97 protein-coding genes, 1 pseudogene and 1 riboswitch (2 of these 99 only partly in view) are annotated in these 114,469 nt (G+C 74.5%); of the genes and pseudogenes, 49 read left to right on the forward strand and 49 right to left on the reverse strand.

The window, feature by feature from the left end; genetic code table 11:
- Both K330_RS23745 and K330_RS23750 read left to right on the forward strand, forming a co-directional pair.
- Positions 1-91: the 3' end of a four-helix bundle copper-binding protein gene (locus K330_RS23745; protein WP_022922567.1), read on the forward strand. 317 nt of this gene lie to the left of the window's left edge; the window shows 91 of its 408 coding nt (coding positions 318-408); its start codon lies off the left edge, out of view; it ends in the stop codon at positions 89-91.
- Positions 92-104: 13 nt separating this feature from the next.
- Positions 105-329: pseudogene (locus K330_RS23750) on the forward strand (Uma2 family endonuclease); the annotation flags it as partial.
- A gap of 263 nt (positions 330-592) precedes the next feature.
- On the opposite strand, the gene K330_RS0114660 reads toward K330_RS23750, so the two are convergent.
- The 7 genes from K330_RS0114660 to K330_RS21580 form a co-directional block, all read right to left on the reverse strand.
- The gene (locus K330_RS0114660) at positions 593-1,864 is read right to left on the reverse strand and encodes a phenylacetate--CoA ligase family protein (RefSeq protein ID WP_156875831.1); all 1,272 of its coding nucleotides are present in this window, start codon (positions 1,862-1,864) and stop codon (positions 593-595) included.
- A 36-nt stretch (positions 1,865-1,900) separates the two neighbouring features.
- Complete coding sequence (locus tag K330_RS0114665) at positions 1,901-2,761, reverse strand: ABC transporter ATP-binding protein (RefSeq protein ID WP_022922570.1); 861 nt, start codon at positions 2,759-2,761, stop codon at positions 1,901-1,903.
- Positions 2,758-3,960: an ABC transporter substrate-binding protein gene (locus K330_RS0114670; protein ID WP_022922571.1), complete on the reverse strand. Its 1,203-nt coding sequence runs from the start codon at positions 3,958-3,960 to the stop codon at positions 2,758-2,760. Before K330_RS0114670 ends, K330_RS0114665 begins: the two co-directional genes overlap by 4 nt.
- A gap of 70 nt (positions 3,961-4,030) precedes the next feature.
- Positions 4,031-5,101 carry a branched-chain amino acid ABC transporter permease gene (locus K330_RS0114675; RefSeq protein ID WP_022922572.1) on the reverse strand — a complete coding sequence of 357 codons (1,071 nt, stop codon included), beginning with the start codon at positions 5,099-5,101 and terminating at the stop codon, positions 4,031-4,033.
- A 7-nt stretch (positions 5,102-5,108) separates the two neighbouring features.
- Positions 5,109-5,981 (reverse strand): branched-chain amino acid ABC transporter permease, encoded by an 873-nt coding sequence (locus K330_RS0114680; RefSeq protein ID WP_029202712.1) that lies wholly within the window; start codon positions 5,979-5,981, stop codon positions 5,109-5,111.
- Complete coding sequence (locus K330_RS21575; RefSeq protein ID WP_022922574.1) at positions 5,978-7,936, reverse strand: AMP-binding protein; 1,959 nt, start codon at positions 7,934-7,936, stop codon at positions 5,978-5,980. The genes K330_RS0114680 and K330_RS21575 overlap by 4 nt, the downstream gene beginning before the upstream one ends.
- Entirely contained in the window at positions 7,929-8,846 is a 918-nt protein-coding gene (locus K330_RS21580) for an ABC transporter ATP-binding protein (RefSeq protein WP_022922575.1), read from the reverse strand. Before K330_RS21580 ends, K330_RS21575 begins: the two co-directional genes overlap by 8 nt.
- 139 nt (positions 8,847-8,985) lie before the next feature.
- Here K330_RS21580 and K330_RS22905 point away from each other — a divergent pair, with 139 nt between their 5' ends.
- The 4 genes from K330_RS22905 to K330_RS0114710 all read left to right on the forward strand — a co-directional run bounded on the left by K330_RS22905 (position 8,986) and on the right by K330_RS0114710 (position 12,950).
- The gene (locus tag K330_RS22905; protein WP_084617591.1) at positions 8,986-9,759 is read left to right on the forward strand and encodes an IclR family transcriptional regulator; all 774 of its coding nucleotides are present in this window, start codon (positions 8,986-8,988) and stop codon (positions 9,757-9,759) included.
- Positions 9,752-11,599: an acetate--CoA ligase gene (locus tag K330_RS0114700; RefSeq protein WP_022922577.1), complete on the forward strand. Its 1,848-nt coding sequence runs from the start codon at positions 9,752-9,754 to the stop codon at positions 11,597-11,599. Before K330_RS22905 ends, K330_RS0114700 begins: the two co-directional genes overlap by 8 nt.
- Before the next feature lie 323 nt (positions 11,600-11,922).
- On the forward strand, positions 11,923-12,315 hold the full coding sequence (locus tag K330_RS0114705) for an ArsR/SmtB family transcription factor (RefSeq protein ID WP_022922578.1): 393 nt from the start codon (positions 11,923-11,925) through the stop codon (positions 12,313-12,315).
- On the forward strand, positions 12,312-12,950 hold the full coding sequence (locus tag K330_RS0114710; RefSeq protein ID WP_022922579.1) for an SRPBCC family protein: 639 nt from the start codon (positions 12,312-12,314) through the stop codon (positions 12,948-12,950). Before K330_RS0114705 ends, K330_RS0114710 begins: the two co-directional genes overlap by 4 nt.
- A 129-nt stretch (positions 12,951-13,079) precedes the next feature.
- On the opposite strand, the gene K330_RS0114715 is transcribed toward K330_RS0114710, so the two are convergent.
- Positions 13,080-13,823 (reverse strand): esterase family protein, encoded by a 744-nt coding sequence (locus K330_RS0114715; protein WP_022922580.1) that lies wholly within the window; start codon positions 13,821-13,823, stop codon positions 13,080-13,082.
- Between the two features lie 436 nt (positions 13,824-14,259).
- Here K330_RS0114715 and K330_RS22910 point away from each other — a divergent pair, with 436 nt between their 5' ends.
- The 12 genes from K330_RS22910 to K330_RS0114775 all read left to right on the forward strand — a co-directional run bounded on the left by K330_RS22910 (position 14,260) and on the right by K330_RS0114775 (position 27,461).
- Positions 14,260-15,699 carry a sensor histidine kinase gene (locus tag K330_RS22910; RefSeq protein ID WP_051145631.1) on the forward strand — a complete coding sequence of 480 codons (1,440 nt, stop codon included), beginning with the start codon at positions 14,260-14,262 and terminating at the stop codon, positions 15,697-15,699.
- Complete coding sequence (locus K330_RS0114725; protein ID WP_029202713.1) at positions 15,696-16,361, forward strand: response regulator transcription factor; 666 nt, start codon at positions 15,696-15,698, stop codon at positions 16,359-16,361. Before K330_RS22910 ends, K330_RS0114725 begins: the two co-directional genes overlap by 4 nt.
- 19 nt (positions 16,362-16,380) lie before the next feature.
- Positions 16,381-17,505: a calcium/sodium antiporter gene (locus K330_RS0114730; protein ID WP_022922581.1), complete on the forward strand. Its 1,125-nt coding sequence runs from the start codon at positions 16,381-16,383 to the stop codon at positions 17,503-17,505.
- A 212-nt stretch (positions 17,506-17,717) separates the two neighbouring features.
- Complete coding sequence (locus tag K330_RS21595; protein ID WP_022922582.1) at positions 17,718-18,431, forward strand: 4-hydroxy-tetrahydrodipicolinate reductase; 714 nt, start codon at positions 17,718-17,720, stop codon at positions 18,429-18,431.
- Positions 18,432-18,502: 71 nt separating this feature from the next.
- On the forward strand, positions 18,503-19,492 hold the full coding sequence (dapA, locus tag K330_RS21600) for a 4-hydroxy-tetrahydrodipicolinate synthase (protein ID WP_022922583.1): 990 nt from the start codon (positions 18,503-18,505) through the stop codon (positions 19,490-19,492).
- A 5-nt stretch (positions 19,493-19,497) separates the two neighbouring features.
- Positions 19,498-20,319 carry a 2,3,4,5-tetrahydropyridine-2,6-dicarboxylate N-succinyltransferase gene (locus tag K330_RS0114745; protein ID WP_084617630.1) on the forward strand — a complete coding sequence of 274 codons (822 nt, stop codon included), beginning with the start codon at positions 19,498-19,500 and terminating at the stop codon, positions 20,317-20,319.
- Positions 20,316-21,473 carry a pyridoxal phosphate-dependent aminotransferase gene (locus tag K330_RS0114750; protein ID WP_022922585.1) on the forward strand — a complete coding sequence of 386 codons (1,158 nt, stop codon included), beginning with the start codon at positions 20,316-20,318 and terminating at the stop codon, positions 21,471-21,473. Before K330_RS0114745 ends, K330_RS0114750 begins: the two co-directional genes overlap by 4 nt.
- Positions 21,470-22,741, forward strand: coding sequence for a type III PLP-dependent enzyme domain-containing protein (locus K330_RS0114755; protein ID WP_022922586.1), 1,272 nt, complete (start codon positions 21,470-21,472; stop codon positions 22,739-22,741). Before K330_RS0114750 ends, K330_RS0114755 begins: the two co-directional genes overlap by 4 nt.
- Before the next feature lie 146 nt (positions 22,742-22,887).
- Positions 22,888-23,730, forward strand: a complete 843-nt coding sequence (locus K330_RS0114760) for an SDR family NAD(P)-dependent oxidoreductase (RefSeq protein WP_022922587.1) — start codon at positions 22,888-22,890, stop codon at positions 23,728-23,730.
- Between the two features lie 52 nt (positions 23,731-23,782).
- Entirely contained in the window at positions 23,783-24,478 is a 696-nt protein-coding gene (locus K330_RS21605) for a class I SAM-dependent methyltransferase (RefSeq protein ID WP_022922588.1), read from the forward strand.
- Positions 24,475-25,815 (forward strand): serine hydroxymethyltransferase, encoded by a 1,341-nt coding sequence (locus K330_RS0114770; RefSeq protein ID WP_022922589.1) that lies wholly within the window; start codon positions 24,475-24,477, stop codon positions 25,813-25,815. The genes K330_RS21605 and K330_RS0114770 overlap by 4 nt, the downstream gene beginning before the upstream one ends.
- Before the next feature lie 41 nt (positions 25,816-25,856).
- Positions 25,857-27,461: a sensor histidine kinase gene (locus tag K330_RS0114775; protein WP_022922590.1), complete on the forward strand. Its 1,605-nt coding sequence runs from the start codon at positions 25,857-25,859 to the stop codon at positions 27,459-27,461.
- 105 nt (positions 27,462-27,566) lie between these two features.
- Here the strand turns inward: K330_RS0114775 and K330_RS0114780 are convergent, their stop codons facing one another.
- On the reverse strand, positions 27,567-27,761 hold the full coding sequence (locus tag K330_RS0114780) for a hypothetical protein (protein ID WP_022922591.1): 195 nt from the start codon (positions 27,759-27,761) through the stop codon (positions 27,567-27,569).
- 36 nt (positions 27,762-27,797) lie between these two features.
- Complete coding sequence (locus K330_RS0114785) at positions 27,798-28,250, reverse strand: hypothetical protein (RefSeq protein WP_022922592.1); 453 nt, start codon at positions 28,248-28,250, stop codon at positions 27,798-27,800.
- A gap of 180 nt (positions 28,251-28,430) precedes the next feature.
- Between K330_RS0114785 and K330_RS0114790 the strand changes: the two genes are divergently transcribed.
- Together K330_RS0114790 and K330_RS0114795 are read left to right on the forward strand one after the other, a co-directional pair.
- Positions 28,431-30,086 carry a sensor histidine kinase gene (locus K330_RS0114790; RefSeq protein ID WP_022922593.1) on the forward strand — a complete coding sequence of 552 codons (1,656 nt, stop codon included), beginning with the start codon at positions 28,431-28,433 and terminating at the stop codon, positions 30,084-30,086.
- The gene (locus K330_RS0114795) at positions 30,074-30,721 is read left to right on the forward strand and encodes a response regulator transcription factor (protein WP_022922594.1); all 648 of its coding nucleotides are present in this window, start codon (positions 30,074-30,076) and stop codon (positions 30,719-30,721) included. The genes K330_RS0114790 and K330_RS0114795 overlap by 13 nt, the downstream gene beginning before the upstream one ends.
- Here the strand turns inward: K330_RS0114795 and K330_RS0114800 are convergent.
- The gene (locus K330_RS0114800) at positions 30,718-32,280 is read right to left on the reverse strand and encodes a TRAP transporter substrate-binding protein (protein WP_022922595.1); all 1,563 of its coding nucleotides are present in this window, start codon (positions 32,278-32,280) and stop codon (positions 30,718-30,720) included. The two genes, K330_RS0114795 and K330_RS0114800, sit on opposite strands and share 4 nt — an antisense overlap.
- 96 nt (positions 32,281-32,376) lie before the next feature.
- On the opposite strand from K330_RS0114800, the gene K330_RS0114805 reads away from it, so the two are divergent.
- Positions 32,377-34,002, forward strand: a complete 1,626-nt coding sequence (locus K330_RS0114805) for a non-homologous end-joining DNA ligase LigD (RefSeq protein ID WP_022922596.1) — start codon at positions 32,377-32,379, stop codon at positions 34,000-34,002.
- 90 nt (positions 34,003-34,092) lie between these two features.
- Here K330_RS0114805 and K330_RS0114810 read toward each other — a convergent pair whose 3' ends face one another.
- A complete protein-coding gene (locus tag K330_RS0114810) occupies positions 34,093-34,335 on the reverse strand; it encodes a hypothetical protein (protein WP_022922597.1) in 243 nt (80 codons plus the stop codon).
- A gap of 133 nt (positions 34,336-34,468) precedes the next feature.
- On the opposite strand from K330_RS0114810, the gene K330_RS0114815 reads away from it, so the two are divergent.
- The gene (locus tag K330_RS0114815) at positions 34,469-35,023 is read left to right on the forward strand and encodes a GNAT family N-acetyltransferase (RefSeq protein ID WP_022922598.1); all 555 of its coding nucleotides are present in this window, start codon (positions 34,469-34,471) and stop codon (positions 35,021-35,023) included.
- Between the two features lie 127 nt (positions 35,024-35,150).
- Here K330_RS0114815 and K330_RS0114820 read toward each other — a convergent pair whose 3' ends face one another.
- Positions 35,151-35,645: an Lrp/AsnC family transcriptional regulator gene (locus K330_RS0114820; RefSeq protein ID WP_084617595.1), complete on the reverse strand. Its 495-nt coding sequence runs from the start codon at positions 35,643-35,645 to the stop codon at positions 35,151-35,153.
- A 101-nt stretch (positions 35,646-35,746) separates the two neighbouring features.
- Between K330_RS0114820 and K330_RS21610 the strand changes: the two genes are divergently transcribed.
- Genes K330_RS21610 through K330_RS0114840 form a run of 4 tightly spaced genes read left to right on the forward strand, consistent with a single transcriptional unit; the run spans position 35,747 to position 39,843 of the window.
- Positions 35,747-36,901 carry a thiamine pyrophosphate-dependent dehydrogenase E1 component subunit alpha gene (locus tag K330_RS21610; RefSeq protein WP_022922600.1) on the forward strand — a complete coding sequence of 385 codons (1,155 nt, stop codon included), beginning with the start codon at positions 35,747-35,749 and terminating at the stop codon, positions 36,899-36,901.
- Positions 36,898-37,932, forward strand: coding sequence for an alpha-ketoacid dehydrogenase subunit beta (locus tag K330_RS21615; RefSeq protein WP_022922601.1), 1,035 nt, complete (start codon positions 36,898-36,900; stop codon positions 37,930-37,932). The genes K330_RS21610 and K330_RS21615 overlap by 4 nt, the downstream gene beginning before the upstream one ends.
- Complete coding sequence (locus tag K330_RS0114835) at positions 37,929-39,413, forward strand: dihydrolipoamide acetyltransferase family protein (RefSeq protein WP_029202717.1); 1,485 nt, start codon at positions 37,929-37,931, stop codon at positions 39,411-39,413. Before K330_RS21615 ends, K330_RS0114835 begins: the two co-directional genes overlap by 4 nt.
- Before the next feature lie 10 nt (positions 39,414-39,423).
- Positions 39,424-39,843 (forward strand): MmcQ/YjbR family DNA-binding protein, encoded by a 420-nt coding sequence (locus K330_RS0114840; RefSeq protein WP_029202718.1) that lies wholly within the window; start codon positions 39,424-39,426, stop codon positions 39,841-39,843.
- Here K330_RS0114840 and K330_RS0114845 read toward each other — a convergent pair.
- Positions 39,840-40,868, reverse strand: coding sequence for a hypothetical protein (locus K330_RS0114845; RefSeq protein WP_202804535.1), 1,029 nt, complete (start codon positions 40,866-40,868; stop codon positions 39,840-39,842). The genes K330_RS0114840 and K330_RS0114845 overlap by 4 nt on opposite strands.
- Positions 40,869-40,963: 95 nt before the next feature.
- Here K330_RS0114845 and K330_RS0114850 point away from each other — a divergent pair, with 95 nt between their 5' ends.
- The gene (locus K330_RS0114850) at positions 40,964-41,593 is read left to right on the forward strand and encodes a TetR/AcrR family transcriptional regulator (RefSeq protein ID WP_022922603.1); all 630 of its coding nucleotides are present in this window, start codon (positions 40,964-40,966) and stop codon (positions 41,591-41,593) included.
- Here the strand turns inward: K330_RS0114850 and K330_RS0114855 are convergent.
- From K330_RS0114855 to K330_RS0114865, 3 genes are read right to left on the reverse strand one after another with little or no spacing between them, the layout of a single operon-like run.
- Positions 41,538-42,236, reverse strand: coding sequence for a cell wall-binding repeat-containing protein (locus K330_RS0114855; protein ID WP_022922604.1), 699 nt, complete (start codon positions 42,234-42,236; stop codon positions 41,538-41,540). The genes K330_RS0114850 and K330_RS0114855 overlap by 56 nt on opposite strands.
- Before the next feature lie 58 nt (positions 42,237-42,294).
- Positions 42,295-43,314: an SGNH hydrolase domain-containing protein gene (locus K330_RS0114860; RefSeq protein WP_022922605.1), complete on the reverse strand. Its 1,020-nt coding sequence runs from the start codon at positions 43,312-43,314 to the stop codon at positions 42,295-42,297.
- Between the two features lie 35 nt (positions 43,315-43,349).
- Entirely contained in the window at positions 43,350-45,218 is a 1,869-nt protein-coding gene (locus tag K330_RS0114865; RefSeq protein WP_022922606.1) for a cell wall-binding repeat-containing protein, read from the reverse strand.
- A gap of 42 nt (positions 45,219-45,260) precedes the next feature.
- Between K330_RS0114865 and K330_RS0114870 the strand changes: the two genes are divergently transcribed.
- The 4 genes from K330_RS0114870 to recD are packed head-to-tail and all read left to right on the forward strand — an operon-like array spanning position 45,261 to position 54,564.
- Positions 45,261-45,725 carry a YbaK/EbsC family protein gene (locus K330_RS0114870; RefSeq protein ID WP_022922607.1) on the forward strand — a complete coding sequence of 155 codons (465 nt, stop codon included), beginning with the start codon at positions 45,261-45,263 and terminating at the stop codon, positions 45,723-45,725.
- 55 nt (positions 45,726-45,780) lie between these two features.
- Positions 45,781-49,320, forward strand: coding sequence for an exodeoxyribonuclease V subunit gamma (recC, locus tag K330_RS0114875; protein WP_022922608.1), 3,540 nt, complete (start codon positions 45,781-45,783; stop codon positions 49,318-49,320).
- A 1-nt stretch (position 49,321) separates the two neighbouring features.
- Positions 49,322-52,756, forward strand: a complete 3,435-nt coding sequence (locus tag K330_RS0114880) for a UvrD-helicase domain-containing protein (RefSeq protein ID WP_022922609.1) — start codon at positions 49,322-49,324, stop codon at positions 52,754-52,756.
- A complete protein-coding gene (gene recD / locus K330_RS0114885) occupies positions 52,753-54,564 on the forward strand; it encodes an exodeoxyribonuclease V subunit alpha (RefSeq protein WP_022922610.1) in 1,812 nt (603 codons plus the stop codon). The genes K330_RS0114880 and recD overlap by 4 nt, the downstream gene beginning before the upstream one ends.
- Here the strand turns inward: recD and K330_RS0114890 are convergent.
- A complete protein-coding gene (locus K330_RS0114890) occupies positions 54,554-56,500 on the reverse strand; it encodes a heavy metal translocating P-type ATPase (RefSeq protein WP_022922611.1) in 1,947 nt (648 codons plus the stop codon). The two genes, recD and K330_RS0114890, sit on opposite strands and share 11 nt — an antisense overlap.
- A gap of 253 nt (positions 56,501-56,753) precedes the next feature.
- Here K330_RS0114890 and K330_RS0114895 point away from each other — a divergent pair, with 253 nt between their 5' ends.
- Positions 56,754-58,730: a hypothetical protein gene (locus K330_RS0114895; protein ID WP_022922612.1), complete on the forward strand. Its 1,977-nt coding sequence runs from the start codon at positions 56,754-56,756 to the stop codon at positions 58,728-58,730.
- A gap of 193 nt (positions 58,731-58,923) precedes the next feature.
- Here the strand turns inward: K330_RS0114895 and K330_RS0114900 are convergent, their stop codons facing one another.
- From K330_RS0114900 to K330_RS21620, 6 genes are all read right to left on the reverse strand, one after another.
- The gene (locus K330_RS0114900; RefSeq protein WP_156875834.1) at positions 58,924-61,551 is read right to left on the reverse strand and encodes an FtsX-like permease family protein; all 2,628 of its coding nucleotides are present in this window, start codon (positions 61,549-61,551) and stop codon (positions 58,924-58,926) included.
- An 8-nt stretch (positions 61,552-61,559) separates the two neighbouring features.
- Complete coding sequence (locus tag K330_RS0114905) at positions 61,560-62,321, reverse strand: ABC transporter ATP-binding protein (RefSeq protein WP_022922614.1); 762 nt, start codon at positions 62,319-62,321, stop codon at positions 61,560-61,562.
- A gap of 69 nt (positions 62,322-62,390) precedes the next feature.
- The gene (locus tag K330_RS0114910; RefSeq protein ID WP_022922615.1) at positions 62,391-62,753 is read right to left on the reverse strand and encodes a DMT family transporter; all 363 of its coding nucleotides are present in this window, start codon (positions 62,751-62,753) and stop codon (positions 62,391-62,393) included.
- Positions 62,754-62,755: 2 nt separating this feature from the next.
- Entirely contained in the window at positions 62,756-63,070 is a 315-nt protein-coding gene (locus tag K330_RS0114915) for a DMT family transporter (RefSeq protein ID WP_022922616.1), read from the reverse strand.
- Between the two features lie 39 nt (positions 63,071-63,109).
- Positions 63,110-63,178: riboswitch (guanidine-III (ykkC-III) riboswitch) on the reverse strand.
- Positions 63,179-63,201: 23 nt separating this feature from the next.
- The gene (locus K330_RS0114920; protein WP_022922617.1) at positions 63,202-63,903 is read right to left on the reverse strand and encodes a response regulator transcription factor; all 702 of its coding nucleotides are present in this window, start codon (positions 63,901-63,903) and stop codon (positions 63,202-63,204) included.
- The gene (locus K330_RS21620; RefSeq protein ID WP_022922618.1) at positions 63,900-65,165 is read right to left on the reverse strand and encodes a sensor histidine kinase; all 1,266 of its coding nucleotides are present in this window, start codon (positions 65,163-65,165) and stop codon (positions 63,900-63,902) included. Before K330_RS21620 ends, K330_RS0114920 begins: the two co-directional genes overlap by 4 nt.
- 125 nt (positions 65,166-65,290) lie before the next feature.
- On the opposite strand from K330_RS21620, the gene K330_RS0114930 reads away from it, so the two are divergent.
- Together K330_RS0114930 and K330_RS0114935 are read left to right on the forward strand one after the other, a co-directional pair.
- On the forward strand, positions 65,291-67,186 hold the full coding sequence (locus tag K330_RS0114930) for a glycosyltransferase (protein ID WP_022922619.1): 1,896 nt from the start codon (positions 65,291-65,293) through the stop codon (positions 67,184-67,186).
- Positions 67,183-68,496, forward strand: a complete 1,314-nt coding sequence (locus K330_RS0114935; RefSeq protein WP_022922620.1) for a glycosyltransferase — start codon at positions 67,183-67,185, stop codon at positions 68,494-68,496. The genes K330_RS0114930 and K330_RS0114935 overlap by 4 nt, the downstream gene beginning before the upstream one ends.
- Here the strand turns inward: K330_RS0114935 and hutI are convergent.
- The 5 genes from hutI to K330_RS21625 form a co-directional block, all read right to left on the reverse strand.
- Entirely contained in the window at positions 68,493-69,695 is a 1,203-nt protein-coding gene (gene hutI, locus K330_RS0114940) for an imidazolonepropionase (protein WP_022922621.1), read from the reverse strand. The two genes, K330_RS0114935 and hutI, sit on opposite strands and share 4 nt — an antisense overlap.
- A 4-nt stretch (positions 69,696-69,699) precedes the next feature.
- Positions 69,700-71,070, reverse strand: a complete 1,371-nt coding sequence (locus K330_RS0114945; protein ID WP_022922622.1) for a formimidoylglutamate deiminase — start codon at positions 71,068-71,070, stop codon at positions 69,700-69,702.
- Positions 71,067-71,558 (reverse strand): AAA family ATPase, encoded by a 492-nt coding sequence (locus K330_RS0114950; protein WP_022922623.1) that lies wholly within the window; start codon positions 71,556-71,558, stop codon positions 71,067-71,069. The genes K330_RS0114945 and K330_RS0114950 overlap by 4 nt, the downstream gene beginning before the upstream one ends.
- Positions 71,555-72,805 (reverse strand): allantoate amidohydrolase, encoded by a 1,251-nt coding sequence (locus K330_RS0114955; RefSeq protein WP_022922624.1) that lies wholly within the window; start codon positions 72,803-72,805, stop codon positions 71,555-71,557. The genes K330_RS0114950 and K330_RS0114955 overlap by 4 nt, the downstream gene beginning before the upstream one ends.
- Before the next feature lie 138 nt (positions 72,806-72,943).
- The gene (locus tag K330_RS21625) at positions 72,944-73,459 is read right to left on the reverse strand and encodes a DUF4395 domain-containing protein (protein ID WP_022922625.1); all 516 of its coding nucleotides are present in this window, start codon (positions 73,457-73,459) and stop codon (positions 72,944-72,946) included.
- A gap of 72 nt (positions 73,460-73,531) precedes the next feature.
- Between K330_RS21625 and K330_RS0114965 the strand changes: the two genes are divergently transcribed.
- Entirely contained in the window at positions 73,532-74,014 is a 483-nt protein-coding gene (locus K330_RS0114965; RefSeq protein WP_022922626.1) for an aminoacyl-tRNA deacylase, read from the forward strand.
- Between the two features lie 2 nt (positions 74,015-74,016).
- Here K330_RS0114965 and K330_RS0114970 read toward each other — a convergent pair whose 3' ends face one another.
- The 6 genes from K330_RS0114970 to K330_RS0115000 all read right to left on the reverse strand — a co-directional run bounded on the left by K330_RS0114970 (position 74,017) and on the right by K330_RS0115000 (position 81,975).
- Positions 74,017-75,309, reverse strand: a complete 1,293-nt coding sequence (locus K330_RS0114970; RefSeq protein WP_029202723.1) for an MFS transporter — start codon at positions 75,307-75,309, stop codon at positions 74,017-74,019.
- Positions 75,310-75,337: 28 nt separating this feature from the next.
- Positions 75,338-76,660: a YjiH family protein gene (locus tag K330_RS0114975; protein ID WP_022922628.1), complete on the reverse strand. Its 1,323-nt coding sequence runs from the start codon at positions 76,658-76,660 to the stop codon at positions 75,338-75,340.
- A complete protein-coding gene (hutU, locus tag K330_RS0114980; protein ID WP_022922629.1) occupies positions 76,657-78,321 on the reverse strand; it encodes a urocanate hydratase in 1,665 nt (554 codons plus the stop codon). The genes K330_RS0114975 and hutU overlap by 4 nt, the downstream gene beginning before the upstream one ends.
- A gap of 446 nt (positions 78,322-78,767) precedes the next feature.
- Positions 78,768-79,448: a type IV toxin-antitoxin system AbiEi family antitoxin domain-containing protein gene (locus tag K330_RS21630; RefSeq protein WP_169448590.1), complete on the reverse strand. Its 681-nt coding sequence runs from the start codon at positions 79,446-79,448 to the stop codon at positions 78,768-78,770.
- 250 nt (positions 79,449-79,698) lie between these two features.
- Complete coding sequence (hutH, locus tag K330_RS0114995) at positions 79,699-81,267, reverse strand: histidine ammonia-lyase (RefSeq protein WP_022922632.1); 1,569 nt, start codon at positions 81,265-81,267, stop codon at positions 79,699-79,701.
- 99 nt (positions 81,268-81,366) lie between these two features.
- Entirely contained in the window at positions 81,367-81,975 is a 609-nt protein-coding gene (locus K330_RS0115000) for an ASCH domain-containing protein (protein ID WP_022922633.1), read from the reverse strand.
- Positions 81,976-82,026: 51 nt separating this feature from the next.
- On the opposite strand from K330_RS0115000, the gene K330_RS0115005 reads away from it, so the two are divergent.
- The 4 genes from K330_RS0115005 to K330_RS0115020 all read left to right on the forward strand — a co-directional run bounded on the left by K330_RS0115005 (position 82,027) and on the right by K330_RS0115020 (position 87,442).
- Positions 82,027-82,794 (forward strand): IclR family transcriptional regulator, encoded by a 768-nt coding sequence (locus K330_RS0115005; protein WP_022922634.1) that lies wholly within the window; start codon positions 82,027-82,029, stop codon positions 82,792-82,794.
- Positions 82,795-82,861: 67 nt separating this feature from the next.
- On the forward strand, positions 82,862-84,148 hold the full coding sequence (locus tag K330_RS0115010) for a NupC/NupG family nucleoside CNT transporter (RefSeq protein WP_022922635.1): 1,287 nt from the start codon (positions 82,862-82,864) through the stop codon (positions 84,146-84,148).
- Between the two features lie 27 nt (positions 84,149-84,175).
- Positions 84,176-85,165 carry an NAD(P)H-quinone oxidoreductase gene (locus K330_RS0115015; RefSeq protein ID WP_022922636.1) on the forward strand — a complete coding sequence of 330 codons (990 nt, stop codon included), beginning with the start codon at positions 84,176-84,178 and terminating at the stop codon, positions 85,163-85,165.
- 93 nt (positions 85,166-85,258) lie between these two features.
- Positions 85,259-87,442: a cell wall-binding repeat-containing protein gene (locus K330_RS0115020; protein WP_022922637.1), complete on the forward strand. Its 2,184-nt coding sequence runs from the start codon at positions 85,259-85,261 to the stop codon at positions 87,440-87,442.
- A 33-nt stretch (positions 87,443-87,475) separates the two neighbouring features.
- On the opposite strand, the gene K330_RS0115025 is transcribed toward K330_RS0115020, so the two are convergent.
- On the reverse strand, positions 87,476-87,988 hold the full coding sequence (locus K330_RS0115025; RefSeq protein WP_022922638.1) for an NUDIX hydrolase: 513 nt from the start codon (positions 87,986-87,988) through the stop codon (positions 87,476-87,478).
- A gap of 110 nt (positions 87,989-88,098) precedes the next feature.
- Entirely contained in the window at positions 88,099-89,766 is a 1,668-nt protein-coding gene (locus tag K330_RS0115030) for an FAD-binding dehydrogenase (protein WP_022922639.1), read from the reverse strand.
- A 56-nt stretch (positions 89,767-89,822) separates the two neighbouring features.
- Between K330_RS0115030 and K330_RS21640 the strand changes: the two genes are divergently transcribed.
- Positions 89,823-91,559 (forward strand): metallophosphoesterase family protein, encoded by a 1,737-nt coding sequence (locus tag K330_RS21640; protein ID WP_022922640.1) that lies wholly within the window; start codon positions 89,823-89,825, stop codon positions 91,557-91,559.
- A gap of 146 nt (positions 91,560-91,705) precedes the next feature.
- Here the strand turns inward: K330_RS21640 and K330_RS21645 are convergent, their stop codons facing one another.
- Entirely contained in the window at positions 91,706-92,548 is an 843-nt protein-coding gene (locus K330_RS21645; protein WP_156875836.1) for a DsbA family protein, read from the reverse strand.
- A 50-nt stretch (positions 92,549-92,598) separates the two neighbouring features.
- Positions 92,599-93,189, reverse strand: a complete 591-nt coding sequence (gene thpR / locus K330_RS21650) for an RNA 2',3'-cyclic phosphodiesterase (RefSeq protein WP_022922642.1) — start codon at positions 93,187-93,189, stop codon at positions 92,599-92,601.
- 75 nt (positions 93,190-93,264) lie between these two features.
- Here thpR and K330_RS21655 point away from each other — a divergent pair, with 75 nt between their 5' ends.
- The gene (locus K330_RS21655) at positions 93,265-94,182 is read left to right on the forward strand and encodes a carbamate kinase (protein WP_040658227.1); all 918 of its coding nucleotides are present in this window, start codon (positions 93,265-93,267) and stop codon (positions 94,180-94,182) included.
- Positions 94,183-94,198: 16 nt separating this feature from the next.
- Here the strand turns inward: K330_RS21655 and K330_RS0115055 are convergent, their stop codons facing one another.
- Positions 94,199-94,519, reverse strand: a complete 321-nt coding sequence (locus tag K330_RS0115055) for a YciI family protein (protein ID WP_022922644.1) — start codon at positions 94,517-94,519, stop codon at positions 94,199-94,201.
- 74 nt (positions 94,520-94,593) lie between these two features.
- Between K330_RS0115055 and K330_RS23755 the strand changes: the two genes are divergently transcribed.
- Positions 94,594-95,334, forward strand: a complete 741-nt coding sequence (locus K330_RS23755) for a hypothetical protein (RefSeq protein WP_022922645.1) — start codon at positions 94,594-94,596, stop codon at positions 95,332-95,334.
- Between the two features lie 80 nt (positions 95,335-95,414).
- The gene (locus tag K330_RS0115065; protein WP_022922646.1) at positions 95,415-96,197 is read left to right on the forward strand and encodes an aminoglycoside phosphotransferase family protein; all 783 of its coding nucleotides are present in this window, start codon (positions 95,415-95,417) and stop codon (positions 96,195-96,197) included.
- Positions 96,198-96,205: 8 nt separating this feature from the next.
- On the opposite strand, the gene K330_RS0115070 is transcribed toward K330_RS0115065, so the two are convergent.
- Positions 96,206-96,760, reverse strand: a complete 555-nt coding sequence (locus tag K330_RS0115070) for a hypothetical protein (protein WP_022922647.1) — start codon at positions 96,758-96,760, stop codon at positions 96,206-96,208.
- A 325-nt stretch (positions 96,761-97,085) separates the two neighbouring features.
- Here K330_RS0115070 and K330_RS0115075 point away from each other — a divergent pair, with 325 nt between their 5' ends.
- Positions 97,086-97,289 carry a cold-shock protein gene (locus K330_RS0115075; protein WP_022922648.1) on the forward strand — a complete coding sequence of 68 codons (204 nt, stop codon included), beginning with the start codon at positions 97,086-97,088 and terminating at the stop codon, positions 97,287-97,289.
- 70 nt (positions 97,290-97,359) lie between these two features.
- Here K330_RS0115075 and K330_RS23760 read toward each other — a convergent pair whose 3' ends face one another.
- The 3 genes from K330_RS23760 to K330_RS0115090 are packed head-to-tail and all read right to left on the reverse strand — an operon-like array spanning position 97,360 to position 99,258.
- Entirely contained in the window at positions 97,360-97,527 is a 168-nt protein-coding gene (locus tag K330_RS23760) for a hypothetical protein (protein ID WP_022922649.1), read from the reverse strand.
- Between the two features lie 15 nt (positions 97,528-97,542).
- Positions 97,543-98,652, reverse strand: coding sequence for a trans-sulfuration enzyme family protein (locus K330_RS0115085; RefSeq protein WP_022922650.1), 1,110 nt, complete (start codon positions 98,650-98,652; stop codon positions 97,543-97,545).
- Between the two features lie 36 nt (positions 98,653-98,688).
- Entirely contained in the window at positions 98,689-99,258 is a 570-nt protein-coding gene (locus tag K330_RS0115090) for a CGNR zinc finger domain-containing protein (protein ID WP_022922651.1), read from the reverse strand.
- Between the two features lie 108 nt (positions 99,259-99,366).
- Here K330_RS0115090 and K330_RS0115095 point away from each other — a divergent pair, with 108 nt between their 5' ends.
- Positions 99,367-100,395 carry an EamA family transporter gene (locus K330_RS0115095; protein ID WP_022922652.1) on the forward strand — a complete coding sequence of 343 codons (1,029 nt, stop codon included), beginning with the start codon at positions 99,367-99,369 and terminating at the stop codon, positions 100,393-100,395.
- On the opposite strand, the gene K330_RS21660 is transcribed toward K330_RS0115095, so the two are convergent.
- The gene (locus K330_RS21660; RefSeq protein ID WP_022922653.1) at positions 100,319-100,855 is read right to left on the reverse strand and encodes a MarR family winged helix-turn-helix transcriptional regulator; all 537 of its coding nucleotides are present in this window, start codon (positions 100,853-100,855) and stop codon (positions 100,319-100,321) included. The two genes, K330_RS0115095 and K330_RS21660, sit on opposite strands and share 77 nt — an antisense overlap.
- Positions 100,856-101,000: 145 nt before the next feature.
- Positions 101,001-102,497 carry a S10 family peptidase gene (locus tag K330_RS0115105; protein ID WP_029202729.1) on the reverse strand — a complete coding sequence of 499 codons (1,497 nt, stop codon included), beginning with the start codon at positions 102,495-102,497 and terminating at the stop codon, positions 101,001-101,003.
- A 53-nt stretch (positions 102,498-102,550) separates the two neighbouring features.
- Here K330_RS0115105 and K330_RS0115110 point away from each other — a divergent pair, with 53 nt between their 5' ends.
- The 3 genes from K330_RS0115110 (at position 102,551) to K330_RS0115120 (ending at position 106,535) form a co-directional block, all read left to right on the forward strand.
- A complete protein-coding gene (locus K330_RS0115110) occupies positions 102,551-103,996 on the forward strand; it encodes a lipase maturation factor family protein (protein ID WP_029202730.1) in 1,446 nt (481 codons plus the stop codon).
- 21 nt (positions 103,997-104,017) lie between these two features.
- A complete protein-coding gene (locus K330_RS0115115; protein WP_022922656.1) occupies positions 104,018-106,087 on the forward strand; it encodes a M3 family metallopeptidase in 2,070 nt (689 codons plus the stop codon).
- A gap of 217 nt (positions 106,088-106,304) precedes the next feature.
- Positions 106,305-106,535, forward strand: coding sequence for a hypothetical protein (locus K330_RS0115120; RefSeq protein WP_022922657.1), 231 nt, complete (start codon positions 106,305-106,307; stop codon positions 106,533-106,535).
- A 130-nt stretch (positions 106,536-106,665) separates the two neighbouring features.
- Here the strand turns inward: K330_RS0115120 and K330_RS0115125 are convergent, their stop codons facing one another.
- On the reverse strand, positions 106,666-108,753 hold the full coding sequence (locus K330_RS0115125; RefSeq protein WP_022922658.1) for an elongation factor G-like protein EF-G2: 2,088 nt from the start codon (positions 108,751-108,753) through the stop codon (positions 106,666-106,668).
- Positions 108,754-108,788: 35 nt separating this feature from the next.
- Positions 108,789-109,280 carry a MarR family winged helix-turn-helix transcriptional regulator gene (locus tag K330_RS22915; protein WP_022922659.1) on the reverse strand — a complete coding sequence of 164 codons (492 nt, stop codon included), beginning with the start codon at positions 109,278-109,280 and terminating at the stop codon, positions 108,789-108,791.
- 55 nt (positions 109,281-109,335) lie between these two features.
- Between K330_RS22915 and K330_RS0115135 the strand changes: the two genes are divergently transcribed.
- Positions 109,336-112,605 (forward strand): efflux RND transporter permease subunit, encoded by a 3,270-nt coding sequence (locus K330_RS0115135; protein ID WP_022922660.1) that lies wholly within the window; start codon positions 109,336-109,338, stop codon positions 112,603-112,605.
- 224 nt (positions 112,606-112,829) lie between these two features.
- Here K330_RS0115135 and K330_RS21670 read toward each other — a convergent pair whose 3' ends face one another.
- Positions 112,830-114,469: the 3' portion of a BCCT family transporter gene (locus tag K330_RS21670; protein WP_022922661.1), read on the reverse strand. Its footprint extends 52 nt past the window's final position; 1,640 of the gene's 1,692 nt are visible here — the last part of the coding sequence; the start codon falls outside the window, past its right edge; it ends in the stop codon at positions 112,830-112,832.

Genomic DNA, 114,469 nt, shown 5'->3' on the forward strand with positions numbered 1-114,469 from the left:
CGCCGACATGCACGAGCACTGCCGCGTCTGCGCCGACGCCTGCCGCCGCTGCGAGGCCGCCTGCGAGGCGCTGCTGTCCTCGATGGGCTGAGCGCTCGCCCAGCACACGTCGTCGTGACCTCGTGACCAAGCTCGGGATCCTGGAGCGTGCCCGGTGTCCGCACTACTGGGTGGTCGACCCCGACGACCTGTCCCTGCGCGCGTGGCACCTCGTCGACGACCGGTACGTGCTGCATACGCGCGTCGCAGGTGACCAGGAGGTGCGTCTGACCGCACCGCTGGACGTCGCCTTCCGTGTCGCCGACCTGGTGCCTGCTGACCAGGACTGACCGACCTGGGCAGACCCTTGCCTGCGGATGCATCTGGCGCAGGTCGCCCGACCGGACAAGGTTGTGCACCGGATGCACCGTCATCCGCGTTGTCCTCGGTGCACATCCTTGTCTGACTGATGGGCCCGGCCGCGCCGCGTCCCCGGTCGGGCGTATGGCGTGCACACGATGTCGTCGGTCGCGGAGACGGCGCGCACACGACGTCGTCGGTCGGGAAGGGGGCGGCGGTCAGGAAGGGGGCGGGGGTCGGGAGGACTGGCCGGTCAGCTCCAGTCGCGGAGGTCCACGAGGGGGCCGTCGCCGGAGGTGAGCGTGTCGACGAGGTCGACCTGGGTGCTGAAGCGCAACCCCTCACGCACGCGGCCGGCCACGGTCGTCGCCAGCTCCTCCCCCGACTGTCCACCAGCGTGGCCCCCGCGTCCGTGACCCTCCGTGGGCACGACCTCGCACCGCAGCTGGTCGACGTGGTCCACCCGGTCGATGACGAACCGGTAGTCGGCCACCCCCGGCACGCCCTCCATCACCGCGGTCACCTGGCGCGGGTGCAGGAACATGCCGCGCACCTTGACCGCCTGCCCGACCCGGCCGAGCACGCCGCGCAGCCGCAGCGAGCCGTCCGCCCCGAGCATCCAGCCGGACAGGTCTCCGGTGGCGAAGCGGACGAGCGGGTAGTCGGGCCGCAGCAGCGTCACCACCACCTCGCCCTCGGTGTCGTCGGTGACCGGCACGCCGGTGCCGATCTCGCAGACCTGCACGTGCACGCCCTCGGCCAGGACGAGGCCGTTGCCGGGCTCCTCGCCCGCAGGCTCCCAGGCCAGCAGCCCGGTCTCGCCGGTGCCGTAGGCCATGCGCACGTGCGGCACGCGCTCGGTGAGCACGGCGCGCAGCGAGTCTGGCAGCGGCTCGGCCGTCACCAGCGCCCGCTCCAGCCGCCACCGGTCGGCCGGCAGACCGGCCTCGTCGTAGCGCTCCACCAGCGCCTTGAGGTAGGACGGCAGGCCGGTGTATGCCGTGACCCCCAGGTCGGCGACGGCGCGCACCTGCAGGTCCTGGGCGCCGATGCCGCCGGGCAGCACCGCCGCACCGACCGAGCGGGCGCCCTGCTCGAGCATCGCGCCGGCCGGGGACAGGTGGTAGCCGAAGCAGTTGAGCACCACGTCGGACGTTCCGACGCCCAGGTCGCCGAGGGCCTGACCCCAGCGCCAGTCGGCACCCTCGAGCTGGGGCTCGTAGAGCGGCCCCGGCGACTGGAACCACCGCGCGACGTCGGCGTCGGGGGCGAGCAGCCCGCCGGTGGGCGGGTCGACCCGCTGCCGCTCGACCAGGTCGTCCTTGGACAGGACCGGCAGCAGCGCGAGCCCGTCGGCGCCACCGGCGAGCTCACCGCATACCTGCTCGGCGGTGAGGCCCGCGTCGGCGAGCCGGGCCGCGAAGCCCGGGACCCGCTGCGCCGCCTGCGCCACCACGTCGGCGAGCGCCGGCGCGAGCCCCTCCTCGCGCTGCCTCAGGGCAGCCTCGATCGACATCGATCCCATCTCCTCACCGTTCGGAAAAGTGCACGCTGCCGGCTGCTACAGCCAGCGCTTGCGCCGCTTGTAGTGCTTGACGTCGCGATAGCTCTTGCGGCTGCCCTCGTCACCGAGACCGAGGTAGAACTCCTTGACGTCGGGGTTCTCCCGCAGCTCGGCCGCGGGACCCTCGAGCACGATCCGCCCCTGCTCCATGATGTAGCCGTGGTCGGCCACCTCCAGGGCGCGGCGGGCGTTCTGCTCGATGACGAGCACGGTCAGCCCGGTCTCGGCGTTGAGCCGCTGGATGTAGCCGAAGATCTCCTGCACCAGCAGCGGCGCCAGGCCCAGGCTGGGCTCGTCGAGCATGAGCAGCTTGGGCCGGGCCATCAGCGCCCGCCCGATGGCGAGCATCTGCTGCTCGCCGCCGGAGAGGTAGCCGGCGACCCGGTTGCGCATGTCGGCCAGCTTGGGGAAGAAGGTGTAGACCTCGTCCAGGACCTCGGCCGAGGACGCGCCGGCTTTTTGCGTGTAGGCGCCGGCGACGAGGTTCTCGGCGATCGTCAGGTGCTCGAAGACGTGGCGGCCCTCCATGCACAGGCTCATCCCCTGCTTGACCCGCTCGGCGGCGTCCATGCGGGTGATGTCCTGCCCGGCGAAGGTGATCGACCCGTCGGTGACCTCGCCGTGCTCGCTCGGCAGCAGCCCGGAGACCGCCTTGAGCGTGGTCGACTTGCCCGCGCCGTTGGAGCCGAGCAGCGCCACGATCTTGCCCTCGGGCACCTGCAGCGACAGGCCGCGCAGCACCAGGATGACGTCGTCGTAGATGACCTCGACGTTGTTGAGGGTCAGCATGGCCGGGCCGGCCCCGGCGGGGACACCCCCTGCCAGGACTGTCCCCGCCGGGACCGGTTCGGTGCTCATGGCGTGGCGCCCGCCTCGACCTCGACCATCTGGCCACCCTCGGCCATGTAGACACCGGTGCCGGTGGAGCCGCGGTGGGACTCGGCGGAGAACTCCACCGTGCCGTCGCCGACGACGCCGCCGGTGTCGATCTCGCCCATGGTCTCCAGCGCCTCGCGGATCGCGGGGCCGTCGACCTCGCCGTCACCGCTGGCGATTGCCTCGCGGATGCCCTCGGCCATCACGTGCATGACGTACCAGCCTTGGACCCAGGAGGTGCCGATGGTGGCCGGGTCGATGCCCTCCTCCTCGAGGTAGGTGTTGATGACCTCGTGGCCCTCCTTCTCGGCGACCAGCGGGGCGAACGGCTGGATGAGCATGTGGCCCTCGGCCGCCTCCTCGCCCGCGGTGGTGATGAACAGCTCGTTGGCGCACCAGTTGAGGCAGACGATCTTCATGTCCAGGCCCTGGTCGGCGATGTCCTTGGCCACGAGCGCGGCGGGGCTGGCGACGTTCTGGATGACGATGTACTTCGCGCCCTGGCTCTGCGCCTGGGACAGCAGGCCGACGTAGTTCTGCTGGCCGCCGGGCATCGGGTAGGCCTGGTAGCCCAGGTCGTAGCCCTGCTCCTCGATCCAGGCCTCGCCGTCGGCGACGGGCGCCTGGCCGAAGGGGCTGTCGTTGTGGAAGACGGCGACCTCGCCGGAGCCGCCGGAGTCCTCGTTGATCCAGTTGAGCGCGACGCGCATCTGGTCGGAGTAGGTCGGCGCGACGACGAAGTTGTAGGGCGCCTCCTCCGGGTCGGTGAGGGTCTCGGCGAAGGAGCCGGACATGAACGGCAGCTCGTCGCTGGCCACCCGCGAGGACAGCGCCTCGGTGTCGCCGGTGCCCCAGCCCTGGATGGCCACGACGCCGTCGTTGACGTACTGGCGGTAGAGGTCCTCGGCCTGCGGCACCTCATACGCGTAGTCGTTGGAGTCGGCCTCGATCATCCGGCCCTCGATGCCACCCTCGGCGTTGATGTGGTCGATGTAGGCGAGCATGCCCTCGTTGTAGGGGCTGCCGACGTCGCCGGTGGCGCCGGTGAGGTCGGCGATGATGCCGATCTTGATGGGTGCTGCGTCGTCGCCGCCACCGCCGCCGTCGCTGCCGCAGGCCGACAGGCCCAGGGCGAGCGCCGAGCAGGCGGCCACGAACGCCACGCGTGAGGTGCGGGTCATGATTTCTCCTTGGTGGGTGACACGGGTATGACGTGGAGCTGGGGTCTGGGGAGGTGCGGTGGGTGGGAGGTCAGTAGCGGAACGGCCAGAAGCGGAAGTACTCCTTGATCCGTTCCCAGAGCCGGTTCAGGCCCCGGGGCTCGATGATGAGGAAGAGGATGATGACCAGGCCGAAGGTGGCGTTCTGCACCGCCGGCAGCTGGCTGCCCAGGAAGGGCACGACCGACTCCAGGGCGTTGGCCACGTTGCGGATGACCACGGGCAGCAGGGTCATGAAGATCGCGCCGTAGACCGCGCCGGCGATGCTGCCCAGGCCGCCGACGATGATCATCGCCAGGTAGAGGATCGAGACCTCCAGGGTGAACTTCTCCCAGGAGACGACCTCGCTGTAGTGGGCGGTCAGCGCGCCGGCCAGGCCGACGAAGCCGGAGGAGACCGCGAAGGCGGTCAGCTTGGCCCGGGTCAGGTTGACGCCGATCGCCTCGGCGGCGATGTCCTGGTCGCGCACGGCCATGAACGAGCGGCCCAGGCCGGTGCGGAAGATGTTGCGGGCGGCGACCACCGAGAGCACGGCGAGCACCGCGAGGATGACGTACCACTGCCGCTCGAAGACGTCGCGCCCGCCGACCTGGAAGCCGAGGAAGCCGAGGCGCTCGACGTTGATGTAGCCCAGGCCGCCGGTGAGGAAGTCGCCGTAGTCGCGGCGGATGAGGAACTCGATGATCTGCTGGCTGGCCAGCGTCGCGATCGCCAGGTAGAGGCCCTTGAGCCGCAGGCCCGGCAGGCCGAAGAAGGTGCCCACGACCGCGGTCATGACGACGGCGAGGGCGATCGCCAGCGGTGTCGGCAGCCCCATACGGTCCGAGAGGATCACCGAGGTGTAGGCGCCGACGGCCAGGAAGCCGCCCTGGCCCAGGGAGATCTGGCCGGTGTAGCCGACGAGGATGTTCAGTCCCACCGCGCCGATGATCGCGATGAGGATCGTGTTGGCGATCGACATCCAGTAGTTGTCGAGCACGAACGGGACGACGACGAGCAGGACGCCCATCAGCGCCAGGCGGACGTACTCCGCCCGGGTGGCCCGCAGCCGCAGCTCGGAGGTGTAGGAACGGTGGTGCACACCGGTCGCGGTCATCGCCATGTGCGTCTCACACCCTCTCGATGCGGGTCTCGCCGAAGAGGCCGTAGGGCTTGACCAGCAGGATCAGCACCAGCACGACGTACGGGATGACGGTGGCCAGGCCCGGGTCCCAGTAGCTGGCCGTCGCCTGCTTGAGCAGGCCGATGATGATGCCGCCGACGATCGTGCCGGGCACCGAGTCCAGGCCGCCGAGGATGACGACGGGGAAGACGAGCAGGCCGAAGGCGGCGAGGTTCTGGTCGACCGCGGAGATGTCGGCCAGCAGCACGCCGGCGATCAGCGCGCTGACGCCGGCCAGCGCCCAGGCCATCGCGAAGATGCGGCGCACCGAGATGCCCATGGTCATCGCGGCCTGCTGGTCGTCGGCGACGGCGCGCATGGCGATGCCGTGCCGGGAGCGGCGGAAGAAGATCGTGAAGGCGGTCAGCACGACCGCGGCCACGAGGATGACCAGCAGCCGGTTGAGCGGGACGGTCGCGCCGAGGATGTTGACCGAGCCGGTCGGCAGGATCTTGGGCATCGACTTGGGGCTGGTGCCGTAGAACATCTGCACCACCGCCCGCAGCAGGGAGGACAGCCCGATCGTGACCATGATGATGCTGATCGGGCTCTCGCCGATCATCGGCCGCAGGATGAGCCGCTCGACCAGCACGCCGATGATGGTGGCGACCACGACGCCGACCACGACGGCGGCCAGCAGCGGAAGCCCCATGACGACGAACGCGGTGTAGAACATGTAGGCGCCGACCAGCAGGAACTCGCCCTGGGCGAAGTTGATGACCGACGTGGCCTTGTAGATCAGCACGAAGCCCAGCGCGGCCAGCGCCAGGATCGCGCCGTCGGCCAGCCCGTAGGCCAGCACGGCAACCAGTGTGCTCATCGGCGTCCGCTCCAGACGGGTCGGCGACCCCGGCCCTGCGGGATCTCGTAGGTGGTCAGGTCGAAGATGCGCAGCGCCAGCTCGCGGACGACCGAGCTGCCGTCCTGGTAGGTGACGCGGCTGGAGATCCGGGCCTCGTCCTGAGCCTCGCGCAGCGCGGAGATGATGTCCTTGTAGCGCTCGTCGATGACGTTGCGGCGCACCTTGCGGGTGCGGGTGATCTCGTCGTCGTCGGGGTCGAGCTGCTTGTGCAGCAGCACGAAGCGCTGCACCCGGATCGGCTCGGGCAGGTCCTCGTTGGCGCGGGTGATCTCCTCGGCGAGGAGGTCATAGACCTCCTCCTTGCCCGCCAGGTCGGTGTATGTCGTGTAGCTGAGGCGCTCGTGCTCGGCCCACGACCCGACGGTGCCGGGGTCGATGGTGATCATCGCGGTCATGCCCTGGCCGGCCCGCTCGGGGCCGAAGGTCACGGCCTCCTCGACGTAGGGGCTGAACTTCAGCTTGTTCTCGATGAACGCGCTGGAGTAGCGGCTGCCGTCGGGAGCGGTGAGCACGTCCTTGGCCCGGTCGATGACGACCAGGTGGCCGTTCTCGTCGAGGTAGCCGGCGTCGCCGGTGTGCAGCCAGCCCTCGGCGTCGACGGCCTCGGAGGTGGCCTCGGGGTTCTTGTGGTAGCCGCGGAAGACCGAGGCCGAGCGCAGCAGGATCTCCCCGTCGTCGCTGATCCGCAGGTCGGTGCCCGGGATCGGGGTGCCGACGGTGTTGAAGGCGATGTCGTCGTCGCGGTGCACGACCGCGATGCCGCAGATCTCGGTCTGGCCGTAGATCTGCTTGAGGTTGACCCCGATGGCGTGGAAGAAGCGGAAGACGTCGGGGCCCAGCGGGGCGCCGCCGGTGTAGGCGCGCTTGACGCGGGTCAGCCCGAGCTGGTCGCGGACCGGGCGGGTGGAGACAAGGTCGGCGGCTCGGGCCATCAGCCCGCCGGAGGCCTTGCCCGAGACGCGCGCCTGCGCGGCGCGGTCGCCCACGTCATACCCCCACCCGAAGACCTTGCGCTTGAGCCAGCCGGCCTCGTCGATGCGGACCTGGACCTCCGAGAGCATCGACTCCCAGATGCGCGGCGGGGAGAACATGACGTCCGGGCCGATCTCGCGCAGGTCGGCGCGCTGGGTGGAGGCGTCCTCGGGGAAGGACAGCGTCAGGCCGCGCGAGAGGCCGCAGGCGACGGCGAGCATCTGCTCGCCGATCCAGGCGAAGGGCAGGAAGGAGACGTAGCGGAAGGACTTGTCGACCGGGTCGATGTCGGTGAGGTGGTCGGCCATCGCCAGCAGGTTGGCGTGCGAGAGCTCGCCGAGCTTGGGCTTGGAGGTGGTGCCCGAGGTGGTGCAGATGACCGCGATGTCCTCGGGGCTGCCGGCGGCGACCTGCTCGTCGAACCAGCCGGCGTGCTGCTCGCCCCAGGCCCGGCCCTGGCGCTCGACCTCGGTGAAGTCGACGAGCCAGGGGTCGGTGTACTCCTCCAGTCCGTGCGGGTCGTAGAAGACGACGCGCTCGATCTGCAGCCCGGCCCCGTGCTCCTCCTTGAGCCGCAGCAGCTTGTCGACCTGCTCCTGGTCCTCGGCGACGACCACGCGCGCGGCCGAGACCGAGAGGATGTGCTCGAGCTCCTCGCCGATGGAGGTGGGGTAGATGCCGACGACGGCCGAGCCGATGCTCTGCGCGGCCAGCTCGGCGATGAGCCACTCGGGGCGGTTGTCACCGAGGACCGCGACGATCTCGCCGCGGCCCACGCCGAAGGAGGCCAGGCCGTGCGCGAAGTCGCGCACGCGCTCGGCATACTCCGCCCAGGTGAGGGGCTGCCAGATGCCGTAGAGCTTCTCCTGCATCGCGACGTCGCCCGGGCGGGAGGTGGCGAGGTCCTGCAGGAGCCGGGGGAAGGTGGTCTGCTCAGACATCGGTGCGCTCCTGCATCCGGCGCTCGGCGTCCTTGACCTCGTCGTCCTCGGTGTCGCTGCCCAGGTAGGCCTCGATGACGGCCGGGTCGGCCTTGACCTCGTCCGGCGTGCCGTCGGCGATGAGCTTGCCGAAGTCGAGCACGCTGACGCGGTCGGAGATGTCCATGACGACGTTCATGTCGTGCTCGATGAGGACGACGGAGACCCCCGCGAGCTCGTGCACGTCGAGGATGTAGCGGGCCATGTCCTCCTTCTCCTCGGCGTTCATGCCGGCCATCGGCTCGTCGAGGAGGAGCAGCGCGGGCTGGATGCACAGCGCGCGGCCGAGCTCGACGCGCTTCTGGATGCCGTAGGCCAGCGCCCCGACCGGCTTGTGCCGGTAGGACTGCAGCTGCAGCAGGTCGATGACCTCCTCGACCAGGTGGCGGTGCTCGATCTCCTGCTTCCGGGCGGGGCCGAACCACAGCATCGAGGCGAGCACCGAGTGCCGCATGTGGATGTGCCGGCCGAGCATGAGGTTCTCCAGCACCGACAGGTGGGAGAAGAGCTCGATGTTCTGGAAGGAGCGGGCCACGCCGAGGCGGGCGACCTTGTAGGACGGCAGCTGGGTCAGCAGGTGCTGGCCCTCCTGGACGTCCTTGCCCCTGAAGTCCTGCCCCCCGCCGGTGTGCAGGCGGATCTGCCCCTCCTGCGGGTGGTAGATGCCGCTGATGCAGTTGAGCAGCGAGCTCTTGCCGGCGCCGTTGGGGCCGATGATCGCGTGGACGTGGCCCTGGGTGACGGTGAACGACACGTTGGTCAGGGCCTTGACCCCGCCGAAGCGCAGGGAGATGTCGTCCACCTCGAGCAGCGGCAGCCCCTCGGGGCGGCTGCTGCCGTTCAGCGAATGCTGGTAGGCCCTCGTCAGCACTGGGCTCTCCTCGCGGTCGACGGTGACGGGAAGATGTCGATGCTGACACTACGTTTTCACTATCTGAAAAACAAGTGCTTCTGAGCGGAAGTTTTACCCGCATGTTGGTATCGACTGTGTCTTGGTGGAAGATGGCTCCATGAAGCAGGCAGACGCGGCGGGGGATCCCGTGGAGGGCGCGGCGGCTCGGGGCGGGCTGGGCACGGTGCGCAACGCCGTCCAGCTGCTCGAGCTGCTCAGCGAGGGACCGGCCTACCAGCAGCTGACCGACCTGGCCGAGCGCAGCTCGTTCTCCATCCCCACGGTGCACCGGCTGCTGCGCTCGCTCGTGCTCGCCGACCTGGTCGTGCAGGACCCGCGCTCCTCGCGCTACGGGCTGGGGCCCGAGCTGACCCGCCTGTCCAACCACTACCTCGCGCGGCTGCCGCTGCTCGGCGCCCTCGCGCCCTACCTGTCGCAGCTGCGCGACCAGCTCGGCGCCACCATCCACGTCCAGACGCTCGTGCGCGGCGAGGTCGTGTATGTCGACCGCGTGGACGGGCAGGACCGCGGCCCCTACCGCGACACCCACCGCGTGCACCGCGCGCTCGACTCCGCCGGCGGCCGGCTGCTCGTCTCGCGGGGCGACGAGGAGGAGTGGCAGCGGGCGCTGGAGGCGGCCGACGCCGACGTGACGGCGGTGGCCGAGCGGGAGCGGGCGGCCTGGGCGACGGCCGACCACCTGGCGCTGGCCCCCGCCGACCCGATGCTGCCGGCCGAGGTCGCGGTGCCGGTCGTCGACGGTGACGGCGCGACGGTCGCCGCGCTGGCCGCCAACGTGGAGGACGTCGAGGACACGAAGCGGGTGGAGCTGGTCGCCGCGCACCTCGGCCGCGCCGCCCGTGCCGCCGGAAGGACCCTGGGCCATGCGTGACGGTGACGGCACGGGGACCACCGGCCTGCGGACCCCTCCTCCCACCCGGCCGTGGACCGAGGTGAGCGAGCGGCTCGGCCTGCTCACGCCATACCGGAGCCTGTGGGAGGCCGGCGAGCGCTCGGGCACGTGGATGCCCGGTGCCGAGCTCAACCTGGCGGTGTCGTGCGTGGAGCGGCACCTGGCCGAGCGCGGCGGCCAGGTCGCGCTGCACTGGGAGGGTGAGCCGGGCGACCGGCGGAGCCTGACCTACGCCCAGCTGCACGAGCAGGTCGTGGCGCTGGCCCGGTCGCTGCGCGCGATGGGCGTCGGCGTCGGCGACCGCGTCGGGCTGCACCTGGGGTGGCTGCCGGAGACGGTCGTGGCGATGCTGGCGTGCGCGCGGATCGGGGCGGTGCACACGGTGCTGCCCGCGCCGCTGCCGGCCGAGCCGCTGGCCGACCGGCTGGCGCTGCTCGACCTCAAGGTGCTCTTCACCCAGGACGGCGCGTGGCGGCACGGGACGGTGCTGCCGCTCAAGGCGCGCGCCGACGAGGCGATGGCCGCGGTCGGCGGCATCGAGCACACGGTCGTGGTGCGGCGCACGGGCATGGACGTGCAGTGGTTCGAGGGCGACCGGTGGCTGCACGACCTGCTCGCGACCTCGCGGCCGGGCGTGGCCAGCGACGGCGGCGAGGCGGTGCCGCTGCCGGTCGACCACCCGATCGCGACGGTGCCGCTGGCCAACCGCGGCGGGCAGCCGGTCTCGATCGTGCACGGCACCGGGACGATGCTGGCCGGGGCGATCGCCGTGCACGAGCACGTGTCGACGGGCGGGCCGTTCTGGTGCGCGGGCGACATCGCGTGGGCGGTGACGCAGTTCCACGGGATCTACGGACCGCTGGCGTGCGGCGACACGACGGTGATGTACGAGGGGACGCTCGACGTGCCCAACCACCAGCGGGCCTGGGACATCATCGGCCGGTACGGCGTCGAGGTGCTGCTGACCTCGCCGTCGGTGGTGCGGACCGTGCGCGGGTGGGCGCGGGAGATGCCGCAGGTGTCGGCGGTGCCCTCGTTGCGGCGGGTGGTGACCGCGGGCGAGCCGGTCGAGGACGAGCTGGCGGCCTGGATGCGCGGAGCGTTCGGGCGGGAGGGGCTCGAGGTCGGCGACGCGTGGGGCCAGCTGGAGCTCGGCGGCATCGTGCGGGTCACCGGCCTGGCCGACGCGCCGCCGCTGCCCGACTGCGGGCTGGCGATGGTCGACCACGACGGTGCGGTCGTCCCGGAGGGCGAGGCCGGAGAGGTCGTGCTGACCACGCCCTGGGCCGGGACGATGGTCGGCGTCGAGGGTGACGTCGCCGAGGTGGCGGTGGCGCACTGGACGCGGCACCCCGGTGTCTACTCGACCGGCGACCTGGCGCGGCGCGACCCCTCGGGGCACGTCGACTTCCTGGGGCGCACCGACGACGTCGTCTCGATCTCGGGGCAGCTGGTGTCCCTGCGTGAGGTCCGCGAGGTGCTGACCGACCACCCCTACGTCCGGCAGGCCGAGGTCACCTGGCGCAAGGACCCCGAGCTGGGGCGCTCGCTCGTGGCCGCGGTCACGCTGTCGGAGGAGGCAGGCCCGTCGCCGGACCTCGACGCGGTGGCCGTGGAGCTCATGGACGCGGTGCGTGAGCTGCTCGGCGGCCTGGCTCGGCCGCGCGCGCTGCTGGTCCTCGACCGGTTCGGCGACGAGCTGGGCCGCCGCGAGCGCGCCTCGGCGATCGCCACGCTGGCGACGCCCGACCGGGCCGGGGCGCCGCGCTCGGTGGCCTGGGAGCAGGTTCTCGCCGCAGCCGGCCACCCGTTGCCCTGACCCCCGACCGTCCCGTCCCGTCCCCATCCCCACCGACGACGCCGTCTGCACGCCCGTCGCCCCACCGACGACGTCGTGCGCACGCCTCTCGCCCCACCGACGACGTCGCGTGCTCGCCCGTGTCGACGAGATGCCATCGCCTGCGTGCCGCCGACCCGCCCACCGGCGTCGACCTCCGGGGTTCACGTGAACCCGTGAGGTCGGCGGACCCGGGCATGTTGCGACCTGCGCGCTCCTCGGCACCTGCGCTGCACCCCCGATAGCCCACACCCGGGCCGCATATAAGTCTTGACTTATACGCGAGGCGTCGTCAGGATGAGGGCATGGAGGCCTTCGACGTGCTCGGCGACCCGGTCCGCCGGCGGCTGCTCGAGCACCTGGCGTCCGCCGGCGAGCTGTCGGCCGGCGGCCTCGTCGCGCTGGCCCGCGAGGAGTTCGGGATCAGCCAGCCGGCCGTCTCCCAGCACCTCAGGGTGCTGCGCGAGGCCGGTTTCGTCACCGTCCGCGCCGACGGCCCGCGCCGGGTCTACGCGCTGCGCGGCGAGCCGCTCGCCGAGGCCGAGCGCTGGCTGGCCGACCTGCGCGGCTTCTGGTCACAGCGGCTGGACTCCCTCGAGACCGAGCTCGCGCGCGGCCGGCGGGCGCGACGCCATACCCGATCGACCGACCCCGACCACGCGGCGCCCGCCGCGGACGAACCCAGGAGGATGGCATGAAGGACCTGATGCAGGAGCTGACGATGGTGCAGCGGAGCGTCGCCGACGGGCACGTGCCGGCGGGGCCGGCGCGGGTGGTCACGCTCTCGCGCAGGTATGACGCGCCCGTCGCGGAGGTCTGGGACGCGCTGACCGACCCCGAGCGGCTGTCGCGGTGGTTCCTGCCGGTGAGCGGTGACCTGCGGCTCGGCGGGCGCTACCAGTTCGAGGGCAACGCCGGCGGGGTGGTGCACGAGTGCGAGGAGCCCGAGCGGTTGGTCGTGACGTGGGAGATGGGCGAGGCGGGGCCGGCCGACACGTCCGTGGTCGAGGTGCGGCTCGTCGAGAGCGACGGCGGCACGCGGCTGGACCTGGAGCACCGTGCGCAGATGCCGCCGGAGATGTGGGACCAGTTCGGGCCCGGCGCGGTGGGCGTCGGCTGGGACGGCGGGTTGCTCGGGCTGGCGCTGCACCTGGCCGGCGAGACTCCGACCGCGACGCCGGACGAGATCGCGGCTGACCCGGCGGTGATGGAGTTCAACATCGCGGCGGCCAGGCAGTGGGGCCTGGCGCACCAGGCAGCGGGAGCCGACGCGGCGACGGCCGACGCCAACGTGGAGGCGACGACGGCGTTCTACGTGCCGGCGCAGGGCTGACGGCGGGTCGGCGGCCGGCCTCGGGCGGGTCGCCGGGCCCGAGGCACGCACGTGAGTGGGCTGTGCACGCCATACCTGCGAGGAGCGTGCACGGCCCACTCACCTGAGCGGCTCGTGCACGCGCGCACCTCAGCAGAAGCGCGGCAGGTGGTGCGCCAGCTGCTTGCGCCACCACGGCCAGTCGTGGGCGCTGTCGTGGCCCCACAGGTCGAGCTCGTGCGGGATGCCCTTCTGCGCCAGCAGGTCGGCCAGCTGGTGGGCGCCGGGCAACGACTTCGTCGGGTGCACCTCGAAGGCGCCCTGGCCGACGACGAGCAGGATGTTGGCGTGGGCGCGGACCCACTGCAGGTGGTCGCCGCCCATCCCCGGCACGTAGGCGCAGGGGTTGGCGAAGTAGGTCGCCTCCCCCATCTCGCCCCAGCCGTGCCAGGACGTCGGGTCGTAGTTGCCGGACAGCCCGATCGCCACGGGGAAGAGGTCGGGCCGCTTGAGGCCCATGTTCACCGCGTGGAAGGCGCCCATGCTGCAGCCGGTCGTCACGACCCCGCCGTGCCCCGGGGAGTCCTCGGCGATCCGCGGCACGACCGTGTCGGTGATCCAGCGCTCGTAGACGCCGTGCCGCCGTGCCCGCTCCTCGGTCGGCAGGCTGTTGTCCGACCAGGTCAGGTGGTCCATCGAGTCCACGGCATAGACCTTGACGCGGCCACCCTCGACGAGGTGGGCGATCGCGTCGATCATCCCGTTGTTCTCGAAGTCCCACGCGCGCCCGGCCTCGGAGGGGAAGACCAGCACCGGCCGGCCCCAGTGCCCGTAGCGGATGACCGACCCCCGCCCCACGCCCTCGGTGTCGAGCTCGACCTGCACGCGCTCCATGGCACTCCTCCGTCAGGGGTGGTCCGCGCCGGCACGCGGAACGGTGCGCCCAGCCTGCCACATACCCACGACCCCCGACCGGAGAAATCCACCCACAGGATGACGCGGGGTCGGTGTGAGGCACACAACACTGTCTCCTGTGCAGGTCAGAAGCCGAGGCCTGGTATTGGCAGACCGTGACAACGCGACGAGTAGGGCGTCGCACAGACACGGTCGACAAGCCAGGGGACAGGCCATGACGATGGTGGCGTACGGGGTGTTGCCACACCGCCGGCTCGACCGCACGATGTGCTCGTCCCTGTCGCAGCAGGGGGCGGCAGGGACGAGCACATCAACAGCTTCTTCCCTACGGCACGGCCGATCCCCTGCCGGTGAGGCCCGGTGTCTGCTAAAGATTGGTCACCCGTTGACGCCATAGGGAAGGAGCACGACGGCCATGTCCCTCTGGATCACGTCCGGCGCCGCCCCGCTCCCGACCGGTCGACGCATCGGCTTCGTCCTCGTCACCCTCGCGGCCTTCCTCCTCGACCTCCTCACGGTCATCCCTGGACCCGAGGGCCGCGACGGCTCCGAGTTCCTCCTCTGGGGGTCCCTCGAGACCTCCATCCCGGTCTTCGTGCCGATCCTCGCGCTCGTGTATGCCGCGCTGCTCCTGCGGCGGCGCTCGCCCCTGCTCGCGTTGGTCGGGATCAGCGCGCTCTCCCTGGCCTTCACCCAGATGGCCGTCCCTGCCCTGCCGATGTCCGGGGTGCTGGTCGCCCTCTACACGGCGGCGGCCCTGCTGCGCCCCCGCGGACCGGCCGTTGCCGCGCTCCTGCTCACCGTCGCGGTGGCCGTGACCGGCCTCATCCTCTACACCGGCTTCGGGGACAACGACATCTGGCTCGGCTTCCTCCTGCTGACCGGCATCGCCTACTCCATCTGGGTCTTCGGGCGCCGCGACCTGCACGCCTCCCTGGCCGTCGCCGACCTGCCCGACCAGCTCGCCGAGCACGGTGCCCACGCGGCCGCGCAGGAGCGGCAGCGCATCGCCCGCGAGTTGCACGACATCGTCGCCCACTCGGTCAGCGCGATGATGATGCAGGCGGCCGGCGCCAAGGCCGTGACCACCGGGCTGCGCCAGGACGCCACCGACCCCCGGCTGGAGACCGTCGAGCGGGCCCTGGCGACCATCGAGAACACCGGCTCGGAGAGCATGCGCGAGCTGCACCGCCTGCTCAGCGTCCTGCGCGGCGACGGCCAGGACGTCGACGCCGCGGAGGCCGAGCCCGGCTCGCAGCCGGGCCTGGCCGAGATCGCCCCGCTCGTGGAGGTCACCCGCCAGAGCGGCCTGGTCGTCGAGGTCCACACGGCCGGGACGCCCGTGCGCCTCGACCCCTCGGTCGGCCTGGCGGCATACCGTGTCGTGCAGGAGTCCCTCACCAACGCGATGAAGCACGGGGGCCGTGGCGCGATCGTCGACATCTTCCAGAACTGGCAGCCCGACAGCCTGCAGCTGCAGGTCCGCTGCCGCGGCGGGCACGAGGGCGAGCACCCGCACGGACCCGGCGGCCGCGGGCTGGCCGGCCTGCACGAACGGGTCGAGCTCATCGGCGGCTCGTTCGAGTCGGGCGATCTGGGCGCGGAGTATGTCGTCACCGCCGTCCTGCCGCTGACCCCCACGGTCCGGCCGGCCCTCGCCCCTGCACCCGCGCCCCCACCCGCTGGCGGCACGGGTGCCGGCGGCCCCGCCGACCTGCACACCGGCCACGGGGCACGCCTGGCCGGTCCGCGCGAGGGCCGTGGGCGCCCCGGCGAGGGGACCTCGACGACCACCGGACCGGTGGCCCGCGTCCGCCTCGCCCGTGACGGCATCGACAGCAGGCTCCTGCCGTGATCCGCGTGGTGGTGGCCGACGACCAGCAGGAGGTGCGCGACGGCCTGGCGATGATGCTCTCCGCCGAGGCCGACATCGACCTGGTCGGGCTGGCGGCCGACGGCACCGAGGCGGTCGACCTGGCCCGGGCCGACCGGCCCGACGTCATCGTCATGGACATCCGCATGCCCGGCATCGACGGCATCGAGGCGACCCGGCGCATCACCGAGGAGCACCACGACGACCCCGACGCGGTGACCGCCGTGCTGGTCATCACCACCTTCGACGCCGACGAGAACCTCTACGGCGCGCTGCAGGCGGGGGCCTCGGGCTTCATGCTCAAGCAGGCGGCGCCGGCGGGACTGGCCGAGGCGGTGCGCGCGGTCGCCGACGGCGGCGCCTGGATCGACCCCACGGTGACGCCCAAGGTCATCGACCGGCTACGCGACTCCACCCCCGTCGACGCCGCCGGACGGCCCACCCTGGAGAACCTGTCCAAACGCGAGATCGAGGTGCTGCGGCTCATGGCCGACGCCCCGACCAACACCGACCTCGCCTCGATGCTCTACGTGTCGGAGTCGACGATCAAGACCCACATCTCCCGGCTGCTCATGAAGACGGGGTCCCATGACCGCGCCCAGCTCGTGGCGCTGGCCTACCGTTCAGGGCTCGTGCGGCCCTGACAGCCGCTAGGTTCGGCGCGTGGACCTCCTCGACGCCGGCCGCATCCTCCTCGGCCTCGTGCTGCTCGTCGGCGGCGGCGAGCTGCTCGTGCGCGGCGCCTCGTCGCTGGCCGCCCGTCTGGGCCTGAGCCCGCTCGTCATCGGCCTGACGGTCGTCTCGGTCGCGACGTCGTCACCGGAGCTGGCGGTGACCGTCGGCGCCACCCTCGACGGGCAGCCCGACCTGGCCGTCGGCAACGTCGTCGGCTCCAACATCGCCAACGTGCTGCTGATCCTGGGCATCTCCGCGCTGGTGCTGCCGCTGAGCGTGCGCGAGCAGCTGGTGCGCTTCGACGTGCCCTTCCTCGTCGTCCTCTCCGGGCTGCTGCTGGTGCTGGCGTTCGACGGGGGCCTGTCCACCCTCGAGGGGGTCGTGCTGCTGACCGCCATGGTCGTGCACACCGCGCTGACCGTGGTCATCTCCCGGCGCAGGACGCGGGCGGCGAGGAGCGAGGGCGACAGCGGCGAGAGGACCGACGACGGGTCCGCCGGCAAGCCCCCGGCCCGCCTGCTCGTCTCCCTGCTGCTGGTGCTCGGCGGGGTGGGCCTGCTCGTCGTCGGCGCCGACCAGCTCGTCACCGGCGCCGTCTCGGTCGCCGAGGCCCTGGGGGTCAGCGGTCTGGTCGTCGGCCTGACCGTGGTCGCGGTCGGCACCTCCCTTCCCGAGCTGGCCGCCTCGGTCATCGCCGCCGTCAAGGGTGAGCGCGACCTGGCCGTCGGCAACGTCGTCGGCAGCTGCATCGCCAACATCGGCCTGGTCCTCGGCTTGCCCGCGGTCATCTCCTCCGGCGGCCTGCCGGTGCCGGGCGCCGCCCTGGCCCTGGACATCCCGCTGATGCTGGCCGCCAGCGTCGCGCTGCTGCCGGTCGTCCTGACCGACTTCTGCGTCGCCCGATGGGAGGGCGCACTCTTCATCGCCCTCTACGCCGCCTACGTCGGGTATGTCGTGCTCGACGCGATCAACCACGACGCCCTCGAGGGGTTCACGCTCGTCATGGTGGTCTTCGTGCTCCCGCTCGTGCTCGTGACGCTGGTCAGCACGGTGGTCTTCGAGGCGGGGGTGCGCCGGGGCCGTCGGGAGGAGGCCGAGGCCCGGTCAGCGTGACCGATCGGTGTCGTCATGACGACACTCATCGGTCCCGTTGCACGGTCACCGGCCCCCGCTCCTGACTTTTCCCCACTTCACCGGACGACCTGACGCGGCGTCGGCCCCCGCCTGCGCAGATCGTCCTGCCGCCGGCCTGATCCACCGCAAACCCTCTCTGACCTGCACAAACGGCGTCTCCCGGGAGCCGCGCGGGACCCCATACTTCAAGGGTGCCCCTCTCCCTCGGACTGCTCGGCACCGGACGCCTCGGCTCGGCGGTCCGGGCCGCCGCCGACGCCGCGGACGACGTGACCGTCGCCTGGGCGGTCGGCCGCGGGGAGGTCCCCGCGGCCCCGGTGGACGTCGCCGTCGACGTCAGCACCGGCGCCGCCGTCGGCGGGCACCTGGGCTGGGCGGCCCGCACCGGCACCCCGCTCGTCGTCGGCACCACCGGCTGGGACACCGGCCTGCTGGACACCCTGCCCGGCGACGCACGCGTGCTCGTCGCCCCCAACTTCTCCGTCGGCGTCGCCCTGGTGCGGCGGCTGGCGCGCGTCCTCGGGGGGTATGCCGCGCACGCGCCGGTGCCCGTCGACCTGGCCGTCACCGACGTGCACCACCGGCACAAGGTCGACGCCCCCAGCGGCACCGCGCTGACTCTGCGCGACGCCGTCGCCGAAGGAGCCGGACGGCCCGCCGACCAGGTGCAGACGACCAGCCTGCGGCTCGGCTCGGTCGTCGGCGACCACGAGGTCGTCGCCTCCTCCGGGCTGGAGACCATCACGCTGCGGCACACCGCCCACAGCCGCGACCTCTTCGCCGCCGGCGCGCTCACCGCCGCGCGCTGGCTGCACGCCCGGCCCGGCCCGGGCCTGTGGTCCCTGGACGACCTGGCCGAGGACCACCTCCGCTCCCTGCTCCTGCCCACCGACGCGGCCGCCTGAGGCGCCGCGCACCCCAGACCCGCATCACCCGGCCCGGCACCCCGCCGGGCCACCGACCGAGAGGCGACCAGATGTCCACCAGCCCGACCGCTACCCCGTTCACCGGTCTCGGTGTCGCCCTGGCGACCCCGTTCGTCTCCGGCACCGACGCGGTGGGCTCGGCGCGAAAGCCCGAGGTGGACCACGCGGCCTTCGGACGGCTCCTCGAGCACGTGCTCGCCGGCGGCCGCGGCGTCGACCACCTCGTCGTCCTCGGCTCGACCGGCGAGGCCGCGACCGTCACCGACCTCGAGCGGCACGCGCTGGTGCGCCAGGCCGTCGAGGCCGCCGCCGCGAGCGGACGCGACGTGCCGGTCGTCGTCGGGGTCGGCCACAACGACACCGAGCGCACCTGCGAGCTCGCGGCCCAGGCCGCCGCGGCCGGGGCAGACGGGCTGCTGGTGGTGACGCCCTACTACAACAAACCGCAGGTCAGCGGCCTGGTCGCGCACTACCGCGCCGTGGCCGCCGCCGCGCCCGGGCTCCCGATCATGGCCTACAACGTGCCCGGCCGCACCGGCCTCAACCTCACGCCCGCCGCCGTCGCCGCCCTGTGGCAGGTCGAGCAGGTGGTCGCGCTCAAGGAGTCCTCCGGCGACATCCGCCAGATCGCCCGGCTCTGCCAGGAGGCGCCCGCCGGCCGCGCCGTGCTCGCCGGCGACGACGACGTGGCGCTGGCCGCGATCGCCGTCGGCGCGCAGGGGCTGGTCTCCGTGGTCGCCAACGTCGCGCCGGTCGAGACCGCGCAGCTCGTGCACGCCGCGACGGCCGGCGACCTGGCCACCGCGCGCGAGACCTTCGCGCTGCTCGCCCCGCTGATGGCGGCGATGTTCGTCGAGACCAACCCGGTGCCGGCCAAGGCGGCGCTCGCCTGCCTCGGCATCGCGACCGCGCACGTGCGGCTGCCGCTGTCCCCGGCCGAGCCGGCGACGTGGACCGCGGTGCAGCGCGCCCTTGCCGGGCTGCAGGCCCACCGCCGCACGGTGCGCATCTCCGAGCGCCTCGTCGGGCTGGCGTCGTGAGCACCATGACGGGCACGGGTGTCGCGCTCGCGGACTTCTTCGCCGAGGACGGGCCCGGCGCGGCCGCCTCCGAGCGGGAGACCCTTGAACGGGTCGAGGAGCTGCTGGCCCGCCTCGAGGACGGCACGGTCCGTGCCGCGACCCGGGACGCCGACGGGACCTGGCACGCGCACCCGTGGGTCAAGCGCGGCATCCTGGCTGCCTTCCGGCACAGCGAGACCGTCGAGATGGACTGGCCCGGCGGCGCCGTCGACCGGTCGCTGGTGCCCGCCCGGCGCCTCGGCCTCGGTGACGGCGTGCGCGTCGTGCCCGGCGGGACGTCGGTGCGGCGCGGCGCCCACCTGGCGCCCGGCGTGGTCGTCATGCCCCCCAGCTACGTCAACGTCGGCGCCTCCGTCGGGGCCGGGTCGATGGTCGACAGCCACGTGCTCGTCGGCTCCTGCGCCCAGGTCGGCACCGGCGTCCACCTGTCCACCGCGGTCCAGCTCGGCGGCGTGCTCGAGCCGGTCGGCGCGCGGCCGGTGGTCGTCGAGGACGACGTCTTCGTCGGCGCGCAGTGCGGCCTCTACGAGGGGGTCGTCGTGCGCTCCGGCGCGGTCCTGGCGCCGGGGGTCTCCCTCACCTCGTCCACCACGATCTACGACCTGGTCGAGCAGCGGGAGGTGCGCGGCGAGGTACCCGCGGGCGCCGTCGTCGTGCCGGGCTCGCGGCCGGCCCGCGGCGACTACGCCGACGTGCTCGGCCTGTCGCTCTACGCACCCGTCATCGTCAAGTACCGCGACGCCTCCACCGACGCCGCCACCACGCTCGAGGACGCCCTGCGGTGAGCCCCGTCGCCACGAGGGCGAGCGGCCTGGCCGTCTCGCCCATCCGACGCATGGCCGTCGGCGCCCCCGACGGGACGGTCAGCCTCGGGCTGGGCGAGCCCGGCTGGCCGGTGCCGCTGGTCGCCCGGCAGGCGCTCGCCGCCGCCGGTGCGGCCGAGGGCGCCCTGCCCTACGGCCCCAACACCTCCTCCCCCGAGCTCGTCGCCGCGGTGCGCGACCAGCACGCGGCGGCGCACGGCATACCGGGGCTGTCCACCGAGCAGGTGATGGTGACCTCGGGCAGCCAGGCGGCGCTCTTCGCGCTCTTCTGCGCCCACGTCGAGGCCGGCAGCACGGTGCTCGTGCCTGACCCCGGGTTCGTCTCCTACCGCTCGCTGGCGCACCTGTGCCAGGCGCGCGCGGTCGGCTACCGGCTCGGCGAGGGCGGCGCGCTCGACGCCTGGCAGGTCGAGACGGCGCTCGAGGCGCACTCCGACGTCTCGCTCGTCGTGCTCAACCACCCGGCCAACCCCACGGGGGGTATGGCGTCCGCCGCCGCCCTCGCGCGCGTCGCCGAGGCGTGCGCCCGGCGCGGCGTGCTGCTGGTCTCCGACGAGGTCTACCGCGAGCTGTGGGTCGGCGAGCGCCCGCCCGGGCTGCACGACACCGCCGGCGTGGACGCGGGTGTCGTGCTGGGCTCGGTGAGCAAGGCGTTCGGCGCGCCCGGGCTGCGGGTGGGCTGGGCCGTCGGCGCGGCCGAGTTGCTGGCGCCGGCCCGGGTCGTGCACAACGCGATGACGACCGCCCCCGCCCGGCCCTCCCAGGAGGCCGCCACCGCACTGCTGCGCGCCGCCGACGAGGTGCTGGCGGAGGCGCGCGGGCACGTGCGGGCCCGGTGGGCGCTGCTCGCGCGCGTGGCGCCCCACCTCCTCCCACCGGACACCTCGGGGGGTGGCCGCGCAGGCTTCTACCTGTGGCTGCCCCTGCCCGACGGTGTCCCGCCGGAGGAGACGACCGACTTCGCGCTGCGCGTGCGCGACACCAGCCGGGTCACGACCGTGCCCGGCGACGCGTTCGGGCCGGCCGGCGCCGGCTGGCTGCGGGTCAGCCTCGGCGGCCCGCTGGAGGAGCTGGACGAAGGACTGGCGCGGCTCGCGCCCTGGTGGAAGGCATGATCTTGGCACCGTCGACGATCGACCTCTTCGCGTTCGGCGAGGACCGGCTGCTGGAGCTGACGGCCCAGCACCCGACGCCGTTCTTCGCCTACGACCTGCCGGCGGCCCGCGAGCGCTTCCGCCGGCTGCGGGCCGTCCTGCCCGCGCGGGTCCGCCTGGCCTATGCGGTGAAGTCCAACCCCGGCCTGCCGCTGCTGGAGACCTTCGCCGCCGAGGGTGCGTGGTTCGACTGCGCGTCGGCCGGTGAGGTCTCGGCGGTCCTGGCAGCCGGCGGCACCGGTTCCGGCATGGTCTTCGCCGGCCCGGCCAAGTCCGAGCGCGACCTGCAGGCCGCGCTCTTCGCCGGCGCCCGGGTCCAGGTGGACGGCATCGAGGACGTGCAGCGGCTGCATACCCTGCACGCCGGCCCCGAGCCGCTGCGGGTCAGCGTGCGGGTCAACCCCGCCTCGGGTGTGTCGGAGGCGGCGGCCATCATCGGGGGCGGCGGGCCGAGCGCGTTCGGGGTGGACGAGGAGGTGGTCGACGAGTTCCTCGCGCAGGCCGCGGCCTACGACCGCGTGCGCGTCAGCGGGCTGCAGGTGTTCGCGGCGAGCAACGAGCTCGACGCGGGCCGGCTCCTCGACAACCACCGCACGGCGCTGCGCATCGGGCGGCGCCTGCACGAGACGCACGGCATCGAGCTCGACCTCGTCGACGTCGGGGGCGGGCTCGGGGTCCGGTATGCCGCCGCGCAGCCCAGCCTCGACGTGCGGGCGCTCGGCGCGGGGCTGGGCCGGGTGCTCGAGGAGAACGAGTGGTTCACCGGCGAGCTGCTGCTCGAGCCGGGACGCTGGCTGTCGGCCCCGACCGGGGTCTACTGCGCGCGCGTGGTGCGCACCAAGGTCTCGCGCGGGGAGCGCTTCGTCATGCTCGAGGGCGGCATCAACCACCTGCTGCGCCCGCTGCTCACCGGCCAGTCGTTCCCGACGCTGGCGGTCCGGCCGGGCGTCGGGGTCATCGGCGGGCGGTCCGCCAGCGGCGTGGGGGGCGACCTCGTGCCCACCACCCTCGCCGGGCCGCTGTGCACGTCCCTGGACCGGGTCGGCACCGGTGACCTGCCGGCGGACCTGCGCCCGGGCGACGTCGTCGTCCTCGGCCAGGCCGGGGCCTACGCCTCCACGCAGGCGATGACGCACTTCCTGTCGCACCAGCCGCCGGAGCAGGTGTGGGTGGACGGCGCGGGCGCGGCGACCGGTCGGGCGGTGCAGCTGTCCGGAAGTCCTGCCTGACCCTCGTGCACCGCTGTCGTGTCACGACGGTCGCTCCAGCGACGGGCGTGTCACGACAGCGGTGCACGGCGGTCGTCTCGCCGCGCCACGGGGGCGCCCCCCGGCCACGATGGAGAGACACCACCGCACGTGAGGAGGGCACCACCATGACCCGCCCGACCCCCGCCAGCCCGACCCCCGACAGCCCGACCCAGTCCACCCCGGACCCCGCCACCCCGCTCGCCGTCGTCACCGGCGCGTCGACCGGCATCGGCCGCGAGATCGCACGCGAGCTGGCCTCCCGCGGCTACGACCTGGTCGTCTGCGCCGACGAGCCGCAGATCGAGCACGCGGCCGCGGCGGTGATGAGCGGCACCACCACCGCCACGGCGGTGCAGGCCGACCTGGCCACCGAGGACGGCGTGCGGCTGCTCGTCGACCGGGTCCGTGACCTGGGTCGCCCCGTCGACGCGCTGGTGCTCAACGCCGGCGTCGCGGCGGGCGGACCGTTCCTGGAGACGTCATGGGCCGAGGACGCCCGGCTGGTGGCGCTCAACGTCAACCACGTGCTGGCCGTGGCCAAGGAGCTGCTGCCCGACATGGTGCGGCGCGGCCGGGGCCAGGTGCTGGTCACCTCCTCGATCGCGGCGACCATGCCCGGGCCCTGGTACGCCACCTACGCCGCGTCCAAGGCGTTCCTGCACTCCTTCGCCCAGGCGCTGCGCTTCGAGCTCAAGGACACCGGGGTCACCGTGACCTCGCTGCTGCCCGGCCCCACCGACACCATGTTCTTCGAGCGCGCCGGCATGCAGGACACCGAGGTCTACGACACCACGAAGGACGACCCCGCCGAGGTGGCGCGGGACGGGGTCGAGGCCATGCTCGAGGGTGCGGACGCCGTCGTCGCCGGGTCGCTGAGAAACAAGGTGCAGGCCCTGGCCACCAACCTGCTGCCCGAGCAGGTCAAGGCCCGGCTGCACGCGAGCCTGACCAAGGAGAAGGACGACTAGCACCCGGAGGGTCGCCATCGCCCGGGCCGAGCCCGGGCGGCACACTGGGCCGATGGGCGAGGACCAGACCCGCCGGGCCTACGACACGGTCGCCGACGACTACGCGCGCCTGCTCCCGGACACCCGGGCCGAGACCCGGCTGGACCTGGCGATGGTCGAGGCCCTCGTCGACCACGTCCGGGACGCCGGAGAGGTGCTGGACGCCGGGTGCGGCGCCGGGCGGCTGACGCGCTACCTCGCCGACCGCGGCTGCACCGTGCGCGGCGTCGACCTGTCCCCAGGCATGGTCGCGGCCGGACGTCGCGCCCACCCCGACCTCGATCTCCAGGTCGCCTCTCTGCTCGACCTGCCGTTCGCCGACGGCCGCTTCGCCGGCGCCCTTCTCTGGTACTCCACCATCCACACCCCCGGACCCGGCCTGCCACCGCTGCTGGCCGAGGTCGTGCGCGTCGTCCGGCCCGGCGGCGTGCTGCTCGTCGGCTTCCAGGCCGGGCACGGCACGGTCGACCTGGCCGCGTCCTACGGCCGGCACGGGCACGACGTCGAGCTGACCCGCTGGCGGCGCACCCCCGACGAGATGGCCGCCCTGCTCACCGCGGCCGGCACCACCGAGGTCGCCCGGCTCGTGCGTGCCCCTGACCCCCAGCAGCCGTGGGAGGACGACGACCAGGCGTTCCTCCTCGTCCGCCGCACCGACGACCCGACCCCTCCCACCCCCGGACCCGCGACCGAAGGAGACCCCGCGTGACCGCATACCTCGCCCCCCGCCCCTGGGTGCCGGAGCCGAGCGAGACCCTCGTGCAGGAGGTCGCGGCGCGCACCGCCGGCCTGACGCCGCAGGACGTGCTCGGCGAGCTCGACCGCCTCGTCGCCGACAACCGCCGCATCCACGACGCCGACTGCGTCAACCTCAACCCCGCGACCAACGTGATGAACCCGCGCGCCGAGGCGATGCTCTCCACCGGCCTCGGCTCACGCCCGTCGCTGGGCTACCCGGGCGCGAAGTACGAGATGGGCCTGGAGGCGATCGAGCGCATCGAGGTCGTCGCGGCCGAGCTCGTCGCCGAGGTGTTCCGGGCTCGGTATGCCGAGGTCCGCGTGCCCTCGGGCGCGGTCGCCAACCTCTACGCGTTCCTGGCCCTGACCGAGCCGGGCGACACCATCGTCGCGCCGCCGCCGTCGATCGGCGGGCACGTGACCCACCACGCGGGCGGCTCGGCGGGGATGTACCGCCTGCGCACCGTCCCCGCCCCGGTCGCGCCCGGCGGCTACACCGTCGACATCGACGAGCTTCGCCGGGTGGCCCACGAGGTGCGGCCACGGATGATCACGGTCGGTGCGAGCCTCAACCTCGAGCCGCACCCGGTGCCCGCGATCCGCGAGATCGCGGACGAGGTCGGTGCCACGGTGCTCTTCGACGCCGCGCACCTGTGCGGGCTCATCGCCGGTCGCGCCTGGCCGCACCCGCTCGAGCAGGGCGCGCACCTGATGACGTTCAGCACCTACAAGAGCCTCGGCGGCCCCGCCGGCGGCGTCGTGGTCACCGACGACGCGGAGATCGCGCAGCGCCTCGACGCGATCGCCTACCCCGGGCTGACCGCCAACTTCGACGCCGGCAAGACCGCCGCGCTCGCCGTCACCATGGTCGACTGGCTGGTCGCGGGGCAGGGGTATGCCGCCGCGATGGTCGCCACCGCCGCGCGCCTCGCCGAGGAGCTGAGGGCCGCGGGCGTGCCCCTCTTCGAGCTCGCCGACGGCGCACCGACGCGATCGCACCAGCTGGCCGTGCGCGCCGCCGCCTGGGGCGGCGGCCAGGCCGCGGCCCGCCGGCTGCGCCGCGCCAACATCCTCAGCTGCGGCATCGGGCTGCCCGAGGAGCCGGTCGACGGCGACGTCAACGGGCTGCGGCTCGGGACGCCGGAGGTGGTGCGGCTGGGGATGGGCCCGGAGGACATGCCGGAGCTGGCCGGGCTCGTCGCGCGCGGGCTCGACCCCGACAGCGACCCGGAGACGGTGGCCCCGGAGGTGACCGCCTGGCGCCGACGGTTCGGCGGCGTGCACTTCACCGCGCAGCAGCCGGGCTGAGGGCGCCCGGGGCAGGTGCGACCGGCGGTATCGTCACGCTCATGGCCCACCCGCCCAGGGGTCGACCGGCTGTCGCCGGGACGGTCGGGGCGCTCGCCCTCGTGGCGCTCGCCGCGGTCGGCGCCTGGGCGGAGGTGACCGCCGGGACCGCCCCGCGCATGGTCGCCCTCGACGTCTGCGTCGGCCTGGCGCTGGGCGCGGCCGCGCTGCTCTCCCCCGTGCCGGTGCGCCAGCGCGTCCTCGTGGGCGGCGCGGGTGCCGCGTGGCTGCTCGCCTCGTCGCTGCCCGTCCCGACGCTGCACCAGGCGGTGCTGGTGCTGGCGGTCGGCTGGTTCCCCGACGGCACCCCGCAGCGCCGACTGAGGGCCGTGCTGGTGGCCGGTGGTGCGCTGGCGGTCGCCGGGTGGGCCGTGCTCGTCACCGTGACGCCGGCAGGGCTCACGCTGCCGGCGCCGGTGATGCGCGGCGGCGGCCAGGTGCTCGCGGGCACGGCGCTGGTGACCGCGGGGCTGTGCGCGGTGCACCGGCGGGCCCGGCCGGTCGCGAGGAGCGTCTTCCCGCTCGCCACCGGACTCGTGCTCGGCGGCTTCCTCCTGCTTGTCGGGGTCTCCGCCCTCGCCGCGCTCCGGCCCCCGCACCCCGCGACGGTCCTCGTCGGCTGGAAGGTGGCCCTGCTGCTGGCCGCCGCCGGCCACGTCGTGGCCGCCCACGCACTGACCCGGGCGCCCGGCCGGCTGGTGCGGGACGCCATCACCCAGCACCGCGACCGGCCGGCGACCGCACGGGCCACGGCTCTGCAGGCGGTGCTGGCCGACGCCCTGCGCGACCCGGGCCTGCGCGTCGTGGTCGCCGACGCCCGGACCGGGCGCCTCGAGGCGCCCCACGGGTCGCACGTGGTCAGCGTGGACGGCCGGCCGGTGGTCGCGGTCACCACGACCTCGCCGCTGCTGCGCGACCCGGCGGTGGCCGGGCCGCTGGACGAGGCGCTGGGGCAGGCGGCGCGGTCGTTCGAGCTCGCCGCCTCCCGGGAGGACCACGTCGCGGCGCTGCGGCGGGCGCGCAGCCGGCTCGTGGCCACCGACCAGCGGGAGCGCCGGCGCCTGACCCAGCGGCTGCAGTCCGACGTGCTGCCCGACCTCGCCGGGGCCACCGCGCGGCTGACCGGGCTCTCCGCGGAGCCGCAGGGCGACGCCCTGGCCATCGCCCTGGCCGAGCTGCGGCACGCCCAGGAGGACATCGCCGCGCTGCTGCACGGCTCCCTGCCCTACGAGGTGGGCGGCGGACGGCTGGTGGAGGCGGTCAGCCAGCTGGTCGGCAGCCTGCCCGTGCCGGGGTCGGTCGAGGTGGCGGGCACCGTCGACGGCCCGGTCGAGGTGGAGGGCGCCGCCTACTTCCTCGTGGCCGAGGCGCTGGCCAACGCGGTCAAGCACGCGCAGGCCGACCGGGTGGTGGTCCGGCTCACCGGGGGCCGCGCCAGCCTGGGAGTCCGCGTCACCGACGACGGACGAGGGGGCGCCGACCCCTCCGGCTCCGGCCTGCTCGGCATGCGCGAGCGGGTGGCGGCGCTGGGCGGGACCTGGCGGGTCGACAGCGTCCCCGGCGGGGGCACGGTCGTCGAGGCGGTGCTGCCGCTGGGCCCGGGCTGACCGGAGCTCGAGGCCCGGGCTGACCGGCCACGGAAGAGGCCGTCGACGCTGGTCGCGTCGACGGCCTCTCGGGGTCCTCGTCCCTGCCCTGCGGGCCCCGCCCCGTCAGTGCGTCGGCGCGTGGGCCAGGTGGACCCGGACGAGCTGTTCGTGCACCCACGACCACCACTGGTGGGCGGCCGCCGGGGCGGGCCCGGCCTCCTGCGCCGGGGTGCGGCGCTGACGCAGCTGCTGCTGCAGGTCCCTCTCCCGCTCGTGCGCCATGCTGCGCGCGGCGAGCATGTCCAGGTGCTGGTTCACGATGTCCTCCTCGCGGGTATGCCGTGGCCGGCCGGGTCACCGGCCGTCGCCCGGCCAGCCGATGTCGGCACCGTCGACGCGGGTGCCCGTGCCGCCCGTGCCGGAGCTGTCCTCGTCGGCCATCTCGGCGCGGGGGATGCCGGTGTGCGGCGCCGTGACCTTGCCCTCGTCGGCCATCTCGGCACGCGGGATGCCGGTGTGGGCAGCCCCACCCTTGCGGGGGGTCAGCCCGGCCGGGGGCACCTCCATGCCGGCGGTCTCCGGGAAGGCCTGCAGGCGTGCCTTGCGGACGTCTTCGGAGAGGTCGGCCGCGGTGAGGGTGGAGGGACGCGCGGCCAGGCGGGCCTTGCGCGCGTCCTCGGCGACGTCGGCCTGCGAGACGGTGCGGTCGGTGTCGTCGACGGTCTGGGTCCCGCAGGCGGCGAGCGCCAGGGTCCCTGCCAGCAGTGCTGCCACGGAGGTGCCTGCGTGGCGTCGGGTCATGCTCATGGGTCCTACCCCTTCGATGTCGGTGGTGCGTCGTCCTGACCCCTCCACGGTCCTGCCGGGGGGCCGGTGCCCACCAGCGCGTCACCACCGGACCTGGTGCGGGAAACACGGTGCCCGGCGGCCCCGAACCCGGCGGGAATCACGGGTGCGGCGGGTCGCTCCCGGCGGGACACTGAAGACATGCACCGCCAGGGCGCGCGTCTGGCCGCCGGGACCGTTCTGCTGCTGCTGGTCACCCTGGCCGCGGCGGACGACCTGCTGGGCATCGGCAGCCTCACCTCGGGCCCGGCCCTGGCCACCGTCCTCGCCTGGCTCGTGTGCGCCGCCGCCGTCGCGGTCGCGGTGCGGTGCGCCGGCAGCGGCGGGTCGACCGCGGCCTGGATGCTGCTGCTCCTCGCGGCGGCCGCCTGGGCTCCGGCCCTGAGCGGGCGCAGCTGGGTGCCGGCCGTCCTCGACGGTCCGCTCCTCGCGGCCGCCGCCCTCGTCCCGCTCCTGCTGGCGCTGCACGGCACGGCGTGGGCCGGGCGACCGGGGCCGCGCGCGCTCGTCGTGGTCGCCGGCCTCCCGGCGCTCGCGGCCGCCGTCACGGTCCTGGCCTACTCCCCCCTCGGCGACCCCCTGTGCACCACCGGCTGCGGCTCGGCCGGCGCGCCGTGGGCCGACCCCGCGCACGCCCGGGAGGTGACCGTCCTGGTCGCCCTCCTCACCGGCGCCTCGGCCGCGGCGGGCCTGGTCCTGGTCTGGCGACGGCGACGCCATACCCCCGGCTGGGTGGTGCGCGGCGTCGTGGCCGGCCTGCTGGTCGTGCCCGTCCTGGGGTGGCTGCGCGCGACCGCGTGGGGGCTGACCGCGGGGCCGCCCGACCGGCCGGTGTGGTCGCTGCTGCCGGTGGCGCTGGCGACCGCCGGGACCGGGGCCTACCTGTGGACCCTCGCCTCCGTGCGCCGCCGGCTGCGCGCGGTCGTCACCCGGCTCGGCGACGTCACCGCGGACCCGTCGCTCGGGCAGGTGCACTTCGCCCTGCCCGAGGAGGGGCGGTGGATCGACCTGCACGGGTCGGCGGCGCAGGAGGGGCCCGACCCCGGGCAGGCGCTGGTCGTCACCGACGACGCGGGCCGCCCCTGGGCCCGGCTGAGCATGCCCGGCGGGCAGCCGGTGGACGACCTGGCGTGCGACGCGTCGGTGTGGCTGCTGCTCGAGAACGCCCGGCAGACCGCGATGCTGCGCGCCGACCAGCGGGCCGTCGAGTCCTCGCGCCGGCAGGTGGTCGCCCGTTCTGACGGGGAGCGCCGCCGCATCGAGCACGACCTGCACGACGGCGTGCAGCAGCGCCTGGTCTCGGCCAAGCTGCACCTGGCCATCGCCAGGTCCGCGGCGCCGGCGGAGGTCTCGGGCGACCTGCTGGAGGTCGACGACCGGCTGCAGCACGCGCTCACCTCCCTGCGCGACGTCTCCCACGGGCTCTTCCCGCGGTCGCTGGAGGCCGAGGGCCTGACCCCCGCCCTCCAGGAGCTGGCCGGCACGCGGCCGATGACCCTGCACCTGGCCGGTCCCGTCGACGACGTGCCGCTGCCCGTGCGCACCACCGTGTATGCCGTCGCCCACCGTCTCGTCGGCGAGGCCGTGGGCGAGGGCCATCCCGTGCCCGAGCTGACCGTCCGGCGCTCCGGGGGGACCGTCACGGTCGACGCCCGCCTGGCCGGCCTCGCCCGGACCGACGTCGCCGAGGCGCTGCTGGAGGTCGAGGACCGGGTGGGGGCGCTCGGCGGCCGGGTGCGGGCCGCCGCGAGCCACGGCGTCCTGCACGTGCGGGCGGAGCTGCCGTGCGGGTCGTGATCGCCGACGACGTCATGCTGGTCCGCTCCGGGATCGCCCGGCTGCTGGGCGACCACGGGGTCGACGTCGTCGGTGAGGCCGGTGACGCCGCGGAGCTTCTGCGGCTGGTCGCCGTCGAGCGGCCCGACGTGGCGGTCGTGGACATCCGCATGCCGCCGACCCACACCGACGAGGGCCTGGTCGCCGCCCAGCGGATCCGCCGCGACTACCCCGGGACGGCCGTCGTCGTGCTCAGCCAGTACGTCGAGCCGGTCTACGCCCAGCGGCTGCTGGCCGACCACCCCGGAGGTGTCGGTTACCTGCTCAAGGAGCGGGTCTCCGACGTGGCGGTGCTGGTCGACGCGCTGCACCGGGTGCACGAGCAGGAGAGCGTCATCGACCCCACGATCGTCGCCCAGGTCCTGCGCGGCCACCCCGCGGGCTCGCCCGTCGGCCGGCTCACCGAGCGCGAGCGCAGCGTCCTGGCGCTCATGGCCGAGGGCCGCTCCAACGGCGGGATCGCGCGGGAGCTGGTCCTCAGCGAGCGCACGGTCGAGGCGGCGAGCGCCAGCATCTTCCGCAAGCTGGGGCTCAGTGCCGCGCCCGACCTCAACCGCCGGGTGCTGGCCGTGCTCACGCTGCTGCGCGGCGGCTAGCCGATCCGCCGCCAGGGCTTGACGACCAGGTAGAACGACGGGTCCTCCGAGACGAGGTCCGACAGTGTCAGCACGTCACCGTCGAGGGACCAGCGCACCCGGTGCGTGCTGGGCGGCAGGCAGCTCGTCGGACCCTGGTCCAGGTCGCGGTCGCAGTCGGTCAGCCGCGCCTCCTCTGCGGTGTCGTGGGTCAGGTATGCCGTGTCACCGGTCCCGGTGACCCAGCCCACCTCCCGGGGGTTGGCGTCGTGGTCGGCCGGCAGCTCCCCGGCGTAGTCGCAGTCGGTGCCGGTGGAGGAGCGCAGCGGCGTGCAGTCGAGCTGGAAGGTCCCGTCGGCCAGCCTGAGGGTCCACACCCCGGTGGCGCCCTCGGCCGTCCGCGCCAGCCCGGAGGCCTCGACGTCGTCCGGGCCGATCTCGACGCGGTAGACCCCGTCCGGCAGCGCCGCCGGGGTGTCCGGCACGTCCAGCTCACCGGGCCCGACCCGGGTGACGAGGGGGACGTCGCGGCACTGCCGGGCGTCGAGGGCGTCGACCGGGTGCCCTGACCCGATGGCCCGCACCTCGGCGAGGACCGGGTCGTCCTGCAGGTCGTGGAGCACGGGGGCCACCGCCCGGTGCAGCTCGGCGAGCTCGGTCTCGGTGGCCAGGTGCACCTGGGCGCCCGACTCGCACAGCTCGCGGACCAGCGTGTCCTCGTCGTGCTCGCCCTCGACGCTGGCCCGCACGGCCCGGTCCGCCGCCTGCCGGACCCACCCCCGCTGCTCCTCGGTGAGGGCGTCCCAGGTCTGCTCCGAGAGGCTGAGCACGAAGACCTTGGGCCACAGCACGACGTTGCCGGTGATGTGCCCGGCCTCCGTCGTCATCCCGTTGTGGTGGTACTGCGCCACGTCGAGCTCGACGCCGTCGAGGCGCCCGGCCCGGACCTCCTCGGGCCACTCGTAGGTCACGTGCACCGGCTCGCCGCCGAGCGCGCGCACCGTCGCGTCCTGCACCGGGGAGGCGTAGGAACGGAACCGCACGTCTCCCCAGTCCCCGACGCCGACCAGCGGGCGGTCGGCCGCCATCGGCCGGCGCAGCGGCCCCACCGCCAGCCCGAGCCCGACGACGCCGGAGCCCTCGAGACGCTCGAGCAGGGTGCCGGCGGTGGCCGAGGTGACCAGCTCACCGACCGCGGCGTAGGAGGTGAGCGTCAGCGGGGCCTCCACGACCTCCAGGCCCTCGATCCCCGCCGCGGCGAAGGCGCGCGTGGACGGCCACCCGCCGTCGACCCGCCCCTGGGCGATCGCCTCGACCAGGCGGGTCTCCGTGTCGGGCTCGGTCCCGCCGAAGGTCTCCAGGTCCACCTCGACCCGCAGGGCGCCCTCGGACACCTCGCCGAGGGCGTCGACGAACGCGGGCGGCCCGTACGACATACCGTTGTTGTCCACCGCGTCGACCGAGGCGAGCGTGATCACCCGCACCGCGCTGCCCGCCTTGTCGGGCCCCGCCTCGGCCCGGCACCCGGCCAGGGCGAGCATCAGCGCGCAGGGGACGGCTACGACCGCGGCGAGTTTCACATCCGGCTCCTCCTGCGTCCAGTGTGGCCCTGCCGGCCCGCCGCCGCCACGCCTGGCCGCCGTGCCGGCCACCGGCGTCGGTGGCACGCTGGGCAGGTGGCGCGCGAGCGGCATACCCCGGAGGAGCCCCGGCCCGAGCAGCCGCTGGCGCGGTACCAGCGGATGCGCGACTTCTCGCGCACGCCCGAGCCCAGCGGCGCGGTCGCGGCCGGCGGCGGGGATGAGCGCGTCTTCGTCGTGCAGCGCCACCGCGCGACGCGCCTGCACTACGACTTTCGGCTCGAGGTCGACGGCGTCCTCGCCAGCTGGGCAGTGCCGAAGGGCCCGACGCTCGACCCGGAGGTGCGGCGGCTGGCGATCCACGTCGAGGACCACCCGATGGAGTACCTCCACTTCGAGGGCGTCATCCCCTCCGGGGAGTACGGCGGCGGCGACGTCATCGTCTGGGACACCGGCACGTGGGAGCCGCACTCCGACGAGGACCCGGCGACGGCGATCCGCGACGGCACGCTGCACGTGGTCCTGCACGGGGAGCGGCTGCGCGGCGTCTTCATGCTCGTGCGGACCGGCCGCGACGGGGGCGACAAGGAGCAGTGGCTGCTCTTCCACAAGCACGACGAGCACGCGGTCGAGGGCTGGGACGCCGAGGACCACCCGACCTCGGTGCTCAGCGGCCGCACCAACGACGAGGTCAAGGCCGACCCCGACCGGGAGTGGCACAGCGACCTGCCCGCCGCCGAGGCGTCGGTCGCGCTCAAGGTAGAGCCGCCGGAGCCGGTGGGCGAAGACGAGCTGGCGGCCCTCGACGCGCTCGGGGGGTCGGGCAGCTGGGAGGTCTTCGGACGCTTGCTCAAGGTCACCAACCTCGACAAGGTCCTCTTCCCCGCGCGCGAGGGCGAGGAGCCGGTCACCAAGCGCGACCTGCTCCGGTATGCCGCGCAGGTCGCGCCGGTCTCGCTGCCGTACCTGGCGGGGAGGGCGCTCAACCTGCACCGCTACCCCGGCGGCGCCACCACGAAGGGCTTCTGGCACAAGGAGCTGCCCGGTCACGCGCCGTCGTGGGTGCCCCGCTGGGACAACCCCGGCGCCGGCCCCGGGGAGACGAAGACCTACCTCGTCGTCGACGAGGCGGCGGCGCTGGTGTGGGCGGCCAACTTCGGCGCGCTGGAGTGGCACCCGTGGACGTCCCGCACGGACGCCCCGGACCTGCCGACCTACGTGATGTTCGACATCGACCCGGGCGAGCGGACGGGCTGGGAGGAGACGCTCGTGCTCGCCCGGCTGCACCGGACCGCCTTCGAGCACATGGGGGTGCGCGCCTACCCGAAGGTGACGGGCCGGCGCGGCATCCAGGTGTGGGTGCCGATCCGGCGCGGGCCGAGCTTCGCCGACACCCGGGCGTGGGCGGAGAAGGTCTCCCGCAGCATCGGCGCGGTCGTGCCCGAGCTGGTCAGCTGGACGTGGGAGGTCAAGGGGCGCAAGGGCCTGGCGCGGCTGGACTACACCCAGAACGCCGTCAACAAGACCCTCGTCGCGCCCTGGAGCCCCCGCCCGGCAGCGGGTGCGCCGGTGTCGGTGCCGATCGCGTGGGACGAGCTGGACGACCCTGACCTGCGGCCCGACCGGTGGACGGTCCGGACCGTGATCGAGCGGATCGCGGAGACCGGCGACCTCTTCGCCGGCGCGCTGCACCACGACCAGGTGCTGCCGCGGGTGCGGTGAGGGCCACGGACAACACTCACCGACTGTCCCAGTTACGTCGTCAGACCGCGCTCGACGGCGACGAAACCGGGACACTCGGCGGGACCTGCCTCAGCCGACCCGGTCGTCGACCTTCACGTCACCGCCCTCGGCGTGCTTGGCGCAGTGGGCGCAGCAGTACCAGCGCTCCTGCACCTCCACGCCGTGGCCGATCACCTTGCACCCGCAGTGCTCGCACACCGGCGCCAGCAGGTGGATCGCGCACTCGAAGCTGTCGAAGGTGTGGGTGTTGCCGGCCGTGACGACCTCGAAGCTCTTGTCGTAGTCGTTGCCGCAGACCTCGCAGGTGGCCATGGCTGCCGTCCTCTCCCGGTGGGGTTCGGGCCGGGCGTCGACCCGATGCCTCCGACCGTAGGGGCGCCCCGTCCCCCGTGCCACCGGGAATGCCGGTGCGGCACGGCATACCCGGTCGGTAGGGTGCGCGGCCATGACCACCTCCCCGATCACGCTGACCCGCCTCGACCCGACGGGCGCCGACCGCGGCGCGCTGGTGGAGTTCATGACGGGCAGCGTCTTCCCCTTCCACATGGTCCCGCGGCCGACGCCCGCGCAGGTGGAGGGGTGGATCGGCGAGGGCGCCTACCGCGACGAGGACAACGACTCCTTCTGGGTCGAGCACGCGGAGCTGGGGCGGGTCGGGTTCTTCCGCCTGGAGGACCTGACCGACGACGCGCCGGTGTTCGACCTGCGGCTGGGCGAGGGCTTCCGCGGCCGGGGGCTGGCGGCCGAGGTGCTGCGCGCGGCCACCGAGCTCGTCTTCACCACGATGCCGCAGGTCAACCGGTTCGAGGGGCAGACGCGGGAGGACAACCTGGCGATGCGGCGCACCTTCCTGCGGTGCGGCTTCCTCAAGGAGGCGCACTACCGCGAGGGCTGGCCGGTCGAGGGCGGTGAGCCGGTCGCGTCCGTGGCCTACGGGATCCTGCGCCGCGACTGGCAGAGCGGCACGGTCACGCCGTTCGTGTGGGAGGACCTGGCCTGAGCCTCACGCGTCACCGCGACATCGTCGTTCGGCGGTCGACATCGCCCAGCTGGGCGATGTCGAGTGACTGAGGGCGAGCACGCCTTCGGGGTATGCCGTGGAGCCGGCGCGGTGCGTGCCGTGCCGGTCACGCCGTCTCCCACTCGTCGAAGATCAGCCAGGTCCGGGTGGCGCGGACGCCGGGGACGGCCTGGATCTGGCCGAGGACGACGTCGCGCAGCTCGTGGTTGTCGTGGGCGCGCACCTGCACGAGGATGTCGAACTCGGCGCCCACCAGCGCCACCCGCTGGACGCCGGGGATCTCCGAGAGTCCCTGGGCGACCCGCCGCCAGCTGTCCTGCTCGATGCTCACGGACACGAAGGCCGACGTCGCCAGCCCCATCCGGTCGGGGTCGACCGTCACCGTGAAGCCGGTGATCACGCCGTCGCGCTGCAACCGCTCCAGCCGGGCGTAGGCGTTGGCGCGGGAGATGTGCGTCTGCTCGGCCAGCGCCCGCACCGAGAGGCGTCCGTCGGCCCGCAGCGCGTCCACCATCGCCAGGTCGGTCTCGTCGAGCTGCGCCACCCGTCTTCCCGGTGGTGCCACTCGTCGCTGGGGCGTGGACGTTGTGTCGTCGTTCATCGCCTCATCGTGCCAGATGTCTTGACCTCACGGCTCAGTTTCACCCGTGTGTCCGGCCTGGGTGACGATAGGGACAACGAACGTCTGTGAGGATCTCAACGATGAGCGACATCGCCCACCTGCTGCCGTGCGCGGAGCCGGTCCGCTTCCTGGCGCCCGACGGCACCCCCGCCGAGCCGACCGCCGAGACTGCGGCCACGATGGAGGCCCGCGGCTACGTCATACCCGACGACGAGGACCTGCTCGCGGTGTGGCGCGGCATGGTCGTCGGCCGCCGCTTCGACGCGCAGGCCACCGCGCTGACCAAACAGGGCCGCCTCGCGGTCTACCCCAGCTCGCGCGGGCAGGACGCCTGCCAGGTCGCGCCGGTGCTCGGCCTCGGCGCAGACGACTGGATGTTCCCGACCTACCGCGACTCGATGGCCCTGGTCACCCGCGGCATCGACCCCGTCGAGGTGCTGACGCTGCTGCGCGGCGACTGGCACTGCGGCTACGACCCCGTGTCGACCCGCACGGCCCCGCAGTGCACCCCGCTGGCGACCCAGGCCGTGCACGCGGCCGGCGCCGCCGACGGCCTGCGCCGCAAGGGTGTCGAGGGGGTCGCGCTGTGCCTCATCGGCGACGGCGCCACCTCCGAGGGCGACTTCCACGAGGGCCTCAACTTCGCGGCCGTCTTCAACGCCCCGGTCGTCTACCTCGTGCAGAACAACAAGTACGCCATCTCCGTCCCGCTGGCCAGGCAGACCAAGGCGCCCGCGCTGGCCTACAAGGGCGTCGGCTACGGCGTGCGCAGCGAGCAGGTCGACGGCAACGACCCCGCGGCCGTGCTCGCGGTGATGCGCGCCGCATACCGGCACGCCCGCGAGGGCAAGGGGCCCGTGCTGGTGGAGGCGCACACCTACCGCATGGAGGCGCACACCAACGCCGACGACGCGACCCGCTACCGCACGCCGGACGAGGTCGACGGGTGGACCGGGCAGGACCCGCTCGTGCGGCTGCAGGCCTACCTGGTCGGGCGCGGGGTGCTCGACGACGCGCGGATCGAGGAGGTCAGGGCCGAGGCCGAGGCCTTCGCCGCCGACCTGCGCACGCGGATGAACGCCGAGCCGCAGGTCGACCCGATGCACCTGTTCGACCACGTCTACGCCGAGCCGACGCCCCAGCTGCGCGAGCAGCGCGAGATGGTGCGCGCCGAGATCGCCGGGTCCGCGCACGCCGCGCACGGCCCGGCCGAGGAGAAGGAGGGGGCGCGATGAGCCGGCCCACCACATACGCCCAGGCCCTCAACGCCGCGCTCCGGGACGCCCTGACCGAGGACGAGTCCGTCCTGGTCTTCGGCGAGGACGTCGGCGCGCTCGGCGGCGTCTTCCGCATCACCGACGGCCTGACCCGCGACTTCGGCGAGGAGCGCTGCTTCGACACACCGCTGGCCGAGGCGGGGATCGCCGGGTATGCCGTGGGGCTGTGCACGCAGGGCTTCCGGCCGGTGATCGAGATGCAGTTCGACGCGTTCGGCTACCCGGCGTTCGAGCAGGTCGTCTCGCACGTGGCCAAGATGCGCAACCGCACCCAGGGTCGGCTGACGCTGCCGATGGTGATCCGCTACCCCTACGCCGGCGGCATCGGCGGGGTCGAGCACCACTGCGACTCATCCGAGGGCTACTACGTCCACACGCCGGGGCTGCACGTGGTGACGCCGTCCACGCCGGCCGACGCCTACAGCCTGCTGCGCGAGGCGATCGCCTCCGACGACCCTGTCGTGTTCATGGAGCCCAAGTCGCTCTACTGGTCCAAGGCCGAGCTCGAGCTGCCGACGCGGACCGAGCCGTTCGGCACGGCGGTCGTGCGGCGCGAGGGCGCCGACGTCACGCTCATCACCTACGGGCCGCAGGTACCCAACGCGCTCAAGGCCGCCGAGATCGCCGCGGTCGAGGAGGACTGGGACATCGAGGTCGTCGACCTGCGCACGCTGGTGCCCTTCGACGACGAGACGGTGATGGCATCCGTGCGCAAGACCGGCCGGGCCGTGGTGCTCGCCGAGGCCCAGGGCTTCGCCGGGATGGGCGCGGAGGTCGCGGCGCGGGTCAGCGAGCGCTGCTTCCACTCCCTCGCCGCGCCGGTGCTGCGCGTCACGGGGCTGGACATCCCCTACCCGCCGCCGATCCTGGAGCACTCCCACCTGCCCGGCGTCGACCGCATCCTCGACACGGTCGCGCGGCTGCAGTGGGACGACGAGCCCGACCTGACCTTCGCCGACCGGCCCGGCACGACGGGGGTGCCCGCGTGAGCGCGACCGACCAGGTCTTCCGCCTGCCCGACCTCGGGGAGGGGCTCACGGAGGCCGAGATCGTCAGCTGGCACGTCGCGGTCGGGGACGAGGTCGGCGTCGACCAGGAGGTGGTCACGGTCGAGACGGCCAAGGCCGCGGTCGACGTGCCCTGCCCCTTCGCCGGCGCCGTCGCCGAGCTGCACGCCGAGCCCGGCACCGTCCTGGAGGTCGGCGCCCCCCTCATCACCATCGCGGGCGGCGACGGGGCGGGTATGCCGGTCAACGGCGCCTCGTCCGCGGGTGCGGGTGCTGCGGGCGAGCAGTACCGCGAGGAGGAGCGCGCCGGTGCCAAGGCGGCCGACGACTCCCCCGAGCGGCCGCTGATCGGCTACGGCGCGGGCGACGGCCCCGCGCGGCGCAGCGGCGGCCGACGCCGCCGCACCGCTACCACCACCCCCACCAACCCCACCGCCCCCCTCTCCCCACCGACGACGTCGGGTGCACGCGAAACCACCCCACCGACGACGTCGGGTGCACGCACGGGCCGCGCGGTCCGCGTCATTTCCCCGCTCGTCCGCCGGCTGGCGCAGGAGTGGGGCATCGACCTGACGACGGTGACGCCAGGCCCGACCGGGGTGATCCGCCGCAAGGACCTCGAGGCGGCCCGGGACCGTGCACCCGACGTCGTCGGTCGGGGTGAGAAGCGTGCACCCGACGTCCCCGGTCGGGGTGAGAAGCGTGCACCCGACGTCCCCGGTCGGGGTGAGAAGCGTGCACACGACGTCCCCGGTCAAGCGAAGGGTCTGCGCGAGGAGCGGGTCCCGATCCAGGGCGTGCAGCGCCTCATGGTCGAGCGGCTCTCCACCTCGCGCCGCGAGATCCCCGACGCGACGACCTGGGTCGACGTCGACGCCACGCGCCTGATGAAGGCCAAGGACCGCCTCAAGGCGGCCCGTCCCGACGCGGGGATCGGCGTCCTGCCCCTCCTGGCGCGCATCGCGGTCGCGGGGCTCACCGCATACCCGGCCCTGAACTCCTCGGTGGACCTCGACGCCGGCGAGATCGTGCGCCACGGCGCGGTCAACCTCGGCTTCGCCGCGCAGAGCCCGCGCGGGCTGGTCGTGCCCGTCGTGCACGGCGCGCAGGCGATGACGACCGCCGAGCTGGCGGCCGCCCTGCGCGAGTTGACCGAGAGGGCGCGCGAGGGAAGGCTGTCCCCGGCCGAGCTGACGGGCGGGACGTTCACGCTCAACAACTACGGCGTGTTCGGGGTGGACGGCTCGACGCCGATCATCAACCACCCCGAGGCGGCGATGCTCGGCGTCGGGCGGATCGTCGACAAGCCCTGGGTGCACAAGGGCCGCCTCAAGGTCCGCAAGGTCACCCAGCTGTCCTTCACCTTCGACCACCGGGTGTGCGACGGCGGGACGGCGGGCGGCTTCCTGCGGTTCGTGGCCGACTGCGTCGAGGACCCGGGCGTGCTCCTGGCCGACCTCTGAGGGCTCGCGCGTGCGCCCGGCGACCCCCGACGACCTGCACGAGATCTGCCGGTCGCTGCCCGAGACCGAGCTCGGGGTCACGTGGGGCGACGTGCCGACCTACGTCGTGCCGCGCGGGCCGAAGGGGCGGGGCTTCTGCCTCTTCCGCCCGGCGCGCCGCGACGCCGTCGACCCCGCCACGGGTGAGCCCTACGACGACCTCGTCGTGCTCCGCTGCGGCAGCCGCGAGGACCGTGACGCGCTGCTCGAGGACGAGAGCCTGCCCTTCTTCACGATCGACCACTTCCGCAGCCACGACACGGTGGCGGTGCTGGTGCGGCTCTCACGGCTGGGCGAGATCGACGTCGACGAGCTGCGGGAGGTCGTGACCGAGGCGTGGCTGGCGGTCGCGCCGCGACGGCCGGCCAAGGAGCACTTCCCGGGCCTCTAGGCGACCGTGCCCCGTGCTCGACCTCGCAGGGGCACGCCGACCAGCGCCAGACCGACCAGCGCCCACCCGGCCAGCACGAGCAGCGCCATACCCGCGCCCGCGCCGTCGAAGAAGGCGACCGACCGCAGCGCCGTCGCGCCCGCACCCGGCGGGAGCCACTGGCCCAGCGCGCCCCACCCTCCGGGGAGCATCTCGGGGGCGCTCGTGACGCCGGAGAGCGGGTTGCCCAGGACGACCATCACCAGCGCGCCCAGCGCCAGTCCGCCGCCGCCGAGGAGCCGGACGAGCCCGGCCACGACTGCGCCGACGGCCAGGACGAGCAGGGCAGCCGCCGCCGCGTTGGCCCAGAAGGAGCCCTCGAGCGCCCCGAGCCAGCCCTGGAGCAGGCCGACGACGACCAGGCCGCCGAGCGCCGCGCCGGCCAGCAGCACGCCACCGCGCACCACCGCACCCCCGCGCACGCGCAGCGCGGTCGCCGCACCGAGCGCCAGACCACCGATGACCAGCGGAAGCAGCCCGGCCGCCAGCCCCACCCCCCGCGGGTCGTCGGCCGGGAGCGGCACGACGTCGGTGACAGGAAGCGGACCTCCGGCCTGCGGGGGTATGCCGTCCGCCAGCTGCGTCAGCACCTGGGCGACTGCGGGGCTCGCGGCGGAGGCGAACAGCGCCTCGCCACCCTGCGGCCCGAGGACGAGCGCACCGTAGACCTCACGGTCCCGGACGGCCTGCTCGGCCTCCGCGCGGTCCGCGAGCACCCTCACGTCGAAGGCGTCCGCGCCTGCGCCGGAGGCGAGCTGGGCCTCCACCTGCTGCACCACCGCTGGTGGTGCGACGACCGCGAGGGCGACACCCCGCGGCGCGGTGCTGACCGCCGGCCAGGCGAAGGCCGCCACGAGCAGGGCGAGCAGGGTTGCGACCCCGAGGGGGACGCCCACGGCGTGCGTCCGGCCGCTGCCGTCGTGGCCCGGGGAGGAGCCGGGTGTGCCGACCCGCGTCGTCGTGGGCCCGTGCTGGGTCATGGTCATGATGCCTCCAAACCGAATGCTCGTTCTTTGACGTCTCCAGCGTGGACCCGCCGGTCGCTCCTGTCAAGAACGATCGTTCGGTTTAGAGTGGGACCATGCCCCGGGTCACCGACGAGCACCGTGCCGCACGCCGCGAGCAGATCCTGTCCGCGGCCGTCGTCTGCGTCGCCGAGGAGGGCTTCCACAAGACGACGATGGCGCACGTCATCCAGCGGTCCGGGCTGTCGGCCGGCGCGGTCTACGGCTACTTCCGCGGCAAGGACGAGATCATCGCCGCGATCGCCGAGCAGGCGCTGACCCTGGTCACGCACGCGGTGGACGAGCTGGTCGCAGCAGGGCAGGTCCCGTCGGTGTGGGAGCTCGTCGGCCACATCGCCGGCACGGCCGAGGCACGGGCGGCCGCGACCGGGGTCGACCTGACCCGGGTCATGGTCGCGGCCTGGGCGGAGGCGGTCAGGGACGAGCGGGTGCGCGCGGTGGCTGCTCCGTTGGTGGCGCGGCTGCGCGACCGCGTCGCCGACGTCGTCGCCGCCCTCCAGGGCGAGGGCCGCTGGGACCCCGGCGCCGACCCGCACCTCGTCGCCCAGGCGGTGGTCGGGCTGGTCCCCGGCTTCGTGCTGCAGCGCCTCATCGTCCAGGACGTGGACGCGGCCGGGTATGCCGTCGCCGTCAGGGGCCTGCTCGAGGGCCAGCGGGAGCCGGCTGGTCGACCGGCACCAGCCTGAGCATCTCCCGCTCGGTCTCGCGCGAGAGCGCCCCGGGCCCACCGGTGAGGACGAGGCGTTCCGGGCGCAGGTCGCCGACGGCCTGCCGGGTCGCGGCGGGCACCCGGTCCGGGGCGACGAGGAGGACCGCACCCCCCTCGGCGGCAGCCACCGGGGCCGCCGCGAGCGCGTCGGCGAAGTCGGTGGCGACGCTGACGTGCAGCACCCGGCCCGGCTCGGTGTCCTGGGCGAGCAGCACGGCCGTCTCGTAGCGGTTGGTGCCGCCGCGGCGCTCTACCTCGCCGGCGAACGTCCCCAGCTCGGCCAGCACCTCCTCCGAGACCGAGCCCGGCCCGCCGGCGACCACGATCCGCGTCGGCGCCAGGTCACGCAGGGCGTCCGCGGTGGCGTCCGGGACGTTGCCGGGGCGCACGAGCAGGATCGGGCTGTCGCGCTGCCCGGCCTGGGCGGCGGCGGCGAGCGCGTCGGGGAACCCGCCGCCGGTGGCGACGTAGACCGTCCCGCCGCGCGTCACCGGCTCCAGCCCGGAGATCCGTGCCGCCGTCTCGTAGCGGTTGGTGCCGGCGACCCGCGCCACCGACGGGGCGTAGGCCAGCAGCTCCTCCAGCACGCCCTCCCCGACGGCGGTGCCGCCCCCGACCACGACCACCTCCTCGGGCGCGCGCCGGACCAGCGCCTCACGGGTGGCCGCGGGCAGCGAGTCAGGGTTGGCGGTGCGGCCCGCTCACGCGGTCCACGGAGGGGCGGTATGCGGCCACGCCGGCCTCGTGCAGGCGCTGGTGGATCGGGTCGGTGAGGGTCTGACCGTAGAGGGGCGACAGGTGCGAGCCGGACCCGTAGAGCTGGACCCGGCCGATCACCGGGGCGCACAGCGGGTTGAGCTCGGAGGGAGGACAGACCCAGTCGCGCAGGTCGACGAAGGAGGCACCCTCCACCTCCCGCGCCCCGGCCCGCATCGAGGGGTTGCCGCTCGCGGCCTCCGGCAGCGGCACGGCGCAGGTCGTCAGGTCGGCCCCCTCCTCGAGGGCCTCGGCGACGCAGCCGGCGGGGGAGCCGCCGGTGGGGGCCGGCGAGTCCCACAGGCCCACGACGTGCGCGACCCCGAGGCCGCGCAGCCACTGCCAGGTCCGGGCGTAGCCGTCCCCGACGTCGCGGCGCATGGCGCCGGTGAGCACGATCTGCGGCGGGTCGGCGGCCAGGTGCTCGGCGAGCGCTGCGTTGTAGTCGTCGCAGGCCTCGTAACCGGGGGTCGGCTCGTCGACGAAGGCGCAGGCGCTCTTGGTGTAGGCCCGCAGCGCCCAGCCCTCCCGCAGCGCGATCTCCTCCAGCGCCGGGAAGAGCCGCCCGATCTTGGAGTCGCCCACCATCGCGACCTCGGTGGCGCTGGTCGGGTCGCCGTAGACGCAACCCTCCCGCAGCGTCGTGCGCGCACGCCCGACATGGCAGCCGTCGTCGTAGTAGGAGGGCTGCAGGGCGTAGAGGTCGGACAGCGGCGGCGTCATGGGCAGCACCGGCCCGACCCGTGTCTGGTCCGCAGGCTCCAGGACCGGCGTCCACCACGACTCCCCGCGCAGCGACCGGGCCCCGAGGTCGTCGTCGGTGGCGTCCAGCGCGGTCGCCGGCGGAGCCCCGAGCAGGAGGGCGGCAGCGAGCAGCGAGGTGAGCCACCGACCGACCCTTCCTCGCGATCCCGGCGGACGACGTTGCAGGTCAGGGGGCACCGCGCGAGTCTACGAAACCGGTGCGCGCCGCCTGGTCACCCCACCAGTCTGATCAGCTCGCGCCGGGTCTCCGTCGCGACCACCCCGGGACCACCGGTCAGCACCACCCGATCGGGGCGCAGCGCCCTGACGGCGTCTCCCGTGGCGGACGGCACCTTCTCGGAGGCGACGAGGAGGACGGCGCCGCCGGACGCTGCGGCCAGGGGTGCCGCCGCGAGCGCGTCGGCGAAGTCGGTGGCGACGCTGACGTGCAGCACCCGGCCCGGTGGGGTGTCCCGGGCGAGGAGGGCGGCGGTCTCGTAGCGGTTGGTGCCGCCGCGTCGCTCCACCTCGCCGGCGAAGGTGTCGAGCTCGGCCAGCACCTCCTCCGAGACCGAGCCGGGCCCGCCGGCGACCACGATCCGCGTCGGCGCCAGCTCGCCGAGGACCTCGGCTGTCGCGTCCGGGACGTTGCCGGGCTGCACGAGCAGGATCGGGCTGTCCTGCTGCCCCGCCTGGGCGGCCGCGGCCAGCGCGTCCGGGAAGCCCGTCCCCGTCGCCACGTAGACCGTGCCAGCCACCTTCACCCGACCGAGCCGCGCCAGCTGCGCGGCCGTCGCGTAGCGGTCCGGGCCCGCGACCCGGTCGACCCGTGCGGCATACGCCGCGAGCTGGTCGAGCACCCCGTCCTCCACCTTGGTCGGGCCCCCGACCACGACGACCTGCGCCGGCGCGAGCCGGACCAGCGCCTCGCGGGTCGCCGTCGGCAGCGAGCCGGGGGTCGTGAGCAGGACCGCGCCGCCGTCGGCGCCCGCCGTGGCGGCGGCAGCCAGGGCGTCGGGGTAGTCACGCCCGCTCGCCACGAACACCCGCCCGCCGGGCTGCACGGACCGGGACAGCTCGGCCGCCGTGGCGTAGCGGTCCCGACCGCTCACGCGGTCCACGGAGGGACGGTATGCGGCCACGCCCGCCTCGTGGAGGCGCTGGTGGATCGGGTCCGTCAGGGTGGCGCTGTAGCCCTGGGCCAGGTGCGAGCCGTCGGAGTAGATGTGGGACCGGCCGACGACCGGGGCGCACAGCGGGCTGAGCTCGCTCTCCGGGCAGACCCAGTCGCGCAGGTCGATGAACTCGGCGAACGGAAGCACCTCGGCCGCGGCACGCAGCGACGGGGTGCCGCTGACCGCCTCCGGCATCTCGATCGCGCACCCCGTCAGGTCGGTGCCGTCCTGCAGGGCGTCCACGACGCACTCCGTCGGGTTCGGCTTCGGGACGGGCGTGTCCCAGAAGGCGACGACGCGCTGCACACCGATCGAACGCAGCCAGGACCAGGTCCGCACGTAGTCGTCGCCGACGTCGCGCCGCATGCCACCGATGAAGGCCATGTCGGGCGGATCCTGGCGCAGGTGCTTCCGCAGCGCGGCGTTGTAGTCGTCGCACTCCTCGTAGCCGGGGGTGGGCCGGTCGACGAACGAGCACGAGCTCTTGGTGTAGGTCCGCAGCACCCAGCCCTCCCGCAGGGCGATCTCCTCCAGCGCCGGGAAGAGCTGGCCCACCTTGGAGTCGCCGATCATCGCGACCGTCACGTCGCTGGAGGTGTCGCCGTAGAGGCAGCCGTCCGCCACCACCGTCGAGCGCCGCGGGGCGTGGCAGCCGTCGGCGTAGTAGGCCGGGTGCCACCGGTGCAGGTTGTCGACCGGAGGGATCTGCGGGAACACCGGTCCGCTGCGGGTGAGGTCCCCGGGCCCCAGCTCCGGCACGCTCCAGCCCTCGCCGCGCAGGGACCGCGCGCCGAGGTCGTTCTCGTCCCCGACGACCGCGGTGGCGGGCGAGGCGCCCAGCGCGAGGGCGGCCACGAGCAGCAGGGCCAGCCAGGCGCCGACCCTCCCCCGTGAGCCCGACGGACGACGTTGCAGGTCAGCGCGCACCGGGGAAGTCTATGCAACCGCTCCTACGGCATACTCCCCGACATGCGCCCCCGCAACCGTGAGGTCCAGGACGCCCTCGACCGGGCCGGCATCGGCTCCCGGATCGTCGTGCTCGACGCCCACGCCCGCACGGCGGTGCTCGCGGCCGAGCAGCTGGGCTGCCCCGTCGGGGCGATCGCCAACAGCCTCGTCTTCCTGGCCGACGGCGAGCCGCTGCTGGTCATGGCCAGCGGCGGCGCGCGCGTGGACACCGACGTGATCGCCAGGGCGGTCGGCGCCGCCACGGTGGGCAAGGCCGACGCGGAGCAGGTGCGCGCGGCGACGGGCCAGGCCATCGGCGGCGTCGCGCCCACCGGCCACCCCCGCCCGCTGCGCACCCTCGTCGACGAGGACCTGCGCGCCCACGAGGAGGTCTGGGCGGCCGGCGGCACCCCGGACACGGTCTTCCCGCTGAGCTTCGAGGAGCTCGTGGCCCTGACCGGCGGGACGGTCGCGACCGTCCGGTGACGGCACGCCCCCCGGTGGCCGGAGGCCTGTCGGCGGTCGCGGATAGGGTCACCGCGTGACCTTGTTCGTGCACCGCGCGGCGAGCACCGACGTGCTCGCCGACGGCCTGGCCGAGCTCCTCGCGACGCCGCTGGAGGACCCGTTCGCCGAGGAGGTCGTCGCCGTGCCCGCCAAGGGTGTGGAGCGCTGGCTCGCCCAGCGGCTGTCGCACCGGCTCGGCGCCGCCCCGGGCGGAGCCGACGGGGTCTGCGCCGGCGTGCGCTTCCTCAACCCGCACTCCCTCGTCGCGCTGGTGCTCGGCGTCGAGCGCGACGACCCGTGGCACCCCGAGCACCTGGCCTGGCCCGTCCTGCGCGCGGTCGACGCGAGCCTGGGCGAGCCGTGGGCGAGCACGCTGGCCACCCATCTGGGGTATGGCGAGACCGGCACCGAGGGCGAGCTGCGTCGCGGCCGCCGGTATGCCGTCGCGCGTCGCCTCGCGGGGCTGTTCGCCGACTACGCGGCGCAGCGGCCGGCCATGCTCGCGGACTGGCGCGAGGGCGGGTCGGGCGACGGGCTGGGGTCCGGCGACGGCCCGGGGACGGGCGGTGCGGTGGCCGACGACCTGGCGTGGCAGCCCGAGCTGTGGCGCCGCGTCCTGGAGGAGGTCGGGGGCGAGCCGCCGGACGTGCGGCAGGCCCGGGTCGTCGCGGCCCTGCGCGAGCGGGGGGCCGCGGGGCTGCGGCTGGGCTCCGACCTGGTGCTCCCGGGTCGGCTCTCGCTCTTCGGCCACACCCGGATCGCCCGCAGCGAGGTCGAGGTCCTCGGTGCCCTGGGCGAGCACCTCGACGTGCACCTGTGGCTACCGCAGGCCTCCCCCGCCGCCTGGGACGCGCTCGCCCCCGCCGCTGCCGGCGGGCCGGTGCCGCGGTCGCAGGACACCTCCGCCGCCGCGGTCCACCACCCGCTGCTGGCCAGCCTGGGGCGCGACGCCCGCGAGCTGCAGCGCACGCTCGCGCTGGCCGGCGGGCTCGACCGGCCGCTGGGCGCCCGGTGGGTGGGCACGTCCCCCGCGGAGGGCCCGCCCACCCTCCTGCGCCTGCTGCAGCACGACCTCGCGCGCGACCACGTCCCGTCGGAGGACGAGCGGCAGGAGCGCGCCCTCGCCCTGGACACGGGTGCTGACGGCCTCGACCGCAGCGTCCAGGTGCACGCCTGCCACGGCCAGACCCGCCAGGTCGAGGTGCTGCGCGACGTCCTGGCCGGGCTGCTGGAGCGCGACCCGACGCTCGAGCCGCGCGACATCCTCGTCATGTGCCCCGACATCGACGCCTACGCACCGCTCGTCCACGCCGGCTTCGGCCTGGGCGAGGTGGTCCGCGGCGACGACACGGGCGGGCCTCGCGCGGACAGCACCGGCGCACGGCGCAGCCACCCGGCGCACGGCCTGCGGGTGCGGCTCGCCGACCGGGCCCCACGTCATACCAACCCGTTGCTGGCCCTCGCCGACCGCCTCGTCGAGCTCGCCGGCGGCCGGGTGACCGCCGGCGAGGTGCTCGACCTGGCCCGCAGCGCTCCGGTACGCCAGCGGTTCGGCCTCGACGACGACGCCCTCGAGCGGCTCGGCGACTGGGTCGAGGCGGTCGTCGTGCGGTGGGGGCTGGACGCCGAGCACCGCGCCGACTACCAGCTCAGCAGCCTGCGGCAGAACACCTGGCGCGCGGGCCTCGACCGCGTGCTCGTCGGTGCCGTGGTCGACGGCCGCGAGACCGACCACGTCGGCCAGACCCTGGCCCTGGACGACCTCGACAGCGGCGACCTCGACCTGGCCGGGCGGCTGGCCGAGCTCGTCGACCGGCTCGGCACCACGCTGCGGGCGCTGCGGGCCGCGGACACCGCCGAGCAGTGGCTGACGGTCATCGGCGACGGCGTGCTCGGCCTGGCCGACGTGCCGCACCGCGACGCCTGGCAGGTCGCCCAGCTCGAGCGCGAGCTGGCGCGCGTGGGCGCGGCCGCCCGCTCCCGCGGCGGGTCCTCCCCGTCGCTGTCGCTGTCCGACGTGCACGCCCTGCTGCGCGAGCAGTCGGCCGGGCGCGCGACCCGCTCCAACTTCCGCACCGGCACGCTGACCGTGTGCACGATGGTGCCGATGCGCTCGGTGCCGCACCGCGTCGTCTGCCTCGTCGGCATGGACGACGGCGTCTTCCCGCGGTCGAGCACCGCCGACGGTGACGACGCCCTCGCCCGGCGTCCCGTCACAGGGGAGCGCGACCTGCGCAGCGAGGACCGCCAGCTGCTGCTCGACGCCGTGATGTCGGCGCGCGACACCCTGGTCGTGACCTACACCGGCGCCGACGAGCACTCGGGCCAGGAGCGCCCACCCGCCGTGCCGCTGGGTGAGCTGCTCGACGCGGTGCGCGCCACCGCCGCCGGCCCCGCGGTCGAGCGCGTCCTCACCCGCCACCCGCTGCAGCCCTTCGACCGCCGCAACCTCGGCGCCCCCCTCACCGACGACGACGCGCTGCTGCCGGGGGGTATGCCGTTCAGCTTCGACCCCTCCGCCCTCGCCGGTGCCCTGGCCCAGGCCCGCGAGCGCGCCGAGCCGGTGCCGATCGCCGCCCACCGGCTGCCCGCGCCGGCCGCCGAGGAGCTGGCCCTGGAGGACCTGCTGCGCTTCTTCGACAACCCGGCCCGGGCCTTCCTGCGGTCCCGGCTCGGGATGCTGCTGCCGGAGGTCCCGGAGCTGCGGGGCGAGGGCATTCCGATCGAGCTCGACGGGCTGCAGAAGTGGGACATCGGCGAACGCATGCTGCAGGCCGTCCTCGCCGGGCAGGACCCGGTGCAGACGGTCGACGCCGAGCGCTGGCGCGGGTCGCTGCCGCCCGACGAGCTGGGCCGGGCGACGATGGAGCAGGTGACCCAGGACGTCCAGCGTCTGTGCGAGGCGGTGTGGCGGGCCGTCCGCACGGGCACCTGGGGCCAGGGGCTGCCGCGCGACAGCGTCGACGTCGACATCGCCCTGCCCGGTGGCCGGCACCTCGTCGGGACCGTCCCCGGCCTCGTCGACGGCCACGCGCTGACCGCCACCTACTCCACCGTGCGGGCCAAGCAGCGGCTGCGCGCCTGGGTCGTCTCGCTGGTGCTCGCCGCGGCCGGGCACGGCGGAACGAGCCGGCTGGTGGGCAGGTACAGCTGGGGCAAGGGCGACAAGAGCCCGGTCCTGGTCACCTCCGGCCCGCACGACCCGGCGCGGGCGGTCGAGCTGCTCGATGCGCTGGTGCGGCTGCGCGACCGCGGCGTCTGCGAGGTCCTCCCGCTCCCGGTCGCGACCGCCGCGACGTGGGCCGAGACCTTCGCCCGCACCGGGAAGGAGACCCTGGCCGACAACCTCGCGGCCAAGGAGTGGGTCACCTCCGACGCCGGCTTCGTCCCCGGTGAGCAGGACGACCCGTCGTGGCGCCGCGTGCTGGGCGGCAGCGCGCCATACCCGGTGCTGACCGGCCCCCCGCAGCCCGACGAGACCTGGCACCCCGGCGTGACCTCACGCCTGGGGCAGCTGGCGCTGCGGGTCTGGGGCCCGGTGCTCGACGGCGCCCAGACGATCGGGAGGCCGTGAGATGACGGGCGCGACGACGAGCACCGGCGCGGCCGCGCCGCCGGTCACGACCATGGCCGGCTTCGACATCTGCGACCCGCTGCCCACGGGGACGATGCTGCTGGAGGCCAGCGCCGGGACGGGCAAGACCTGGACGATCGCCGCGCTGGTCACCCGCTACGTCGCCGAGGGGGTGGTGCCGCTGGAGGAGATGCTCGTGGTCACCTTCAGCCGGGCCGCGAGCCAGGAGCTGCGGGCACGGGTGCGCGAGCAGCTCTCCGAGGCCGAGGCGGTGCTGGCCGGGCGGCGCCCGGCCGACCCCTCCAACGAGCTGCTGACGCTGCTGCTCGACGTCGACGACGAGGAGCGCGCCCGGCGGCACGCCCGCGTGCGCACGGCGCTGACGAGCTTCGACGCCGCGACGATCGCGACGGTCCACCAGTTCTGCCACGAGGTGCTGCGCAGCCTGGGCGTGGCCGGTACCTCCGACGCCTCCGCCGAGCTGGTGGAGGACCTCGACGACCTCCTCGTCGAGGTCGTCGACGACATCTACCTGCGCGGCTTCCGCTCCGACGCCAAGCCGGTCTTCAGCAGGCGCGAGGCGCTGGAGCTGGCCCGGGCCGCGGTGGACGACGTCTACGCCGACCTGCGCCCGACCACCGCCGAGAAGGGCAGCCCGGTGGCGCGGCGGGTCGGCTTCGCCCGGGCGGTGCGCGCCGAGCTGGCCGTCCGCAAGCGCCGGCTGCAGGTCCTGCACTACAACGACCTGCTCACCCAGCTCGCCGACGCCCTCGAGCAGCCCGGCTCCCCCGCCCGCGACCGGATGCGGCAGCGGTGGAGCGTCGTGCTGGTCGACGAGTTCCAGGACACCGACCCCGTGCAGTGGCAGGTGCTCGACCGCGCCTTCTCCGGCCACGCCCGCGCCATGGTGCTCATCGGCGACCCCAAGCAGGCCATCTACGCCTTCCGCGGCGGCGACATCGTCACCTACCTCGCGGCCGCGGCCGGCGCCACCGACCGGCGCACCCTGCCCCGCAACTTCCGCTCCGACCCCGCCGTCGTCGACGCGCTGACCGTGATGCTCGAGGGCGCCGAGCTGGGTCACCCGCAGATCGCGGTGCGTCGTGTCACCGCCGCCCGCGACTCCTCCCGGCTGCGCGGCGCGCCCAGCGACGCCCCCGTACGGCTGCGCCAGGTCCTCCTCGGCGACCACCTCGGCGACGACGACCGGATCGGCCCGACCCGCGCCCACATCGCGCGCGACCTCGCGCTCGACGTCGCCGCGTTGCTCTCCTCCGGGGCCACCTTCGACGGCCGCCCGGTCCAGGCGCACGACGTCGCCGTCCTCGCCCACCGCGGCAAGGACCTCCTCACGGCCCAGGTCGCGCTGCGGGAGGTCGGCATCCACGCGGTCAGCGCCGGCGGCTCCAGCGTCCTCGACAGCGGGGCGGCGCACGACTGGCTCGCGCTGCTGGAGGCCATGGCCGCACCGCACCGCGCGCTCCTCACGCGCGGCGCCGCCCTCACCGACCTCCTCGGGTATGCCGTGCCCGACCTCGACGCCGGCGGCGAGGAGCTCGACGACCGTCTGGCCCAGCTGGCGCGCGACCTGGCCGGCGTCTACGCCCGGCAGGGGATCGCCGCCGTCCTGGAGCGCCTGGTCGCGGCCGGCCTGCCCGAGCGGGTGCTGGGCCAGGTCGGCGGCGAGCGGACGCTGACCGACATCAAGCACGTCGCCGAGCTGCTCCACCACGCCGGGCGCGAGGACCAGCTCGGGCTGGTCGCGCTGCTGGAGTGGCTGCGGGCGCAGATGGCCGAGGACGGGCCGAGCACCACCGGCGCCCGGACCCGGCGGCTCGACAGCGACGCCGCCGCGGTGCAGCTGCTGACCATCCACGGCAGCAAGGGCCTGCAGTTCCCCGTCGTCTACCTGCCCACCCTCACCGACCGCAACGTCCCCGACGTGCCGCGCATCCCGCTGTGCCACGACGAGCCGCCCGAGCGCACCCGCTACCTCGACGTCGGCGGCAGGGGCGGACCCGAGTGGGCCGACTCGGTGCGGCGGCACAAGGAGGAGGACGCCGGGGAGTCCCTGCGGCTGCTCTACGTCGCCCTCACCCGCGCCCAGTCCCAGGTGGTCACCTGGTGGTCGCCGACCACCCGCAACGGCGGCCCCTCCCCGCTTCACCGCGTGCTCTTCGGCCGCGAGCCCGGCGCGGGTCCCGTGCCGCCGACGGCCCGGGTGCCCAAGGACGACGGCCAGGCGCACAGCCGGCTGCGGGCCTGGGCCGACCTGGGCGCCTTCTCGCTCGAGCGGGCCGACCACGCCGCGCCCAGGACGGTCGAGGCGGGCGGCGCCCCCGCCGACCTGCGGGTGGGCCGGTGGACCCGGCGCATCGACCAGGGGTGGCGGCGCACGTCATACACCGCGCTGTCCACGCCCCGCGACCCCTCCGGGCTCGAGCTGACCGGGGGCGTCGGCAGCGAGCCCGAGGTGACCCCGCGCGAGGACGAGCCCGACACCCCCGACCCCGTGGTCGCCGGCTCCCCGGCCCTGCCCGGGCTGGAGATCCCCGTGCCGGGGGCCGACGTGCCCTCGCCGATGGCCGACCTGCCGGTGGGCGCGACCTTCGGCTCGCTGGTGCACGGGGTGCTCGAGCACGCCGACCCGCAGGCGGCCGGCGGGCTGCGCGCCGAGCTGCTGACCCACATCGCCGAGCAGCGCGTCCAGTGGCCCGTGACGCTCGACCCCGACGAGCTCGCCGACGCGCTCGTCGCCGTCTGCGACACCCCGCTCGGGCCGCTCGCCGGCAACGCGACGCTGCGCGAGATCCCGATGTCCGACCGGTTGCGCGAGCTCGACTTCGAGCTGCCGCTGGGTGGCGGCGACCTGCGACGACAGACCCCGTCGGCCGCCCGCGAACCCTCCGCGCGCGTGCTCGGCGACCTCGTCCCGCTGCTGCGGGCGCACCTGCCCGCCGGTGACCCCGTGCGCGGGTGGTCCGACGTGCTCGAGCACAACCCCGAGCTCGCCGGGCAGGAGCTGCGCGGCTACCTCACGGGCTCGGTCGACGTCGTGCTGCGCACCGGCGGCCGCTACCTCGTGGTCGACTACAAGACCAACTGGCTTGGCCGGCCCGAGCAGCCGCTGACCGCCGCCGACTACCGCCCCGAGATGCTCGACGAGGCGATGGGGCACTCCTCCTACCCCCTCCAGGCGCTGCTGTATGCCGTCGTCGCCCACCGCTTCCTGCGCTGGCGGCTGCCCGGCTACGACCCCGCGAAGCACCTCGGCGGGGTGCTCTACCTCTACGTGCGGGGCATGTGCGGGCCGCGGACCCCGGTCGTCGACGGCCACCCGTGCGGGGTGTTCTCGTGGCGGCCGCCGGTGGCGCTGGTCACCGGCGTCTCAGACCTGCTGGACGGGCGGCTCGACGCAAGGAATGACCAGCGATGACATCGATCGAGACCTTCGAGCCGGTCGGCGAGCACGACCGGCGGCTCGCGCTGAGCGCCAGGGGCGCGCTCGGCGCCTTCAACCGTGCCGGGGTGCTCACGGCCGCCGACGTGCACATCGCCCGGACGCTGGCCCGGGTCACCCGCGAGCAGGAGGAGGACGCGGTGATCGCCGTCGCCCTCGCCTCGCGCGCGGTGCGGTCGGGGTCGGTCGCGGTCGACCTGTCCACGGTCGCCCCCGACGAGGGCGACCTTGCCGAGCTGCCCTGGCCCGACCCCGACGGCTGGACCGACCGGGTGGCCTCCAGCAAGCTCGCCACCCAGGGCGCGCTCGTCGTCGACCAGGGCCTGGTCTACCTGCAGCGCTACCACCACCAGGAGGTCCAGGTCGTCGACGACCTGCGCGCCCGGGCCGACCTGGGCCCGCTGCCCGTCGACGAGGCCGTGCTCGCCACCGGCCTCGAGCGGGTCTTCCCCGGTGAGGGGTATGCCGAGCAGCGCGCGGCGGCGGACGCCCTGGCCCGCGCGCGCACCGGCGTGCTGACCGGCGGGCCGGGCACCGGCAAGACCACGACGGTCGCCGGGGTGCTGGCGCTGCTGGCCGAGCAGGCGGCCGCCGCCGGCGAGCGCCCGCTGCGGGTCGGGCTGGCGGCGCCGACCGGCAAGGCCGCGGCCCGGGTCAAGGCGGCGGTGTCGGGCGCGCTGGAGGAGATCCTCGGTCGCACCCCCGACCCCGCCGTGCGCGCCGTCATCGAGCCGCTGGGACGCGTCGAGGCGATGACGCTGCACCGGCTGCTCGGCTGGCGGCCCGACAGCCGCACCCGCTTCCGGCACGACCGCACCAACCGGCTCTCCCACGACGTCGTGCTCGTCGACGAGGCCTCGATGGTGTCGCTGACGCAGATGGCCCGGCTGCTGGAGGCGCTGCGCCCCGGCGCCCGGCTCATCCTCGTCGGCGACGCCGACCAGCTGGTGTCGGTGGACGCCGGGGCGGTGCTGGCCGACATCGTCGCCGGGGCGGCCCTGGACCCCGAGAGCTCGCCGGTCGCTCTCGCCCGGCTCCGCACGGTCCACCGGTTCGGCGAGACGATCGGTGCGCTCGCCGAGGCCCTGCGCGTCGGTGACGCCGACGCGGTGGTCGCCGCGCTCTCGGCGGGCAGCGCGGAGGTGGAGTGGGTGCGCGAGGAGGACCCCACGGCATACCTGCGCCCGCTGCTGACCCGTCACGCCCGGGCCGTTCTCGACGCCGCCCGCCGGGGTGACGCCGACCGGGCCATGCAGGCGCTGGGGCGGCACCGGCTGCTGTGCGCCCACCGCGAGGGGCCGCAGGGCGTGCGCACCTGGAACCATCTGACCGAGACCTGGCTCGGGGAGGACACCGGCCTGACGTTCTACGACCCGATGTACCTCGGGCGACCCCTCCTGGTCACCGCCAACGACTACGCCACGGGGGTGCTCAACGGCGACACGGGCGTCGTCGTGGCCTCGCAGACGCCCGACGGCACGCCGGTGCGGATGGCGGTCATCGAGGGGGCCGCGGGGCCGCAGCGGTTCGCGCCGAGCAGGCTGGGTGACGTCGAGACGATGCACGCGATGACGATCCACAAGGCCCAGGGCAGCCAGGCCGAGGAGATCACCGCCCTGCTGCCCGAGGCCGACTCGCCGCTGCTGACCCGCGAGCTGTTCTACACGGCCGTGACGCGGGCCGAGCGCACGGTGCGGGTGGTCGGCTCCGAGGAGGTCGTGCGGGCCGCCGTCGCCCGCCGGGTGGTCCGGGCCAGCGGGCTGCGGCAGCGCCTCATACCCTGACGGGCTCGCGCTCGGCGGCCGGCGCGACGACCTCCTGGTGTCCGCGGCCGGGGCGCAGGGCCATCAGCGCGTAGAGGATCGCGGCCAGGTCGACCAGCTCCTGGGTCAGCGCGCCCGCGACCGCCGGGATGTGGCCGAAGGCGGCCACGACCATCAGGCCGAGACTGAGCACGACGCCGATCCAGATGGCGGTGAGCGCCACCCGGTAGGTGTGCCGCCCGACCTCCACCGCCTGCACGACCTTGCCGATGTCGTCGCGGGTGATGACCACGTCGGCGGCCTCGCTGGCGGCCGTGGCGCCGCGCGCCCCCATCGCGATGCCGACGTCGGCGGCGGCCAGGACCGGTGCGTCGTTGATGCCGTCGCCGACCATGACCACGGGGCGGTGCGGCATCGCGGTGACGATCCGCACCTTGTCCTGCGGCAGGAGCTCGGCGTGCACGCCGGAGGGTTCGACGCCGGCGTCGGCGGCGAGCGAGACGGCGGTGGTCCGGTTGTCCCCGGTGAGGACCACGACGTCGCGGATCCCCAGGTCGCGCAGCACCTGCACGGTGGCGGCCGCGTTGGGGCGCAGCGGGTCGGCCAGCACGAGGTTGCCGGCGAACCGTCCCCCCACCGCCACCGAGACGGCGGTCTGGCCGGCGCCCAGCTCGGCGGGGTATGCGGTGGGGTCGGTCTCGCGCACCAGCTGCAGCTTGCCGACGACGATCTGCCGCCCCTCGACGGTTGCGGTCACGCCGTGGGTGGCCAGCTCCTCGCCGTCGACGGCCTCCGCCAGCGCGAGGCCGCGGCGACGGGCGGCACGGATGACCCCCTCGGCCAGGACGTGGGAGGAGTGCTGCTCCGCGGAGGCTGCCAGGCGCAGGAGCTCGTCGGGGTCCGTGCCGGGCGCGGCGTCGACCCGGACGAGCTCGGGCTCGCCCCGGCTCAGCGTCCCCGTCTTGTCGAACGCCACCGACCGGGCCCGGGCGAGCGCCTCCAGGGTCCCGCCGCCCTTGACGACGATGCCCAGGTGAGCGGCCCTGCTGGTCCCGCCGAGGAAGGCCACGGGTGCGGCGATCAGCAGCGGGCAGGGGGTGGCCAGCACGAGCACCTCGGCGAAGCGCACCGGGTCGCCGGAGAGCCACCACGCCAGGCCGGCGACCAGCAGCGACACCGCGGTGAAGGGCACCGCGAACCGGTCCGCGACCCGCACCGTCGGCGCCTTGTTCTCCTCGGCGCGGGCCACCAGGCGCAGGATGCCCTGGTACTGCGAGTCCGCCGCCCGGGCCGTCGCCCGCATGCGGACCGCGCGGGTGCCGTTGAGCGCGCCGCTGAGCACGGTGTCCCCGCGGCCGCGGACGACCGGCAAGCTCTCGCCCGTGAGCGAGGACTCGTCGAAGGTCGCCTCCTCGTCGAGCAGCACCCCGTCCACGGGCACGACCTCGGCGGGCCGCACGAGGAGCACGTCCTGGGGCTCCACCGCGTCCACCGGGAGGTCCTCGACGAGCGGGTCGCCGGTGCCGGTGCCGGTGGTGCCGGTTGTGCCGTCGGCGCCTGTGCCGTCGGCACGGGCCCCGGGTATGCGGTGCGCCACCTGCGGGGCCCGCGCCAGGAGCGTGGTGAGCTCGGCACGGGCGCGCGCCGCCGCATACTCCTCGAGCGCCTCTCCACCGGAGAGCATGAGCACGATGATGACCGCGGCGACGTACTCCTCCACCGCGACGGTCGCGATCATCGCCACGACCGCGAGGATGTCCAGCCCGTAGTGCCCGCGCAGGACGTCACGGACCATGCCGGCGCCGGTGCGCGCGATGACCAGGACGACGTAGAGGCTGGCCACCCACCGGGCCACGGGCTCCTGGTCCGCGACGAGCAGGCCCAGCACGAGGGCGAGCAGGATGAGCGTCAGCCCGACCACGGGGTGACGTCGGACCGCTGCGGCGACCGCGCCCATGACCTAGGGATACCGCAGTGCGGTGGCGCCCACCAGCAAGGACAGGCTGTGCTTGCCCCGCGTGCCACGCCCGCGTCCGGCGCCCGGCGCCCCGCGCCCCGCGGCCCCGCGCCCCGCGGAGGATCGCGCGCACTGTCGTCCGTCCACATCCTCGGGACGCCTGTCCGGTCTGTCCACAGACCGCTGCGCGGGCCTTGTCCGGGCCGCGGAAGGTCGATGGGATGGAGGCAGCAGCGCAGGAGGGAGGTGCACGATGACCGTCGAACCGCAGGACCACGAGGACGAGGCCCCGGTGGTCGATCTTGCCGCCCGCCGCGCCCTCCGGGACGAGCGCCGGGCCGGGGAGGGTGAGGTGCACCCGTCGGTGCTGCGCATGCGTGCCGCCGGTGCGAAGCGGTCGGTGCAGGACGCCGACCTCCTGCGGGCCACGGCCGACGTGGTCGACGCGGTCCGTGACTCCGTGCTCGACCGCCGTGGTCTCGTCGGTGTCGAGCTGGGCCGGACGCAGTCCGCCTCCGTCGCCCAGGAGGCGCGCAATCTGGCCGTCGGCGAGCTCCAGCTGGCGATCGGGCTCGGGGTGACCGAGGCCAGGGTCATGGTCAACGCCGCGACCGCCCCGGGGGACGTGCGGCGCGTCGTCGACCGCGCGCTGCGCTCCGGAGAGGCGTCCTGGGCGCTGGTGCGGGCGTTCTTCGAGAGGACGACCGGGCTGAGCGACGAGCAGCGCCTGCTGGTCGCCCTGGCCCTCTTCGGCGACGACCCCGCCCTGGCGCACGAGGACCGGCTCGACCCCGACGGAGGCCTGCACCACCTGCCCTGGGGCCATGCCCGGTTCGGCGCGGCCCTCGACGGCGAGGTCACGGCGTGCCGGTCGACCGATCCCGACGACGAACGCGACCGCCGCGCCAAGGCCTACGCCCGCCGCCGCCTGACCCTCAAGGTGCACGACGACGGCACCGCCACCCTGCGGGTGACCGGGCCCGCGGCCACGATGGTCGCGGTCAACCAGCGCATGGACCGGGCGGCCCGGACGCTGCGCAAGGCCGGTGACCCCCGCACCCTCGACCAGCTCCGGGTCGACGTCGCCGGCGCCACCCTGCTCTACGGCACGGTCACCCTGCCCGGGGTCGGCGATGGCGCTGGCGAAGGCGCGGGCGATGGCGAAGGAGACGACGCTGAGCACGACGCTGCCCCGACGCCGGGTGACGACGTCCATGACACTGGTAGCTCCACCACGACCTCGACAGAGCATGAGGGCCTGGTCGACGAGATCCTCGCTCCCGAGGAGCTGGCGCACATCGCCCGGGTGGTCAACGCCCTGCCCCTGGTCCAGCTGCAGGTCGTCGTCCCCTACAGCACTCTCGCCGGTGGCTTTCCCCTCTGCGGCAGCTGCGGACGAGGAACAGCGGAGGATCCACCGCTCCCAGACCCCTCGTCAGCCCCACCACACCCGGAACCACCGCACCTGAGACCGCCAGGTCCCCGACCATCGCCGGAGCCTGCCCAGCCGCCACAACCCCACCGGCGCGGCCGGGGCCGCGTCGCCGAGGTGCTGGGTCCGCACCCCTTCTTCATCACCGACGGGCACGCCCGTGAGCTGGCGCTCTTCCCGGGCACGACGCTGCACCGGCTCGTGGTCGACCCCCTCGACGGCCGTCTCGTCGAACGCACCATCTCGACCTACCGCCCGGACACCGACATGCGACGGCAGGTCGTCGCGGCCGACGTCTTCAGCCGGGCTCCCGGGTCCCGGCTCGGCGCGCACGCCGGCGAGCTCGACCACGTCACCCCCTACGGCTGGGCCGGCGGGCCGACGAGCGAGACCAACCTGGCGCTGCTGGCCAAGCGTCCGCACCAGTTCAAGACGGACGGGGCGTGGCACGCCGCGATCAACGACCGGCGCGACGTGACGTTCACCTCCGTGCTCGGCCAGGTGACGACGACGCGGGTGCACGACTACCGGACCTACCTGCGGCAGCGCCACCCCGACGACCTCGAGGCCCGCCGGGACCTGGCCGGCCGGCTGGTCTACGCCGCCCTCGCCGCTCGCCCGGCAGCACGTCGGGGAGGCCGGCCCGACGACGGGATCCGGCTGGACTGGACCGGGCGGAGCGGCACCACCTACGACGGCCCCTCCCCCAGCCACCCCACGCTGGACGACCTGCTCGACGAGGAGCCGCAGGACGGTCATGGTGCCGACGGCGGCGCGGACGACGGTGGTCCGGCGTGAGCGTCCCCGCCCACGACGCGCGCCCCAAGGCCTCACCGGACGCGCACCGCCCGGCCACCCCTCTCGAGGTGACCGGGCGGCGGGGCCGACCTGGTGTCCCGTCCAGGCCGGCAGGGGCACTTCCGCCGCGTGTCCCGCGCGGCGGCGCCCGAGGCGGGCGGCCGGGTGTCCCTCCCCGGCCGCCCGAGCTCTGTCAGGCGGCGGCCAGTCCCTCGGCCGGGCTGACCCGGGTCGCGCGCCGGGCCGGCAGCACGCTGGCCAGCACCCCGGCGACGAGCGCGAGACCGACGATGATCCCGACCCTGGCCCACGGCACGGCCAGCTGCACCGTCGTGTCGGCGGGCAGCAGCGTCTGGATGCCGAGCACCGCGTACCCGAGACCGAGCAGCAGCCCCAGTACGGCACTGACCAGCGCGAGGAGCACCCCCTCGGTCAGCAGCATCCCGCGCATCTGGCCGCGGGTGAGGCCCAGCCCGCGCAGCAGCGCGTGCTCGCGGTGCCTCTCGACGACCGACAGCGACAGCGTGTTGGCGATCCCGACCACCGCGATGACGACCGCCGCGCCCAGCAGGGCCGTGGTGACCATCACCAGGATGTCGAGGACCTGCACGACGACCGCCCGCTCGACCGCTGCGCCCTCGGCGAGGAGCCCGTGGTCGTCGGCGACGTCGTTCACGTCGGACATGACCGCAGCCACTTCGGCGTCGTCGGCCAGGCGCAGCAGGGCGCCTCCGGTTCGGACGTCGTCGCCGGCGAGGTCGGCCAGCGTGTCCTCGTGCAGCACCACGCTCGAGCCCAGACCCAGCTCGATGACCGTCAGGTCCCGCGCACCCGCGGCACCGGTGACGGGCAGGGTGTCGCCCGGCTCCACCTCGAGCATCACCATGCCCAAGTTGCTCAGCCCGACCGTGTCCGGTCCGACGCTGGCGACGAGGGTCTCGCTGCGCATCGTGTCGCCGGCGGTCGCCGGGTCCAGGCCGACCGCGCGGGTGCCTCCCCAGCTCTCACCGAGCACCACGTATGCGGTGTCCACGGGCGTCACCGCCGCGATCCCGTCGACCGCGGCGAGGGTGTCGGGCACGGACGGCTCCAGGGCGACGGGCAGCGGGCCCGACTCGGCCAGGGCAGCCGTGTCCAGGTCATCCCCGTCCGCCGCGGCACCCGAGCCCGCTCCGTCGCCCGAGTCCGCCCCGGCACCGGCGTCAGCCCCTGGGCGGCTCTCACCGTCGGTGGTCAGCAGGAAGTCCACGGCGTAGGCGCGGTCGATCTCGCCCAGGGCGGTTCGCTGCCCGGTCGCCGCGCCGACCGAGGTCATCGTGATGAGGGTGACGCCGACGAGAAGGGCGGCACTGGTGGCGGCGGCGCGTCCGGGGTTGCGGACCGCGTTGTCGACGGCCAGCCGTCCCGGCACCCCGGCGACACGGGCCGCCAGGCCCAGGCCATGGACCGCCGCGGGCACGATGACCACGGCCGCGACCAGGACACCGGCGAAGGACACGACACCGCCGGCGATCCCGGCCAGGATCTCCCGCTCGGTCGCGGCGTAGACCATGGCCGCCGCACCGGCGCCGACGAGCAGCACCGCGACGCCCAGCCGGACCCAGCCCACCCGGCGCCGGTCGGCCGCCGGCCCGGCCGGACGGAGCGCGGCCAGCGGCGAGACGCGGGTGGCGCGCACGGCCGGCCACAGGCTGGCCAGCACGGTGACCAGCGTCCCCACCACGACGGGCACCGCCAGGCTGAGCGCCCCGACCTGCAGACCCACCTCGAGCGGGATGCCCAGGTCGACCCGCCGCCCGAGGGCCAGCAGACCGGCACCCACACCGGTCCCGACGCCGACCCCGACGACCGAGGCCACGACCCCGAGCACGACCGCCTCGAGGACGACCTGGCACCGGACCTGGCCGCGGGTCGCGCCGACGCAGCGCAGCAGGGCCAGCTCCGCGGTGCGCTGGGCCAGCGTGATCGTGAAGGTGTTGGCGATGACGATGGCGGCGGTGAGCAGCGCCACGGCGCCGAAACCCAGGAGGATCGCCGCGAACACCGCAGTGTCGCCGGTCAGGGAGGCGACCCGCTCCTCGGCCGCCTCGGCCCCGGTCTGCACGAGCACCAGCGGCTCCGCCGCGTCCTCACGGCCTCCCGTCGCGGCCTCGCGCACCGCCGCCGTGAGCGCCTCGCGGGCAGCGGCGTCGTCCGCGCCCGAGAGCTCCACCGCCAGCAGCTGGTAGGTCAGGTCGGGGTCGATCTCGCGCAGCGTCGCGTCGGAGGCCGCGAAGGTCGGGCCGTAGCTGAGCATTATGTCGGCCCCGCCGAAGTCGGCCACGCCGCTGACCGTCAGCGACGTCGACCGTGCCTCCTCGGCACCGGTCGGCACCGCGAGCTCGAGCTCCTCGCCCGGCGCCAGCCCCTCGTCGGCGAGGGCGGTCGAGATCAGCACCTCCCCGTCGGCGGCGGGCATCTGCCCGCTCAGCAGCGTCACGCCGCTCACCGGCAGCGGTCCCCCGTAGACCCAGTCGCGCGGGCCGCGCTCGCCGCTGACGTAACCCTCGCCGCGCACGGACCCCACCCCGTCCAGGGCCGCGACCGCGTCGTAGGCCGCCGCGGGGACAGAGTCCCCCTCCAGGGAGACCACGAGGTCAGCGTCCTGGATCCCGGCGGCGACGGACTGCTCGACCCCCGCCTTGGCGGTGGCCAGCACCACCAGGCTGGCGGTCAGGAAGGCCACCCCGATGACGATCGCCACGGCCGCCGACAGCAGGCGCCGCCCGCGGGAGGCCAGGCCGGCCGTCATCCACCCGTTCGTCGTCCACCTGCTCGTCACGCGCGCCATCACGCCCTCCCGAGGGTGCGCACGGCCTCGAGCACGTCGTCGGCGTCCGGCTCGACGATGTCGCCGGCGACCTGCCCGTCCGCGAGCAGCACCACCCGGTCGGCCACGGCCGCCGCGGTGGCGTCGTGCGTCACCATGACCACCGTCTGGCCCCACTCGTCGACCGAGCGGCGCAGCAGCGCCAGCACCTCGGCACCGGTCGTGGAGTCCAGCGCCCCGGTCGGCTCGTCGGCGAAGATCACCTCCGGGCGGGTCACCAGCGCCCGCGCCAGTGCGACCCGCTGCTGCTGCCCGCCGGACAGCTCACCCGGGCGGTGCCCGAGCCGCTCGGCCAGGCCGAGGCCCTCCACGACCGACCGCTCCCACCCCGGGTCGACCCCGCGGCCGGCCAGGTCGAGCGGCAGCCGGATGTTCTGCCGCGCCGTCAGCGTCGGCAGCAGGTTGAACGCCTGGAAGACGAACCCGACCGCCCGCCGCCGCAGCGTCGTCAGCTGCCGGTCCGACAGGGAGGTCAGCTCGGTGTCGCCGAGGAAGACCCTTCCCGAGGTGGGGGTGTCGAGGCCGGCCAGCAGGTGCATCAGCGTGGACTTGCCGGACCCGCTGGGGCCCATGATCGCGGTGAACCGCTGCGCCTCGACGCCCACGGAGACCCCGTCGAGCGCACGGACGGCGGTCTCCCCCGCACCGTAGGTCTTGGTCAGGTCGATGGCGCTGGCGGCCAGGGCGGTCGCAGCAGCTCGTTGCACGTCGGTCGTCGTCATGGTGGCGACGCTAGGTGCGGGCGGCCGCACGCCTCGTCAGCCGCCGGTCCCGACCCCGGGACCGTCACCTCATACCGGGGTATGACGTGCCGGCTCGGCGCGCCCGGGCGCCTCGTCCGGAGTGCTGAGCTTGAGCCCGACGACGCAGCCGATGATCCCGACGAGGAAGAGCGCCTTGAGCGGCGTGAGCGGCTCGGTGCCCGTGACCGCCGCCCACAGCACGGTGAGGAGGGCACCCGCACCGGTCCACACCGCATACGCCGTGCCGGTGGGGATGGTGCGCATCGCCCGGCCGAGCCCGACCAGGGACAGCACGGAGAAGACGACGAACACCGCGGTCGGGACCGGCCGCGTCAGCCCCTCCGACTGCCCCAGCGCGGTGGCCCAGACCGCCTCGAGCACCGCGCTGACCAGCAGGATCACCCACGCCATCGTCAGGACACCACCTTCAGGCCGACGACGCAGCTGACGATGCCGAGCAGCAGCAGCACCCGCACGAGCGAGGCGGGCTCGGTGCCGCGCGCCATCGCCCAGACGACGGTGAGGCTGGCGCCGGTGGCGGTCCACACGGCGTAGGCCGTACCGGTCGGGATGGTCTGCATCGCCACGGCCAGGCCCCACACCGACAGCACGGTGGCGACGAGGAAGACGACGGTGGGACGCCGGCGGCGCAGGCCGTCGGAGGCGCCGAGCGCGGTGGCCCAGACGGCCTCCAGCACGCCGGAGCCGATGAGCAGGACCCAGTCCATGAGGGGTACTCCTTGACGAGGTGGTCAACGATCGAGATGGTCGGCCAGTCTTGTCGTCACCGGGTACTGAACCCTCGTCCGGGACGGGCGTGGCAACTCGCGCCCGTCACCTGAAAGCCTAGCAACGCCCCTCAGCCGGGTCGACCGGCCAGCCCGGTCTCGTAGGCCGTGATCACCATCTGCACGCGGTCGCGCAGGTCGAGCTTGTGCAGGACGCGGCCGATGTGGGTCTTGACCGTGGCCTCGGCCAGGTAGAGCTCGGCGGCGATCTCGGCGTTGGTCAGCCCGCGACCGACCGCCTCGAGCACCTCGCGCTCGCGCTCGGTCAGCGGCGCGAGACGGGCGGTGGCGGCGCGGCGCTCCGCGGCCCGGGCCAGCTCCAGGTCGGCGTCGGGCAGCTGCGGCACGAAGCGCTCCAGCATCCGCCGGGTGGTCGACGGCGCCATCGCCGCGTCCCCGGCGTGCACGGCGTGGATGGCGGCGAGCAGCTCGGCCGGACCGGCGTCCTTGAGCAGGAAGCCCGCCGCGCCGGCGCGCAGGGCGGCGAAGACGTACTCGTCGAGGTCGAAGGTGGTCAGCACCAGCACCTTCGGCGGGTCCGGCGTCTCCGAGATGCGCCGGGTGGCCTCGACGCCGTCGAGCCGTGGCATCCGGATGTCCATGAGCACGACGTCGGGCCGGGTCGCGGCCACGCCCTCGACGCCGGCGAGCCCGTCGCCGGCCTCCCCCACGACCGTCATGTCCGGCTGGGCGTCCAGCACCATCCGGAAGCCGGCGCGCACCAGCTCCTGGTCGTCGACGAGGAACAGCCGCACGGGCGCGTCGCCGGTCACGCGGACTCCTTCTGCTCGGATGAGGACGAGGGTATGCCGTCGTGCCGCCCGGTCGGGATCGTGGCCACGACCTCCCAGCCGCCGCGCGAGCGCGGGCCGGCGTGGACGGTGCCGTCGAGGACCTCCACGCGCTCGGTCATGCCGACCAGGCCGTTGCCGGCGCCGTCGCCGCGGTGGGGCGGCCGGTGGTCGTCGCGGCCCCCGTCGTCGCTCACCCGCACCAGCAGCACCGCCGGGGTGCGCAGCAGGTCGACGTCGGCGGACGCGTGCGGCCCGGCGTGCTTCATCACGTTGGTCAGCGCCTCCTGCACGACACGGTAGGCGGCGAGGTCAACCTCCTTGGCCAGGTCATCGAGCCGTCCGCGCACGGCCAGGTGCACCGGCACCCCGGAGTCGCGGACCCGCTGGACCAGGTCCTCGAGGTGGGCCAGGCCCTGCAGCGGCGCGAGCTCGACGTCGGAGTCCTCGTCGCGGAGCACACCGACGAGCCGGCGCGTGTCAGCCAGCGAGGTGCGCGCCGTGTCGGCCAGCGTCTCCAGGGTCTGGGCCGCCCGCTCCAGCGCCGCCCGGTCCGCCCCGATCGCCGGCGGCTCCGACAGCGCCCGGCGAGCGGCATACAGGGCCCCGTCCGCCTGCACGACGACGACCGCGAGCGAGTGCGCGACGACGTCGTGCATCTCCCGCGCGATCGAGGCGCGCTCGGACTGGGCGGTGAGGCGTGCCCGCTGGGCCTGGTCACGGGCGAGCGCGGCGTTCTGCTGCTCGAGGCGGGCCACGACGGCCTTGCGCCGGCGCACCACGTCGCCGAGGACCCAGGCGACGAGGACGAACATCCCCAGGAAGAAGGCCTGGAAGGCGATGACGACCAGCTGCTGGCTCACCGGCTGGAACCGCAGCCGCCAGTCGAACGCCGCGACCAGCGCACCCGCCAGCCCGAGGAACATGACCGTGAACGACTGGCGGCGCGTGCCGAACGCCGCGGCGCTGTAGACCGCGATCGGCACGGCGACGTTGGCCGGGTGCGGCTCGTCGGTGACCGCCACCTGCACCAGGCAGACCAGCGCGACGGCCGCCGCGGCGACCAGGGGCTCGCGGCGTCGCCACAGCAGCGGCAGCACCTGGACGACCCCGAGCACGAAGTGGCCGGCACCCGCGCCCGTCCAGGTGATGACCACCCACAGCAGCAGCGCACCGACGAGCAGGACGTCGGGCGCCCACGGGTGGCGGCGGACGTCACGGGCCAGGTCGCGCAGCTCTCTCATCGCCGTCGAGCCTACGGGCGGGTCGGGCGCCCGGCGTCGGACCGTGGTCTCGTGCCGGGTGCGACCGGGGTATGACGTGACCGGTATGACGCGACCGCATTGGCGCGCGCAGGTAGCGTCACGCCATGACCGCCGCGAGCCCGCAGACGGCCACCGCCCTGGGCCGGGTCCGCGGCGCCCCCACCGTCCTCGACGCGCTCGACGCCTTCGACGAGGTCGCGTCGGCGGCCCGCACCGAGGGAACGGACGCCCGGGCCGCCCTGGCGGCCGGCATCGCGGACCCGGACGACCCGCTCGTGGTGCTCGCCGCCGTGCACGCGGCCGGGGCCGTCGGCGGCGCGGTCGCCTCGGCCCTCCTGCTCGACCTGCTGGAGGGCTCCGACGACCAGGCGGAGCCACGACGTGCGCACCTGCGCGAGCACGCTGCCTGGGCCCTGGCCGCCGGTCCCCGCCTGCCGGCCGCGGTCGACCCGCTGCGGCGCGTCGTGGCCGGGGGCGGCTTTGCCGGCGTCCTGGCCGAGGCGACGCTGGACGGCTGGGACGCGGCCCGCCCGCCCCGTCGGCGCTCGACCACCCGGGACGGGCTGACCGTCGCCCAGCTCTTCCTGCACGGTGAGATCGACGGCTCCCTGAGCCACGCCGGCCAGGGCGACACCGGGGGCATCGCCACGCTGCTGGTGCGGCTGGGCGACGCGCTGCTGCACGAGCCGGGGGTCGAGCGGGTCCTGACGCTCTCGCGCGCCGCGCAGCCGTCCGGGGAGCACGAGGCCGGGCAGCACGAGCCCGGGGAGCAGGAGCCGTGCAGCGCCGAGGCCCTGCGCGCGCCGGGGCACCACTACCCCGGCATCCCGGTCCCGCACCCGGCCCCGCCGGCCAGCCGCAGCTGGGGCCTGCGGGCCGCGGCGCTGTCCGGCGTCCGGGCGGCACTGGCGGCCGGCGCACCCGTCGACGTGCTGCACGTCCGCATGGCCGACGTCGGCTCCTGGGCCGCGGCGCAGGTCGCGCGGGAGCAGGGCATCCCCCTCGTGCTGACGCTGGCCCCCGACCCGCACGCGCTGCTCGCCTCCCGGGAGGCCGCGGGCACGCTGAGCCGGGCGAGCCTCGTGGACGCCGACCTGCGCGAGCACCTCGTCTTCCGGGTGCGGCTGCTGCGGGCGCTGCGGCAGCAGGCCGACGCGCTCGTCGTCTTCCCGCGCCCGGACCTGCAGCGCGACCTGCGGGCCCTGCTGCACCTGCGTGAGGACGAGCCCGTCCACGTCGTCCCCGAGGGGATCGACGTCCACGCCCTCGAGCACGCCGACCGGCAGGTGGGGCTGGCGATGACGGGCGCGGCCCCGACCGCTCCGGTCGCCGCCGCGCTTGGCGAGCTCGACGAGCTCCTGGCCACGCTGCCGCAGCAGCGCCGCGACCTGCCCCTGGTGCTCAGCGTCGGCCGCCTGCACCCGGTCAAGGGCATGGTCACCCTGGCGCGGGCCTGGGCCGACCACCCGCACCTGGCCGACCGCTGCACGCTCGTCGTGGTCGGCGGCGACCTGGCGCGCCCGACCGCCGACGAGGCCGAGCAGCTGGCCCTGCTCGACGCCGTGGTCCCCCGCCAGGACGGTCCCGCCCGTGGCTTCCTCCTCGCCGGGCACCGCAGCAACCCCACGGTGGCGGTGTGGCTGTCGGCGGCGCGGCGCGGACGGCCCGGCCTGAGCGCGCCCGGCGGCGTCTACGTCTGCGCGAGCGTCAAGGAGGAGTTCGGCATCGCGCTGTGCGAGGCGCTCGGCTCCGGGCTCGTGGTCGTCGCCCCCGACCACGGCGGGCCGCCCACCTACGTCGAGCACGGGCGGACCGGCGTCCTCGTGGAGACCACCGACCCGGTCGCGCTCGCCGGAGCCGTCGCCGACGCCCTCGACCTGGCGGCCGCCCCCGACGCCCCGGCTCGCGAGGCTCACGCCCGGCAGGTGGTCGCCGACCGGTTCAGCATCGAGACGATGGCCGGCGCGCTGGCGCGGGTCTACCGGGAGGTCGCGCGATGACCCTGCTCGTCGTCTCCCCCGACTACGCCTCCCACCTCTTCCCGCTGGCCACCCTGGCCACGGCCTGGCGCGACGCAGGCGAGCGGGTGGTGGTGGCGACGGGCCCGGCGACCGACGCGCTGGTCCGCGGCTTTGGGATGGAGCGGGTCGACCTGCGGCTGGGGCGAGGGTCCAACCCCGGGGTCATCCGCGCCGAGGAGCAGCCCCGCGGCGAGGACGACGCGCTGCGCGGCTTCTTCGCCGCCACCCGCCGGGGCCCCGTGGCCACCCTGGCGTTCCAGGCCCGGGCGCGCCGGGACGACCTGCTGTGGGACCCCATCGACACCGCGCGGCGGGTGGAGGAGGTCGTCAGCCGGGTCCACCCCGACCACGTGCTTGTCGACCACCTGGCCTTCAGCGCGCGGCTGGCGCTGCGGGCCGCCGGCGTCCGGCACGCCGACGTGGTGCTGGGCCACCCCTCCGCGCTCGTGGTCGGGCACGACGAGGTCTACGGGCTGCCGCCCTCCTGGCCGGCCGCGATGCGACCGCCGGAGGAGGACCTGGCCGGGCTGCGGACGCTCTGCGAGGAGGTGCGCGACCGCTTCACCGCCGACTGGAACACCGCGCTCACCACCCTCGACCCCGGGGCCCCCGCCAGCCCGGACGCCTTCGCCGAGACCGGTGACGTGCTGCTGCTCAACTACCCCGGTGAGCTGCACGAGCCGGGGCGGACCGGCCGGCTCGGGCCGCACGCCTTCCTCGGCTCGGCCGTCCGCGAGGAGCCGCCGGACAGCGAGGTCGAGCGCTGGCTCGCCTCCTCGGAGGCACCGGTCGTCTACGTCAGCCTGGGCAGCTTCCTGTCGGTCCGCTCCGACGTCCTCGCCCGCGTCGCCGCGGCGCTGCGCGACCTGGACGTGCGGGTGGCCCTGGCGACCGGCTCGACCGCACCCGCCGACCTCGGACCGCTCCCGCCGCACTGGCTCGTCCGCCCCGTCCTGCCCCAGGTCACGCTGCTGCGCGCCGCCCGGCTGGCCGTCACCCACGGCGGCAACAACAGCGTGACCGAGGCGCTGACCGCCGGGGTCCCCCTGCTCGTCCTGCCGCTGTCGACCGACCAGTTCGCGGGCGCCGCCGCCCTCGAGCGCACCGGTCTCGGGCTCGTCCGCGACCCCAACGTCGCGCCGCCCGAGGAGCTGCGGGAGGCCGTCCTCGGGCTCCTGACGCCGGACGCCGGGCGGGACGCAGCGCTCGCCCGGCTGGCGCACGACCTCACGACCCGGCCCGGGCCGCAGCGCGCCCGCGCGGCGCTGCTCGACGGCATACCCGCCTAGACCTCCAGCGCGCGCACGACCGGCACCCCGACGCGGTAGGGGATGTGCAGCCAGCTCGGCGCGTCGACGAGCGCGAGGTCGGCGCGCAGGCCGACGGCGACCCGCCCGATGTCGGTGCGGCGCAACGCCTGCGCGCCGCCGACGGTGGCCGCCCGCAGCGCCTCGGCGGGCGTCATCCCCATCTCCCGGACGGCGAGCGCGATCATCAGCGGCATCGAGGAGGAGTAGCAGGTGCCGGGGTTGCAGTCGCTGGCGATCGCCACGCGTGCACCGGCGTCGAGCAGCCGCCGCGCGTCGGGGTAGGGCTGGCGCGTCGAGAACTCCACGCCGGGCAGCAGCGTCGCCACGGTGTCGCTGCCGGCGAGCGCCTCGACGTCGGCGTCGGTGAGGTAGGTGCAGTGGTCGACGCTGGCGGCGCCGAGCTCGACCGCGAGCTGCGCGCCCGGGCCCTCGCCCAGCTGGTTGCCGTGCACGCGCAGCTCCAGGCCGGCGTCACGCCCCGCCTCCAGCACCCGGCGCGACTCCTGGCCGTCGAAGGCGTGCGGGCTCGCGGGCTCGCAGAAGACGTCGACCCACCGCGCGTGCGGCGCGCACGCCTGCAGCATCTCGCCGCAGACGAGGTCGAGGTATGCCGCGCGCCCGGCGGGGTCACGCCGGTCCGGGGGCACCACGTGAGCACCCAGGTAGGTCACCTCGGGGGTGACCTCGCGGGCCAGCCGCAGCGCCCGGACCTCGTCCTCGACGGTCAGCCCGTAGCCGCTCTTGACCTCCACCGTCGTCGTGCCCTGCGCGCGCATCTCCTGGACGCGGTGCTGCAGGGTGGCCCGCAGCTCGCCGTCGGTGGCCGCGCGGGTCGCCTCGACCGTGACCGCGATGCCGCCCCCGTCGTAGGGCGTGCCCGACATCCGGGCGGCGAACTCCGCGGAGCGGTCGCCGGCGAAGACCAGGTGGCTGTGGCTGTCGACGAAGCCGGGCACGACCGAACGGCCCTCCAGGTCGATGGCCCAGTCGGCCGCAGGCGCCTGGGCCGCCGGCCCCACCCACTCCACGGTCGGGGCGCTGTCCTCCCCGCCTCCGCCGATGACGACCGCGGCGTCGCGCAGGACGCCCAGGCCGGCGTGCAGGGGTTCGTCGACGGCTCCCTCGGTCGTCGACTCGCAGGTGACGAGCTCGGCGATGCCGGTGATGAGCATGCTCATGGGCTCAGCGTTCCTTCCACAGGGGGGTGATGGCCTCGTGCAGCAGGCGCCCGACGTCGCCGAGCCGGTGCCTCCTGGCCTCGACGACGACCCGGCCGTCCACGACGACCGTGTCGACGTCGGCGGCCGTGGCCGCGAGCAGGATCTGGCCGGGGTCGGACCCGGCGGTGCGCACCGTGTCGTCGCGGACGGCGACGAGGTCGGCCCGGGCCCCGACCTCGAGGCGGCCGGCGTCGGGCCAGCCGATGCTGCCGTGCGCGGTCGCGGCCTCCAGCAGGGCCGCCGGGGCCAGCCGGCCCCGCCGCAGGCTGGCGAGGCGCTCGTGCATCTCCAGCGCCCGCGCCTCCTCCAGCAGGTCGACGACCGCGTGCTGGTCGGAGCCGAGCGAGAGCCGGGCGCCGGCGTCGCGCAGCGCGACCGCCGGGCCGATGCCGTCGGCGAGGTCACGCTCGGTGGTGGGGCAGAAGCAGGCCCACGACCGGTGGCCGCCGAGCAGCCCCACGTCCTCGTCGGTCAGGTGGGTGGCGTGGACGGCCGACAGGTCCGGCCCCAGCACGCCCTCGGCCTCGAGCAGCCCGGCCGGGGTGCGGCCGTGGGCCGCCAGGCAGGCCTCGTTCTCGGCCGGTTGCTCCGACAGGTGCACGTGCAGCGGGGTCCCTTCCGCACCGGTGCCGCCGGGGTGCGGCCGCGACCGGGCGGCCGCGGCCACCGCACCCAGCTGGTCGCGCGGCACGGCCCGCACGGAGTGGACGGCGCCGCCGACCCGCAGGTGCTCCGGGCCCCCGTCGAGGTGGTCGCGCAGCTCGCCGACCCGCGCCGCCCACGCCCCGGCGTCCCCGTCGCCGAAGCGCAGCTGCGGGCCCTCGAGCGCCGCATACCCGTCGGCGCCGAGCCCGCCGGAGAGGTAGCAGGTATCCAGCAGCGTCAGCCGGACGCCGGCCTCGCACGCGGCCTCGACGAGCGCGTGCCCCATGGCGTTGGCGTCGGCGTAGCGGGTGCCGCCCGGCCCGTGGTGCAGGTAGTGGAACTCCCCGACCGCGGTGACGCCGGCCAGCGCCATCTCGGCGTAGGCGGCCCGGGCGAGCGTCAGGTAGCTGTCGGGGTCGAGCTGGGCGGCGACGGCATACATGCCCTCGCGCCAGGTCCAGAAGGTGCCGCCCCCGGCGTGCGTGCGCCCGCGCAGCGCCCGGTGGAAGGCGTGGCTGTGGCTGTTGGCCAGGCCGGGCAGCACGACCCCGGGCAGGACCCGGTCGCCCGCCTCGGCGGACCGACCGGCGTCCACGGCGGTGAACCGGCCGTCCTCGATGGTCAGGCGCACGTCCCGCGCGGGGCCGTCGGGCAGGTGGGCGTGCGCGGCGAACCAGGTCGTGCTCACCGTTCGCCCCCGGTGGACGGTGCGGCGGCGAGCGCGTCGACGCGGTCCACGACCTCGTCCGGGGCCAGCTCGGAGGTGTCGAGGACGAGGTCGGCGCCCCGGCGCAGCAGCGGCTCGTAGCGCTCCTGGTCGGCGCGCACCCGCTCGAGCTCGCCGGGCTCCTTGCCGAAGTCGTTGCCGGGCCGCACGCCCAGCCGCTCCCGCAGGACGGGCCACGGCGCGACCAGCACGACCACGTGGTCGACGAGGGGGTAGAGCTCGGCCTGCCCGTCGCCGGTCGCCGCGACGACGAGCGGCCGGTCGTGCCGCGGCTGCTGCAGGATCGCCCGGATCTCCGGCAGACGCAGGTCGGTGCGGTCGGGGTGCTCGTCGACGAGGCCGTCCTCGTCGGTGTCCACGGTGCGCCAGCCCCGCCCCCGCAGCGCCTCCAGGACCGTCGACTTGCCGGTGCCGGACATGCCGGTGAGCAGCACCTTCGTGGCCGTCATGCCGCCCCGTCCTGCGGCCCGTCGCCGGTCGTCGCGCCACCGGTCGTCAGGTCGCGCAGGCAGTCGGCGAGCGCGGCGACCCCGGCGTGGCAGTCGGCGGCCTCGGCGTGCTCGGCCGGGCTGTGCGAGACCCCGGTCGGGTTGCGCACGAAGAGCATGGTGCTCGGCACGCCCGCGGTGGCCAGGATGCCGGCGTCGTGGCCGGCACCGGTGCCCAGGACCGGCGCGGAGACCTCGGCGTCGCGGTCGAGCACGCGACGCAGGCGCTCGCTCAGGCCCTGGTCGAAGCGGGTGGTCGGCGTCCAGCTCTCCCGCGTGACCGTCGCGCCCATCTCCTCGCCGCGGGCCGTGAGCTCGGCGACCGTCGCGACCACCTGCTCCTCGTCGGCGCCGCGGGCGTCGAGCCAGCCGGTGACGTGGGAGGGTATGGCGTTCACGCCGCCGGGGGTGACGTGCACCTTGCCGACCGTGGCCACGCACCCGCGCTGCGTGGCGACGTGGCGCGCCCCGAGGACGAGGTCGGCATACCCGAGCATGGCGTCGCGGCGGTCCTGCAGACGCGTGGTGCCGGCGTGGTTGGCCTCGCCAGGGAAGTCGAAGCGCCACCGTCCGTGCGGCCAGATGTCGCTGGCGACGGCGACCGGGGCGCCGAGGTCGACGAGCGCGCGCCCCTGCTCCACGTGCAGCTCGACGAAGGCGCCGACACGGGCGAGCGTCTGCGGGTCGGGTCCGAGATCGTCCGGGTCGCGGCCGGCGGCGCGCAAGGCCTCGGCGTAGGTGGTGCCGTCGGCGTCGGTGAGGGCGAGGGCCCTGGCCGGGTCGAGCTGGCCGGTGAGCACGCGCGACCCGGCGCAGGCGATGCCGAAGCGGGCGCCCTCCTCGTCGACGAAGTTGGTGACGGCGACGGGCACCTGCGGCCGCACCCCCGCCTCGCGGAGCCGGTCGACCGCGGCGAGCGCGGAGACGACGCCGAGCGGGCCGTCGAAGGCGCCGCCGTCCGGCACGGAGTCGAGGTGGGAGCCGGTGACGACCGCCCGGCGGCCGGCGGCCACGGCGTCGTCGACCGTGCCCGGCCCGTCCCACCACCAGCCCCACTGGTTGCCGACGCGGTCGGTGGTCAGCTCCAGCCCCCGGCGGGCGCACTCGCCGGCGAACCACTCGCGCAGCGTGTGGTCCTCGGCCGTCCAGGCGAAGCGGCGGTAGCCGCCGCTGCGCGCCTGCCCGACGGACTCCAGGTCTGACCACATGGCGTCGAAGGCCGCCAGGCTGCCGCTCCCGCTCCTGCGTGCGCTCACGGGTCCGACTCTAGGAGGGAGCCTGGGGTCGCGTCGGCCCGCCCCGCCAGGACGCGTCCGGGATGTGAGACCCGGCGGGCGGGGCAGCCGTCAGGTGGTCGCGCCGGGCGCCCGCAGGCGCGAGGTGATGTCGGCGCACTCGAGGCAGACGTCCTCCGGCACCACGCCCGCCCGCATGAGCCAGCCGAAGACGACGCACCCCACGCACAGGCCGGCCAGCGCCTCGAGCGCCGGGAAGACGGCCATGACGACGGCGACGACCAGCACCGCGGTGCCGAGCCAGGCCGCACCGGTGGCCAGGTGCAGCAGCCACAGCACGGAGGCGAGGCCCGTCAGGACCGCACCGACGGCGGCGGCGAAGCGCTTGGGGGTGCCGGCGGTCGGGTGCGGCAGGGCCGGGACGCGCGGCCGCACCCAGCGGCTCACCACGCGGGCGAGGGGGCTGACCCGGGGGCCGAGGGTCGCACGGAGGGTGAAGTCTGCCGCGAGCGGCAGGAAGACCCACCACTGCTGCAGGGCGAGCATGAGCAGGACGGCGAGGAGGACGACCCCGGCGGTCAGCCGGGCGGTCACCTCGTCGACGACGGCGGGGAAGCGTGAGCGCATCACCACATGATGCATCACCATAGCAGTCGTTATGAAATCGCGAGGTGGGCGCACCGGCGGTAGCGTGCGCCCATGAGCGAGGAACGGGCCCTGCACGCGGTCGTGGCCAGCGGTCTGCCCTACGCGGTCACGCGGCACGGTCGCGTCGGGAGCCTGGCGGAGGCTGCGGCCGTCCGCGGCGTGGAGCCGCGCGACATCGTCAAGACGCTGGTGGTGCGGCGCGCCGAGGGCGACTACCTCTTCGTCCTCGTGCCCGGCGACCGCGAGATCGCCTGGCCCAAGCTGCGCGAGCTGCTCGGGGTCAGCCGGCTGTCGATGCCGGAGGCCGCGGTGGCCCAGGAGGCGACGGGCTACGAGCGCGGGACGATCACGCCCTTCGGGTCGACGACGGCGTGGCCGGTGGTGGCGGACGCCTCGCTCACCGGTGACCCGCAGCGCAGGATCTCGGTCGGTGCCGGTGCGCACGGCGTCGCTGTCACCGTGGGGGCGGAGGCCGCGCTGGCGTTCTGGGACGCGCAGGTCGCCGACGTCACCGAGCCGCTCGGGACGCCCTGACCTCAGCCCTTGCTGACGTCGGGCAGGGTCCGGGCGACCCCGACGCCGACGAGACCCAGGGCCGCGAGGAAGACGAGCGCGGCGACCGGGCCGAGCAGCGCGAGCGCGCTGGAGGCGGCCCCCACGACCAGCAGCAGCACGCCGATCGCGGTGTTGGAGACCGCGACATAGCTGGTGCGCCGCTCCTCCCCCGCCATGTCCACCACGTAGGTCTTGCGGGCGACGCGCACGCCGGTGTGGGCCAGGGCCAGCAGCAGGTAGGTCACGGGGTAGAGCCACCACGTCCCCCGCGTCGCCGGCCACAGGTGCAGGCCCAGGAAGGCCACCACCAGCACGCTCGCCCCGGCGGCCGCACCGGTCATCAGGCGCTGGGAGGACCGGTCGGCCCACCGCCCGAAGAAGCGGCCGCCGACGAGCCCGGCGACGCCCTGGGCGATGACGAAGGGGCCCAGCCCCGCCAGGCTGGTCTCGCCCTCCTGCGCCGCGAGCGCGACGACGAAGGGCGGCGACAGGGCCGAGACCAGCAGCAGCCCCCGCGCCCAGACGAACCTGCGGAACGGTGCGTCCTCGCGCAGCAGCCGCCACGAGGTGGTGACCCACCCCTCCTGGTCGGACGCCTCCACCGGCTCACCCTCGGGCTCACGGACCGCGGCGTAGACCGCCAGGGCCAGCACCCACGCTCCCGCGGCCGCGCCGAGCAGGACCGCCAGGACCGTGACGCCGACCTCGTCCCCGCCGAGCACGCGGATGCCGAGGCCCAGGGTGATGGCCACGGCGCCGGAGAGCAGCGTCGACAGACCGTTGATCTGCCCGCGCTCCCCCTTGGGCACGGTGCGGCCCAGGACGTCCTTGCCGGCGAGGGAGCTCAACGAGCGGGACAGCGAGAAGACGCCCAGGAGCAGCACCACGGCCACGCCGGCCGCCCAGCCGGTGAGGCCGGCGACCGCGAGCGCCATACCCGCGGTGGAGACGGCCTGGCCTGCCGCGCCCCACAGCCAGAAGTGCCGCCGCCGGGCCGAGCGCTGCAGCACCGGCGACATCGCCGCCTGCGGCAGCATCGAGCCGGACTCCCGGACGGGCACGAGCAGGCCCAGCACGGCGGCCGGGGCACCGACGGCGGTCAGCGCCCACGGCAGCACGGTCTTGGCGTTGACGACCTGGTCGCCGGTGGCCTGCAGGGTGTTGGCCGCGATCTGCAGCAGGCCGTTGCGCCCGGTGCTCCGCTGCTCCTCGAGGTCCTGGTCGTCCCGGTCGGCGCGGACGAGGGCCTGGTAGAGGCGGGCGGTCGAGGTCACCGGGTCATCGTGCCGCACGACCCGGCCGCTAGAAGAGCCAGAGCGCCAGCGGGATCGCCAGCACCAGGCTCAGCGCGACCCGGACGAACCAGATGGCCAGCAGCCGCGGGATCGAGACCGGGATCTGGGTGCCGAGCAGGCTGGGCACCATCGCGGAGAAGAAGATGACCTGGGAGACGCAGACGACCGCGACGACGAACTTCACCGACATCGCCGACTCCGTGACCAGCGCGGCCGGCAGGAACATCTCGGAGATGCCCAGCGCGGCGGCCTTGGCCACCAGCAGCGGCTCGGGGATCTGCAGGGCCCAGGTGATCGGGTAGAAGAGGTAGCCCAGCCAGTCGAAGACCGGGGTGTACTTGGCCAGGACGAGGCCGATGAGCCCGACCGACAGGATCGAGGGCAGGATCGCCATCGCCATGAGCACGCCGTCCTTGAGGTTGGCCAGGACCGTGCGCCCGACGCCGGGGTCGGCGGCGACGGTCGCCCGGGCGGCCCGCCAGGCGGCGCCCAGCCGGGACCCCTCGGGGTCCTGCTCCGGCCGCGGCGTGACGCCGGGGGCGTAGTCGTCGGGCTCGCGGGACAGCGGCCAGACCCGCACGGTGACCGCGGTCACCAGGAAGGTGATGACCAGGGTGGACCAGAAGTAGAGGGTCCAGTGGCCCATGAGGTCCAGGGCGCCGGCCACGACGATCATGAACGTGGCCGACACCGTGGAGAAGCCGGTGGCGATGGTCATCGACTCGCGGCGGTTGTACTTGCCCTCGAGGTAGACCCGGTTGGTGATGAGCAGCGCCAGGGAGTATGACCCCACGAAGCTGGCGACCGCGTCGATCGCCGAGCGCCCCGGCGTGCGGAAGACCGGCACCATGAACGGGCGCACCAGCACCCCGACCAGCTCCATCAGCCCGTAGCCCACGAGCAGCGCCAGGAAGACCGCCCCGATCGGCACGAGCAGCCCGACCGGGATGACCAGGGCGTTGAGCAGGAACGGGCCCATGTCGTCCTCGAAGAGCCACGCCGGTCCGACCCCGAGGACGAGCATCACGCCGACGACCAGGCCCAGGACGCGCAGGACCGAGAAGACCGTGGTCGTGCGGTCGCGGCGCCAGGTGCCGGACACCCAGGGGTATGCCGCACCCGCGGCGATGAGCGCGAGCGCGTACCACGGCAGGACCGCGGGGATCTCCGCGCGCAGCCAACTGACGACGTGGTCCAGCGGGATCGTGCTCCTGTCGCCGATGGTGACCGGCACGAAGAACATGAGGATGCCGATCGCGGACAGGACGAAGAACTTCCACATCGCCGGCTTGCCGGTCCCGACCTGCTGGTCGGAGGTGGCGGTGCTCATCGGTCCTCGTCCTCGCGCATCGGCACGCGCACCCCGCGCTCCTGCGCGACCTGCTCGGCCTCGGCATACCCGGCGTCGACGTGGCGGATGACGCCCATGCCCGGGTCGTTGGTGAGCACCCGCTCGAGCTTCTGCCGGGCGAGGTCGGTGCCGTCGGCGACCGAGACCTGCCCGGCGTGCATGGAGCGGCCGATGCCGACGCCGCCGCCGTGGTGCAGCGACACCCAGGAGGCACCGGAGGCGGTGTTGACCAGGGCGTTGAGCAGCGGCCAGTCGGCGATGGCGTCGGAGCCGTCGATCATGCCCTCGGTCTCGCGGTAGGGGCTGGCGACGGAGCCGGCGTCGAGGTGGTCGCGGCCGATGACCAGCGGCGCGGAGACCTCGCCGGAGGCGACCATCTCGTTGAAGCGGACGCCGGCCTTGTCGCGCTCGCCGTAGCCCAGCCAGCAGATGCGCGCCGGCAGGCCCTCGAAGGCGACCTTCTCGCGGGCTCCGCGCAGCCACTTCTGCAGGTGGTCGTTGTCCGGGAAGAGGTCCATGACGGCCTTGTCCGTGGCGTAGATGTCCTTCTCGTCGCCGGAGAGAGCCGCCCAGCGGAAGGGACCCCTGCCCTCGCAGAAGAGCGGGCGGATGTAGGCCGGGACGAAACCGGGGAACTCGAAGGCACGGTCGTAGCCGCCCTTGCGGGCCTCGTCGCGGATGCTGTTGCCGTAGTCGAAGACCTCCGCGCCGGCGTCCTGGAACCCGACCATGGCCTGCACGTGGTGGGCCATCGACTCCTGGGCGCGGTCGGTGAACTCCTCAGGCTTCTTCTCCGCCAGCTCGTGCCAGTCGGCCAGGTCGACCCCCTCGGGCAGGTAGGACAGCGGGTCGTGGGCGGAGGTCTGGTCGGTAACGACGTCGACCTCCGCGCCCCGGCGCAGCAGCTCGGGGAAGACCTCGGCGGCGTTGCCGACGACGCCGACGGAGACGGCCTCCTTGTCGGCCCTCGCGCGCAGCACCCGCTCGACGGCCGAGTCGAGGTCGTCGGCCACCTCGTCGAGGTAGCGGCTCCTCACCCGCCGGCGCAGGCGGGCCTCGTCGACGTCGACGATGAGGCAGGTGCCGCCGTTGAGCGTGACGGCCAGCGGCTGGGCGCCGCCCATGCCGCCGCAGCCGCCGGTCAGGGTCAGCGTCCCGGCGAGCGTGCCGCCGAACCGCTTGGCGGCCACGGCCGCGAACGTCTCGTAGGTGCCCTGCAGGATGCCCTGGGTCCCGATGTAGATCCAGGAACCCGCGGTCATCTGGCCGTACATCGTCAGGCCGAGATGCTCCAGACGCCGGAACTCCGGCCAGTTCGCCCAGTCGGGGACGAGGTTGGAGTTGGCGATGAGCACCCGCGGCGCCCACTCGTGGGTCTGGAAGACGCCGACGGGACGGCCCGACTGCACGAGCATCGTCTCGTCCTCGCGCAGGTCCGTCAGCGTGCGGACCATGGCGTCGAAGCTGCGCCAGTCGCGTGCGGCCCGGCCGGTGCCGCCGTAGACGACCAGGTCGTCGGGACGCTCGGCCACCTCGGGGTCGAGGTTGTTCATCAGCATCCGCAGCGGGGCCTCGGTGGCCCACGAGCGGGCGGTCAAGGTGGTGCCGCGGGCTGCGCGCACGGGACGGGCGCCTTCCATGGGGGTCTCCTTCGACGGGGGTATGGCGTGGGCCGGGTGGGGCTGACCTCCATCAGACCCTCCGCCCGGCCCGCCGCCAACCCTTCTCGCACACCCGACGTCCGGCATGCGAGACGGCACAGTCTCTCCGCACCCTCCACACCAGCGATTGGGACCGAGTAGTGTCGCTATGGCGACGCCGTTCGGTCACAGTGTCGGCCAGGTCGTGAGCGCACAGCCCTCCGAGCACGGTCGCGCCCGACCGGCCCACCCCCGGTGGCGCAGCGCGAGGGCGAGCTCACCCGCGACCTCGCACGGCTGGTTGTCCAGCTCCAGGGGTGTGACGCGAAGGGTCACCTCGCCGCGGCCCGCCGCGCGCCTGTCGCGCCGCCGGTCGACATGGAACCGCTCACCGGCATGCCAAAGACGGCCGTCGATCTCCACGTTCGTCCTGAAGGTTCGGTTGGTCAGGTCGGTCCTCGTGCGCGGTCCTGCCGCATCGCCTGGCGCGCGAACGGAGGCAGCCCGTGCGGCCGACGGACACGCCCCTCGAACCACGTCTCGGGCAGGCTCTCCGCCCCTTCACCCACCTCCCAGAACGCCAACCGCAGCTCCCGCCGCATCCGATGCCGGGACCGGCCCTCGAGCTCGCTCAGCAGTGCGACGGCGTCGACCGACCGCTCCTGGCACGCCCGCGCGGCCAGGGCTACGGCGTCGTCGACCGAGCAGTCAGCCCGGTCGGCGATGTCGATCACGGTCGCCGCCAGGCGGGTGACGGGCAACCCGTCCACGCGCACCGGGTCGAGGTGACGACGCCGGACCACACGGATCCCCGGCATCGGCTCGGGGTGACGCTCGTGCGGCACCCCGACGCAGAGCTCCGCCGGCGGGGTCCACTCGAGCCGCCACACGTAGGACGCGGAGCGCAGGAGCAGCACGCTACCGGTGCCGCAGCGGAGCAGGCCGGCCCAGGCCCGCGCATGCCAGTCGACAGAGCCGCTGTGGGTGAGGTAGACGCCGGGGTGGAGCTGCTGCCAGTCGCCCCGCCGCAGCCGCCACCTCACCCGGGCCGCCGTCATGCCGGAGGCGAGCGCCTGTGCCCGGCTGACCACACGGCTCTGCCGGCGCGCCAGTCGGTCGAGGTCCACCACCCGATGTTGCCGCGGTCAGGGTGCACCTCGCGGCGGTTGTCCACAGAGGGACCGGCGCGTGAGTCCGTTCACACGACCGAGCGGGGATGTCCACGCGGTGGGCCGTGCGCACCGCGGCACACAGCTGGACCGATCGGTGTCGTGATGGCGACACCGATCGGTCCCAGCGACGGCGTTCGGTAAGGACGATAGACCGCAGGTGGCGGCAGGACGGGTGCGGCGCAGGGGCCGCGGCAGAGGCCGCCCCTCAGGCGAGCGGGCCCGTCTGCTGCTCCGCGGCGGCACGTACGTGACCGTCCAGCACGAGGTCGACGACAGCCTCGATCTCGGGCGAGAGGTGGCGGTCCGGCCCGGGGCCGGCGACACCGGCGCCGCGCAGCAGGGCCACGACCGCGGCGGTGGCCGGCGCCGGTGCCAGCGGGGCCCGCAGGTCCAGGGCGCGGGCGGCGGTCAGCACCTCGACCGCGAGGACGCGGGCCAGCCCGTCGACGCTGCGGCGCAGCTTGCGGGCGGCGCCCCAGCCCATCGACACGTGGTCCTCCTGCATGGCCGAGGACGGGATGGAGTCGACGCTGGCCGGGGCGGCCAGCCGCTTGAGCTCGGAGACGACGGCGGCCTGGGTGTACTGCGCGATCATCAGTCCCGAGTCGGTGCCCGGGTCGTCGGCGAGGAAGGGCGGCAGACCGTGGCTGCGGGCGACGTCGAGGAAGCGGTCGGTGCGCCGCTCGGCGATGCTCGCCACGTCGGCGGTGACCACCGCGAGGAAGTCGAGGACATGGGCGACCGGGGCGCCGTGGAAGTTGCCGTTGGACTCCACCCGGCCGTCGAGGGTGACCACGGGGTTGTCCACGGCGGCGGACAGCTCCCGTCCGGCCACCAGGCGGGCGTGGTCGCAGGTGTCGCGGGCGGAGCCGTGGACCTGCGGCGAGCAGCGCAGCGAGTAGGCGTCCTGGACCCGGGTGCAGGCCTCGGTGCGGTGGCTCTCCCGGATCGCGCTGCCGCTCATGACCGCGCGGAGGTTGGCCGCCGAGGCTGCCTGGCCCGGATGCGGCCGCAGCGCCTGCAGGTCGGCGGCGAAGACGTCGTCGGTGCCCAGCTGCCCCTCCACGCTCATCGCGGCGGCGACGTCGGCGGTGGTGAGCAGCGTGCCCAGGTCGTGCAGGGCCAGCACGAGCATGCCGAGCATGCCGTCGGTGCCGTTGATGAGGGCCAGCCCCTCCTTCTCCGCCAGCTCCACCGGCGTGATCCCCGCGGCGGCGAGGGCGTCCCCGGCGGCCAGCAGCTCACCGGACGCGTCACGGACCTGCCCCTCCCCCATCACGGCCAGCGCGCAGTGGGCGAGCGGGGCGAGGTCGCCGGAGCAGCCGAGCGAGCCGTGCTCGCGGACGACCGGGGTGATGCCGGCGTTGAGGAGCGCGGCATACGCCTGGGCTGTCTCGACCCGCACGCCGGTGCGGCCGGTGGCGAGCGTGGACAGGCGCAGCAGCATGGTCGCGCGGACCACCTCGCGCTCGACCTCCGGGCCGGAGCCCGCGGCGTGGCTGCGGACCAGGCTGCGCTGCAGCTGGGCGCGCTTCTCCGGCGGGATGCTGGTGGTGGCCAGGGCGCCGAAGCCGGTGGAGATGCCGTAGTGCGGCTCGGAGTCTCCGGCGAGGCCGTCGATGATCCGGCGGGTCGCCGCGACCGCCTCGAGCGCGGCGTCGGACAGCCGCACGGGGGCGCCGTGCCGGGCGACGGCGACGACGTCCTCGGGGCTGAGCGGGCCGACGTCGACGGTGACCTCGGCGGGCAGGGTGGGGACGGGCAGACGGCTCATGGCCCTACTCCACACGACCCGACGAGCCTGCAGCAGCCGCGTGCCCGCTCATTCGTCTCACATGCCAGACAGGGCCACCACAGCCGGCCCTGACGCGCCTCAGAGCAGGCCGGCCCGCTTCGCCGCCCGGCGGGCGGTCGCCGGCACGACGACGACGAACCGCTCGAGCACGACCATCGTGTCGTCGGTGACCTGCTCACCGGCCGCGGCGCCGGCGGCGAAGTGCACCCGGTGGGTGGCCCGCCACTGCTCCAGCGACCCCTCCCCCTCGCGGCGGGCGTGGTCCTCGCCGACGTCGCCGAAGCGGACGACCTCGACGTGCGTGGTGCGGATCAGCGCCCGCGGCCGTTCCCGGCCGTCGACGACGATCGAGAGCAGCCCCGGCTCGGGCAGCACGACGTCGACACCCGTGCGCACGAGGGTGTCACCCTCCGCGGGCCCCTGGCCGCCGGTCGGCACGTCGGCCTCGGCGTCGGCCCGCCGCCGCGCCTCGTCCTCGTACTCGTGCAGCGCGGTGGCCGTGGCGGTCTTGCGGCCGCCCAGGACCAGCTCGAGCAGCCGGTCGGACTCCTCCGGCGTCGCCCCGAAGGACCACGCCGGCGGTGGCAGGGTCTCGGAGACGGTGGCGCCGAGGTAGGCCCCCGCCGGGTTGAGGCCGCCGCGCACCCGCGCGTCGGCCCAGAAGCGGCTGATCTCGGCGTCGTCCACACCGACCACCGTAGACGCCCGCCGCCGCGGCGGCGGCGGCATACTGGCGCGGTGGCCAACGCACCCGCAGCAGCGCACGCGCTCGACGTGCTCATGCTGCTGGCCCGCCACGCCACGCCCCTGCCCGCCGCGACGGTCGCCCGCGAGCTGGGCCTGCCCCGGTCCACCACCTACCACCTGCTGGCGGTGCTGGCCGAGCGCGGCTTCGTCGTCCACCTGCCCGAGGAACGCCGCTACGGCCTGGGGGTGGCGGCCTTCGAGCTGGGCTCGGCCTACACCCGGCACGCGCCGCTGCAGCGGCTCGCCCGCCCGGTGCTCGCCCGGCTGGCGGACACCACCGGGCACAACGCCCACCTGGGGGCGCTGCACGGGCGCGACGTCGTCTACGTCGTCGAGGAGCGCGTCGCCGGCCGTCCCTCGCTCGTCAGCGACGTCGGCGTCCGGCTGCCGGCCTCGCTGACGGCGACCGGCCTGGCGATCCTCGCCGCCCTGCCCGCCGCCCAGGTGCGCGCGCTCTTCCCCTCCGCCGACGCGTTCGTCCAGCGGCACGGCGTCGGGCCCTCGTCGCTGTCCACCCTGCGCCCGCTCCTCGCGCAGGCCCGGACCCGCGGGTATGCCGTGGAGCACGGGTTCGTCACGCCCGGCCTGGACTCCGTCGCCTCCGCCGTGCTCGACCACTCCGGCCACCCGGTCGCCGGGGTCGCCGTGACCGCCGAGCGCGAGCACCTGAGCCCCGGGGCGGTCGAGGACGTCGTGACCCAGGTGCGCCGCGCCGCCCTCGAGGTCTCCCGGCGGCTCGGGCACCGGGCACGCCCGTGACACCTGCGGTCCTGCCGGCCCCCTGACGGGTCGCCCCCGGGCCGATCCGTCGTTACCGTCAGGGCGCATGGACATCCTCTGGGGCATCGGCGGCATGCTGGCCCTCATCGCCCTCGGCCTGCTGCTCTCCTCCAACCGGCGCCGGGTGCGGTGGCGCACGGTCCTGTCGGCCCTGGCGATCCAGATCGTCTTCGGCGTGCTCGTCCTCTACTGGTCGGCCGGCGTGGCGGTGCTCGGCACGGTCACCGAGGGCGTGCAGGCCGTCATCAACTCGGCCAACGCCGGCATCAGCTTCCTCTTCGGACCGGTGCTGCCGCAGGGCGAGGACGCGGGCGTGGTCTTCGCCTTCCAGGTGCTGCCGGTCATCATCTTCTTCGCCTCCCTCACCGCGGTGCTCTACCACTTCGGCATCCTGCAGTTCGTCGTCGAGAAGCTCGGCGCCGCGCTCGGCTGGGCGCTGGGCACCCGCAAGGCGGAGTCGGTCAACGCCGCCGCCAACATCTTCGTCGGCCAGACCGAGGCGCCCCTGGTCATCCGGCCCTACCTGCGGGGGCTGTCCCGCTCCGGCCTGTTCGCCGTCATGGTCGGCGGTCTGTCGACGGTGGCCGGCTCGGTGCTCGTCGGCTACTCCCTGCTCGGCGCCCCGCTGGAGTACCTCATCGCCGCCTCCTTCATGGCCGCCCCCGGCGCGCTGATGATGGCCAAGCTCATCGAGCCCGAGACCGAGGAGGAGGACGAGCACGAGGAGCGCGACGGCATACCCGACGGCGAGGAGCCGCGCGAGGAGGAGGCGCACGAGCGCGCCGAGGAGGACGACGACGAGCTCGAGGGTATGGAGTACCGCAACGTCATCGACGCCGCCGCCTCGGGCGCCGGGGACGGGCTGAAGCTGGCGCTGAACATCGGCGCGATGCTGCTGGCCTTCATCTCCCTCATCGCGCTGGTCAACCTGCTGCTCGGGGTGGTGGGCGGCTGGTTCGGCAACCCCGAGCTGACCTTCGAGCAGATCCTGGGCTACGTCTTCGCGCCGCTGATGACCGTCATCGGCGTGCCGTGGGCCGAGGCGACGAGCGCCGGCAGCTTCGTGGGGCAGAAGGTGGTCGTCAACGAGTTCGTCGCGTTCAGCAACTTCGCGCCGACCATCGAGGAGTTCAGCCCCAAGACGGCGGCCATCATCACCTTCGCGCTGACCGGCTTCGCCAACCTGGGTTCCCTGGGCATCCTGCTCGGCGGCCTCGGCGGGCTCATCCGGCACCGGCGGCGCGAGATCGCCCAGCTGGGCCTGCGCGCGATCGCGGCGGGGACCCTGGCCAACCTGATGAGCGCCACGATCGCCGGGATCCTCATCGGCTGAGGACGGGCGGTCGGTAGGTTGGGCGGCATGCGAGCCATCACGATCAGCGAGCCCGGAGACGCCGACGTCCTTGCGGTGACCGAGGTGGACCGGCCCGAGCCCCGCGAGGGGGAGGTCCTCGTCGAGGTCGTCACGGCGGGCGTCAACCGCGCCGACGTGCAGCAGCGCAAGGGCTTCTACCCGCCGCCGGAGGGGGCCTCCGCGCTGCCCGGCCTGGAGGTCAGCGGCACGGTCAGCGCCCTGGGCCCCGGCACCGAGGGCTCCGGGTGGTCGGTCGGCGACGAGGTGTGCGCGCTGCTGGCCGGGGGCGGGTATGCGGAGCACGTCGCGGTGCCAGTCGGCCAGCTGCTGCCCGTGCCGGCCGGGGTGAGCCTGGCCGACGCCGGCGGCCTGCCCGAGGTCGCCTGCACGGTCTGGAGCAACCTGGCGCTCGAGGCGGGGCTGAAGGAGGGCGAGACCGTGCTGCTGCACGGCGGGTCCAGCGGCATCGGGACCATGGCCATCCAGGTGGCCAGGCAGCTGGGCGCGCGGGTGGTCGTGACCGCCGGGTCGCAGGCCAAGCTCGACGCGTGCCGCGAGCTCGGTGCCGACGTGCTGGTGAACTACCGGGAGCAGGACTTCGTCGAGGAGGTCCGCGGCGCCACCGACGGGCGTGGGGCGGACGTGATCCTCGACGTGGTCGGCGCGAAGTATCTCGGCCGCAACGTCGAGGCGCTCGCCCCTGACGGGCGGCTCGTGGTCATCGGGCTGCTCGGCGGTGCCAAGGCCGAGCTCAACCTGGGCCAGCTGCTGTCGAAGCGGGCGCGGGTCATCGCCACGTCGCTGCGGTCACGCCCGCTCGAGGGCAAGGCCGAGATCGTCGCCTCCGTGCGGGAGCACGTGTGGCCGTGGGTCGAGCAGGGGCTGGTGCGCACGGTGGTCCAGTCGCGCCACCCGCTCGAGCAGGCCGCCGAGGCCCACCGCGAGATGGAGGCGTCCGGCCACGTGGGCAAGATCCTCCTTGACGTGAAGCGCTGAGCAGGCCGCATACTGTCCTCGCAGGTCTGACGGGGGGCTCCGCCGAACGACGAGACCGCACCGCCGTGTCCCGTTCGTGATGGGGGTCCTCCCGTGCTCTTCTCCCGCCGACGTCCGCTCCTGTGCGGGCTCGTCCTGACCCTGCTCGCCGCCCTCGGCCTGCCGGCCACCGGGGCGGAGGTCGTCCGGCAGCAGGAGGAGGTCCTCCACGACCCCGACGGCCGTGACGGCGACTTCTTCGGCCAGGCTCTCGCCGTGTCCGACCACCGCGTCGTGGTCGGCGCGCCCGGCAAGCCGCCGGCCGGCACGTCGGTGTCGGACGTCAACCCGGTCGGGTCGGTGTCGGTCTTCACTCCTGCCGCCGACGGGTCGTTCTCCCGGACCGAGCTGCGCCCCTCCGACGGTTCCTACCGTGACTGGTTCGGGATCTCGGTGGCCACGGCGGGCGACCTCGTGGCGGTCGGCGGCTCGGGAGCGGCCACCCGCTACGCGGACGGGAGCTACGGTCACGACGGCTCCGGCGCCGCCTACGTGTACGAGGACGGCCCGCAGGGAATGGCGGAGGCGCGGTTGCGACCTGCGGAATCGCTGCCGCACAGCCGGTTCGGGGAGGCTGTCGCCACCGACGGTCGCCGCGTGGTCGTCGGGGCGCCGGGCAGCTCATCGGCGTCCGGCGACCTGTCCGCGGGTGCTGTGCACGTCTTCGAGCCGACCGCCGAGGGGTGGCGCGAGCAGCGGGTCGTCGCCGCGGCGCCGGTGGAGTATGCCGGGTTCGGCGCTGTGCTGGCGGTCGCGGGCGAGCGGATCCTCGTCGGTGCCCCCAGGGAGCGGCCCAGCGGCGCCGTGCACGTCCTGGGGCCCGACGGCGCCGGCGGCTACCGCACGGAGCAGGTGCTGCGGCCCGACCCCGCCCTGGCCACCGGCCGCTTCGGGCAAGCGTTGGCCGTCGACGGGGACCGCCTGGTCGTCGGAGCACCCGGTTACGGCTCCGGCACCGGTGACCGCCCGGGCAGCGTCCACGTCTTCGACGCCGACGACACGGGGGTCTACGCCCTGCGTACCCGGCTCGACCCCGACGGCCTCCCGATCGTCCCGACCGACCTGGGCACCTCCGTCGCGGTCCGAGGCGACCGGGTCGTCAGCGGGGCGGTGCCGGAGAGCGGAGGGTCGGGCACCGTGCTCGTCTTCGACCTGGACGCCGGCACCGGTGTCGAGCGGGTCCGGCAGGGGTGGATCCCACCGGAACCCTGGTCCTACCGGGTGGGTGTCACGGTGGCCTTCTTCGGTGACCGGATCGTGGCAGGAGGTACCGGGAGCGATCCCGGCACGGGCCGCCCGCAGGGCGCCCTGCACCTGCTGCGGGAGCACGAGGGTGCCGAGATCAGCCGCACCGCGGCCGCCAACCGCTACGCCACCTCGGCCCTCGTGGCGGCGGAGTTCTCGCCGGGGACGCCCCTGGCGGTCGTGGCGACCGGTGCGTCCTTCCCGGACGCCCTGGCCGGCGCCGCGCTCGCCGGAGGCGGGGGCGGGCCGGTGGTCCTCACCAGAGGGGACTCACTGAGCGACTCCGCGAAGTCCGCCCTCGTCGCGCTCAGGCCCCGCACGATCGTCGTGACAGGCGGACCGGGAGCGGTGTCCGACAGCGTCCTCGGTGCGATCCAGCAGGCGACCGGGGTCCGGCCCGTCCGGCTCGCCGGCGGCGACCGCTACGCGACGGCCGCCGCCGTCGCCGGTCAGTTCCCCAGCGGCGTCGACGTCGCCTACGTGACCGGCGGGGCCGACTTCCCCGACGCCCTGTCGGGCAGCGCCCTGGCCGCGGCTCAGGACGCCCCGGTGCTGCTGACCCGCCAGGGCAGCCTGCCCACCAGCACCCGTGACGCCCTGGCCCGGCTCAAGCCGCGGCGCATCGTCGTCCTGGGCGGCACCGGTGCGGTGGGCGCGGCCGTCGTCGACGAGCTCAAAGCCCTGGCCCCGACGGTGCAGCGGATCAGCGGCGCCAACAGGTATGCCACCGCGGTCGCCGTGAGCGCCCAGGTCGCGCCCGGCGTCCCCGTCGTCTACCTCGCCAGCGGGACCGGCTTCGCGGACGCGCTCTCCGGGGCCGCGCGCGCCGGCAGCCTGGGAGCGCCCCTGCTGCTCACCCGGCCGACCGACGTGCCCTCCGTCGTGCGCGCGGAGCTCCTGCGGCTGCGGCCGGACCGGATCGTGGTCCTGGGTGGCGAGAACGCGGTGACCCCCCAGGTCGAGACAGCCCTGCACGAGCTCGTCTACCCCTGAGAGCTCGCGTCTCCCGGTGCTCGCGCTGGAGGGTCAGTCGACCGTGCCCAGCAGCCGCCCCACGCGCGGAGGCTGCTCGGCGGCGGCGATCGCGGCCATGATGCCGAAGGTGTCGCTGTCGGCCTGGGCCAGCTCGCCGGGGGTGAACCACTCGGCCTTGCGGGCCTCCGTCGCCAGGTCGAGGTCGGGCCGGGTCTCCAGGATCACGCGGAAGACGACGTCGATGACCTGACGCTCGGCGTCGACCCGGACGGTGACCGGGTCACCGGGGTCGACGTCCAGGCCGATCTCCTCGGCGACCTCGCGCCGGACGGCGTCCGAGGGCTCCTCGTGCTTGCCCATCAGGCCGCCCGGCAGGCTCCACCCCTCGCGGTGCGGCTGCCAGAGGAACAGCACGCACCCGTCGTGCTCCAGGACGCACACCGCACCGGCCGTGTAGCTCGGCGCCCCCACGCGCACGGCGGCCCGCTTGAGCGGGTTCGGCATGACCCGGAAGCCCACCAGCGCCGCGGTCCCGGCCTTGCGGCGCATCGTCTCCCAGTTCACTGCCCCACTCAACCACACCGCGTCGTCGGTCGCGCCCGTCGCGTACGCACCGCGTCGTCGGTGGGGGTGAGGGCGTGCGGGCGACGTCGTCGGTGGGTGAGGGGGGTGGGTCAGAGGGTGGCGGCGAGGGCGCGCCCGGCCTGCCGGCCGCTGAAGAGGCAGCCGCCGAGAAAGGTGCCCTCCAGCGAGCGGTAGCCGTGCATGCCGCCGCCGCCGAAGCCGGCGACCTCGCCCGCGGCGTAGAGGCCGGGCACGGGGGTGCCGTCGGCGCGCAGCGCCCGGCCGTCGAGGTCGGTCTGGATGCCGCCGAGCGTCTTGCGGGTCAGCACCCGCAGCCGGACCGCGACGAGCGGACCGTGCTTGGGGTCGAGGAAGCGGTGCGGCGGCGCGGTGCGGACCAGCCGGTCGCCGCGCGAGCGCCGCGCGGCCCGCACCATCGCCGTCTGCACGTCCTTGCCGAAGTCGTTGTCGAGCTCGCGGTCACGCGCCTCGACCAGCTCGCGGACCGCCGCCGCGTCGACCAGGTCGTCGCCGGTCAGGGCGTTCATGCCGGCGACCAGCTCCTCGACCGTCCCGGCGCGCACCACGTCGGTCCCGGCGTCGGCGAACCGCTGCACGGGCTCGGGCACGTCGGTGGTCACCCGCCCCAGCACCTGGCGCACCGAGCGGCCGGTGAGGTCGGGGTTCTGCTCCGACCCGGACAGGGCGTACTCCTTGCCCAGGACCGTCGTCGTCGCCACGAACCAGGAGTGGTCGTGCCCGGGGGTCGCGGTGCGCAGGTGCGCGAGGGTCCCCAGCGTGTCGAAGCCGGGCAGGCAGGGGAAGGGCAGGCGCCGGCCCAGCGCGTCGAGCCACAGCGAGCTGGGCCCCGGCAGGATGCGTATGCCGTGCCCCGGCCAGACGGGCGAGTGGTTGGGCAGGCCCTCGACGTAGTGCCACATCCGGTCGCGGTTGACCAGCCGGGCACCGACATCCACGACCGGGTCGAGCATCGACCCGTCGACGTAGGCCGGGACGCCGGTGAGCAGGTCCTGCGGGGGCGTGCCGAGGCGCTCCGGCCACCACTGCCGCACCAGCGCCGGGTTGGCGCCGATGCCCCCGCTGGTGACCAGGATCGCCTGGGCCCCCAGCTCGAACCGGGTGGCCGCCACCCGGCTGGACGGCGCGCCACGGTCGGCGTCGTCCCCCACCAGCACCTCGCCGCGCACCCCGGTGACGGCGCCGCCCGACACCACCAGCTCGGTGACCCGGTGCCGCCCGTGCAGCTCGACCCGGCCGGTCCGCACCCCCTCCCGGACGGCCCGCTCGAAGGGCTCGACGACCCCCGGCCCCGTCCCCCAGGTGATGTGGAAGCGCGGGACGGAGTTGCCGTGGCCGGTGGCCCGGCCGTCCCCGCGCTCTGCCCAGCCCACGACCGGGAAGAGCCCGACTCCCTTCTCCCGCAGCCAGGACCGCTTCTCGCCCGCGGCCCAGGCGACGTAGGCGCGCGCCCACCGCATACCCCAGAGGTCCTCGGCGTCCGCGCCCTCGAGCCGGTCGAAGCCGGCGCTGCCGCTCCAGTCCTGCCAGGCCAGCTCCTCGCTGTCCCTGATCCCCATCCGCCGCTGCTCGGGGGTGCCGACGAGGAACAGCCCGCCGAAGCTCCACCACGCCTGCCCGCCGAGGTGGTCGGCGGACTCCTGGTCGACCAGGGCGACCCGGTGACCGGCGGTGACCAGCTCGGCGGTGGCGACCAGCCCGGCCAGCCCCGCCCCGACCACGATGACGTCAGCGTGCATGGGGGGCAGGGTAGCGAGCACCTGCCCCGGTCTGCGCGTCTACGCTGTCCCCAGCCATGGCCACCCGTGACAGCCGACGCCTCCCGACGCCGCCGCCCGGCGTCCTCACCGGCCTGCGCCGGGGCGTCGTGCTGGTGCTGCTGACCCTGGTCGCCTTCGTCGGCGGCGTCGCCACGACGCAGCTGTGGCCGGTGCACACCGAGACCGGCTACTTCGCCGCCGACGTCTCGGTCGCCCCCCGGCTCGACTCGACCGTGGAGCTGCCGATGGTCGTCGGCGACGTCGTCATGACCTTCGACGGCCCGCTGCCGGCGCCGGGGCTGCGGGCCCAGGTCTCGGTCCGCGAGGAGGTCACCGACCTGCTGCGCAGCGGCCGCCTCGACGCCTCCAGCCTGCAGCCGAGCCCCGAGGAGCTGCGCGAGGCCATCGACCACGGCGTGCGGGAGGTCGGGTGGAAGTTCGCCACGGGCGCGCTCGTCACCTCCCTGCTCGTCCTGCTCACCTATGCCGTCGCCCGGCCCCACCACCTGGGCCGGGTCGTGGCCGCGGCGACGACCGCGACGGCGGTGGCGCTCGCCGCCCCGGGCGCCGCGGCATACCTGACCTATCGGGTCGACAACGTCGCCGAGTTCCGCGCGACCTCGCTGCTGTCCCTGGTGCAGACGAATACCGGGCTGCTGGACAGCCTGACGGCCAACGCCTCGCACGGCGCCGTCTACGTGACCAACCTGCTGGCGCTGTCCGACGCGCTGCGCGAGGAGTTCACGCCCGGGGCGGTCGAGGTCCCGGTCGCGGCGCGCTTCCTGCTGGTCAGCGACCTGCACGGGATGAACCAGTTCCCGCTGATGCGGCAGATCGTGGCGAGCGAGGGCATCGACGCGGTCATCGACGCGGGCGACCTGCTCAACTTCGGGCAGCCGCGCGAGGGGGCGCTGACCGACCTCTACGCCGGCATCGAGAGCCTCGGCGTGCCCTACATCTTCGTGCGCGGCAACCACGACGCCGTCTCGGCCGAGGACGAGGCCGTGCTGCGCCGGCTCTCGCGCATCCCCAACGTCCTGCTGCTGGAGCCGACCGCGGGCGAGCTCGTGCGCGTCGAGGTCAACGGGGTGTCGGTCAGCGGCTTCAACGACGTGCGCTACTACAACCAGCGCGGCGCCGACTTCGGCGAGGAGCAGGCCGAGGCGGCCCGGCGGTTCCGCGAGGCCACCGAGGGCACCGTGCCCACCGACCTCGTCGTCACCCACCAGCCCTACGCCGCCGACCGGGTCGAGGCGACCGGGGCGACCGTCAACGGCCACATGCACGCGCCGGACCTGGAGCGCGGGCACATCCAGGTCGGGTCGTTCACCGGGGGCGGGCTGGTCAACCAGTTCCGGCTGCCACCGCTGACCGAGGAGGCGCAGGAGGCCGCGGAGGAGGACCCGGACACGGCCGGCGAGCTGCAGGGCCACCCCTACAGCTTCGACATCCTCAACGTCGGGCAGGACTGCTCGATCATGAGCCTGACGCGCTACAGCTACCGCAACCTGGTCTCCGGCCGCCCGCAGTACGACGACGTGCGCCTCGTCAACGGCCGCACCATCCAGCCCGACCCCCCGCAGGACCGCATCTGCGGCCCGGAGCTGGGCGTGGTGACCTCGCCGCTGCTGCCGGTCGCGACGACCGACTCCGCGGTGAGCACCGACGACGCGACGCAGACGGTATCGATCCCCCCGCCGTCCGGGCGCCCCGAGGACCTGGACCTGTCGACCGAGGGCCCCGACGAGGTCGTCGTCACCATCGCGCCCTGAGCGGGTGTGCTGGGTGAACCGTCGAGCGACGCGGAAGCCGTCCCGCGCGGGGGAAGCTTCCCCCGCACGAGCCGGTCTCCCCAGCACGAGCCACCGTCGCCCGCACGAGCGTGACGCGGGCGTCAGGGCCGCTCGCGGGCGGACCGTCAGTCACGCGAGAAGGCGCGCTGCTCCTCCTGGGCGATGACGCTCTCGAAGTAGAGCGCGGACTGGGCGCCCTGCACGACCGTCGTGTTGACCAGGAAGGTCGGCGTCGAGGACAGTCCGATCGAGCGGGCCTCGGCGGTGTCGGCGTCGACGGCGGCCGCGAGCGCCGGGTCGTCCAGCGCCTGCTCGAAGGCCGCGAGGTCGGGCACGCCGACCTCCTCGGCGATGTCGAGCAGGTCCTGGCGCTCCAGCTCGGCGTGGCCCTCGCTGGAGCGGGCGAAGACGGCCGTCTGGTAGGGCTCGAGCAGGTCCTGGGCGGCCGCGGCGCGGGCGGCGACCGCGGCCTGGTGCGACTGCTCGTCGAAGATGACGAAGTCGCGGAACTCGATGCGCAGCACGCCGGCATCGACGAGCGGCTGCAGCTCGGGGCGGGTCTCCACCGCGAACTGGGCGCAGTAGGGGCAGCGGTAGTCGGCGTACTCGATCATCACGACCGGGGCGTCGACCTCGCCGACCGCCATCGGGTCGTCGGGGTCGCGCCGCTGCAGGTCGAGCATGAGCTGCTGGACCTCCTCGGGCGGGGTCTGCGCGGCTGCGTCATCCGACGCGGTCCCCTCCGGCGCGCTCTCCTGCGCCTGCTGCTCCCCCGTCTGCGCCGGCGCCGCGGCCGAGGGAGGCGTCGAGGGGCCGCGTGCCCCGTCGCTGCCCTCGGTGCCGAGCGCGAGCCAGGCGATGAGCCCGATGACCAGCGCCACCACGGTCACCGCGACCGCCCACGCGATCGAGGAGGCCCGGCTGTCGTCCGCGGGCGGTGAGAAGGCGGGGCCGGGCTGCTCTGTCACCCCGCCAGCGTCCCACACGGCCACCGTCACGCCGCCTCCAGGCCCGGCGGTCAGGCGGGCTCCGCGCCCTCCCCGACCGACCAGGTATGCCGTACCTCGTAGCGGGGCGTGCCGTGGGGGCCCTGGCCGAGCCAGGAGGCGACGAGCAGCACCTCGTCGGCACGCCATACCGGGGTCCGGAGGGTGTCGAGCGCCTGCAGGAGATGACCGGCGGGGTGCGGGCGACCCACCGCCCGGGCGAGCGTGACGTGGGGCCTGAAGCGGGTGCCGGCCACGCGCGCGCCGACGTGGTTGGCGACGGCGCGCAGCCCCGTGGCCCAGTCGGCCAGCGTGCCCCGCGCGCTCTCCTCCACCCCGGCCCACAGCACCCGCGCCGCGCCGGGGTCGGGGAAGGAGCCCGCCCCCGCCAACCGCAGGTCGGTAGTGCCCCGGCGCGCGAGGAAGGCCTCGCCCTGCGCGATGAGCTCCTCCTCGCGCCACTCGTCCAGGTCGGGCAGGAAGGCGAGCGTGAGGTGCAGGTGCTCGGCCCGGGTCCAGCGCCACTCCCGGCGGGAGGCCACGCTCTCGCGGCGCGGCCCGAGGAAGGTGTCGAGGTCGGTGACGACCTCCTCGGGCAGGTCCACGGCGAGAAAGGCGCGCATGCCCCCATCGTGGCCGATCCGCCGCGCCGCCGCCGTCCCGGCCGCGCGCCGGCGGGCACGGCATACTCCCAGGTCATGAGGATCGTCGTGGCTCTGGGCGGCAACGCGCTGCTGCAGCGCGGCCAGGTGCCCGACGCCGCGGCGCAGGTGGAGAACATCCGGCGGGCGATGCGGGCGCTGGCGCCGCTGACCGACGACCACGAGGTCGTCATCACGCACGGCAACGGCCCGCAGGTCGGCGTCCTGGCGATGGAGAGCGCGGCGGACGCGCGGCTGAGCCAGCCCTACCCCTTCGACGCGCTGGGCGCGATGACGCAGGGGCTGATCGGCTACTGGATCCTGCAGGCGATGGGCAACGAGCGCCCCTACCGCCAGCTCGCCGCGGTGCTCAACCAGACGCTCGTCGACGCCGACGACCCGGCCTTCGCGGACCCGACGAAGTTCGTCGGCGAGGTCTACGACGAGCAGACCGCCCGGACGCTCGCGGAGCGGCACGGCTGGGACGTGCGCCCTGACGGGAAGCACTGGCGCCGCGTGGTCCCCTCGCCGCGACCGCGGGAGATCATCGAGACCCGGCTCATCGACCAGCTGCTCGACGACTCCGCCGTCGTGGTGTGCGCCGGGGGTGGCGGGGTGCCGGTGGTGCGGACCGCGACCGGCGACCTGCAGGGGGTCGAGGCGGTCATCGACAAGGACCTGTCGGCGGCGCTGCTGGCGCACCGGCTGCGGGCCGACCGGCTGCTCGTGCTCACCGATGTGCCCGCGGTGATGGAGGGCTGGGGCACGCAGCGGGCTCGCGAGATCCGCCGCACGACGCCGGCCCGCCTGCGCGCGCTCGACCTGCCCACCGGCTCGATGGGCCCCAAGGTCGAGGCGGTATGCCGTTTCGTCGAGGTCGGGGGCCGGGGCGTCGCGGCGGCGATCGGCAACCTCGAGGAGGCCGGGGCGCTGGTGGACGGCTCGGCGGGGACCTACGTCACCGCCGACGGCTGAGCGGGCGGCGGGCGGGTCAGCGCACGTCGGCGAGCGGGCCGTCCATCAGCCAGCCGGCGCCGATGACCGGGTCCCACCGGGCGATGCTGACGTGGTCGACGAGGCCGAGCTGCTGGAAGGGGTCCTCCCGCAGCAGCTCCAGCAGCGGCTCCTCCGCCTCCCCGAGGAGCAGGATCAGCGCGGCCGCGGGCCCGTCGGCCTGGCGGGCCATCGGCCCGGAGAGCAGCACGACGCCCTCCTCGGCGAGGCGGGAGAGGAAGGCGCGGTGGGACGGGCGGTGCTCGTCGAGCGCGGCGGTGTCCTCGGAGTAGGCGTACTGGACGGCGAAGATGGCCATGGGGCCAACCTAGCGCCGCGCGCGGGCGCTAGGTTGGGACCAGCCCCCCGTCTGCCCGAGGAGCCCGCAGCACCATGAGCACGCACGACGCCCTGAGCGTCCGCCCGGTCCGCTTCACCGACGCCATCCCCGCCTGGCGCACGGTCCTGGACGCCCTGGGCGCGGTCCTGCTGAGCGAGGACGACGGGTGGCTGGTCTTCCAGCTGGGCGCGGGGCGGCTGGCGCTGCACGCGGCCGCGGGGTCCTCGGAGGCGGCCGGGACCACCCTGCTCGGCCTGGAGACGAGCGTGCCCCTGGAGGAGGCGGTGAGCGCGGCGGCCGGGGAGGGCGTGCCGATCGAGCTCGGTGACACCGACCACGGGCTCGCGGGCATCGTCACGGCCGCCGACGGGGTCCGCCTCACCGTCGACACACCCTCCCCCAACCCGCGCGAGCTCGAGGCCACCCAGCCGGGGCTCGCGGTCATGCCGGTCTGGCACACCACCGCCGGCCGGGTGGCCCTCGACGTCCTCGACGGACTGGGTATGCGGCGCCGCATCACCCTCGAGGACGGGACGTGGGCCGACCTGACCGCCCGCGGCGGCGGGCTGCACGGCGTGCAGCCGATGAGCGACGTCGGCACCGAGCTGGCGTTCGAGCTCAACGGCAACCTCGACCTGCTGCTCGAGCCGCTGACCGCGGCGGGGGTCCCGGCACGGATCGCCCAGGAGGAGTCGGGGCGGGTGCTGCGCTTCGCCGACCCCGACGGCGGCCCGGCGCTGCGCGTCCTGGAGCGGGAGCCCGACCTCTACAGCTACGCACTCTCGGAGATGTAGCCCTGCCGTCCACGGCAGAGCGCTTCTCCCTGTCCGCCGAGCAGCAGCACCTGCTCGACGGGTGGCTGCCCGGGCACGCGGTGACCGCCGACCTCAGCTGGGGCCTGGTCGACACGGTGGTGCTGCGGGTGCACCACGACGGGCGTGACGTCGTCGTCAAGGCCGGTGGCGCCGGCAACCACCACCTGCGCCGGGAGATCCACGCACGCCGACGGTGGACCGGCCCGTGGCTGGCGACCGGCTCGGTCGGCGCCCTGCTGCACGCCTGCACCGAGGCGGGTGTGCTCGTGGTGGAGCACCTGCCCGGCCGCCTCGTCCAGGACGTCCCGGAGGCTGCCGGCGACCCCGCGACCTACCGCCAGGCGGGACGCCTGCTCGCGTCCTTCCACGCCCAGCACCGCGAGCGGGACGTCGGCCACGAGGCCGCCGCCGACGCGAAGGTGCGGTGGTGGCTGGAGCAGGAGCACCGCATACCCGCTCCTGCGGTCGCGGGCGTCCACGAGGCGCTGGCCTCCCACGCCCATGACGTCGTCGACCTCGTCCCGACGCACGGTGACTGGCACACCCGCAACTGGCTGGTCCACGAGGGTGAGGTGAGGGTCATCGACCTCGGCAGGGCCGAGCTGCGGCCCGCGTGGACCGACCTGGTGCGGCTGGCCGGCCGGGAGTGGGTGGGTCGCCCCGACCTCGAGGAGGCCTTCCTCGACGGCTACGGCAGCGACCCCCGGCCGCGGGGGCTGTGGCGCGCCACGCTGCTGCGGGAGGCCGTGGGCACCGCGGTGTGGGCCTACCGCGTCGGCGACCACGCCTTCGAGGAGCACGGTCTGCGCCTGCTCGAGGAGGCGCTGGAGCGCTACCGCTGATCCCCCGGTCAGTCCAGCGGGAAGACCACGGCGCCGGCCCAGCCCACGTGCTCGGTGCCCCGCTGCAGGCCGGTGCGGTAGGTGAGGTCGATCCCGTCCACCACGGCCACCGTGCCGGCGTCGGACGGGGTGAACCTCAGGACGACCTGGTCCCAGTCGGTGGACCTGCGGTGGTCCGCGGGGGCGGCGCACCGCCGCTCCGCGTCGTCGCCGTAGACGATCCCGATGTTCGCCCCGTCGCAGAGCAGGACCTCGGTCTGGACCTCACCGCCGAAGACGCGGACCCGGGGCTCGCCCGCGATCAGCTCCACGTCGTGACCGGCGAGCTCGACCATGACGACGTAGACGGGCGTGAGCCGCTCGGGCCGCGCCCCGAACTCACCGCCCGGGCCGCCGAAGGCTCTCGGGTGCGACCACCACCAGGCGACCGCGAGGGCGGCGAGGAGCAGCAGGGCGACGGCCACCCGCCGGCGGGTGGGCTGCCGGGGCGGCCGGGGGCCCGCCGCCCCTGTCCGGTCCTGCCGGTCGAGCACTGCGCTGCCGGCGTCCTCGGCGATGGTCATGCCACAGTGTCGGGCCGGCGGGCGGGCGTGGCAAGCACTCCGCGCCGGGCGTCTCCGGACCGGATCAGGACCTCTCCCTGGTCCGCGAGTGGGTGCGCTGGCGGGACGCGCACGGGCGGACGTGACGAGCGGCACGTCCCGTCCTGGCTCGACGGTGCGGCTCCGCGGCCCGAGACGTGCTAGCGTTCTGAGCGACTCGCCGTACCAGTGGCCTACGAGGTTTCCGCGTTTGATTGACCGGATGTGCCGCAACGAGGACGCCATCGGTGGTCCGGAGGCGCCGCGCACGTGGGCCCCGACAGTACACAAGAATGAGGCAGCACAAGTGGCAACAGGCACCGTGAAGTGGTTCAACTCCGAGAAGGGCTTCGGCTTCATCGAGCAGGATGGTGGCGGCGCTGACGTCTTCGTCCACTACTCGGCGATCGACAGCTCGGGTTACCGCGAGCTCCAGGAGGGCCAGAAGGTCGAGTTCGACGTCACCCAGGGCCCCAAGGGCCCGCAGGCTGACAAGGTTCGCTCCCTCTGAGCTGACACCAACGTCGCAAGACGCCCCGCGCCTCTGGCGCGGGGCGTCTTGCGTTGTCCTGTAAGTGCCCCTACCAGGGCATCATCCGCTGGTTCCACCGGTCCCGCTCGGCCTCCTGGGAGGAGACGTAACCGCAGCGGCGGCAGCGCACCAGCCTCGGCGCGCCCCAGTCGGAGTGGTCGGCGTGCCGCACCCAGTGGTGGCCGATGACCCGGCACGACCAGCGGCGCCAGCCCATGCCTCCACGGTCCTCCTAGCCGAGCGCCCGCGCAAGGTCCTCCCACAGGTCCTCGGGGTCCTCGACCCCGACCGACAGGCGCAGCAGGCTCTCCGGCACCGACGCCACCTCGGCCGCGTGACGCCGGCGCCGCTCGAGCTGGGACTCCACCCCGCCCAGGCTGGTCGAGTGGGTCCAGACCCGCACCGCCGAGCACACCGCCTCGGCCGCCTCGGCGCCCCCGACCACCTCGACCGAGACCATCGCGCCGAAGCCGGGGTAGCGGACGCGCTCGACCGCCGGGTGCTCCTCGAGCCGGTCGACGAGCAGCTCGGCGGTGGCGCTCGCCCGCTCCAGGCGGACGTGCAGCGTCCGCACCCCGCGCAGCACCAGCCAGGCCTCCATCGGGCCCGGGATGGCACCGTGCAGCGTGCGGTAGGTGCGGACGCGCTCCTGCAGGTCGGGCCGCTCGGGCGAGACCACCACCGCGCCGAGCAGGGTGTCGGAGTGACCGGCGAGGTACTTCGTCGCCGAGTGCACCACCGCGTCCACGCCCCAGCGCAGCGGCTGCTGGGCCACCGGGGTGGCGAAGGTGTTGTCGCAGACGACCAGGGGGCGGTCCGGCCCGTAGCGCTCCCGCAGCCCGCGGACGACGGCCACCACGTCGGTGAGCTCCATCATCGGGTTGCTGGGCGACTCCAGCAGCAGCAGGTCGGCCCCGTCGCACGCCTCGACGATCCCGGCCACGTCCTCGGCTGCGACGGTGCGCACCGACAGCGCGCCCGCCCGCTCCCGCTCGGCCAGCAGCCCCGCCGTCCCGCTGTAGACGTGCGTCGGCCGCACGACCACCCCGCCCGTCGGCACCTGTCCGACGACCGCGGCCACCGCGGCCATGCCCGAGGCGAAGGCGGACGCCATACCCGCCTCGAGGGAGCCGAGGACCTCCTCCAGCGCCTCCCAGGTCGGGTTGGAGACGCGGGCGTAGTTGACCTGCCCGTCGGCCACGTAGGTCGAGGTCAGGTGCACGGGGGTGTTGACCGGCGCACCGGGGGCGCGGTCGGGGCGGCCCAGCGCGACGGCCCGGGTGGCGGGGCGCAGGTCGGCGTGGGCGTGGTCACCGGGGCTCGGCCGGCGCTCGGGCGTCATGGGCTCACGCTGCCACACGCCGGCGCCTGAGCAGGCTCAGGAGCTCTCGGCGTGCCCCTCCGGCCCGGCCGCCTGGCGCTCACGGTATGCGGCGGCCGCCACCCGGTTGCCGCAGGTGGTGCTGCAGAACCGGCGGGAGCGGTTGCGGGTCAGGTCGACGAGCACGTCCTGGCAGTCGTCGGCGCCGCAGGTGCCCAGGCGCCCCAGCTCCCCGGCCCGCACCAGGTCGACCACGGCCATCGCCAGCTCGACCGCCATCCGCGTCGCCAGCGGAGCGTCGTCCGGGGTGGCGTGCAGGTGCCAGTCCCACTGGTCGTGGCGCACGAGGCGGGGCAGCGCGCGGTTGTCGGCGAGCATGGCGTTGACCAGGGCGACGACCCCCTCCTCGTCCCGCTGCCACAGCTCCCGGAAAAGGGGGCGCAGCGCGCGGACCTGCTCCAGCTCGTCCTCGTCGTGGCGGATCGGCCCGGTCCACCCCCAGCGGGTGACGAAGTCGTCGAGCTGGTCCACCGTGGTCAGCGTGTCGGACCCGTCGGTCGGGTCGTGCGTGTTGACCAGGTCGACGGCTCCCTGCAGGGCCACCTCGGTGTCATGGGTAAAAAGCATGTTGACTCCTGACGCTCCTCTCGCCTATCGTCATGAGTGTCAACGGCTGACACCCATGATCCCACGTCGGGCCGTGACGCGCGGCCCGCCCACCGAGAGGAGGCGCGCGTGACCGCTCCCACCCCGACCCGCCGTCGCCCCACCCCCACCACCCCGCGGCCGGCACGCTCCCCGCGCGCCCTGCTCGTCCTCGGCCTGCTGATCGCGCTGGTCTCGGCGCTGGCCTTCGGCAGCTCCGGCGCCGTGGCCAAGAGCTCGTTCAACGCCGGCTGGTCACCGGCCGCCGCCGTGACGGCCCGGATGGCCCTCGGCGCGCTGGTGCTGGCCGTCCCCGCCGCCCTGTCGATGCGCGGGCGCTGGCACCTGCTGCGCCGGCGCACCACCTGGGTCCACGTGGGCCTCTTCGGCGCCCTCGCCGTCGCCGGGGCCCAGCTCTTCTACTTCCTCGCCGTGACGCAGCTGTCCGTCGGCGTCGCGCTCATGCTGGAGTACCTCGGGCCGATCCTCGTCGTCGGCTGGCTCTGGCTCGCCCACGGCCAGCGGCCCCGCCGCCTCACCCTGCTCGGCGGCGGCGTGGCGATGCTCGGCCTGCTCCTGGTCCTCGACGTGCTCGGCGACGTGCAGGTCAGCACGCTGGGCGTGGTCTACGGCCTGCTGGCCGCGGTCGGCCTGGCCGTCTTCTTCGTCCTCGGCGCCGACGAGTCCAACGGACTGCCGCCGATCGCCTTCTCCGCCCTCGGCATGGCCGTCGGCACCCTGGTGGTGACCCTGGCCGGCCTGGTCGGCGTCGTGCCCTTCACCATGACCACCGCCGACGCGACGCTGGCGGGCCTGGAGGTGCCGTGGTGGGTGCCGATGCTGTGGCTGGGCGTGGTCGCGGCGGCCTTCGCCTACGCCACCGGGATCATCGCCACCCGCATGCTGCGGGCCAAGGTGGCCTCGTTCGTCGGCCTCGTCGAGGTGCTCTTCGCCGTGCTCTGGGCCTGGGTCCTGCTCGGCGAGATGCCGGCGCCGGTCCAGCTGGCCGGCGGCCTGCTCATCGTGGCGGGCGTCGTGGCGGTCAAGCTCGACGAGCAGCCGGAGGTGGCGGAGGACCTTGCCGTCGAGCCGATCCCGGCCGCCGGTAGTCGTGGGTGAGGACGTCGTCCGGGTCGAGCACGTCGAGCATCGCGTCGGCGATGGTCCCCAGCTGGCACACCTGCTCCTCGTCGATCAGGTCGAAGACGTAGCGGCGGACGGCCTCCACGTGGGCCGGGGCGGCCCCCGCGAGCACGTCATACCCCTGGTCGGTGAGGGTGACGCGCGTGGCGCGGCCGTCGTCGGGGTCGGGCGAGCGCCGCACCAGCCCGCGCTCGTCCAGCTTGCGCGCCACGTGCGAGAGCCGCGGCAGCGTGGCGTTGGTGCGGGCGGCGAGGGCGTTCATCCGCAGCATGCGCCCGTCGGCCTCGGAGAGCATGGCCAGCACGTAGTACTCGAAGTAGGTCAGGCCCGCCTCGCGGCGCAGCTGTGAGTCCAGCGCCCCGGGCAGCAGCTCCATCACGGCCTTGAGCCGCACCCAGACGTTGAGCTGCTCGTCGTCGAGCCAGGTGGGAGCCATGGCGGTGAGCCTAGCCCCGGGGGATGACCGGGCGGCGGACCCCCGGGTGCACGGGCCACTCAGCTGAGTGCTCCGTGCACGGATCTCGCCGGTATGCCGTGCACGCGCCACTCACCCGGGTGGCCCGCGCACGGCATACCCGCGCTCACCGCCCGCTCGCCCGCCGCACGAAGTCGGTGATCCCCTCGGCCTCCTCGACCCGGGTGCCGGCCCCGACGTAGGGCATGTGGCCGGTCTCGAACCACGCGTGCTCGATCCGGTCCAGCGCCTGCTCGGGCAGCCGCAGGTGGGCGACCATGTCCTCGGCCGCGCCGTAGGGCGTGGCCAGGTCGTAGTAGCCGTACTCGATGCGCACGCGCAGGTGGGGGTTGGCGCGCATCACCCGCTCGAGCTTGTCGGTGACGTTGATCGGCCGGGCCTCGAACTCCTTGTAGGACCAGTGCTCGATCGCGTCGGAGAAGACGGCGTAGGGCAGGTCCAGCTCCGAGCGCAGCTCACCGCGCAGGTAGTGGTGGATCGCGGCCGCGTAGGGGCCCATGATCGCGTCGATCGAGGGGTCGGCGTCCATCCCCTCGGCGATGCCGGAGTGCAGCACCCCGGTGATCCGCCCGTCGATGCGCCCGACCGTGCGGCCCTCGTCGCGGAGCAGCTCGGTGCAGAAGCGCCAGTGCTCGGGCCGCAGGTCGCAGCGGTCCAGGTAGTCCTCCGACAGCCCGGTGAGCGAGGAGAGCTGGGCGAGCACGTCATACCTCTCCTCCTCGGTGAGGCGGTTGCCGCGCCCGAGCGCCCAGCGGTAGGCCCCGGCGGCGAGCTCCTCGGCGTCGGCGAGCACCTCGCGCAGCGACCGGCCCGGGTGCTTGCCGTGGAAGTGGGCGATCGCGGCGTAGGTGGGCAGGTAGGACAGGCACGCCTCGTCGTGGCGCAGGAAGCGGAAGTCCTGGGTGCCGAAGTCGAGGACGCTGGAGATGAGCACGAGGCCGTTGAGCTGCATCCCGAAGCGGCTGAAGAGGTGCTCGGCCACCGACACCGCGCGGGTCGTGCCGTAGGACTCGCCGCACAGGAACTTCGGGCTCATCCAGCGGTCCTCGCGCGTGCACCACAGCCGGATGAGCTCGCTGACCTGCTCCACGTCCTTGCCGAAGCCGTGGTAGTCCTTGGCCTTGCCGCCCTTGACCGCGCGCGACAGCCCGGTCGACATGGGGTCGATGAAGACGAGGTCGGTGGCCCGCAGCGGCGTCTGCGGGTTGTCCGTCAGCGCGTAGGGCGGCGGGGTCGGCTCGTCCACCTCGCCGGCGTCGACGATCCGCGGGCCGAGCACGCCCAGGTGCAGCCACACCGAGCTCGAGCCGGGGCCGCCGTTGAAGACGAAGGTCACCGGCCGGTCCTTGGGGTCGGCCCCCTCCGGCAGGTCGAGGGTGTAGGACGTCACCGCCAGCTCGGCGCGCGGCGTCCAGCCCTCGAAGACGTCGTCCTTGAACTCCTCCTCGCGCAGCACGATCCGCCCGGTGCGGGCGGTGTAGCTCAGCTCGCCGTCGTCGGTGGCGAGGGTGTGGTGGGTCTCGACCAGCAGGTCGCGGGGCTCGGGGGCGCCCTGGGTGTCGTCCTTCGTCGTGTCCTTCGGGGCGGTGACGTCGTCGCTCATGCGAGGACTGTATGCGGCGTGCCGAGGGCGGCGGTGCGGCATACCGTCGGGGTATGGAGTGGTTCGTCGCCGAGGACGGATGGCTGGGGCGGGCGGTGTTCCTGCACGCCCTGGCCGCGCTCTACGTCGTCGCCTTCGTCGCGGCCGCGCGCCAGGGCCCGGCGCTCATCGGCACGCGCGGGCTGACGCCGGTGCCGGACCACCTGCGACGGGTGGGCTTCCGGCAGGCGCCGAGCGTCTTCCACCGCTGGTGGTCCGACCGCTTCTTCCTCGCGGTCTGCTGGACGGGCGCGGGGCTGGCGGCGCTGACGCTGGCCGGGGTGACCGCGCGGCTGCCGCTGGTGGCGTCGACGGCGGTGTGGCTGGCGCTGTGGGCGCTCTACCTGTCGGTCGTCAACGTCGGCCAGCTCTGGTGGTCCTTCGGCTGGGAGTCGCTGCTGTGCGAGGTGGGCTTCCTGGCGGTCTTCCTGGGCAACGCGGCCGTCGCGCCGCCGCTGCTGGTCCTGCTCCTGCTGCGGTGGGTGCTCTTCCGGCTCGAGCTGGGCGCCGGGCTGATCAAGATGCGCGGCGACCCGTGCTGGCGCGACCTGACCTGCCTGCACCACCACCACGAGACCCAGCCGATGCCGGGGCCGCTGTCGTGGTTCTTCCACCACCTGCCGGGGCCGCTGCACAGGGTCGAGGTCGCCGCCAACCACGTCACCCAGCTGGTCGTGCCGTTCGGGCTGTTCCTGCCCCAGCCGGTGGCCGGGGTGTGTGCCGGGATCATGCTCGTCACCCAGCTGTGGCTGGTGGCCAGCGGCAACTTCGCCTGGCTCAACTGGCTGGCGGTCGTGCTGGCCGCCTCGGTGCTGCCGGACGCCTTCTGGGCGTGGCTCCTCCCCCGCCCCGTGCAGGACTGGCTCGTGCCCGCGCAGGCCGGCGCGACGCCATACCCCTGGGCCGGGGCGGTGCTCCTGGTGACGGCGCTGGTCCTCGTCCTGAGCTGGCGGCCGGTGCTCAACCTGGTCTCGCCGGGGCAGGCGATGAACGCCTCCTTCGAGCCGCTGCGGCTGGTCAACACCTACGGGGCGTTCGGCAGCGTGACGAAGGTGCGGCACGAGATCGTGGTCGAGGGGCTCGACGAGGACGGGGTATGGCGTGAGTACGGCTTCCGCGGCAAGCCCGGGCCGCCGGGGCGCTGGCCGCGGCAGTACGCGCCCTACCACCTGCGCCTGGACTGGATGATGTGGTTCGCGGCGCTGTCGCGGCGCTATGCCCGGCCGTGGTTCCCCCGGCTGCTGCGGCGGCTGCTGGAGGCCGACCCGGCGACGCTGCGGCTGCTGGCCGTCGACCCCTTCGACGGACGGCGGCCCGAGGCGGTGCGGGCGCTGCTCTACCGCTACCGCTACACGACCTGGGCCGAGCTGCGGGCGACGCGCGCGTGCTGGCACCGCGACCTGGTCGGCGAGTTCGCGCACCCGGTGACGCTGGCGACGGCCGAGGCGGACTGGGCGTGAGGGCTGTGCTGGGATAGGAGGATGACCAACCCGTTCCTGGCACCGTCCACCCTGCCCTTCTCCCTGCCCGACTACGCGACCATCACCGACGCGCACGTGCGGGAGGCGCTGGAGATCGGGATGGAGCAGCAGCTGGAGGAGCTGCGGGCGATCGCCGAGGACACCTCGCCGGCGACGGTGGAGAACGTCCTGCACGCCTGGGAGCGCAGCGGCGCCGTGCTGGAGCGGACGCTGTCAGCCTTCTGGGTGGCGCGGTCGGCCGACACCAACCCCGAGCGCGACGCGATCATGGCCGAGTTCTCCCCCCGCCTGGCGGCCCACCAGGACGCGATCCTGCTCGACCCGGCGCTCTACGGCCGGCTCAGGGCGCTGTCCGAGCGGGCCGACGCCGGTGAGGTCGAGCTCGACGATCAGGACGCCTTCAACCTCTCCGAGCGGCTGCGCGCCTACGAGCGCGGCGGGATCACGCTGCCGGCCGGGCAGCAGGCCCGGCTGCGCGAGCTCAACGGCGAGCTGGCCACGCTGTCCAACGAGTTCGACACCGCACTGGTGGCCGGGCGCAACGCCGCGGCCGTGCACGTCACCGACGAGGCCGAGCTGGCCGGGCTGTCCGAGGACGAGAAGGCCCGGCTGCGGGAGGCGGCGCGCGGCCGCGACCTCGACGGCTGGCTGGTGCCGGTCGTCAACACGACGGGGCAGCCGCTGCTGGACAACCTCGAGCACCGGGGCCTGCGGGAGCGGATCTTCCGCGCCTCGGTCGGGCGTGGCCTCGGCTCCGGGGACCCTGCCCACGACACCCGCGACACCCTGGTGCGGATCGCGCGGCTGCGGGCCGAGCGGGCTGCGCTGCTCGGTTACCCCCACCACGCCGCCTACGTCCACGAGGTCGCCTGCGCCCGGACCACCGAGGCGGTCAACGACCTGCTCGGTCGGCTCACCCCCGGGGTCGTGCAGATCGTCGAGCGCGAGGCGGAGGCGCTGCGGGCGCGGCTGGAGAGCGTGGAGCCGGGGGCGACCCTGGAGCCGTGGGACTGGCAGTTCCTGGCGACGCGCGAGAACGCCGCGTCGGCGTTCGACACCGACCAGCTCAAGCCCTACCTGGAGTTCGAGCGGGTCCTGACCGAGGGGGTCTTCGCGGCCGCGACGGCGCTCTACGGCATCACCTTCGCCGAGCGGCCCGAGCTGGTCGGCTACACCTCCGAGGCCCGGGTCTTCGAGGTGCGGGAGGCCGACGGCTCGGTGCTGGGCGCCGTCGTCATCGACGCCTACACCCGGCCGAACAAGAAGGGCGGCGCGTGGATGACCTCCATCGTCGACCAGAGCCACCTGCTCGACCAGCAGCCGGTCGTGACCAACACGTGCAACGTGCCGCCGCCCGCGGAGGGGTCGCCGAGCCTGATGACCTGGGACAACGTCATCACGCTGTTCCACGAGTTCGGGCACGACCTGCACGGGCTGCTGTCGGACGTGCGCTACCCGTCGCGGTCCGGGACGTCGGTGCCGCGCGACTTCGTCGAGTTCCCCAGCCAGGTCAACGAGATCTGGGCGTGGGAGCCGGCGCTGCTGCGGCGCTTCGCCCGGCACCACGAGACCGGCGAGCCGATCCCGGACGAGTGGGTGGACAAGCTCGTGGCGAGCCGGACCGAGAGCGGCTACCGGACCCTGGAGCTGCTGGCGGCGATGCTGCTCGACCAGGCCTGGCACCAGACCCCGCTGGCGGAGCTGCCGGAGGACGGGTCGGGCGTCGAGGCCTTCGAGGCGGCGGCGCTGGAGCGCGCCGGGGCGGCCCACCCGCTGATCCCGCCGCGCTACCGGTCGGCCTACTTCCACCACATCTTCGGCGGAGGCTATGCCGCGGGCTACTACTCCTACCTGTGGTCGGAGGTCATGGACGCCGACACGGTCGCGTGGTTCCGCGAGCAGGCGACGGCCGAGCAGCCCGGCGGGATGACGCGCGAGGCGGGCGACCGCTTCCGCGCCGAGCTCCTGGGCCGCGGCGGCTCGCTGGAGGCGCTGGAGACCTACCGGCGCTTCCGCGGCGCCGACCCCGACGTCTCCCACCTGCTGGCGCGCCTGGGCCTGACCGCCTGACGACGTCTGGTCCCGCTCCCCCTCTGCGACCGACGACGTCGCGCGCACGCTCCTCACCCCACCGACGACGTCGCGCGCACGCTCCTCACGCGACCGACGACGTCGCGCGCACGCTCCTCACGCGACCGAGGACGTCGCGTGCACCAACGGGGACGGTTCTGACCACAGACTGCCCACCTCTTGCTACCGTCGCGGGGACACCGATCGAGGAGGACCGATGTCGAAGACCGCCGTGCTGGTGTACGCCGTCGTGGGGGCGGGGCTCATCGCCTGGGCCGTGATGTCAGGCGACGCGTTGCCGCTGGGGCTTCTGCTCCTCGCGTGTCTCGCCGCGCTCCTGCATCTCGTCGGGCCGGGGAAGATGGGCAAGGCCGGTGCCGACCAGCAGCTCCGGGAGCAGGCCAGGGCGAGGTATGGCGTGCACGCGCCGGACCGGCCCCGCTTCTGACCACCTGACGCCCTCGGTCGCGGGTGAGGCGGGCACACCACGTCCCCGGTCGCCGCTGGGGCGTGCGCGCCACGTCCTCGGTCGCGGGTGAGGCGGGCGCACCACGTCCCCGGTCGCGGGTGGGGGCGGGTCAGCCGATGAGCTCGCGGGTCTGGGCGGCGGGCAGGTAGTCGTAGCGGACGAAGCTGCGGGTGAACGTCCCCGAGCCGTGGGACACCGAGCGCAGGTCGATCGGGTAGCGGGCCAGCTCGTGCTGGGGCACCTCGGCGCGGACGACCGTGTGTCCCTCCGAGCCCACGGGCTCGGTGCCGTAGACCTGGGCGCGGCGACCGCGCAGGTCGGCCATGACCGCGCCCACGTAGTCGTCGGCCACGGTGATCTCGACGGCGTCGACCGGCTCCAGCAAGGACACGGTCGACTCGTTCGCGGCCTCGCGCAGGGCCTGGCCGGCCGCGTTCTGGAAGGCCATGTCGGAGGAGTCCACCGAGTGCGCCTTGCCGTCGACGAGCGTCACGCGCACGTCGACGCAGGGATAGCCGGCGAGCACACCCTCGGCGAGCTGGTTGCGCAGCCCCTTCTCCACCGAGGGGATGAACTGCCGCGGGACGGCGCCGCCGACCACCTTGTCGACGAACTCGAAGCCCGCGCCGCGCTGGAGCGGCTCGATCTCCAGCTGCACCACGGCATACTGCCCGTGGCCGCCGGACTGCTTGACCAGCCGGCCCTGCACCTGCACCGGGCGCACGAAGGTCTCGCGCAGCGAGGTCTTGACCGGCTCGGTCTCGACGTCGACGTTGTAGCGGTTGCGCAGCTGGTCGAGGACGTCGTCGATCTGGGCGGGACCGAGCGTCCACAGCACCACCTGGTGGGTCTCGGCGTTGTGCTCCAGGCGGAGCGTGACGTCCTCGCTGATGAGCCGCTGCAGCGCCCCGGCGAGCCGGTCCTCGTCCTTGCTCGCGGCCGCCCGGACGGCCACGGGCAGCAGCGGCTCGGGCAGCAGCCACGGCTCGACCAGCGCGGGCCGGTCGGAGTCGGAGAGGGTGTCGGCGGTCTCGGCGGAGGCCAGCTTGGTGACGAGCACGAGCTCGCCGGCGATCGCCGCGTCACGCGGCACGGTGCCGGCGCCGCCCGGGCCGGGGGTCATGATCTGCCCCACCCGCTCGTCGTCGTCGTCGTGCCCCGGGTGGCCGGGGACCTCCCGGCCCACGACCCGCTCCAGGTGGCCGCTGACGTGCAGCCGGGCGCCGGCGGACAGCGTGCCGGAGAAGATGCGCACCAGGGACAGCCGGCCCACGTAGGGGTCGGTGGTCGTGCGGACGACCTCGGCCACCAGGGGCGCCGACGGGTCTGCGGTCACGTCATACAGCTCCTGCCCGGACGGGTCGGTGACGACCGGCGTCCAGGCCTGCTCGGGCGAGGGGAAGGCCGCGACCATGAGGTCGAGCAGGCGCGGGACCCCCATGCCGGTCGGGGGGTTGACGACAACGATGGGGAAGAAGCGCGCGGTCGTGATGGCGGCGCGCAGGTCGGCGCGCAGGCTCTCCCGGTCCAGCTCCTCCCCCGACAGGTAGCGGTCCAGGAGCGACTCGTCCTCGGAGGTCTCGATGATGGCCTCGACGAGCTCGGCCCGCTGGCCCTCGACGTCCGCGCGCTCCTCGTCGGTGAGCGGGCGGGCCGTGCCCTCGGCGTCGCACATCGTCTCGTCGAGCAGCTCGACGATCCCCGTCAGCTCCTGGCCCTCCACGACCGGGACCGACAGCGGCACCGCCGTGCCGAAGACGCGTCGGCACTGCGCGACCACGCTGTCGTAGTCGGCGCGGGCCAGCTCCAGCTGGGTCACCGCCACCAACCGGGGCACCCCCACCGCGTCGCACTCGCGCCACAGCATCCGGGTCGCCTCGTCGATGCCGCTGCCCGCGGCGACGACGAAGACCACCGCGTCGGCGGCCCGCAGCCCGGCGCGCACGTCACCGACGAAGTCGGGCCTGCCGGGGGTGTCCACGACCGTGACGACGGTGCCGCTGCCCTCGTGCACCGTGCTCGCGACACCGAGCGCGGTCGAGGCCTCCTCGGCCTCCTTGACGTGCCCGAGCTGCCCGCTGGTCAGCTGCTCCAGCAACGCGCTCTTGCCGGTCCCCTGCGGCCCGACCAGGACCACGTTGCGGATCTCGGAGGGGCTGCTCGGTGCACGGAACGAAGAGGCGCCGTTGCGGTTCATGCGGCATAACCTACGCCTACTACACGAAGTAGTGTCTACCGGTCCCCCGAGCCCTCCGGGCCTGCCGCGTCGGCGACCCGGCGGCCCACCTCGAGCATCCTGCCGACCAGGCGGGAGAGGTCGGCGAGCTCGTCGAGGTCGAGCCCCTCGAGCAGCCGGGCGCGCGCCTCGCGGGTCGGCCCCTCCAGCGCGGCGAGCACCGTCTGCCCCTCCTCGGTCACCCGCAGCAGCAGCCGGCGACGGTCGGCGGGGTCGGGCCTGCGCTCCAGCCAGCCGCGCGAGGCGATGCGCTCGACGATGCCGCTCATCGTCGGCGTGGTGACGTCGAGCGCCCGGGCCAGGTCCTGCCCGGTGAGGTCCGGCGTGGCCCGGACCAGCACGAGCACCTGGACCTGGCGCAGGGTCAGGTCGGCGGGCACCCGCACCGGGTCGAGCCAGCGCACCACGACCGCGTGCAGCGCGTCCTCCGACCGCACGATCTGTGCGGTCAGCTCCGCCCGCCGGTCCTGCGGCTGCGTGCGGGTCATAAGTCTCCTCGTCAGTTCGTCCCGGGCTAACTGTTGGTCTTAGGCTAGGCATCCTATGTCGCGCCTCACGCTCTTCAGCGTCCGCAACCGTGCCCTCGTCGCGCTGACGACGCTCTTCGCCGTCGTGGCGGGGCTGTGGTCGACCTCCGCCCTGCCGCGCGAGCTCTTCCCCTCCCTGCAGTTCCCGGTGCTGGCGGTCACCACCCCCGTGCCCGGCTCCAGCAGCTCGGTCGTCGAGGAGCAGGTGACCGAGCCGGTCGAGGTGGTCGCCCAGGGGCTGAACAACGTCGTCGAGGTGACCTCGACCAGCACCGACGGCTTCTCCTCCGTCGTCGTCGAGCTGGACTACGGCACCGACCTCGGGGCCGTCCAGACCGACCTGCAGCGCGCGGTCCTGGCGCAGGCCCCCAACCTGCCCGACGGCGCCGAGCCGCAGATCTTCGCCGGCAACCTCGACGACTTCCCGATCATCCAGCTCGCCGCCACCGGCGGCGAGGGCGTGGACGCCGACGAGCTCGTCGACCGCCTCGAGCGGCTCGTCGTGCCCGAGATCGAGGACGTCGACGGCGTGCGCGCGGCGACCCTGTCCGGCGTCGCCGACCGCGTCGTCACCGTCGACCTCGACGACGAGGAGGCCGCCGAGGCCGGCGCCACCGTGCCCTCCGTCGCCCAGCTGCTGCAGGCCAACGGCGTCGTCGTCCCGGGCGGGACGGTGCTCGACGGCGACGCCGAGCTGCCGGTCCTGGTCGGCTCGCGCCTCACCTCGGTCGAGCAGATCGAGGCGCTGCCGCTGCTCACCCCCCAGGTCATGGGTATGCAGCAGGCCGCCGCCCAGCAGCGCACCGCCGCCGCCGAGGCGCGCACCGCCGCGGACGACGCGACGGCGGCCGCCGCGGCCAGCCCGGCCGACCCCGAGCTCGCCGCCGGCGCGGCCGCCGCCCAGGCCGCGGCCGAGCAGGCCGAGACCGCGCTCGAGGAGGCCGGGGAGGTGGAGGTCCCGACCCTCGGTGACGTCGCCGAGGTGACGCTGGAGACGCGGGCGGCCACCGCATACACCCGCACCAACGGCGAGCCCAGCGTCGGCATCGCCATCACCAAGACCCCCGACGGCAACGCGGTCGAGATCTCGCACGACCTCGCCGACCTGCAGGCCGAGTTCGGCACCGCGCTCGGTGGCGGCGAGCTGGTGACCATCTACGACGGCGCGCCGTTCATCGAGAAGTCCATCGAGGACCTGGCCACCGAGGGCGTGCTGGGCCTGGGCTTCGCGATCCTGGTCGTGCTGGTCTTCCTGCTGTCCGTGCGCCTGACGCTGGTCACCGCGCTGTCGATCCCGCTGTCGCTGCTCATCGCGCTCATCGGCCTGCAGGCGCTGGGCTACAGCCTCAACATCCTCACCCTCGGTGCCCTGACGATCGCCGTGGGCCGTGTCGTCGACGACTCCATCGTGGTCATCGAGAACATCAAGCGGCACATCGCCCGCGGTGACGAGCGGCGCACCGCGGTCGTGGAGGCCACCCGCGAGGTCGCCGGAGCGATCACCTCGGCCACGGTGGCCACCGTGGCGGTCTTCCTGCCCCTCGGCTTCGTCGGCGGCCAGGTCGGCGAGCTGTTCCGGCCCTTCGCGGTGACCGTGGCCCTGGCCATGCTCGCCTCCCTGCTGGTGGCGCTGACGATCATCCCGGTGCTGGGCTACTGGTTCCTCGGCGGCGGCCGCGCCACCCCCGGCCGGCACGAGGAGGAGCCCGACGAGGCGCGCGACACCCCCGACCGGCTGCAGCGCGCCTACCTGCCGGTGCTGCGCACCGCCGTCGCGCACCCCTGGGTCACCGTGCTGCTCGCCGCGCTCGTGCTCGGCGGGACGGGGTATGCCGCCACCCTCCTGAAGACGGACTTCATCGGCTCCGCCGGGGAGAACACCCTGCAGGCCACCCTGACGATGCCCACCGGCACCCGGCTCACCGACACCGACGAGCAGGCCCGGCAGGTCGAGGAGTGGCTGGCCGACCAGGACGAGGTCGCCGCCTACCAGGTGGTCGCCGGCAGCCCCGGCGGCATCGAGGCGGTCTTCCTCGGCAGCGGCGCCAACACGGCGACCTTCGCGATGACGCTGGAGGAGGGCGTCGACGGCGAGGCCTTCGGCGAGGAGCTGACCGCGCACGTCGAGGAGCAGCTCGGTGAGGGGGCCTCTCTCGTGGCCACCGCCGGCCAGCAGATGGGCAGCACCGACCTCGAGGTCGTCGTGCAGGCCCAGGACGAGGACGACCTGCGCGCCGCCGCCGGGTCGGTGACCGAGCTCGTGCAGGACGTCGGCGCCACCGACGTCACCAACGACCTCACCGACACCGTGCCGTCGCTGCGGGTGCGCGTCGACCGGGCCGCGGCCGCCGAGGCGGGCGTGACCGAGGCGCAGGTCGGCCAGCTCGTGCAGGCGGCGACCGACGGCACCCGGGTGGGGCGCGTGGAGTTCGACGCCCGCCAGGTCGACGTGCTGGTCCGGCAGGGAGCCGCGGACGACGTGGACGGGCTGGAGGAGCTGCAGGTCGCCACCACCGCCGACGGCGACCCGGTGCTGCTGGGCGAGGTGGCCGAGCTGGAGACGGTCGAGGAGGCGGTCACGATCACCCGCGTCGACGGCCTGCGGGCCGCCACGGTGTCGGGCCGCCCCAGCGGCGACGACCTGGGTGCGCTGAGCGCCCAGCTCGGGGAGCGGCTCGACGGCCTGGAGGTCCCCGACGGGGTCCAGGTCGAGCTCGCCGGCGTCTCCGCCGACCAGCAGTCGGCGTTCAACGCCCTCGGGCTGGCGCTGCTGGCCGCGATCGCCATCGTCTACCTGGTGATGGTCGCGACCTTCAATTCCCTCGTCCAGCCGCTCATCCTGCTCGTCTCCGTGCCGTTCGCGGCCACCGGCTCCATCGGCCTGCTGCTGCTGACCGACAAGCCGCTGGACGTCGCCTCGATGGTCGGCATGCTCATGCTCGTCGGCATCGTCGTGACCAACGCGATCGTGCTCATCGACCTGGTCAACCAGTACCGCGCCCGCGGCCTGGACCGCGGCACCGCGCTGATCGAGGGCGCCCGCCACCGGCTGCGACCGATCATCATGACCGCGCTCGCGACCATCCTGGCCCTGACCCCGATGGCCCTGGCGATCACCGGCGGCGGAGCGTTCATCTCCCAGCCGCTGGCCATCGTGGTCATCGGCGGCCTGGTCACCTCGACGCTGCTGACGCTGATCCTGGTGCCGGTGCTCTACGAGCTGGTCGAGCGGGGCGCCGCCTGGGCCGGCGGCCTGCGCGGACGGCGGGCGGCCCGCCGGGCCTGACCGGCGGCGCAGCGGCGGTCCGCGGCCTCGCGCGGCGGGGCGGGGAGGGCGGGAGCGCGGCGGCCGAGTGCGCCCGCACGGGCTCAGCGTTCTCGTGCGGGCTCAGCGTTCTCGTGCGGGGGAAGCTTCCCCCGCACGAGAGGACTTCCCCGGCACACGACGGCGTCCCCGGCACGAGGCACGGCCCCCCACCCGCGGGCCGGGGGGCTGTGCCGGGTATGGCGTCAGGGCGCCCGGTCGTCAGCGCCCTGGTCGACCGTGCTCTGCTCGGTGACCCCCGGGGTGGTCGCTGTCGGCGTGGCCGTGGCGCGGTCGTCGACGCCCTCCTTCGGCACGATCGCCCCCTCGCCGGCCGGGACCAGCCCCTTGCGCACGATGAAGGGCTCCTCGCGGAAGGCCATGATGAGCATCGGCACCATCGCGAAGACGAGCACGAAGACCGGCAGGCCCATGACCGTGATCACCTGCTGCAGCGAGGCGAGCGCCTCGTCACCGCCCAGGACGATCAGGCTGGCCGCGACCGCGCCCTCGGAGACGCCCCAGAACACCCGCTGCCGGGTCGGGCCGCCCTCGGCCTCGCCGGAGCAGAGCATGTCGACGACGAGGGAGGCGGAGTCGGAGGAGGTGGCGAAGAACAGCGCGACCACGACGATCGCGACACCGGAGACGAAGGTGGCGGCGGGGAAGTTCTCGAAGAAGGCGAACATCGCCAGCGGCACGCTCTCGGCCACGGCCGCCGACAGGTCGCCGCCGCTGCCGCCGATGCCGTCGATCTCCATCGCCGACCACCCGAAGATGACGAACCAGACCAGCGTGAACAGCGACGGCGCGACCAGCACGCCACCGACGAACTCACGGATGGTCCGACCGCGCGAGATGCGCGCCAGGAAGATGCCCATGAACGGCGACCAGGTCACCGTCCAGGCCCAGTAGAAGACCGTCCAGCTGCCCTGCCAGCCCCAGCCGCCCTCCTTGGAGAACTCCGCCATCGAGTCGTTCCAGAACGACAGCCGCACCACGTCCTGCAGGTAGTAGCCCAGGCTCTCCAGGATCTGCCGGAGCAGGAAGATCGTCTCGCCGAAGAACAGCACGAAGAGCATGAGGCCGATGGCCATGCCGATGTTGAGGTTGGACAGCCGCTTCACGCCCTTGTCCAGGCCGGCGACGATCGAGGCGGTGGCCACCACGGTCAGGACCGTGATGATGACCACCCTCAGCCAGACCGCGTCCTGCAGGCCGGTCAGCGCGCTCAGCCCCGCGCTGATCTGGGAGGTGCCCAGCCCCAGCGACACGGCCAGGCCGAAGATGGTGCCGAGGACGGCGAAGACGTCGATGACCTTGCCCGGCGTCCCGTAGATGCGCTCCTTGAGCAGCGGGTAGAACGCCGAGGAGAAGCGCAGCGGCAGGCCCTTGCGGTAGACGAAGTAGCCGAACGCGAGCCCGGGCAGGGTGAAGATCGCCCAGGTGTGGATGCTCAGGTGGTAGAGCGAGATGCTCATCGCGTTGCGCGCGGCCTCGACCGAGTAGGGCTCGACGCCGGAGAACGGGGGCGTGGCGAAGTGCGACATGGGCTCGGCCACGCCCCAGAACATCAGCACGGTGCCGATGCCGCCGGCGAAGAGCATCGCGAACCACGACAGGTTGGTGTAGGCTGGCCGGTCGTCGTCGCCGCCCAGCCGCAGCGAGCCGTAGCGGCTCAGCGCGACCCAGATGAGGAAGACCACCCAGGTCGTGACGCCCAGGATGAAGAACCAGCCGAGCCGGGTGACGACCCAGTCACGGCCCTGGCCGAAGACCTCCCCCAGCGGCCCGGGGAAGGCCAGCAGGAGGATCAGGATGACGATCATCAGGCCTGCGGACCAGA

This window comes from Ornithinimicrobium pekingense DSM 21552 (assembly GCF_000421185.1).
GTDB lineage: Bacteria > Actinomycetota > Actinomycetes > Actinomycetales > Dermatophilaceae > Ornithinicoccus > Ornithinicoccus pekingensis.

Coding starts and splice junctions, on each gene's coding strand:
- K330_RS0114660 (WP_156875831.1), bottom strand. CDS start 1,864: ATGGGATCGATGTCGATCGAGGCTGCCCTGAGGCAGCGCGAGGAGGGG.
- K330_RS0114665 (WP_022922570.1), bottom strand. CDS start 2,761: ATGAGCACCGAACCGGTCCCGGCGGGGACAGTCCTGGCAGGGGGTGTC.
- K330_RS0114670 (WP_022922571.1), bottom strand. CDS start 3,960: ATGACCCGCACCTCACGCGTGGCGTTCGTGGCCGCCTGCTCGGCGCTC.
- K330_RS0114675 (WP_022922572.1), bottom strand. CDS start 5,101: ATGGCGATGACCGCGACCGGTGTGCACCACCGTTCCTACACCTCCGAG.
- K330_RS0114680 (WP_029202712.1), bottom strand. CDS start 5,981: ATGAGCACACTGGTTGCCGTGCTGGCCTACGGGCTGGCCGACGGCGCG.
- K330_RS21575 (WP_022922574.1), bottom strand. CDS start 7,936: ATGTCTGAGCAGACCACCTTCCCCCGGCTCCTGCAGGACCTCGCCACC.
- K330_RS22905 (WP_084617591.1), top strand. CDS start 8,986: ATGAAGCAGGCAGACGCGGCGGGGGATCCCGTGGAGGGCGCGGCGGCT.
- K330_RS0114700 (WP_022922577.1), top strand. CDS start 9,752: ATGCGTGACGGTGACGGCACGGGGACCACCGGCCTGCGGACCCCTCCT.
- K330_RS0114705 (WP_022922578.1), top strand. CDS start 11,923: ATGGAGGCCTTCGACGTGCTCGGCGACCCGGTCCGCCGGCGGCTGCTC.
- K330_RS0114710 (WP_022922579.1), top strand. CDS start 12,312: ATGAAGGACCTGATGCAGGAGCTGACGATGGTGCAGCGGAGCGTCGCC.
- K330_RS0114715 (WP_022922580.1), bottom strand. CDS start 13,823: ATGGAGCGCGTGCAGGTCGAGCTCGACACCGAGGGCGTGGGGCGGGGG.
- K330_RS22910 (WP_051145631.1), top strand. CDS start 14,260: ATGTCCCTCTGGATCACGTCCGGCGCCGCCCCGCTCCCGACCGGTCGA.
- dapA (WP_022922583.1), top strand. CDS start 18,503: ATGTCCACCAGCCCGACCGCTACCCCGTTCACCGGTCTCGGTGTCGCC.
- K330_RS0114745 (WP_084617630.1), top strand. CDS start 19,498: ATGACGGGCACGGGTGTCGCGCTCGCGGACTTCTTCGCCGAGGACGGG.
- K330_RS0114755 (WP_022922586.1), top strand. CDS start 21,470: ATGATCTTGGCACCGTCGACGATCGACCTCTTCGCGTTCGGCGAGGAC.
- K330_RS0114760 (WP_022922587.1), top strand. CDS start 22,888: ATGACCCGCCCGACCCCCGCCAGCCCGACCCCCGACAGCCCGACCCAG.
- K330_RS21605 (WP_022922588.1), top strand. CDS start 23,783: ATGGGCGAGGACCAGACCCGCCGGGCCTACGACACGGTCGCCGACGAC.
- K330_RS0114775 (WP_022922590.1), top strand. CDS start 25,857: ATGGCCCACCCGCCCAGGGGTCGACCGGCTGTCGCCGGGACGGTCGGG.
- K330_RS0114785 (WP_022922592.1), bottom strand. CDS start 28,250: ATGAGCATGACCCGACGCCACGCAGGCACCTCCGTGGCAGCACTGCTG.
- K330_RS0114790 (WP_022922593.1), top strand. CDS start 28,431: ATGCACCGCCAGGGCGCGCGTCTGGCCGCCGGGACCGTTCTGCTGCTG.
- K330_RS0114810 (WP_022922597.1), bottom strand. CDS start 34,335: ATGGCCACCTGCGAGGTCTGCGGCAACGACTACGACAAGAGCTTCGAG.
- K330_RS0114815 (WP_022922598.1), top strand. CDS start 34,469: ATGACCACCTCCCCGATCACGCTGACCCGCCTCGACCCGACGGGCGCC.
- K330_RS0114820 (WP_084617595.1), bottom strand. CDS start 35,645: ATGAACGACGACACAACGTCCACGCCCCAGCGACGAGTGGCACCACCG.
- K330_RS21610 (WP_022922600.1), top strand. CDS start 35,747: ATGAGCGACATCGCCCACCTGCTGCCGTGCGCGGAGCCGGTCCGCTTC.
- K330_RS21615 (WP_022922601.1), top strand. CDS start 36,898: ATGAGCCGGCCCACCACATACGCCCAGGCCCTCAACGCCGCGCTCCGG.
- K330_RS0114845 (WP_202804535.1), bottom strand. CDS start 40,868: ATGACCATGACCCAGCACGGGCCCACGACGACGCGGGTCGGCACACCC.
- K330_RS0114850 (WP_022922603.1), top strand. CDS start 40,964: ATGCCCCGGGTCACCGACGAGCACCGTGCCGCACGCCGCGAGCAGATC.
- K330_RS0114870 (WP_022922607.1), top strand. CDS start 45,261: ATGCGCCCCCGCAACCGTGAGGTCCAGGACGCCCTCGACCGGGCCGGC.
- K330_RS0114880 (WP_022922609.1), top strand. CDS start 49,322: ATGACGGGCGCGACGACGAGCACCGGCGCGGCCGCGCCGCCGGTCACG.
- recD (WP_022922610.1), top strand. CDS start 52,753: ATGACATCGATCGAGACCTTCGAGCCGGTCGGCGAGCACGACCGGCGG.
- K330_RS0114890 (WP_022922611.1), bottom strand. CDS start 56,500: ATGGGCGCGGTCGCCGCAGCGGTCCGACGTCACCCCGTGGTCGGGCTG.
- K330_RS0114895 (WP_022922612.1), top strand. CDS start 56,754: ATGACCGTCGAACCGCAGGACCACGAGGACGAGGCCCCGGTGGTCGAT.
- K330_RS0114905 (WP_022922614.1), bottom strand. CDS start 62,321: ATGACGACGACCGACGTGCAACGAGCTGCTGCGACCGCCCTGGCCGCC.
- K330_RS0114910 (WP_022922615.1), bottom strand. CDS start 62,753: ATGGCGTGGGTGATCCTGCTGGTCAGCGCGGTGCTCGAGGCGGTCTGG.
- K330_RS0114915 (WP_022922616.1), bottom strand. CDS start 63,070: ATGGACTGGGTCCTGCTCATCGGCTCCGGCGTGCTGGAGGCCGTCTGG.
- K330_RS21620 (WP_022922618.1), bottom strand. CDS start 65,165: ATGAGAGAGCTGCGCGACCTGGCCCGTGACGTCCGCCGCCACCCGTGG.
- K330_RS0114930 (WP_022922619.1), top strand. CDS start 65,291: ATGACCGCCGCGAGCCCGCAGACGGCCACCGCCCTGGGCCGGGTCCGC.
- K330_RS0114935 (WP_022922620.1), top strand. CDS start 67,183: ATGACCCTGCTCGTCGTCTCCCCCGACTACGCCTCCCACCTCTTCCCG.
- hutI (WP_022922621.1), bottom strand. CDS start 69,695: ATGAGCATGCTCATCACCGGCATCGCCGAGCTCGTCACCTGCGAGTCG.
- K330_RS0114950 (WP_022922623.1), bottom strand. CDS start 71,558: ATGACGGCCACGAAGGTGCTGCTCACCGGCATGTCCGGCACCGGCAAG.
- K330_RS0114955 (WP_022922624.1), bottom strand. CDS start 72,805: ATGTGGTCAGACCTGGAGTCCGTCGGGCAGGCGCGCAGCGGCGGCTAC.
- K330_RS21625 (WP_022922625.1), bottom strand. CDS start 73,459: ATGCGCTCACGCTTCCCCGCCGTCGTCGACGAGGTGACCGCCCGGCTG.
- K330_RS0114965 (WP_022922626.1), top strand. CDS start 73,532: ATGAGCGAGGAACGGGCCCTGCACGCGGTCGTGGCCAGCGGTCTGCCC.
- K330_RS0114975 (WP_022922628.1), bottom strand. CDS start 76,660: ATGAGCACCGCCACCTCCGACCAGCAGGTCGGGACCGGCAAGCCGGCG.
- hutU (WP_022922629.1), bottom strand. CDS start 78,321: ATGGAAGGCGCCCGTCCCGTGCGCGCAGCCCGCGGCACCACCTTGACC.
- hutH (WP_022922632.1), bottom strand. CDS start 81,267: ATGAGCCGTCTGCCCGTCCCCACCCTGCCCGCCGAGGTCACCGTCGAC.
- K330_RS0115010 (WP_022922635.1), top strand. CDS start 82,862: ATGGACATCCTCTGGGGCATCGGCGGCATGCTGGCCCTCATCGCCCTC.
- K330_RS0115015 (WP_022922636.1), top strand. CDS start 84,176: ATGCGAGCCATCACGATCAGCGAGCCCGGAGACGCCGACGTCCTTGCG.
- K330_RS0115030 (WP_022922639.1), bottom strand. CDS start 89,766: ATGCACGCTGACGTCATCGTGGTCGGGGCGGGGCTGGCCGGGCTGGTC.
- K330_RS21640 (WP_022922640.1), top strand. CDS start 89,823: ATGGCCACCCGTGACAGCCGACGCCTCCCGACGCCGCCGCCCGGCGTC.
- thpR (WP_022922642.1), bottom strand. CDS start 93,189: ATGCGCGCCTTTCTCGCCGTGGACCTGCCCGAGGAGGTCGTCACCGAC.
- K330_RS21655 (WP_040658227.1), top strand. CDS start 93,265: ATGAGGATCGTCGTGGCTCTGGGCGGCAACGCGCTGCTGCAGCGCGGC.
- K330_RS0115055 (WP_022922644.1), bottom strand. CDS start 94,519: ATGGCCATCTTCGCCGTCCAGTACGCCTACTCCGAGGACACCGCCGCG.
- K330_RS23755 (WP_022922645.1), top strand. CDS start 94,594: ATGAGCACGCACGACGCCCTGAGCGTCCGCCCGGTCCGCTTCACCGAC.
- K330_RS0115070 (WP_022922647.1), bottom strand. CDS start 96,760: ATGACCATCGCCGAGGACGCCGGCAGCGCAGTGCTCGACCGGCAGGAC.
- K330_RS23760 (WP_022922649.1), bottom strand. CDS start 97,527: ATGGGCTGGCGCCGCTGGTCGTGCCGGGTCATCGGCCACCACTGGGTG.
- K330_RS0115085 (WP_022922650.1), bottom strand. CDS start 98,652: ATGACGCCCGAGCGCCGGCCGAGCCCCGGTGACCACGCCCACGCCGAC.
- K330_RS0115090 (WP_022922651.1), bottom strand. CDS start 99,258: ATGCTTTTTACCCATGACACCGAGGTGGCCCTGCAGGGAGCCGTCGAC.
- K330_RS21660 (WP_022922653.1), bottom strand. CDS start 100,855: ATGGCTCCCACCTGGCTCGACGACGAGCAGCTCAACGTCTGGGTGCGG.
- K330_RS0115105 (WP_029202729.1), bottom strand. CDS start 102,497: ATGAGCGACGACGTCACCGCCCCGAAGGACACGACGAAGGACGACACC.
- K330_RS0115110 (WP_029202730.1), top strand. CDS start 102,551: ATGGAGTGGTTCGTCGCCGAGGACGGATGGCTGGGGCGGGCGGTGTTC.
- K330_RS0115115 (WP_022922656.1), top strand. CDS start 104,018: ATGACCAACCCGTTCCTGGCACCGTCCACCCTGCCCTTCTCCCTGCCC.
- K330_RS0115120 (WP_022922657.1), top strand. CDS start 106,305: ATGTCGAAGACCGCCGTGCTGGTGTACGCCGTCGTGGGGGCGGGGCTC.
- K330_RS0115125 (WP_022922658.1), bottom strand. CDS start 108,753: ATGAACCGCAACGGCGCCTCTTCGTTCCGTGCACCGAGCAGCCCCTCC.
- K330_RS22915 (WP_022922659.1), bottom strand. CDS start 109,280: ATGACCCGCACGCAGCCGCAGGACCGGCGGGCGGAGCTGACCGCACAG.
- K330_RS0115135 (WP_022922660.1), top strand. CDS start 109,336: ATGTCGCGCCTCACGCTCTTCAGCGTCCGCAACCGTGCCCTCGTCGCG.